General features: G+C 49.4%; 118 protein-coding genes, 1 pseudogene and 1 riboswitch (2 of these 120 cut by a window edge). Of the genes and pseudogenes, 19 read left to right on the top strand and 100 right to left on the bottom strand.

Annotated features, from left to right (window positions below):
- The 8 genes from LIZ87_RS05465 to LIZ87_RS05435 all read right to left on the bottom strand — a co-directional run.
- Positions 1 to 784, bottom strand: the 5' portion of a protein-coding gene (locus LIZ87_RS05465; protein WP_227145705.1) for a hypothetical protein. The gene continues 326 nt to the left of window position 1, outside the view; 784 of the gene's 1,110 nt are visible here — the first part of the coding sequence; its start codon is at positions 782 to 784; the stop codon falls past the left edge of the window.
- Positions 785 to 944: 160 nt separating this feature from the next.
- Entirely contained in the window at positions 945 to 1,076 is a 132-nt protein-coding gene (locus LIZ87_RS22345) for a hypothetical protein (protein WP_264467910.1), read from the bottom strand.
- Between the two features lie 12 nt (positions 1,077 to 1,088).
- Positions 1,089 to 1,856, bottom strand: a complete 768-nt coding sequence (locus LIZ87_RS05460) for a TatD family hydrolase (RefSeq protein ID WP_178315162.1) — start codon at positions 1,854 to 1,856, stop codon at positions 1,089 to 1,091.
- A gap of 5 nt (positions 1,857 to 1,861) precedes the next feature.
- Entirely contained in the window at positions 1,862 to 2,653 is a 792-nt protein-coding gene (locus tag LIZ87_RS05455) for a TraX family protein (RefSeq protein WP_178315159.1), read from the bottom strand.
- A gap of 242 nt (positions 2,654 to 2,895) precedes the next feature.
- Positions 2,896 to 4,887, bottom strand: coding sequence for a methionine--tRNA ligase (gene metG / locus LIZ87_RS05450; protein WP_178315157.1), 1,992 nt, complete (start codon positions 4,885 to 4,887; stop codon positions 2,896 to 2,898).
- 197 nt (positions 4,888 to 5,084) lie between these two features.
- Positions 5,085 to 6,344: an SLC13 family permease gene (locus LIZ87_RS05445; RefSeq protein WP_227145704.1), complete on the bottom strand. Its 1,260-nt coding sequence runs from the start codon at positions 6,342 to 6,344 to the stop codon at positions 5,085 to 5,087.
- A 62-nt stretch (positions 6,345 to 6,406) separates the two neighbouring features.
- Positions 6,407 to 7,678, bottom strand: a complete 1,272-nt coding sequence (locus LIZ87_RS05440; protein WP_178315153.1) for an SLC13 family permease — start codon at positions 7,676 to 7,678, stop codon at positions 6,407 to 6,409.
- 27 nt (positions 7,679 to 7,705) lie between these two features.
- Positions 7,706 to 8,671 carry an NAD-dependent epimerase/dehydratase family protein gene (locus tag LIZ87_RS05435; protein ID WP_178315151.1) on the bottom strand — a complete coding sequence of 322 codons (966 nt, stop codon included), beginning with the start codon at positions 8,669 to 8,671 and terminating at the stop codon, positions 7,706 to 7,708.
- Positions 8,672 to 8,913: 242 nt separating this feature from the next.
- On the opposite strand from LIZ87_RS05435, the gene LIZ87_RS05430 reads away from it, so the two are divergent.
- Together LIZ87_RS05430 and LIZ87_RS05425 are read left to right on the top strand one after the other, a co-directional pair.
- Complete coding sequence (locus LIZ87_RS05430) at positions 8,914 to 9,474, top strand: winged helix-turn-helix transcriptional regulator (protein WP_178315149.1); 561 nt, start codon at positions 8,914 to 8,916, stop codon at positions 9,472 to 9,474.
- A gap of 120 nt (positions 9,475 to 9,594) precedes the next feature.
- Entirely contained in the window at positions 9,595 to 11,457 is a 1,863-nt protein-coding gene (locus tag LIZ87_RS05425; protein WP_178315147.1) for a DUF885 domain-containing protein, read from the top strand.
- 59 nt (positions 11,458 to 11,516) lie between these two features.
- On the opposite strand, the gene LIZ87_RS05420 is transcribed toward LIZ87_RS05425, so the two are convergent.
- The gene (locus LIZ87_RS05420) at positions 11,517 to 12,365 is read right to left on the bottom strand and encodes an AraC family transcriptional regulator (RefSeq protein WP_178315145.1); all 849 of its coding nucleotides are present in this window, start codon (positions 12,363 to 12,365) and stop codon (positions 11,517 to 11,519) included.
- Positions 12,366 to 12,583: 218 nt separating this feature from the next.
- On the opposite strand from LIZ87_RS05420, the gene LIZ87_RS05415 reads away from it, so the two are divergent.
- From LIZ87_RS05415 to LIZ87_RS05395, 5 genes are all read left to right on the top strand, one after another.
- The gene (locus LIZ87_RS05415) at positions 12,584 to 13,666 is read left to right on the top strand and encodes a TRAP transporter substrate-binding protein (RefSeq protein ID WP_178315143.1); all 1,083 of its coding nucleotides are present in this window, start codon (positions 12,584 to 12,586) and stop codon (positions 13,664 to 13,666) included.
- A 91-nt stretch (positions 13,667 to 13,757) separates the two neighbouring features.
- Positions 13,758 to 14,252, top strand: a complete 495-nt coding sequence (locus LIZ87_RS05410; protein ID WP_178315141.1) for a TRAP transporter small permease — start codon at positions 13,758 to 13,760, stop codon at positions 14,250 to 14,252.
- Positions 14,249 to 15,529, top strand: a complete 1,281-nt coding sequence (locus tag LIZ87_RS05405; protein ID WP_178315139.1) for a TRAP transporter large permease — start codon at positions 14,249 to 14,251, stop codon at positions 15,527 to 15,529. The genes LIZ87_RS05410 and LIZ87_RS05405 overlap by 4 nt, the downstream gene beginning before the upstream one ends.
- A gap of 42 nt (positions 15,530 to 15,571) precedes the next feature.
- Complete coding sequence (locus tag LIZ87_RS05400; RefSeq protein WP_227145702.1) at positions 15,572 to 16,648, top strand: Gfo/Idh/MocA family protein; 1,077 nt, start codon at positions 15,572 to 15,574, stop codon at positions 16,646 to 16,648.
- An 8-nt stretch (positions 16,649 to 16,656) separates the two neighbouring features.
- Positions 16,657 to 17,814, top strand: a complete 1,158-nt coding sequence (locus LIZ87_RS05395; RefSeq protein ID WP_227145699.1) for a Gfo/Idh/MocA family protein — start codon at positions 16,657 to 16,659, stop codon at positions 17,812 to 17,814.
- An 84-nt stretch (positions 17,815 to 17,898) separates the two neighbouring features.
- On the opposite strand, the gene spoVT is transcribed toward LIZ87_RS05395, so the two are convergent.
- The 8 genes from spoVT to LIZ87_RS05355 form a co-directional block, all read right to left on the bottom strand.
- A complete protein-coding gene (gene spoVT / locus LIZ87_RS05390) occupies positions 17,899 to 18,447 on the bottom strand; it encodes a stage V sporulation protein T (RefSeq protein WP_178315885.1) in 549 nt (182 codons plus the stop codon).
- Positions 18,448 to 18,545: 98 nt separating this feature from the next.
- Positions 18,546 to 19,595, bottom strand: a complete 1,050-nt coding sequence (gene hydE, locus LIZ87_RS05385) for a [FeFe] hydrogenase H-cluster radical SAM maturase HydE (RefSeq protein WP_178315886.1) — start codon at positions 19,593 to 19,595, stop codon at positions 18,546 to 18,548.
- Between the two features lie 82 nt (positions 19,596 to 19,677).
- Complete coding sequence (locus LIZ87_RS05380) at positions 19,678 to 20,472, bottom strand: ABC transporter ATP-binding protein (RefSeq protein WP_178315887.1); 795 nt, start codon at positions 20,470 to 20,472, stop codon at positions 19,678 to 19,680.
- Positions 20,473 to 20,601: 129 nt separating this feature from the next.
- Entirely contained in the window at positions 20,602 to 21,621 is a 1,020-nt protein-coding gene (locus LIZ87_RS05375; RefSeq protein ID WP_227145697.1) for a FecCD family ABC transporter permease, read from the bottom strand.
- Positions 21,622 to 21,810: 189 nt separating this feature from the next.
- Complete coding sequence (locus LIZ87_RS05370; RefSeq protein WP_178315889.1) at positions 21,811 to 22,992, bottom strand: ABC transporter substrate-binding protein; 1,182 nt, start codon at positions 22,990 to 22,992, stop codon at positions 21,811 to 21,813.
- A gap of 39 nt (positions 22,993 to 23,031) precedes the next feature.
- Positions 23,032 to 24,264, bottom strand: coding sequence for a nitrogenase component 1 (locus LIZ87_RS05365; RefSeq protein ID WP_178315890.1), 1,233 nt, complete (start codon positions 24,262 to 24,264; stop codon positions 23,032 to 23,034).
- Positions 24,246 to 25,694 carry a nitrogenase component 1 gene (locus LIZ87_RS05360; protein WP_178315891.1) on the bottom strand — a complete coding sequence of 483 codons (1,449 nt, stop codon included), beginning with the start codon at positions 25,692 to 25,694 and terminating at the stop codon, positions 24,246 to 24,248. Before LIZ87_RS05360 ends, LIZ87_RS05365 begins: the two co-directional genes overlap by 19 nt.
- Entirely contained in the window at positions 25,687 to 26,463 is a 777-nt protein-coding gene (locus LIZ87_RS05355) for a nucleotide-binding protein (RefSeq protein WP_178315892.1), read from the bottom strand. The genes LIZ87_RS05360 and LIZ87_RS05355 overlap by 8 nt, the downstream gene beginning before the upstream one ends.
- Positions 26,464 to 26,898: 435 nt before the next feature.
- Between LIZ87_RS05355 and LIZ87_RS05350 the strand changes: the two genes are divergently transcribed.
- Positions 26,899 to 27,153: a TM1266 family iron-only hydrogenase system putative regulator gene (locus tag LIZ87_RS05350; protein ID WP_178315893.1), complete on the top strand. Its 255-nt coding sequence runs from the start codon at positions 26,899 to 26,901 to the stop codon at positions 27,151 to 27,153.
- Between the two features lie 37 nt (positions 27,154 to 27,190).
- Here the strand turns inward: LIZ87_RS05350 and mfd are convergent, their stop codons facing one another.
- The 3 genes from mfd to LIZ87_RS05335 all read right to left on the bottom strand — a co-directional run bounded on the left by mfd (position 27,191) and on the right by LIZ87_RS05335 (position 32,535).
- Positions 27,191 to 30,823, bottom strand: a complete 3,633-nt coding sequence (mfd, locus tag LIZ87_RS05345; protein WP_178315894.1) for a transcription-repair coupling factor — start codon at positions 30,821 to 30,823, stop codon at positions 27,191 to 27,193.
- Positions 30,824 to 30,904: 81 nt separating this feature from the next.
- Positions 30,905 to 31,474: an aminoacyl-tRNA hydrolase gene (gene pth, locus LIZ87_RS05340; RefSeq protein WP_178315895.1), complete on the bottom strand. Its 570-nt coding sequence runs from the start codon at positions 31,472 to 31,474 to the stop codon at positions 30,905 to 30,907.
- A gap of 389 nt (positions 31,475 to 31,863) precedes the next feature.
- Positions 31,864 to 32,535: a transglycosylase domain-containing protein gene (locus tag LIZ87_RS05335; RefSeq protein WP_227145738.1), complete on the bottom strand. Its 672-nt coding sequence runs from the start codon at positions 32,533 to 32,535 to the stop codon at positions 31,864 to 31,866.
- A gap of 256 nt (positions 32,536 to 32,791) precedes the next feature.
- Positions 32,792 to 32,887: riboswitch (purine riboswitch) on the top strand.
- A gap of 272 nt (positions 32,888 to 33,159) precedes the next feature.
- On the opposite strand from LIZ87_RS05335, the gene LIZ87_RS05330 reads away from it, so the two are divergent.
- Both LIZ87_RS05330 and LIZ87_RS05325 read left to right on the top strand, forming a co-directional pair.
- A complete protein-coding gene (locus tag LIZ87_RS05330; RefSeq protein WP_178313859.1) occupies positions 33,160 to 34,563 on the top strand; it encodes an NAD(P)/FAD-dependent oxidoreductase in 1,404 nt (467 codons plus the stop codon).
- A gap of 356 nt (positions 34,564 to 34,919) precedes the next feature.
- The gene (locus LIZ87_RS05325; RefSeq protein WP_227145695.1) at positions 34,920 to 36,317 is read left to right on the top strand and encodes an immunoglobulin-like domain-containing protein; all 1,398 of its coding nucleotides are present in this window, start codon (positions 34,920 to 34,922) and stop codon (positions 36,315 to 36,317) included.
- 88 nt (positions 36,318 to 36,405) lie between these two features.
- On the opposite strand, the gene LIZ87_RS05320 is transcribed toward LIZ87_RS05325, so the two are convergent.
- The 14 genes from LIZ87_RS05320 to LIZ87_RS05255 form a co-directional block, all read right to left on the bottom strand.
- Positions 36,406 to 37,365: a D-2-hydroxyacid dehydrogenase gene (locus tag LIZ87_RS05320; protein WP_227145693.1), complete on the bottom strand. Its 960-nt coding sequence runs from the start codon at positions 37,363 to 37,365 to the stop codon at positions 36,406 to 36,408.
- 23 nt (positions 37,366 to 37,388) lie between these two features.
- Entirely contained in the window at positions 37,389 to 38,291 is a 903-nt protein-coding gene (locus LIZ87_RS05315; RefSeq protein ID WP_178315664.1) for a sugar phosphate isomerase/epimerase family protein, read from the bottom strand.
- Positions 38,288 to 39,079 carry an HpcH/HpaI aldolase family protein gene (locus LIZ87_RS05310; RefSeq protein WP_227145691.1) on the bottom strand — a complete coding sequence of 264 codons (792 nt, stop codon included), beginning with the start codon at positions 39,077 to 39,079 and terminating at the stop codon, positions 38,288 to 38,290. The genes LIZ87_RS05315 and LIZ87_RS05310 overlap by 4 nt, the downstream gene beginning before the upstream one ends.
- A 36-nt stretch (positions 39,080 to 39,115) precedes the next feature.
- Entirely contained in the window at positions 39,116 to 40,066 is a 951-nt protein-coding gene (locus tag LIZ87_RS05305; protein WP_178315660.1) for an aldo/keto reductase, read from the bottom strand.
- Positions 40,067 to 40,102: 36 nt separating this feature from the next.
- Entirely contained in the window at positions 40,103 to 40,894 is a 792-nt protein-coding gene (locus tag LIZ87_RS05300) for a DUF7402 domain-containing protein (RefSeq protein ID WP_178315658.1), read from the bottom strand.
- Positions 40,895 to 42,700 (bottom strand): DUF2264 domain-containing protein, encoded by a 1,806-nt coding sequence (locus tag LIZ87_RS05295; RefSeq protein ID WP_227145689.1) that lies wholly within the window; start codon positions 42,698 to 42,700, stop codon positions 40,895 to 40,897.
- A 19-nt stretch (positions 42,701 to 42,719) separates the two neighbouring features.
- Positions 42,720 to 43,826, bottom strand: a complete 1,107-nt coding sequence (locus tag LIZ87_RS05290) for a glycoside hydrolase family 88 protein (RefSeq protein ID WP_227145687.1) — start codon at positions 43,824 to 43,826, stop codon at positions 42,720 to 42,722.
- Between the two features lie 29 nt (positions 43,827 to 43,855).
- Positions 43,856 to 44,737, bottom strand: a complete 882-nt coding sequence (locus LIZ87_RS05285; protein ID WP_178316432.1) for a carbohydrate ABC transporter permease — start codon at positions 44,735 to 44,737, stop codon at positions 43,856 to 43,858.
- A gap of 12 nt (positions 44,738 to 44,749) precedes the next feature.
- Positions 44,750 to 45,667, bottom strand: coding sequence for an ABC transporter permease (locus LIZ87_RS05280; protein ID WP_227145685.1), 918 nt, complete (start codon positions 45,665 to 45,667; stop codon positions 44,750 to 44,752).
- A 93-nt stretch (positions 45,668 to 45,760) separates the two neighbouring features.
- Positions 45,761 to 47,380, bottom strand: coding sequence for an extracellular solute-binding protein (locus tag LIZ87_RS05275; protein ID WP_227145684.1), 1,620 nt, complete (start codon positions 47,378 to 47,380; stop codon positions 45,761 to 45,763).
- Positions 47,381 to 47,520: 140 nt separating this feature from the next.
- The gene (locus LIZ87_RS05270) at positions 47,521 to 49,653 is read right to left on the bottom strand and encodes an AraC family transcriptional regulator (RefSeq protein WP_227145682.1); all 2,133 of its coding nucleotides are present in this window, start codon (positions 49,651 to 49,653) and stop codon (positions 47,521 to 47,523) included.
- 451 nt (positions 49,654 to 50,104) lie between these two features.
- A complete protein-coding gene (gene spoVG, locus LIZ87_RS05265) occupies positions 50,105 to 50,392 on the bottom strand; it encodes a septation regulator SpoVG (protein ID WP_178316430.1) in 288 nt (95 codons plus the stop codon).
- 69 nt (positions 50,393 to 50,461) lie between these two features.
- Complete coding sequence (gene glgD / locus LIZ87_RS05260; protein ID WP_178316429.1) at positions 50,462 to 51,583, bottom strand: glucose-1-phosphate adenylyltransferase subunit GlgD; 1,122 nt, start codon at positions 51,581 to 51,583, stop codon at positions 50,462 to 50,464.
- The gene (locus tag LIZ87_RS05255; protein WP_178316428.1) at positions 51,580 to 52,854 is read right to left on the bottom strand and encodes a glucose-1-phosphate adenylyltransferase; all 1,275 of its coding nucleotides are present in this window, start codon (positions 52,852 to 52,854) and stop codon (positions 51,580 to 51,582) included. Before LIZ87_RS05255 ends, glgD begins: the two co-directional genes overlap by 4 nt.
- Before the next feature lie 378 nt (positions 52,855 to 53,232).
- Here LIZ87_RS05255 and asnS point away from each other — a divergent pair, with 378 nt between their 5' ends.
- The 3 genes from asnS to LIZ87_RS05240 all read left to right on the top strand — a co-directional run bounded on the left by asnS (position 53,233) and on the right by LIZ87_RS05240 (position 57,650).
- Positions 53,233 to 54,624 carry an asparagine--tRNA ligase gene (asnS, locus tag LIZ87_RS05250; protein WP_178316427.1) on the top strand — a complete coding sequence of 464 codons (1,392 nt, stop codon included), beginning with the start codon at positions 53,233 to 53,235 and terminating at the stop codon, positions 54,622 to 54,624.
- Positions 54,625 to 54,711: 87 nt separating this feature from the next.
- Positions 54,712 to 55,782, top strand: coding sequence for a metallophosphoesterase family protein (locus LIZ87_RS05245; protein ID WP_178316426.1), 1,071 nt, complete (start codon positions 54,712 to 54,714; stop codon positions 55,780 to 55,782).
- 5 nt (positions 55,783 to 55,787) lie between these two features.
- On the top strand, positions 55,788 to 57,650 hold the full coding sequence (locus LIZ87_RS05240; RefSeq protein ID WP_227145680.1) for an ATP-binding protein: 1,863 nt from the start codon (positions 55,788 to 55,790) through the stop codon (positions 57,648 to 57,650).
- Positions 57,651 to 57,814: 164 nt separating this feature from the next.
- On the opposite strand, the gene LIZ87_RS05235 is transcribed toward LIZ87_RS05240, so the two are convergent.
- Complete coding sequence (locus tag LIZ87_RS05235) at positions 57,815 to 58,936, bottom strand: hypothetical protein (protein WP_178316168.1); 1,122 nt, start codon at positions 58,934 to 58,936, stop codon at positions 57,815 to 57,817.
- A gap of 220 nt (positions 58,937 to 59,156) precedes the next feature.
- Here LIZ87_RS05235 and LIZ87_RS05230 point away from each other — a divergent pair, with 220 nt between their 5' ends.
- Positions 59,157 to 59,423, top strand: coding sequence for a hypothetical protein (locus tag LIZ87_RS05230; protein ID WP_178316167.1), 267 nt, complete (start codon positions 59,157 to 59,159; stop codon positions 59,421 to 59,423).
- 302 nt (positions 59,424 to 59,725) lie between these two features.
- Here the strand turns inward: LIZ87_RS05230 and LIZ87_RS05225 are convergent, their stop codons facing one another.
- Both LIZ87_RS05225 and LIZ87_RS05220 read right to left on the bottom strand, forming a co-directional pair.
- Entirely contained in the window at positions 59,726 to 60,484 is a 759-nt protein-coding gene (locus tag LIZ87_RS05225) for a hypothetical protein (RefSeq protein WP_227145678.1), read from the bottom strand.
- Between the two features lie 242 nt (positions 60,485 to 60,726).
- A complete protein-coding gene (locus LIZ87_RS05220) occupies positions 60,727 to 61,425 on the bottom strand; it encodes a 5'-methylthioadenosine/adenosylhomocysteine nucleosidase (RefSeq protein WP_227145676.1) in 699 nt (232 codons plus the stop codon).
- Positions 61,426 to 61,738: 313 nt separating this feature from the next.
- On the opposite strand from LIZ87_RS05220, the gene LIZ87_RS05215 reads away from it, so the two are divergent.
- Entirely contained in the window at positions 61,739 to 61,981 is a 243-nt protein-coding gene (locus LIZ87_RS05215; RefSeq protein WP_178317352.1) for a TIGR03905 family TSCPD domain-containing protein, read from the top strand.
- 114 nt (positions 61,982 to 62,095) lie between these two features.
- Here the strand turns inward: LIZ87_RS05215 and LIZ87_RS05210 are convergent, their stop codons facing one another.
- Positions 62,096 to 62,614 (bottom strand): hypothetical protein, encoded by a 519-nt coding sequence (locus tag LIZ87_RS05210; RefSeq protein WP_178317353.1) that lies wholly within the window; start codon positions 62,612 to 62,614, stop codon positions 62,096 to 62,098.
- Positions 62,615 to 62,625: 11 nt separating this feature from the next.
- Positions 62,626 to 63,414 (bottom strand): hypothetical protein, encoded by a 789-nt coding sequence (locus LIZ87_RS05205; protein WP_227145674.1) that lies wholly within the window; start codon positions 63,412 to 63,414, stop codon positions 62,626 to 62,628.
- Positions 63,415 to 63,551: 137 nt separating this feature from the next.
- On the opposite strand from LIZ87_RS05205, the gene LIZ87_RS05200 reads away from it, so the two are divergent.
- Complete coding sequence (locus tag LIZ87_RS05200; RefSeq protein WP_227145672.1) at positions 63,552 to 64,616, top strand: undecaprenyldiphospho-muramoylpentapeptide beta-N-acetylglucosaminyltransferase; 1,065 nt, start codon at positions 63,552 to 63,554, stop codon at positions 64,614 to 64,616.
- Between the two features lies 1 nt (position 64,617).
- Here the strand turns inward: LIZ87_RS05200 and LIZ87_RS05195 are convergent, their stop codons facing one another.
- The 22 genes and pseudogenes from LIZ87_RS05195 to dinB form a co-directional block, all read right to left on the bottom strand.
- Positions 64,618 to 65,154 carry an RNA polymerase sigma factor gene (locus LIZ87_RS05195; protein WP_178313757.1) on the bottom strand — a complete coding sequence of 179 codons (537 nt, stop codon included), beginning with the start codon at positions 65,152 to 65,154 and terminating at the stop codon, positions 64,618 to 64,620.
- Between the two features lie 20 nt (positions 65,155 to 65,174).
- On the bottom strand, positions 65,175 to 65,591 hold the full coding sequence (locus LIZ87_RS05190; protein WP_178313759.1) for an HIT family protein: 417 nt from the start codon (positions 65,589 to 65,591) through the stop codon (positions 65,175 to 65,177).
- Positions 65,592 to 65,799: 208 nt separating this feature from the next.
- The gene (locus tag LIZ87_RS05185) at positions 65,800 to 67,176 is read right to left on the bottom strand and encodes a DUF6382 domain-containing protein (protein ID WP_227145670.1); all 1,377 of its coding nucleotides are present in this window, start codon (positions 67,174 to 67,176) and stop codon (positions 65,800 to 65,802) included.
- Positions 67,166 to 67,564 (bottom strand): hypothetical protein, encoded by a 399-nt coding sequence (locus tag LIZ87_RS05180; RefSeq protein ID WP_178316894.1) that lies wholly within the window; start codon positions 67,562 to 67,564, stop codon positions 67,166 to 67,168. The genes LIZ87_RS05185 and LIZ87_RS05180 overlap by 11 nt, the downstream gene beginning before the upstream one ends.
- Entirely contained in the window at positions 67,561 to 68,028 is a 468-nt protein-coding gene (locus LIZ87_RS05175) for a prepilin peptidase (RefSeq protein WP_178316893.1), read from the bottom strand. Before LIZ87_RS05175 ends, LIZ87_RS05180 begins: the two co-directional genes overlap by 4 nt.
- Positions 68,029 to 68,073: 45 nt before the next feature.
- Positions 68,074 to 68,802, bottom strand: coding sequence for a hypothetical protein (locus LIZ87_RS05170; RefSeq protein ID WP_227145668.1), 729 nt, complete (start codon positions 68,800 to 68,802; stop codon positions 68,074 to 68,076).
- A gap of 255 nt (positions 68,803 to 69,057) precedes the next feature.
- Complete coding sequence (locus LIZ87_RS05165) at positions 69,058 to 71,031, bottom strand: DUF5702 domain-containing protein (protein ID WP_178313808.1); 1,974 nt, start codon at positions 71,029 to 71,031, stop codon at positions 69,058 to 69,060.
- A pseudogene (locus LIZ87_RS05160) lies at positions 71,031 to 71,135 on the bottom strand (Flp1 family type IVb pilin); the annotation flags it as partial. The gene LIZ87_RS05165 and the pseudogene LIZ87_RS05160, both read right to left, overlap by 1 nt.
- Before the next feature lie 153 nt (positions 71,136 to 71,288).
- Complete coding sequence (locus LIZ87_RS05155) at positions 71,289 to 71,657, bottom strand: DUF6262 family protein (RefSeq protein ID WP_002593735.1); 369 nt, start codon at positions 71,655 to 71,657, stop codon at positions 71,289 to 71,291.
- Positions 71,654 to 72,028 carry a DUF6262 family protein gene (locus LIZ87_RS05150; RefSeq protein ID WP_002593736.1) on the bottom strand — a complete coding sequence of 125 codons (375 nt, stop codon included), beginning with the start codon at positions 72,026 to 72,028 and terminating at the stop codon, positions 71,654 to 71,656. The genes LIZ87_RS05155 and LIZ87_RS05150 overlap by 4 nt, the downstream gene beginning before the upstream one ends.
- 15 nt (positions 72,029 to 72,043) lie before the next feature.
- Complete coding sequence (locus tag LIZ87_RS05145; protein ID WP_002593737.1) at positions 72,044 to 72,466, bottom strand: DUF6262 family protein; 423 nt, start codon at positions 72,464 to 72,466, stop codon at positions 72,044 to 72,046.
- Complete coding sequence (locus LIZ87_RS05140; protein WP_055650661.1) at positions 72,456 to 73,958, bottom strand: site-specific integrase; 1,503 nt, start codon at positions 73,956 to 73,958, stop codon at positions 72,456 to 72,458. Before LIZ87_RS05140 ends, LIZ87_RS05145 begins: the two co-directional genes overlap by 11 nt.
- A complete protein-coding gene (locus tag LIZ87_RS05135; protein WP_227145667.1) occupies positions 73,939 to 75,915 on the bottom strand; it encodes a tyrosine-type recombinase/integrase in 1,977 nt (658 codons plus the stop codon). Before LIZ87_RS05135 ends, LIZ87_RS05140 begins: the two co-directional genes overlap by 20 nt.
- Positions 75,916 to 75,932: 17 nt before the next feature.
- Entirely contained in the window at positions 75,933 to 77,051 is a 1,119-nt protein-coding gene (locus LIZ87_RS05130) for a tyrosine-type recombinase/integrase (RefSeq protein ID WP_118584702.1), read from the bottom strand.
- Positions 77,052 to 77,291: 240 nt separating this feature from the next.
- Positions 77,292 to 77,687 carry a hypothetical protein gene (locus LIZ87_RS05125; protein WP_227145665.1) on the bottom strand — a complete coding sequence of 132 codons (396 nt, stop codon included), beginning with the start codon at positions 77,685 to 77,687 and terminating at the stop codon, positions 77,292 to 77,294.
- 21 nt (positions 77,688 to 77,708) lie between these two features.
- Complete coding sequence (locus LIZ87_RS05120) at positions 77,709 to 78,056, bottom strand: recombinase family protein (protein ID WP_227145663.1); 348 nt, start codon at positions 78,054 to 78,056, stop codon at positions 77,709 to 77,711.
- A 31-nt stretch (positions 78,057 to 78,087) separates the two neighbouring features.
- Positions 78,088 to 78,441, bottom strand: coding sequence for a type II toxin-antitoxin system PemK/MazF family toxin (locus LIZ87_RS05115; RefSeq protein ID WP_038292372.1), 354 nt, complete (start codon positions 78,439 to 78,441; stop codon positions 78,088 to 78,090).
- 52 nt (positions 78,442 to 78,493) lie between these two features.
- Positions 78,494 to 78,748 carry a hypothetical protein gene (locus LIZ87_RS05110; RefSeq protein ID WP_002593745.1) on the bottom strand — a complete coding sequence of 85 codons (255 nt, stop codon included), beginning with the start codon at positions 78,746 to 78,748 and terminating at the stop codon, positions 78,494 to 78,496.
- 635 nt (positions 78,749 to 79,383) lie between these two features.
- Complete coding sequence (locus LIZ87_RS05105) at positions 79,384 to 79,827, bottom strand: RNA polymerase sigma factor (protein ID WP_227145661.1); 444 nt, start codon at positions 79,825 to 79,827, stop codon at positions 79,384 to 79,386.
- A 319-nt stretch (positions 79,828 to 80,146) separates the two neighbouring features.
- Positions 80,147 to 80,350: a hypothetical protein gene (locus LIZ87_RS05100; protein ID WP_002593747.1), complete on the bottom strand. Its 204-nt coding sequence runs from the start codon at positions 80,348 to 80,350 to the stop codon at positions 80,147 to 80,149.
- A gap of 15 nt (positions 80,351 to 80,365) precedes the next feature.
- Entirely contained in the window at positions 80,366 to 80,908 is a 543-nt protein-coding gene (locus LIZ87_RS05095; protein ID WP_002593748.1) for a hypothetical protein, read from the bottom strand.
- Positions 80,909 to 80,922: 14 nt separating this feature from the next.
- Positions 80,923 to 82,161 (bottom strand): DNA polymerase IV, encoded by a 1,239-nt coding sequence (gene dinB, locus LIZ87_RS05090; RefSeq protein WP_002593749.1) that lies wholly within the window; start codon positions 82,159 to 82,161, stop codon positions 80,923 to 80,925.
- A 198-nt stretch (positions 82,162 to 82,359) separates the two neighbouring features.
- Between dinB and LIZ87_RS05085 the strand changes: the two genes are divergently transcribed.
- From LIZ87_RS05085 to LIZ87_RS05075, 3 genes are read left to right on the top strand one after another with little or no spacing between them, the layout of a single operon-like run.
- Positions 82,360 to 82,797, top strand: a complete 438-nt coding sequence (locus tag LIZ87_RS05085) for a helix-turn-helix domain-containing protein (protein ID WP_002593750.1) — start codon at positions 82,360 to 82,362, stop codon at positions 82,795 to 82,797.
- A 38-nt stretch (positions 82,798 to 82,835) separates the two neighbouring features.
- Positions 82,836 to 83,357 (top strand): ImmA/IrrE family metallo-endopeptidase, encoded by a 522-nt coding sequence (locus LIZ87_RS05080; protein WP_002593751.1) that lies wholly within the window; start codon positions 82,836 to 82,838, stop codon positions 83,355 to 83,357.
- A gap of 11 nt (positions 83,358 to 83,368) precedes the next feature.
- Positions 83,369 to 83,953 (top strand): hypothetical protein, encoded by a 585-nt coding sequence (locus LIZ87_RS05075; protein WP_227145659.1) that lies wholly within the window; start codon positions 83,369 to 83,371, stop codon positions 83,951 to 83,953.
- A 243-nt stretch (positions 83,954 to 84,196) separates the two neighbouring features.
- Here LIZ87_RS05075 and LIZ87_RS05070 read toward each other — a convergent pair whose 3' ends face one another.
- The 39 genes from LIZ87_RS05070 to LIZ87_RS04880 form a co-directional block, all read right to left on the bottom strand.
- On the bottom strand, positions 84,197 to 85,075 hold the full coding sequence (locus LIZ87_RS05070) for a DUF4261 domain-containing protein (protein WP_227145658.1): 879 nt from the start codon (positions 85,073 to 85,075) through the stop codon (positions 84,197 to 84,199).
- Positions 85,076 to 85,087: 12 nt separating this feature from the next.
- Entirely contained in the window at positions 85,088 to 85,867 is a 780-nt protein-coding gene (locus LIZ87_RS05065) for a hypothetical protein (RefSeq protein ID WP_227145656.1), read from the bottom strand.
- 24 nt (positions 85,868 to 85,891) lie between these two features.
- Entirely contained in the window at positions 85,892 to 86,197 is a 306-nt protein-coding gene (locus LIZ87_RS05060) for a barstar family protein (RefSeq protein ID WP_227145654.1), read from the bottom strand.
- Positions 86,188 to 86,538, bottom strand: coding sequence for a hypothetical protein (locus LIZ87_RS05055; protein ID WP_227145652.1), 351 nt, complete (start codon positions 86,536 to 86,538; stop codon positions 86,188 to 86,190). The genes LIZ87_RS05060 and LIZ87_RS05055 overlap by 10 nt, the downstream gene beginning before the upstream one ends.
- Positions 86,539 to 86,589: 51 nt before the next feature.
- Entirely contained in the window at positions 86,590 to 86,949 is a 360-nt protein-coding gene (locus LIZ87_RS05050) for a hypothetical protein (RefSeq protein ID WP_227145650.1), read from the bottom strand.
- 68 nt (positions 86,950 to 87,017) lie between these two features.
- Entirely contained in the window at positions 87,018 to 87,332 is a 315-nt protein-coding gene (locus LIZ87_RS05045) for a hypothetical protein (RefSeq protein WP_227145648.1), read from the bottom strand.
- A gap of 20 nt (positions 87,333 to 87,352) precedes the next feature.
- Positions 87,353 to 87,880 (bottom strand): SF0329 family protein, encoded by a 528-nt coding sequence (locus tag LIZ87_RS05040; protein WP_227145646.1) that lies wholly within the window; start codon positions 87,878 to 87,880, stop codon positions 87,353 to 87,355.
- A 283-nt stretch (positions 87,881 to 88,163) separates the two neighbouring features.
- A complete protein-coding gene (locus tag LIZ87_RS05035) occupies positions 88,164 to 88,442 on the bottom strand; it encodes an Imm32 family immunity protein (RefSeq protein ID WP_040342499.1) in 279 nt (92 codons plus the stop codon).
- 28 nt (positions 88,443 to 88,470) lie between these two features.
- Positions 88,471 to 89,334 (bottom strand): CbrC family protein, encoded by an 864-nt coding sequence (locus LIZ87_RS05030; protein ID WP_227145644.1) that lies wholly within the window; start codon positions 89,332 to 89,334, stop codon positions 88,471 to 88,473.
- A gap of 15 nt (positions 89,335 to 89,349) precedes the next feature.
- Positions 89,350 to 95,313, bottom strand: a complete 5,964-nt coding sequence (locus tag LIZ87_RS05025) for an immunity protein Imm33 domain-containing protein (protein ID WP_227145641.1) — start codon at positions 95,311 to 95,313, stop codon at positions 89,350 to 89,352.
- 42 nt (positions 95,314 to 95,355) lie between these two features.
- Positions 95,356 to 96,987, bottom strand: a complete 1,632-nt coding sequence (locus LIZ87_RS05020) for a formylglycine-generating enzyme family protein (RefSeq protein WP_227145639.1) — start codon at positions 96,985 to 96,987, stop codon at positions 95,356 to 95,358.
- 9 nt (positions 96,988 to 96,996) lie between these two features.
- On the bottom strand, positions 96,997 to 97,293 hold the full coding sequence (locus LIZ87_RS05015; protein ID WP_227145638.1) for a hypothetical protein: 297 nt from the start codon (positions 97,291 to 97,293) through the stop codon (positions 96,997 to 96,999).
- 11 nt (positions 97,294 to 97,304) lie between these two features.
- Positions 97,305 to 97,715 (bottom strand): DUF6966 domain-containing protein, encoded by a 411-nt coding sequence (locus LIZ87_RS05010; RefSeq protein ID WP_227145636.1) that lies wholly within the window; start codon positions 97,713 to 97,715, stop codon positions 97,305 to 97,307.
- A 14-nt stretch (positions 97,716 to 97,729) separates the two neighbouring features.
- On the bottom strand, positions 97,730 to 98,422 hold the full coding sequence (locus tag LIZ87_RS05005) for a hypothetical protein (protein WP_227145634.1): 693 nt from the start codon (positions 98,420 to 98,422) through the stop codon (positions 97,730 to 97,732).
- Positions 98,423 to 98,432: 10 nt separating this feature from the next.
- Positions 98,433 to 98,729 (bottom strand): DUF6881 domain-containing protein, encoded by a 297-nt coding sequence (locus tag LIZ87_RS05000; RefSeq protein WP_178711340.1) that lies wholly within the window; start codon positions 98,727 to 98,729, stop codon positions 98,433 to 98,435.
- 10 nt (positions 98,730 to 98,739) lie between these two features.
- Positions 98,740 to 99,003 carry a hypothetical protein gene (locus LIZ87_RS04995; protein ID WP_003524806.1) on the bottom strand — a complete coding sequence of 88 codons (264 nt, stop codon included), beginning with the start codon at positions 99,001 to 99,003 and terminating at the stop codon, positions 98,740 to 98,742.
- Complete coding sequence (locus LIZ87_RS04990) at positions 99,000 to 99,440, bottom strand: Imm51 family immunity protein (RefSeq protein ID WP_178711341.1); 441 nt, start codon at positions 99,438 to 99,440, stop codon at positions 99,000 to 99,002. The genes LIZ87_RS04995 and LIZ87_RS04990 overlap by 4 nt, the downstream gene beginning before the upstream one ends.
- Positions 99,437 to 99,751 (bottom strand): hypothetical protein, encoded by a 315-nt coding sequence (locus tag LIZ87_RS04985; protein WP_227145632.1) that lies wholly within the window; start codon positions 99,749 to 99,751, stop codon positions 99,437 to 99,439. The genes LIZ87_RS04990 and LIZ87_RS04985 overlap by 4 nt, the downstream gene beginning before the upstream one ends.
- Entirely contained in the window at positions 99,739 to 100,608 is an 870-nt protein-coding gene (locus tag LIZ87_RS04980; protein WP_227145630.1) for an NADAR family protein, read from the bottom strand. The genes LIZ87_RS04985 and LIZ87_RS04980 overlap by 13 nt, the downstream gene beginning before the upstream one ends.
- A 10-nt stretch (positions 100,609 to 100,618) precedes the next feature.
- A complete protein-coding gene (locus tag LIZ87_RS04975) occupies positions 100,619 to 101,218 on the bottom strand; it encodes a hypothetical protein (protein ID WP_227145628.1) in 600 nt (199 codons plus the stop codon).
- A 71-nt stretch (positions 101,219 to 101,289) separates the two neighbouring features.
- Positions 101,290 to 101,940 carry a hypothetical protein gene (locus LIZ87_RS04970; protein ID WP_227145626.1) on the bottom strand — a complete coding sequence of 217 codons (651 nt, stop codon included), beginning with the start codon at positions 101,938 to 101,940 and terminating at the stop codon, positions 101,290 to 101,292.
- A 43-nt stretch (positions 101,941 to 101,983) separates the two neighbouring features.
- The gene (locus LIZ87_RS04965; RefSeq protein WP_227145624.1) at positions 101,984 to 103,465 is read right to left on the bottom strand and encodes a hypothetical protein; all 1,482 of its coding nucleotides are present in this window, start codon (positions 103,463 to 103,465) and stop codon (positions 101,984 to 101,986) included.
- Positions 103,466 to 103,483: 18 nt separating this feature from the next.
- Complete coding sequence (locus LIZ87_RS04960; protein ID WP_227145622.1) at positions 103,484 to 103,717, bottom strand: hypothetical protein; 234 nt, start codon at positions 103,715 to 103,717, stop codon at positions 103,484 to 103,486.
- 4 nt (positions 103,718 to 103,721) lie between these two features.
- The gene (locus LIZ87_RS04955) at positions 103,722 to 103,928 is read right to left on the bottom strand and encodes a hypothetical protein (RefSeq protein WP_227145620.1); all 207 of its coding nucleotides are present in this window, start codon (positions 103,926 to 103,928) and stop codon (positions 103,722 to 103,724) included.
- 5 nt (positions 103,929 to 103,933) lie between these two features.
- Positions 103,934 to 104,260 (bottom strand): DUF5713 family protein, encoded by a 327-nt coding sequence (locus tag LIZ87_RS04950; protein WP_227145619.1) that lies wholly within the window; start codon positions 104,258 to 104,260, stop codon positions 103,934 to 103,936.
- Positions 104,247 to 104,540: a hypothetical protein gene (locus LIZ87_RS04945; RefSeq protein WP_227145617.1), complete on the bottom strand. Its 294-nt coding sequence runs from the start codon at positions 104,538 to 104,540 to the stop codon at positions 104,247 to 104,249. The genes LIZ87_RS04950 and LIZ87_RS04945 overlap by 14 nt, the downstream gene beginning before the upstream one ends.
- Before the next feature lie 4 nt (positions 104,541 to 104,544).
- Complete coding sequence (locus LIZ87_RS04940) at positions 104,545 to 105,393, bottom strand: YwqG family protein (RefSeq protein WP_227145615.1); 849 nt, start codon at positions 105,391 to 105,393, stop codon at positions 104,545 to 104,547.
- 23 nt (positions 105,394 to 105,416) lie between these two features.
- Positions 105,417 to 105,971 carry an SUKH-3 domain-containing protein gene (locus LIZ87_RS04935; protein ID WP_227145613.1) on the bottom strand — a complete coding sequence of 185 codons (555 nt, stop codon included), beginning with the start codon at positions 105,969 to 105,971 and terminating at the stop codon, positions 105,417 to 105,419.
- Positions 105,972 to 105,993: 22 nt separating this feature from the next.
- Complete coding sequence (locus LIZ87_RS04930; protein ID WP_227145611.1) at positions 105,994 to 106,593, bottom strand: hypothetical protein; 600 nt, start codon at positions 106,591 to 106,593, stop codon at positions 105,994 to 105,996.
- Positions 106,583 to 107,086, bottom strand: coding sequence for a DUF2004 domain-containing protein (locus LIZ87_RS04925; protein ID WP_227145609.1), 504 nt, complete (start codon positions 107,084 to 107,086; stop codon positions 106,583 to 106,585). The genes LIZ87_RS04930 and LIZ87_RS04925 overlap by 11 nt, the downstream gene beginning before the upstream one ends.
- Positions 107,087 to 107,170: 84 nt before the next feature.
- On the bottom strand, positions 107,171 to 108,250 hold the full coding sequence (locus tag LIZ87_RS04920; RefSeq protein ID WP_227145607.1) for an ankyrin repeat domain-containing protein: 1,080 nt from the start codon (positions 108,248 to 108,250) through the stop codon (positions 107,171 to 107,173).
- Positions 108,251 to 108,257: 7 nt separating this feature from the next.
- Entirely contained in the window at positions 108,258 to 108,599 is a 342-nt protein-coding gene (locus tag LIZ87_RS04915; RefSeq protein WP_227145605.1) for a hypothetical protein, read from the bottom strand.
- Between the two features lie 14 nt (positions 108,600 to 108,613).
- On the bottom strand, positions 108,614 to 109,201 hold the full coding sequence (locus LIZ87_RS04910; protein ID WP_227145603.1) for a hypothetical protein: 588 nt from the start codon (positions 109,199 to 109,201) through the stop codon (positions 108,614 to 108,616).
- A complete protein-coding gene (locus tag LIZ87_RS04905) occupies positions 109,177 to 109,587 on the bottom strand; it encodes a hypothetical protein (protein ID WP_227145601.1) in 411 nt (136 codons plus the stop codon). Before LIZ87_RS04905 ends, LIZ87_RS04910 begins: the two co-directional genes overlap by 25 nt.
- The gene (locus tag LIZ87_RS04900; protein WP_069432244.1) at positions 109,584 to 109,796 is read right to left on the bottom strand and encodes a hypothetical protein; all 213 of its coding nucleotides are present in this window, start codon (positions 109,794 to 109,796) and stop codon (positions 109,584 to 109,586) included. Before LIZ87_RS04900 ends, LIZ87_RS04905 begins: the two co-directional genes overlap by 4 nt.
- A 13-nt stretch (positions 109,797 to 109,809) precedes the next feature.
- Positions 109,810 to 110,043: an immunity 17 family protein gene (locus LIZ87_RS04895; RefSeq protein ID WP_195462159.1), complete on the bottom strand. Its 234-nt coding sequence runs from the start codon at positions 110,041 to 110,043 to the stop codon at positions 109,810 to 109,812.
- Positions 110,044 to 112,059 (bottom strand): immunity protein Imm33 domain-containing protein, encoded by a 2,016-nt coding sequence (locus tag LIZ87_RS04890; protein ID WP_227145600.1) that lies wholly within the window; start codon positions 112,057 to 112,059, stop codon positions 110,044 to 110,046.
- 21 nt (positions 112,060 to 112,080) lie between these two features.
- Positions 112,081 to 112,359 (bottom strand): hypothetical protein, encoded by a 279-nt coding sequence (locus LIZ87_RS04885; RefSeq protein WP_227145598.1) that lies wholly within the window; start codon positions 112,357 to 112,359, stop codon positions 112,081 to 112,083.
- 31 nt (positions 112,360 to 112,390) lie between these two features.
- Positions 112,391 to 113,219 carry the 3' portion of a DUF2262 domain-containing protein gene (locus LIZ87_RS04880; protein ID WP_227145596.1) on the bottom strand. 14 nt of this gene lie beyond the right edge of the window, so 829 of the gene's 843 nt are visible here — the last part of the coding sequence; the start codon falls outside the window, past its right edge — the gene reads right to left on this strand; its stop codon occupies positions 112,391 to 112,393.

Below are 113,219 nucleotides of genomic sequence, written 5' to 3'. Positions count from 1 at the left end.
CTGCCCTTCCTTGTTCCAGTCCAACTGCTATTCCCTCCTGCCTTCCTGCCTCAAAGCGTTCCTCTCTTTCCCATTCCATAAACTTCTGATCATCATATTCTGTTAAAAACATACCAATTACCTCCTGTTTATGTTTTGACAGGATATCCGTCAGGATGCCATTCTGAAGACAATCTCTTATAGCATTCTCTACTGCCGTTTCTGCCTCCAGGCCGCTTACCAGGCCTTCTCTTATACTTGCAACAAACACGGCATACTCTTTCAGCCTCTGGCATTCATCCATCAATTTCTGGTTCTTTCCCATATTAATGTTCAGCATTACCGCCTTCACCTCCAGGCAGGGCTCCATTTTTCTTCCCTCTGCCTGAATAAAGGCATCTGAAAGGAGCAGTTCTCTCCTGTCCGGCTCATCTCCCAGACCGTTATAAAAAACAACATACTGTGGAAACGGCAGCTTCTTTAGGCTGGAACTATAGATACTGATATTGTGTTCGTCCAAATACCTGCGATAAAGTCTGGCAAAGTAAAGCAGCCCGCGCAGAGGCATATTGGGATTATAGGAGCTTTGATGCTCCCACAGATTCAGTACATCGCCCATTAAGAATGCCACATCATTCTTCATGGACATGTAGATCACATCCTCCAGCGTGGTAATGATCAGATCCTCCGGATCATCATAATCGCTCCCGTTCATTGCATTATAAAGAGCCAGGAGCTCTCTTTTATCCTGAAAGATCAAACGGAATAATCTGTCTTTATAGGTTCGGTTCAATTTTGATTTCATTTGTACCTCCATTATACAATTTTGCAAAGTCCGGTTCAATGTTTTTAAACGGATTTTACATACCCTCAATCAATAGGCCTCACCTCTCAACATACTCTTCGCCTGAATCCGCAGGGAAATCCTGCATCCGATATAAGAATAAAAAGAATTTTTACAGGAATCAGATATTCCTGAAAATGATCACACTATAAGTATAGATAAATGCTGCCTGCCCGTCAAGAGCCTTCCGGAAGATCGGGCAGCCATTCTCTTCAGCCGACAGGAAAAAGCCGGCCAGAATGCCAAACAGCACTCCGGCCGGAACTCACGAAAGCCTATAAAGCCTCATCCCATTCTCCCAGGTAACCTGCTCCACCGTCTCCCTGTCCACACCCTTTATCCTGGCGATCATATCAACCACATAGGGAAGGTTCAGGGAAGAATTGCGCTTTCCTCTGTTGGGAACCGGTGAAAGATAAGGACAGTCCGTTTCCAGGACAATGGAGGAAAGAGGTGCATACTCCACAACCTCCTTCAGCTTCTTTCCGTTGTTAAAGGTGACAACGCCTCCCACACCCAGAAAAAAGCCCATATTCAGGTATTCTCTTGCCATCTCCTTCCCATAGGAAAAGCAGTGGATCACCCCGCCCATATCTTCCGCCTTCTCTGCCTTCATAATATCCAGGGTATCCTTCGCTGCATCCCGGCTGTGGATGACAATAGGAAGCTTCCTCTCCCTTGCAAGATCCAGCTGCCTCACAAACCATCTCTTCTGTATCTCGTGCTCCGGCTCCTCCCAATAATAATCAAGACCGATCTCTCCCACAGCCCTGACCTTTTTATTATTGCATTGCTCCTTTATCCAGAGGAGACCGGCCTCATCAAGCTCTGCGCTCTCACTGGGATGGACGCCCAAGGCAGCGTACATCCATTCGTATCGCTCCGCCAGGGCCAGCGTCGTCTTACAGCTTGCAAGACTGGCGCCAATATTTGTCACAGCACAGATCCCGGCGTCTTTCAGGCCTGCTAAAAGCCCCTCTCTGTCCTCTTGAAATGCCTCATCATCATAATGGGCATGGGTATCAAATATCATCTGTTTCAAGCTCCCTTTCCAATCCATGCACCTATCCCCAAAAGAGCCAGAAAGTGAAGAGGATAAAATGCACAGAGCAGATATTTTAATTGTAATGTTCCACGCCTGCCATTATACAACATAATAGGTACAAATGACAATGCGGAAATGCAGTAGCAGCCAACGCTTTCCACTGCACACAATACCACGCCGCTTATAAGCTGTGCCGTCTCGCTGCGGCGGAAGCAGTACATGGACACCATGAACAGGACCCCCAATACATTGTAATCACACTGGCACAGCCAGGAAACGGCGCAGCCCAATGCTGTTACCGCCATTCCATAGGCGGCACGTGAAAGGGATCTCGCCCTCATTGTTGTCTGGAATGCTCCATCCTCCATCCACTCCAGAGCCGTGATCACCAGAACTCCGATAAACAGAGTAAACATCATATTCTGATAATAAGGATACACAGCCGTCCCATAGACAGCAAGGTCAAAGGGAACCTCTGCCAGCACAGCCGTTGCCAGAAGTCTGATCGCATATATTCCTCTCTCCCTGGCACGCACAAACTCCTCCACCGTCAAAAACGCCAGAATAGGGAAGCCCAGACGCCCCACATAACGGCAGGCCTGCCCCGCGATCAGCCATCGGCCCTCTCCCGCGGCAGCAAGCAGCCGGCCGCCCATTGTGCCTGCCTCCATAAGGATATACCTCTGGATCACCACTGCCCCAATATTATCTATCAGAACAGCCGCAATGCCAATGATCTTAAGCTGATTCCCTGTCAGTCCGCTTCTTCTGCTTTTGTATGGCATCGGGTCCCCACTCCCCTTTCCTAGAGCTTGTCTCATTTTTTTCATCATACCGTATAATGGAAAAAAATGCAAGTTTCTCCCACTTTTGCCTGTTTTTTTGCCTGTTTTCCCTTCTTATCCCCCATTTTCTTCCAAAATCGCTCCCACTTTTCCATTAAAAGACCTTTATAGGAAGCTGCAAAAAGCGCTGCGGACATGGTATCATACACGCAGCGCTATTCCTCTTATATGATATTTTCTTATCAGCAGATCTCTGCCCCTGCAGGCATTTCCTTTTCAGGAACCATTAAGGACAGGTTTCCGTTTTCATCCTCTGCACAGAGGATCATTCCCTCTGACAGCATTCCTGCCAGCTTTGCAGGCTTTAAGTTGGTGACCACCATGACACGCTTGCCCACCATTTCCTCCGGTGAGTAATGCGCCTTGATGCCGCTTAAGATCTGGCGCGTCTTGCTTCCGATCTTTACCTGAGAACAGAGAAGCTTCTTCGACTTTGGTACTGCTTCGCACTTTACGATCACGCCAATCTGGAACTGCAGTTTTGCAAAATCATCGTAGGTGATCTCCGGCTTTGCTTCCAGATCGATCACAGCCTCTTCTGCCTCCTGTGATTCCTCTGCCAAAGCCTCCCTGCCGGCCTTTGCAGCCTCAGCCTCGTGCATAGCCTCTACCTTTTCCATGACTTCCTTCACATCCATACGTGCAAACAGGATCTCCGGCTTGTCCGTTACCTTGTTGCCTGACGGATACTGCCCGAAAATATCCATCTGGGACAGCTCCCGCTTTTGGGTATTTAACTGGGCCAGGATCTTCGCAGAGGTCTCAGGCATGAACGGCTCCAAGAGAGAGGCGCCGATGGTGATGGCCTCTGTCAGGTTGTACAGCACAGTGGCAAGGCGGTCCTTCTTTGCCTCATCCTTTGCCAGAGTCCATGGAGTGGTCTCATCGATATACTTGTTGCTCCTTCTGAAAATGCCGAAGATCTCACTGATGGCATCTGCCACGCGCAGCTGCTCCATCTTTCCATCGACCTTCTTCACCTCATCCAGCACAACGGCCTTTAAGTCCTCGTCCACCGGCTCCAAGACGCCCTTGTCAGCAACCACGCCGCCAAAATACTTGTTGCTCATAGAAATGGTGCGGTTCACAAGGTTGCCCAGGATATTGGCAAGGTCGGAGTTCATACGCTCCACCATCAGCTCCCAGGAGATCACGCCGTCATTGTCAAATGGCATCTCATGGAGTACAAAATAACGCACGGCATCTACGCCAAAGAAGTCCACAAGGGTATCTGCATAAAGCACATTACCCTTTGACTTGCTCATCTTTCCGTCTCCCTGCAAAAGCCACGGATGTCCGAACACCTGCTTTGGAAGGGGCACGCCCAGAGCCATCAGGAAGATAGGCCAGTAAATGGTATGGAAGCGGATGATATCCTTTCCGATCAGATGGAGGTCAGCAGGCCAGAATTTTTCAAACTGCTCTGTGCTGTTGCCGTCACAGTCATATCCGATACCGGTGATATAGTTTGTCAGAGCATCCAGCCACACATAGGTGACATGTTTTGGATCAAAGGTAACAGGAATGCCCCACTTAAAGGATGTCCTGGATACGCACAGGTCCTGAAGGCCCGGGAGCAGGAAGTTGTTCATCATCTCATTCTTCCTGGAAACAGGCTGGATAAACTCCGGGTGCTCATTGATATACTCGATCAGCTTTGGAGCATATTTGCTCATACGGAAGAAGTAGGCCTCCTCCTTGGCCGGCCTCACCTCACGGCCGCAGTCCGGACATTTGCCGTCCACCAGCTGGGAGGGTGTCCAGAAGGACTCGCAGGGAGTACAGTAAAGCCCCTCATAAGCTCCCTTGTAGATATCTCCCTGATCATAAAGCTTCTTAAAGATCTTCTGTACCTGGGCCTTGTGATCCTTATTAGTGGTACGGATGAACTTGTCATAGGAGGTATTCATCAGATCCCAGATACGCTTGATCTCAGCCGCAGCCCCATCCACAAACTCCTGTGGGGTAACACCAGCTGCATCCGCCTTCTCCTCGATCTTCTGCCCATGCTCGTCTGTACCTGTCTGAAAGAACACATCATACCCCTGAGCCCTCTTATACCTGGCAATGCTGTCTGCCAGCACGATCTCATAGGTATTGCCGATGTGAGGCTTTCCGGAGGCATAAGCGATGGCCGTGGTAATATAATATGGCTTTTTACAATCCTGACACATAATCATTTCCCTCTTTTTCTATGCAGGATGCCCATTCTGCGTGCACCTGCCTATTTTCATAACTTTAAGTATAAGCGTTTGGGGCATGTTCGTCAAGACGTGGCCAGCTTGAGTTTCCGCATTTTGCACCGCGGCTGCCGGGAGGACGGCTGGCGCGGTGCAAAATCCAAAACCCTAAGGTGATAAGAGCAAAAAGCCTACAGATGGTAAAGTACAGGCATGATAATACACATGACAATGTCGCTGATGATCAGGATCGGCAGACCAACCTTCACAAAGTCATTAAAGCGGTATCCGGCGGACAGCGGCATCATATAGATGGTCGTGCTCACGGGTGTCGCATGGCAAATGTTAATGGCAACTGTCACCGCCACCGCAAAGGCTAGCGGATCAGAGCCCAGCTTTGTAGCAACCGTGCAGAAGATCGGAACCAGAACAGCAACCATGGCATTATGCGACATAAAGCAGCCGACTGCCGAGGTCAGAACGATGGCTACACACATGATCAGAACCGGGGAGGCAGACTCGCCGCCAAACATATTTACCACCGCGTTTGCCACCACATCACCGGCGCCGGAATTGCTGAATCCGCCTGCCAGCGCCAGAGCACCTGCTATTGTAATAATGGTGTTCCAGTCGATCTTCTGAACAGCCTTTTTCCATGAAATGCATCCCGCCAAAACGCAGATCACCGCGCCCAGGCAGGCCACTGCGCCAAAATTCCAGACTCCGCGGATAAACATGATCATGATCCCTACAAATGTCAGACCGGCAATCCATGCCTGCAAAGGCCGGTATTCCTGTTCTTCCCCGGCATTTTCATTGTCATCTTTCGCCTCCGGGAAATCAAATACCTTCTGCTGCAGCTGATAGCCAAACAGGAAAAAATATAGCACAGTAACTGCCATCAAAATCAACACAACAGGCAGCATAGCAAACATTTCCATTCCAAAGCCAACGGTCTCCTCCAGAGCTGCAGAGCCCAGCAGATTCGTTGCGGAACCGACCAGAGAGCCTGCTCCGCAGACACTCACCGTGCAGACCATTGGATAATATAAATGCTTCTTTGTGATCCTTCCCTGGGATGAAGCCGCGACTGTCGCAATGATAGGCATAAACAGCGCAACCACTGGCACATTTGCAACAAAAATGGACATTACGCCTGAAACGACCATAATTCCCAGCAAAAATGCCTTTTCCGTAGACGTCAAAACCTTTACCTTGATGATCGCAGCGCCAATCTTTGCAGACAGGCCTGTCTCAAACATGGCCGCACTCACCACAGCCACACCTGCTAACAACAGGCAGACATTATTGCCAAAGTAGCTGCAGAAATTCGCAGGCGTCAGGGCACCAATGATTACCATCAGAAGCCCGCCGATCAACGCCGCTACCGGCATAGCTACCTTCTGCGATACAAAAATCGCAATCGTTATGATCAGTACAATAATTGCCATTGTACTCTGTGACATTCAAATCCCCCTCTTTCTATAATATTAAGATAACATGCTGCCGCTTTTTATACCCCATATAATAACGGCAGAGCCAAAACCAGAAAAATATCGCTTATCAGTGTCAGGATCCCCCCTACACGAACATAATCTGAAAAGCGGTATCCGCCCACAGCCGTCATGGCTATGGCCGTTGTGCTGATGGGTGTTGCATAACAGATATTACAGCCGCAGATGATCGCAATGGCAAAGACAACGGGATTGCTCCCTATCAGCTGGGCCATGGAACAGAAAATCGGTATCAGAATGGCTGTCACTGTATTATTCAGCATCACACAACTGAGCCCGGAGGAAACGAACACAGCCAGCCCCAGCAGAAGATAGGAGGAAGCCTCCTGTCCGCCGCACAGATCCAGCATCGTCCTTGCCGCCAGTACGCCCAGCCCCGACTGGTTGATCCCATTTGCCATCACGGTAGACATGGCAAGCATGATCACGATGTCCCATTCAATGGATTTCACTGCCTTTTCCATGGAAATGCAGTTTGTTAAAATACATGCCAGTGTGGCGATCATGGATACGACTGCAAAATTCCACAGTCCTTTCATAAGCCCGGCCATCATAGCGATGAATATAATTCCTACGATCGCAGCCCTTTTCCGGTGGAATGTTGTATCCACGGCGCTGCTCTCTTCTCTCTCCTCGCTGAAGGTAAACCAGCGCTTCTGAAGGCTGTAACCCACCGTAGCATAGTACACGAGCACACAACCCAGCAGAACGCAGGTTGCAGGCAGCATGGTAAACATCCCAAGGGTATCCCCCGTTGTTGCCTCCAGGCTGGCCGCTCCGGTCAGATTGACAGAGGAGCCGATCAGGGAGCCCGTTCCTCCAATACTTCCTGCAAACCCCATTGCCATAATGATATTTTTCTTTTCTATCCTTCCTTCTGAGCTTGCTGCCACAGCAGAGCATATCGGAAGAAACAGAGCCACCACCGGGACATTTGCAACGAACATTGTCATGATCCCCGCAAATGTGATAATGGCAGCCAGAAATCTGCGTTCATTGTGGACAAGCCAATCTGAGCTGCAGATCAGCCTTCCGATCCTTCCTGCCAGGCCTGTCTCAAATACAGCAGCGCTGATCACATTGACATTGGCGACAAAAAGGCACATATTGCTGCCGAATCCCTTCCCAATATCATCCGGTGTGACGATTCCTGTAATAAGCATCAGCAGTACTCCAATGAGAGAGGCCATTCCCATGCTGACTGCACGTGTGGCAAACAAAACTCCCGTAACAATAAGAATCAATAATGCAAGAATACTGGCATCCAGCATACCTCACCACACCCCCACTTGTCCTTGCTATTCGATACCTACCGGAGGCAGGCCTTCATCGGCCCGGACGCTGTTGATCGTAGCCAGCGCTCCCTTTCTCAGATCGTATTCCGGTATGTATCCCAGCTCCTGCTCCTCCGCCGTTGTGTCGAATATACGTGGAACACTGGAGTTTTCATTGATCCGAAGCTCGATCCGAGCATCCGGAAGAATGGTTTTTACATATTCCAGCAGTTCCTTTGCCGGCAGAGTTTCCCCTGTGATCGTATAGGCATGGCGCTTATATGGGATCTGTGTTGCCAGGAGGCATGCTCTTGCACAGTCGGCAACATAGACAAAGTTAGAACCATCGGTGGCATCTGCCACAGAAGGGATACCGAGAGCCGGATCATTCAGCATGGCCTTAATAAAATTAGCGCCTCCGCGTTTCCTGCCTTTTCCATAAATGACGGTAAACCGAAGGCCGATTGTTTCCAGTCCGTAAAAATCATGATAGAATTTTCCACAGTATTCTACGAAATCTTTCATCTTGCCATAGATACTATCCGGATCATGGGGTGCCTCATTTCCGACAACTCCCAGGCGCGCATAGGTCTTATTTCCAAATACGGATCCGGAGCTTGCATATACCACCCGTTTCATGTTGCAGGCGCGCGCTGCCTCAAAGCAGTTAATGGTTCCCAGAATATTGACCCTGATTCCCAGCTGCATATTCTTCTGGCAGGCGTCTGTCAGCATGGCAGCCAAGTGGATGATCATGTCGATCTTCTCTTCCTTACACAATTCAACAAGCTTTTTATCATCTGTGATATCACCGCCAACAAATTTGACCTTTTCCATCTCATCTTTTGTGAGCACCTCAGCCAGAGAGGTCTCCTCCAGACCTGTTTTCGGCGGCAGATCAAAACACACCACCTCATCCCCACGGGCCAGCAATTGTTTTGCAACATAACTTCCGAGAAATCCGCTGCCGCCAGTAACCAAATACTTCATCCCATATTCTCCTTCTCAATGTATTCAATTGTAGTTGTGCATCCAGATATCTATTGGCCGGCTTACAGATTCTGGAAAGCGGTTGTCTGACCTGGTCACTTTCATTCTAGCCTGCTGAACCCCTTTTTTCAATTACGCACTTAATAGTAAGTACTAACCTTAAAGTTTGACAACTATTTACCAATCACGTATAATTCAATAAGACATGAAATATTTCTTACTATCATTTTTGAGGTGAACTTATGCGATATGATGATCAATTTAAGATGTCCGCTCCTTTGCGCTATACCCTGTGCACGATCGGCGGCAAATGGAAGCCCAGCATTTTATGGCAGCTGAGCTCCAGTGACCCTGCTCCTGTCCGCTATGGCTGCCTCAAACGCGGGATTACCTTAAACGTTTCCCATAAGGTGTTTACGGAACAGCTGCGCGAACTGGAAAATGACGGATTGATCACCCATACGAACATGAATGGCCAATCCCTCCATACAGAATACTATTTAACAGAAAAGGGAAGATTCATCATACCCTTTATCCACTATATGCGGGATTACGGTTTCCTGTTTGGCAACGTACGCACTGCCCTTCCTTTGGAAAGTACCAAGGGCAGGTGGGAGGGCAAATCCATTATCTATGAACATGTTTGCCCAACAAATCCTGAACTATCCCTTCAGATCACCTTCAATATCGGAATTGATAAAGAAACCGCAGCATCAGACTCCTCCCTATTGGATTTTCATCATTTAATAAATGCCAGCGAGCCCGACAAAGCCACTTCTTCCGATGAATCAGATCATGAATAAGGGATCCCTTGCTCTCTGCCGCCGGAACGCTCATAAGTTGTAATTTTTCTTCATATACTATATAATATCCACAGTACAACGTCCGGGCCTTGTCCGGCTTTATGGAGGAATAAAACGACGATGAAGGAATCCAGAAGACTCTATTACCAGCTGATACTGTCTTTTATACTGTCCATCTGCCTGCTGTCAGGCTGTACTTTTGGGGAAAAGGGAGGCGAAACTGCGCCTTCTGTTTCTGAGACAAGTGCTGCCCAATCAGAGCCTTCCTATGAGCAGTATGAAGAAAAAACACTGAAGGCTCAGAGGGATTTTGATGCCCTGGCCGAGGATCTGTTCCGTGACGAAGCTTCCAGTTCCCTTCTTACCCTTCACTATACCCTGGCCGATCCGGCCGCCTATGGCATCACGGACTACGATAACACCCTGGGGACCTTTTCCCTGGAGGACAGCAAACAGGTCATCCTTGATGCAAAATCCCTAAATGACGAACTAAATGAAATCGACAGTCGCCTTTTGCGGGAGGACCAGAGGCTTACATATACCATTCTCTCCTCTTTTTTGAATACCCTGCTGTCCAGTGAAGGAATGGAGCTCTACGAGCAGCCCCTTTCCTCCTCCTTGGGAATACAGGCACAGCTTCCTATCCTTCTGTCAGAATATACCTTTTACTCTGCCCGGGATGTGGAGGACTATCTCTCCCTACTGTGTTCCATTGACACCTATTACGACAGCATCATTGCTTTTGAAAAGGAACGGGCAGACGCCGGGCTGGGCTTATGCGATACGGTGATCGACCGGATCATCGAATCCTGCAATGCTTATCTGCTGGATGCGGAGCACAGCTTTATGACGGAGACATTTTCCGAGCGCCTGGATCAGCTGGCAGAGCTGACACCTGAGGAGAAAAAGGACTATGAAGCCAGAAATCTGGCAGCCATTGACGAGCATTTTGTACCTGCCTACCAGAAGCTGGTGGAGGGCCTTACTGCTTTAAAGGGAAAAGGCACAAATGAACTGGGACTTTCCCATTATCCCCGCGGAAAAGAGTATTATCAATATCTGGTAAACTCCGCTACCGGAACCTCCTACAAAGATATCCAGACTCTGAAAAATGCCATTACCGCCCAGATGGTGAAGGATCTGCAGGCCATGGATCAGCTTCTGACAGATCATCCAGATATCGGAGAGAGGAAAATGCTTGACTATGCATTCCGGCTGACTGAGCCTGATGCCATTATGGAGGACTTAAGGCAGCAGTGCAGAAAAGATTTCCCCGCCATCGAGGACTATGTATGCAATATCAAGGACGTTCCTAAGGCGCTGGAGCCCATTTTAAGCCCTGCCTTTTATCTTACCGTTCCTATTGACCGGCCCCAGGACAATTCCATTTACATCAATAACGGGACCACTACAGCCTCCCAGAACCTCTACACCACCCTGGCCCACGAGGGATATCCGGGACATATGTACCAGACACTCTATTTTAATGCCTGCAATGACTGCAACTTAAGAAAGCTCCTGAGCTTTTCCAGCTACACGGAGGGCTGGGCCACCTATGTGGAATATTACGCCTATGGGCTGGACAACGGACTGGAACCTGCACTGGGAGAGCTCCTTATGCACAACGCCTCCTTTACCCTTGCCCTGTATGGGATCCTGGATATCAATATCCACTATGACGGATGGAACGTGGAGCAGGTGAAAAGCTACTTAGACCAGTATTTCAGCATCTCCGATCCCGATGTCATCACTACCATTTACTATGACATTGCTGAAAACCCATCCAATTATCTGGAATATTACGTTGGATATCTGGAGATCATCAATATGAAAGAGGAGGCCATGAAGACCTTAGGAGATCATTTTCAGAATATGGATTTTCACCGTTTCCTGCTGGATATGGGTCCTGCTCCCTTCAGCGTGATACAGCCTTATTTTAAGGAATGGCTCATCAAGCAGACATCGGAGAACTCCATCAGATAACAGATCAAAACATTGCGCGAGTTCTGCTGCCCCATCTGCCGTCTAACGCCGGATGGGGTTTACTTTTGAAAATATTCTCTGGGACTGCACCCGAATTCCCTCTTAAAATACCGGTAAAAATTAGAATAATCCCCAAAGCCGCAGCGCTCTGTAGCCACAAGCAGACTGCTCCCTCCTTCTATCTGCTCCTTCAGCACTTCAAGCCTCACCTTCTGTATGAACTGGTAAACCGGCACTCCTGATATCTCCTTAAATTGATGCATGAAATAATACTTATTCATAAACAGATAATCTGCCAGATCCTCGATCAGGATCTTCTCTTCTATGTGATTTCTTATGTACTGCTCCGTGACAGATATGATCTGGATATTTTTATTGGATTTATCAAAAGAATAGACCGAAGGCGTATCCATATGCTGTGTCAGCAGCACAAAAAGGGAAGCAAGAAGGCTTCTGCCCAGTATCTTCCTGCCATAGGCATCCGGCTTATCATAGAGATCAAACAGCTGATTAAAATAAGAAATGATCTGTGTTTCAATGGCAACAGGATAATGATAGACCTTAAACTCATTCCGTGAAAATACAGCTGTCAGGTCCACCCCATCGCAGGACAGCTCCCTTAAGGTGCGCGGCGAAACATGAAGGGCCATGCGCTCATAGGGCTGAGAGAAGTCCATCACCTCCGGGAAATGCTCCTGGTGCTTATTGATAAAAAGGAAATCCCCCGGCTTCAGGTAAAAGGAATTCCCTGCCGTGGAATACTTCACATGGCCGGATATCAGCCTGTACATCTCATAAAAATCATGGGTATGCTTATAGATCTTTTCCTTGTTGGTATCATAATAGGTATAGATCCTGTAGTCCTCATCCAGATAGTATTGATGGCCTGTAAAATGAAGTTTTGACATCCTGTTATCCTCCCCTTCCCTTTACCTCAAATTTTTAATAAATTATACCATAAAAAAGCATATAATTGCTGCGATTTTTAATTTTTTCGATAATGATAAAGCAGGATTCACAATGTTTAGAGCATTTATTACCATCGTTATAAAAATATCACGATGCTATAATAATACTTACCAAAGCAATAACTGTTTATCATCATTACAAAAAAGGAGAAGGAATTATGAAGAAAACATTCTTATTAACTGCAGCGGTCCTGGCCGCAGCGACATGGCTTTACGGCTGCTCTTCCAATCAGAGTACAGCTACCACTGCCGCCCCTCAGACAGAAGCCGCAGCTGAAACCACGGAGGCTGCCAAAGAAACCGAAGCACCTGCCCCCGCAGACGATGGCAAGGTCTATGAACTCCGCACCACCACCAATCAGGCACAGACGGGCACCATTGGACAGGCCCTGGAGTTCTTCTGTAAGACAGTAGAAGAAAAATCCGGCGGCCGCATCAAGACGACCGCTAACTTTGGAAGCGAGCTGGGAAGCCAGTCCGAGCAGGTGGAAATGTGCCAGGCCGGAGCTTTGGAGCTGGTACTGGCAGCACCCGGCACAGGCCCCGGAGTATGGGTTCCTGAATTACAGATGTACGAGTTCCCCTTCCTCTTTGACAGCAACGAACAGTACCGGGAGATCACAAGGGCTATGGAGGATGAGGTAAATGCCAGACTGAACTCCTACGGCTTCTACACCTACGGCACCATGTCCATGGGCTCCAGAGATATGCTTACCGTAGCTCCTGTCACAAAGCTGGAAGACATGAAGGGTCTGAAAATGAGAGGCCCAAATGCAGTGTACATTTCCATGTTTGACTCCTTAGGCGCATCTGGTACTACGATGGACTGGAACGAAGTCTATACCGCTCTCCAGACAAAGGTCATGGACGGCATGGAAGCATCTCCTTCTATGATCAACTCCATGAAGTTCCAGGACAATGCAAAGTATCTGGCCCTTACCAACCACTGCATGGCCTGCATTCAGTTCTATTTCAATGACAGCTGGTTTAAGTCCCTTCCTGAGGATCTGCAGCAGATCATCAAGGATTCCGTTGACGAGACAGAGGCCTTCCAGGATGCACTGGATGACAGTGACAATGAAAAAGCGCTGGAGGCTATGAAGGCCGAGGGCGTTACGGTAACAGAGCTTTCTGACCTGGATAAATGGGTTGAAGCCTGCGCTCCCATGCTGGATGAATACCGCCAGAAGGGCGATAACTGGAACACCTTTATTGACATGATCATTGAACTGAAAAAGTAGCTTCACAAAAAGGGAAGTGCTGCGTCACAATCCAACGGGTTGCCGTCAGAACACTTCCCTTTTATAACAAGCTGGTTTTAAGGAGGACAGCATGTTTGAAAAAATATATAAATTATTGGATAGGATCCGCGCATGCACGATCATCGTTCTGCTTGGCGGAGTCATTATCCTGAGCCTTATCCAGATTGTCCTCAGATATTTTACATCTGCCGATTTAAAACCCTTTGCCTGGGGTGACGAGGTGGTGAGGCTTACTGCAATCTGGGTGGCTTTTCTGGCCGCAAGTGTAGGCGTTAAGAAGGAGTCTCATCTTAGTGTAGAATTTTTCCTGAACAAGTTCTTAAAGCCCGCACAGGTAACGATCGCAAAGAAGGCTGCCATTATAATCGTTATCGCAGCACTTGCTGCCGTGACGAAGGAAGGCATCAATTATACCCGCAACAGCACCCATACAATGCTCCAGAATCTTCCCAATATGTCCATTGCCTGGTTTTATGCTTCCATTCCCGTAGGCTGTGCCCTGCTGATCATGGAATATCTGGTACTGCTGTTTAAAAAGAAACCACAAAAGGAGGGAAACGTATGATACAGGCACTGCTCGTTTTTGCAGTATTATTGCTGTTCATTTTTCTGGGATTTCCAATTTTTATGGCAACGCTGATGACTGCTATCATCTTCGTTGTTGCAATGGATATCCCCTTTTCCCTTGTAACTATCCGCCTGTTCGGAAGTATTAATTCCTTCTCCCTAATGGCGATCCCCTTCTTTGTCCTTGCCGGAAATATTATGGGCAAGGCGCAGATCACGGATAAGCTTGTAAATTTTGCAAATGCGGCTGTGGGACAGTTCAAAGGCGGTCTCGGATATGTAAACATCCTTACATCTATGCTCTTTGGCGGTATTCAGGGCTCCGGTGCAGCAGATGCTTCTGCCATTGGCGGTATGCTGATCCCCGCTATGGAGAAGCAGGGCTATGATAAGGATTATGCTGTGGCAGTGACAGCGGGCTCTTCCATGCTAAGTCCGATCATTCCTCCCAGTATTATCATGATCCTGTACTCTTTTTATACGGAAACTCCTGTGGCCAAACTGTTCTTAGGCGGGTATCTTCCAGGCATACTGATAACGCTGCTGCAGTGCGGCGTAAACTATGTGGAATACCGTAAGCGGGGCTATGACATACCGATCACTCCATTTTCCTTAAAAAGCTTTATACGTACCTCTTTCGGATCGATCGGCGCTCTTATTACCCCGCTTATTATCCTCTGCGGCATCGTATTCGGCTTTGTTACACCCACGGAATCAGGCGTACTTGCCATTGCTTACAGCTTATTCTACGGCTTTTTTATCTCAAAAAAGCTGAAATTAAAGGACTTTCCGGAAATTCTCATTGATTCAGCAGTTACTACCGCTGTTGTATTTATGACGATCGCTGCTGCAGGCGTACTTGCAAACGTACTTGTCCGAATGCAGCTCCAGAACGAGGTATTGGCTTTTGCTGTCAATACATTAGGGAACCGTCATCTTGCCTCCCTGTTCCTGATAATCGTATTTCTGATATTAGGCTGCTTCCTGGATCCTACCATTATCGTGGCAATGTTCGGCGGTATTGTAGTTGCTGTAGGAAATGCATTTGGGTTTGATCCCATCCATTACGGCATCATTATGATCATCATCATGCAGATAGGTGCGATCACTCCTCCTGTGGGAACCTTTTTGTTTATTGCCTGCGGCGTTGCAGGGCTTCCTCTTGAAAAGAGTGTGAGGCCCCTCATGCCCTACATTGCAGTGATCATGTTTGCTATCCTGATCATCTATCTCGTCCCAGGATTTGTGACCTTCCTTCCCAGCCTTATGGGATAGGATATCCGGTCAATACAAATACAATCCACAAGGAGGAACACCATGCAGATAAAATCAGACGGACAAAACTATGCCCCCAAAGGAAAGGAAAGGCCCGTATGCGGCAAAGGCGAATTTCCCGTAGGCATTATAGGGCTGGATCATGGACATATTTTTGGGATGAGCAACGGGCTTATGGAGGCCGGTGCCAGTCTTTCCCTGGTTTATGATCCTGATCCTGCAAAGGTAGCCGCTTACTGCCAGCGCTATGAAGGCGTGAAGGCCGCCCGCTGCAAGGAGGAAATACTGGAAAATGACCATATACGTCTTATCATGTCGGCCTCTGTGCCGGATGAGCGGTGCCGCTTAGGGATCGAGGCCATGGAACATGGCAAAGACTATTTTGCTGACAAGCCTCCTCTGATCACAGAGGAGCAGCTTTCCCTTGCAAGGGAAGCCGTAAAACGCACCAACCGGAAATATGCAGTCTACTACAGTGAACGGCGCCATGTAGAGGCAGCTGTCTATGCCCAAAAGCTGTTGGAGGAAAAGGCGATCGGTGATATTATATGTATAAATGGCTTTGGCCCCCACAGGCTGTCCCTTCCCACAAGGCCTGACTGGTTTTTTGATAAGAAACGTTACGGCGGCATCCTGGTGGATATCGGCTGCCATCAGATCGAACAGATGCTTGTCTATGCAGGCGCAAAGGACGCTGTCATTGAAAAGAGCCGCACAGGCAATCTGAAGCACAAGGAATATCCCGGCTTTGAGGACTTTGGCGATATGATGCTGACCTGTGACAACGGCGTAGCTGCTTACGGGCGTCTTGACTGGTTTACCCCTGACGGCTTAGGAGCCTGGGGAGACGGTCGGACGATCATCGTTGGCTCTGACGGCTACATCGAGATCCGCAAATACATCGATGTTGCCAATGACAAGGAGGGTGACCATCTCTACCTTGTCAATCACGAGGGTGAACGCCATATCCGGGCAGCAGGGCAGATCGGCTTCCCCTTCTTTGGACAGCTCATCCGCGACTGCCTCGACCGCACGGACAATGCCTATGACCAGGAAACCGAATTCAAAGCAATCGAGCTTGCCATCAGAGCTCAGACAATGGCGAATGTAATTGGATAGGAGATACTATGATAAAAGCAGCAATTATTGGAGCCGGAGCAATTGCCGGTGTCCATGCGGAGGCATTCATCCGCTTCCCCGAACTGTGCGAGGTTCGCGCAGTCTGTGATATCTATGTGGAAAAGGCCCAGGATATCATTGAAAAGCACCATCTCAACCAGGCAAAGGCCTACAGGACCATGGAGGAGGCCATCGAGGCCGAGGACATTGATCTTGTCTCCATCTGCCTGCCGCCCTCAGCCCACGCAGACAATACCGTAAAAGCCCTGGAAATGGGCTGCCACGTGCTGGTGGAAAAGCCTATGGCAAACTCATTGGAGGAGTGCGACCGGATGATCGCTGCCTCTGAGAGAACAGGAAAGCATTTGAGCATTGTCTGCCAAAACCGCTTTAAGACCCCCATGCAGCGGATACATAAAATGCTGCAGGACGGTGTAGGCGGCAGAGTGACTCATGCAGTGGTAAATTCCTTATGGTGGCGGGGTGAGAATTATTATGATCTCTGGTGGCGCGGTACATGGGCCACGGAATGCGGCGGCAGCTTTACAAGCCACTCTGTCCACCACATTGACCTGCTGCTCTGGATGATCGGCATGCCGGATTCCGTGACCGCAGTCATGAAAAATGTGGGACACCACAACTCGGAGCTGGAGGATGTGGGAATGGCGATCCTGGAGTACCCGGAGACCTTTGCCCATATCGGCACCTCCATTGTGGACTACGGTGAGGCCCAGGAGATGATATTCCAGACAGAAAAGGGACGCTTAAGCATTCCCTGGAGTCCTGCCTCTGCCACTCCCCTTCCCAACGGCTTCCCCAAACAGGACGAGGCCTATGAAAAGGAACTGGATGACATCTATCACTCCATTCCTGAACTGGAGTTAGAGGGCCATCCGGCCCAGATAAAAAACCTGCTTCTTGCCATTCAGGGAAAGGAACCTCTTCTGACAGACGGAAGAGAAGGGCGGAAAGCGATCGAACTCATTATGGCGATCTACAAATCCTCCGCTCTCCGCCAGACAGTCGCCCTTCCCATCACAGAGGAGGACGATTTTTACCGCAAGGAGACCATGATACAGAAAATGCCTCATTTCTTTGAGAAGACAAAGAGCATTGAAAACTTTACGTCCACGGAGATCACCCTGGGACGGGATGTAGGGAAATAAAAGCAGAAAGCAACAGGCTGCTGCAAACGGTTCACTTTCCGTCTGCAGCAGCCTTCCCATTTTCTGCCCCACTCTTCTATTTTCTCAGCTCTCCATCTGACGTCCCAGAAACCCGGCAGCAGTGGCAGCCAGCTTTGTCTCCATATCACCGAATTTTGCCCTGGGCTCACGGCTCATAAGGGCCACGGCCCCGATGGCATCGCCCTCACAGATGATCGGAGCAACCACCTGGGCTGTGATTCCTTCCAGTTCCTCATCCACCAGGTTGATAAATGCCTTGTCATCCTTCCCTGCCAGGATCGTGGAGCGCTCATTGATGGCTACCTCCAGCTGGCGGCTGATGGTCTTCTGAAGCAGATCCTTCTTTGCCCCACCGGCTGCTGCAACCACCTGGTCCCTGTCAGTGATGCATACCAAAAGCCCGGTGGACTGTGCCATTGCCTCTGCATACTGCCCTGCAAATGCTGTCAGCTCCATCATAGGCGAATATTTCTTCAGGATGATTTCTCCTTCCCTATCGGTAAAAATTTCCAGCGGCGTACCTTCCCTCAGGCGAAGTGTGCGGCGGATTTCCTTCGGGATCACCACACGGCCCAGATCGTCGATTCTTCTTACAATACCTGTAGCTTTCATAAATAAAATTCCTCCATTTTACATTCTGACATTTATCTTCAATGCTGCCCGTAAATGTAGTATCTGTAAAAGGGAGGAATTTATACTTTATATTGATTTTAAATGCGTTTGAAATCTCCTCTGTCTGTCACTACCCGGTACCCAATTTTCTCCATTCTCTCCTTCAGCTCCTTGATATTGGAGGCTGCCTCGGAGCCTGTGCTGATCTTATTATCGTAGAGCATGTAGCTTTTCCTCACCTCCAGGGGAGAGAGGTTCGGCATGACAACATTGGCCCCGGCCATGACGCCCTTTTCCCTTCCTGCTGGGTCTATGGTGCCTAAGGCTGTGGTGGCCGGAAGCAGGACCGAGGGCAGCATCAGGCGCACCATGGCAAGGAGCAGCAGTGTCTGCCTTAAAGTGCCCGGCGCCTTATCGCGAAAGGGCGTATCATGGTGTGGGATAAAAGGACCGATCCCCACCATCTGAGGCTGAAGCTCATACATAAACTCCATATCCTCTGCGATATGCGCCGTTGTCTGGAAGGGAGAACCAACCATGATACCGCAGCCCGTCTGAAAACCAATGGCCTTCAGATCCTTTAGGCACTGCTTCCTGTGCTCTGAGGACATCTGGTTTGGATGGAGTCTGGCATAATGACAGGGATCCGCTGTCTCATGGCGCAGCAGATAGCGGTCCGCACCAGCATCAAACCACATTTTATAGGTCTCATATTCCTTTTCACCTACGGAGAGTGTGACAGCACAGTCGGGATACATAGACTTGATGCCTTTCACAAGACAGGCAATTTTATCATCCGTATACCATGGATCTTCCCCGCCCTGAAGGACAAAGGTGCGAAAGCCCAGCTCATAGCCCTCACGGCAGCAGTCCATGATCTGCTCCTCTTTCAGGCGGTAGCGGGTAAGATTGGGATTGCCCCGGCGGATACCGCAGTAGTAGCAGTCATTTTTACAGTGATTTGTAAATTCCATCAGTCCTCTGACATAGATGGCATTTCCGTAATGTGCCAGAGCTGTCCTTCTGGCCCTGTCATAAAGATAGGCTTCATCCTCCTGCCCTATATTGTCAATGAGAAAGCAGAGCTCCTCTCTGCTTAATATATGGCATTTCTCCAGCTTATTGATCAATTCTCTTATTGAATCCATAATATCTCCTATAGTAAACCTGTATGCGCCCAGCAGCGGACGAACTACCGCACCATGAAAGTCTGGCGGACTCGCCACCACACTATGCCTCCTTCAGCCCCACCGGCAGCACACAGGTAAAGGTTCTGTTCTTCAGCTGCAGCGGATACAGCTTCACTTCCACCCCAAAGGCCCTGTCCAGGTTCGCCTCGCTCAGCACCTCATCCGCTGCTCCAAACACAGCCTCCCCTTCTTCGGTGAGAAGCAGAGCCTTCTGGGAGATGGACAGGGCATGCTCCGGATAATGGGTATTTACCACCGCATAGATCCCCTTTTCCCTGCACAGGCGCTCGATCGCACGCAACACGATCAGCTGGTTCCTGAAATCCAGGTTAGACTCCGGCTCGTCTAACACCAGCACCGAGGGCCTGGCGGCCAACGCCCTGGCGATCAACACCATCTGGAGCTCACCGCCGCTTATCTGGCTGCAGGCCCTGCCCTTTAGGTGGGCAATGCCGATCTCCTCCATACATTCCTCCGCAATCTCCCTGTCACGCTTTCCCGGCTGCCCAAAGGTCCCCAGATGGGCATTTCGCCCCAAAAGGACCATGTCCTCCGTGTTGCATGAAAAAACAGAGGCCTTCGCCTGAGGCACATAACCCACCTTCTGCCAGAACTGGTGATACGGGATATCCTTTATATCCCTGCCATCCAGATACGTCCCGCCTTCCCGCCAGGGAAGCAGGCCCAGCATGCATTTAAGCAGTGTGGTCTTTCCTGCGCCGTTGGCTCCCAGAACAGACAGCACCTCCGGCTGGTCCATGGAAAAGGTGATGTGCTTTAGTATATTCTGGCTGCGGGGATACCCAAAGCTTCCATTTTTCACTTCAAATACCATCTGTTTCCTCCTCCGTGTCAAACATAATCAACTCCCGCCGCCGATCAGGCAGCATGCGTTCCGGTATGCCAAATGCACCACCAGACTTTCATGGTGAGGCAGCGCGTTCCCCGCTGGGCGTATGCAGGTTTAGAGCCTGAGTCCTCCCGTTTTCCGAAGAAGCAGCAGAAAGCAGGGCGCTCCCACCAGGGCGGTCAGGATGGATACCGGTATCTCCGATGCCGTGGCTGACCTGGCAATGGTGTCAATGAGCAGCATAAACACTCCGCCAAAGGCCATACTGGCCGGTATCACAGAGCGGTTGTCATTTCCAAATATCATACGCACCATATGCGGGACCAAAAGTCCTACCCATCCGATCTGACCGCACATGGATACCACGGACGCTGTCACCATGGCAGAGCCCAGGATCACCAGGCCGCGTATGCGCTTTACGGGAATACCTAAGGACCTGGCCTCATCCTCGGAAAGGGACATGGAATTGAGCTTCCAACGCAGAAGGAACAAGAGCAGGCTTCCTGCCAGGATAAAGGGAGCTCCCATGAAAAGAGTCGTCTTCGTAGTGGAAGCCATGCTTCCCATAAGCCAGTATGTAATGGATGGCAGAACATCCTGGGGATCTGCTGCATATTTTACAAGGGACACCAGGGCGGAAAACAGGGAGCTTACCACCATTCCTGCCAGGATCACCATAAGGGGCGGCAGCGTCCCTTTTACCCTTGAAAAGCCCCAGGCCATGAGAACCGCAGCGATTCCCATGACCATGGCTGAAAGCTGGATCCCCATGGCAGGAAGTCCTAAGAGAATGCCGAACACTGCGCCAAAGGAGGCTCCATTGGCCGCTCCCAAAGTATCAGGAGTCGCCAGCGGATTGGCGAACAATCCCTGGAATGCCGCCCCTGCTGCTGAAAGCCCTGCTCCTGCCAGGACCGCCAGTATCACTCTGGGCAGGCGGATATTGAGTATCACGGTCTGTACCTGCTTCGACACCACTGTCTCCGGGAATATTCCGGGAAAGAGCACTGCAGCCAGCTCCTTTGGCGGTATGGAAAAACGGCCTGTCACCATGGCAAGGGCGGCAGCCGTCAATGTGACTGCCGCTGCCCCTATTGTCCAATACCGGTTCCAGCTTAAGTTCCTTCCTTTCATTTTCAAGCTTCCATCCTTACTATTTTTATCACGCTCGAACTTCGCTTCGTTTGCGTAGCAAATAGTTTCGCGCTCTGGCGCTCAACTATTTTTATTACGCTCGTACCTCGCTTCATAAAAACATACGTGAACCGCGAACTTCGCTTCGCTTCGTTTGCGTAGCAAATAGTTTCGCGCTCTGGCGCTCAACTATTTTTTATACCCCTTGGCTGCCTCCCGCCCCGGATGGTACATGCGTTCCACCTGGCTGTCTGTGAGCTCCACGCCGTACATATCCTTATAGTAGGCCTTTACTTCTTCCGTCATATCCACGTCCTCAAAGAGGGACGGATATACATTCTTTGCCATCCAAAGAAGGGTCATGGGTGTATCTGTGCTGGGGGTATAGCTTCTGTAGGTTCCCAGGGGCAGCTTATACACCTCTCTGTTTTCCACCGCCTTTACAGAACTCCAGTCGTCCTGGCCCACTGCGTTTTCATATAGATCCTCAGGCTGGGCAGGGGTAAAGTTGGTAATGAAGATCACGTCCGGATCCCACTCATATACCTGCTCCATATTGATGACGGCATTGGAATTTTCTGCTGCAACCTCCTCCGCCACATTCCTGCCTCCCACAGCGTCACACCAGAACTGGCCAAAGAACCGCTTTCCTGAGGTGATCATGGTGGTGTCGCTGTAATTGAACAGGAACAAAATATCTCTCTTTTCCTCCCCGGAAACAGAGGAAACCCTCTTCTGGATATCCTCGCAGACCTTCCTGCTGTATTCTGATACCCGCTCTGAGGTATCACCCTTTTCCGGGAAGATCTCACTGAGAAGAGCGATCCACTGGTCGTAGGTCTCGATGGCATTGTATTCCCATTTATTTACAGAAATACCCACTGCGGCAAAGCCTGCCGAACGCAGCGACTCTCCCAGCTCCTTGCTTCCCGCATTAAAGAACACCACGTCCGGCTCCAGCTTCATCAGCTCCTCCATGTTTACATCACTTCCGCTGATAAAATCTGTGCTGGCATTTAAAACATCCGGGAACAGCTCTCCCAAAAGGCCGGACTGGGCAGCGCTCATGCTGGCCGGGCTCATGCCCACGATCTTTTCCCCGGAGCCTAAGAATACGGTGAGAATGGACGGCAGGGGAAGGATATCCGTCACCACAACACGGTTTACCTGAGCCGGAAGCTCCACCTGGACTCCCGTATGGTCAGTGACCGTGATGGTTTCCGAAGCCTGGGCTCCTTCTGCCTTCTGCTCCTCTGCTTCCACCTGGGGCTTTCCTCCTCCTGTGCTCCGGGCAGCTCCATTTCCCCCGCATCCGGAAATGCCGGCTGCCACCAGGCAGATCCCCAACAGTAATGCTGTTACCTTTTTCATATGATACCCTCTCCATTCCGCCGTCCAAAACGGCCTCTTTTATTCTTTTCCATCCCACACAAAGGGCTTCATTCTGCCATGGAACATTCTCCCTGAACAAGCCTCATGGGGAAATTCTACAAAGGTTACGCTGCCGTCAGCAGGACAGGTAAACCGGTACAGAGGATCGGCTATGACCACCTCACTCCGGGACATGGCCTCTGTTACCTTATCCTCATCCCACTCCAGCATATCCCCGGGCTCTGCCAGGCAGGCTTCGCCCTCTGTTGGGCAGATGACCTGAACCTCTCCCGCACCGAGGTCCTCCCTCAGACTGCATCTCAAGGAGTTGGCAATGACCTGCTCTCCGATCAGAAGCACTCTTTTTCCCTCCAGGGAATCCAAAAGCCCGGCAAGGCCCAGGATTTCTCCTGTCTGAGGACCGCTCTTGTCCTCCCCAAAGGCTCCTTCTTCCCTCCACAGCACAAGGTCCTTCCCGGAGTCCGCCGCCTCCTTGAGCAGGGCTGCCAGTCTCAAAGCTGCCCTTCTTCCCACCGGAGTGCCGGTCACAAAGGGAGTTCCGTAGATCTCCTTTAATGCTCTGGCAGCCGGAAGGCCTGCTGCCGAGACCACCAGATTCACCTCCGCGTTGCCCGACTGTTTTATGTCCTCCAGACTGCTTTCCATTGCCCAGCAGCTGACAACAGAGAAGCCCCTTTCCCTGAGAAATGTTTTCATGGCAGCGATATTTCCTGTCAGTGAAAAGTCAAGGGGTGTTACTCCCAATATATTTACCGGGATACAGCCATCCCTTGCTCCCCTTTCCTCCCTTGGCCCGCAGAACCGCTCCGCCAGCTTTTTCAAAGCTTCTCCTGCCCCCTGCACATAGGAGTGCATCCCATTGGCCGCGATCCCAAAGGCCGGGATCCCTGTCTGGCGCTCGATCATCCTTGCAATGCCCTTGAAATCCGTTCCCATCATCATTGGGATCGGTGTTCCGCCTATGCAGATAAAAGCCGGATGAAGATTGTTGGCTGCATCCACAATGTCCCTTACCAGCTTCCCATCGTCTCCCATCACTGCCTCCAGCTCTGACAGGGCGGAAATATATACCATACTGTCCATGGAATACCATCTGGGCTCATCATGGGTAGTATAGGTGGAATTGCAGCCTGAGGCGTCATGCATGACCGTCATTCCTCCCAGCTCATAAAGAGCAGAACAAATTCCTGATATATCTGCCGCATATACCGGCAATATCCTGTTTACCCGTTTCAACAGCAGCACCCCCATCCCTTTACCTGGATCACGTTTTCCGCTTCACGCTCTGTCTCTGCAGCCTCCCGCATAAGGCCCGCCAATGCGAAGAGCCCTCCGTAGCCATACAGCCCTCCGTCCTCCACCATGTTTACAAAATGGCTTGTTCCGGTAAAATAGGCTGCCTTCTGTCCCACTGCAAGCACCTTCCTGTCCTGGGCCATGCTCCTGGGCAGCACTGCCATTTTGTGGTACACCGTAGGAGCAAGCTCCATCCGGGGACAATGCTCCTTCAGCCACTCAAGAGTCTCCTTCTCCTCCGGCGAGATCGTGTCAATATAGATCCTGTCCACATGGAAACCGCATTCTGTCAGCATTTTCGCCATACCGAGAGGCCTGGCGGACACTGTGTAATCAATAGCGACTGTCCAGTCCTTCAGTTCCTCTGCAAGAGTTTTGAAGGCTTTTCGGGCTTCGCTTTTTCGCTCTGCAAGAAACTCCTCCATTTCTCCATAATCCAGCTCTAAAAGCCCTGTAAGTGTTCTCCAATGGCACTCTATCTCATCCCAGTCATAGCTGACTGGCAGATAGACCCATCTCTGCCCCAGGCGTTCCTCCAGTTCCTTTGCGGCAGGACGCCCCAGAGGATGGGTGACAATATTTAAGCAGGCAGAAGACATGCTGCCGTACTCCTCAAATGTACGGCAGGTACAGATGTCTTTTACGGAAAATCCCTTTCCCTCCAGTATGTCATAGAGCTCGGAACTGCCCTCGATCGCCAGATTGTTCCCTATTATGTTCACCTGCCGCATGTTTGTTTCCGCCGGCTTTAACAGGGAATAAAGCTGCTTTCTCATAAACGGATCCGGGGGCAGCTTTGTCTTTCTCATGACCGGATTCATCCAGCACTGCACAAAGCCCACTTCAGGGAACCGCCTCTCCAGCTCCCGGAAGATCAGCTTCAGATCCGTTCCAAGAAAATGGTGGACGCAGCTTGTAAACAGCAGCAGAGCCTTCGGAAGAGGGCCCTTTTTTCCCAACCCCTCCAGAATATGTGTAACGCCCTCAATGATGATCTCCTCGCAATTGCCCTCCAGCACAGATTCCTCATCCACCGATATCGTGGAAAACCGATGGGAATCATAAAGCTCTGCCGCCGAGAGCACAACACCCCTGAGGCAGCTCTGGGCACAGACAAATACCTCATGGCTCTCAGGAAGCAGAAAGCCTGTATGGACAATGGTCCAGCCGCCCCTGGCCGGAGCGCTGTACTCAAGGCCATATGTAAATGGGTTCAGGGAGTCCACCTGGCTTAAGGGGATTACTGCTCCGGCTTCTGTGATCCTGCCCTCAGGATGCCTGGCTTCTGCAGCGTTTCCTTCTGCAGCGTTTCCACTCCCGGCCGTTTTGACCGCACAGGCCTCATTCCCTATGCCTCCGGTCAGTTCGTGCAGGTTCTTAAGCATGTTCTCCTTCTCCCTTCGTTTTGCACACCGCCAGCACAGCATCCGCCAGCTTCTCATACTCCTCGGCAATGCTGCTGTCCGGAAATGCCTCGCACACCGTACATTCCAGCTCCTCCGCATCCGTCACCAAGCTGCTGCGGCTTAACGTTGCAATGATCTTTGTCCCCAGCTCTCCGGCCAGCTCCTCCACCTTCTCCTTCTCCCGCTTTACCTCTCTCTGGTTCAGGATCAGGCCGCCCAGACTGGCATAGCCCCGCTCCTCAAAGCATTTCACTGCTGCCGCAATGTTGGCTGCCGCATAGATCGCCATGTTTTCCCCGGATGTGACAATAAAGACCTTATCCGCATATCCCTCCCGGATCGGCATCGCAAACCCGCCGCAGACCACATCTCCCAGCACATCGTAGATCACCACATCCGGCCTGTATTTCTCAAATGCGCGGCGTTCCTCCAAGGCCTCAAAAGCAGTGATGATCCCCCTTCCGGCGCAGCCCAGCCCCGGTGTGGGACCTCCTGCCTCCGCACAGAGGATACCATGCCTGCCCTCTGTCACCATCTCCTCCAGACAGGCCTTGTCTCCCTTTTCCCGCATCAGGTCCAGGATCGGGACAGCCTTTTTCCCAGCATGGAGCTGTATGGTGGAGTCCGCCTTCGGATCACACCCGATCTGCATCACCCGCATTCCCCTCAAAGCCAGCATTGTAGATAAGTTGGAGGCGATGGTGGACTTTCCAATGCCTCCTTTTCCATAAATTGCCAATTTCAACATAGCCAATACTCCCCTCATTCCATTGCTTTATACGATGTTATAAAAAAATCCCCTCTCTGAAATCCAGAGAGAGGACATATCCATTCATAAAATGCTGCCAAATCCGGCAAAACGCGTCACTGGCACGTTCTGCTTGATGCTTCATTATGAGGGCCGTATGCCATACATACCGCCTTTATCCATCCACTCTCTCTTTATCTCAGGGCTGCTTCGCATCAGAGAAAGATTTTATTCTATTATCTACCATCATAGCCCGGCTCGCTGGAAAAAGCAAGTACAAATTAGCTTGAGTTTCTGCCTTTACATGATCCCTGCAGCTATGCTATGATAACTTTGATATCGGTCCCAAGGTCAAAAATCCTCTTGCAAGCAAGCTTGTATCGGATTTCCGGCCTTTTGCCCCTGGTATCATATCAAAAGAAGGAGGCTCCACATATGGAAGAGCGTCTCGCCGTTATCAGCTGCATTATCAGCAATCCCGAATCTGTTCACGCAGTAAATGAAAAATTCCATCTCCAGTCCCAGTCCATCATTGCCCGCCTGGGTGTTCCTTGCCGTGAATATGGCGTATCTGTGATCAGCGTGGTAATGCATGGAACCCAGAACCAGATCAGCTCCTTTGCAGGAGATCTGGGAAAGGTGGACGGAGTGAAGGTCAAATCCGTCCAGGTGCCGGCAGTCCGCCAGTGATTCCGGACGAATGCAAAGCCCTCTTTTACAAGAGGCCTCATACTCTCAGCTCCCCGATCCCTTTTACGATCTCCTTTGCCTTCTCCATCATAGCAAGGCTGTCCTGGTTCTTACTGCGCCTGTCTACATAGTGGAACACCGGAACCTCTCCCGGCACCAGCTTTAAGTCCCCCTTGTAGCTCTGCATGAGTTCCGGAATGCCCTCTGTCTTCAAGCTGGCCTTCTGATACATGGTCAGGCGCACCTCCTGGCGGTTGATTACAGCCTCTGTCACAAAAGCCTTGTGGGCTAATGCCTTAAGCTCTGCGATCTTAAGCAGATTGTCAACGCTTCTGGGAATATCGCCGAAGCGGTCCATCAGCTCATCCTGCATATCCATATATTCATCCTCTGTCTCAATGGCAGAGATCCTCTTATAAATATCCAGCTTCTGATACTCATTTTTGATATAAGAGCCCGGTATATAGGCGTCAATATCGCACTCGATCACAGTCTCGTAGGAATCTCCCTCCACCGCTTCTCCCTTTAAGGCCAGCACGGCCTCGCCCAGCATTTTGCAGTACAGGTCATAGCCCACGGCCTCCATATGCCCATGCTGCTCTGCTCCCAGCACATTTCCGGCTCCGCGGATCTCCAGGTCACGCATGGCGATCTTGATGCCGGATCCCAGCTCTGTGAACTCGCGGATGGCCTGAAGGCGTTTCTCCGCCTCCTCCTTTAGGAGCTTATCCCGCTTATACATAAGAAAGGCGTAGGAGGTCCTGTTGGAACGGCCCACCCGTCCCCTCAGCTGGTAGAGCTGGGACAATCCCATCCTGTCTGCGTCATGGATGATCATGGTATTGGCATTGGGGATATCAAGTCCCGTCTCTATGATCGTCGTGGACACCAGAACGTCAATATCGCCGTTGATAAAGTCCGCCATGATCCGCTCCAGCTCGTGCTCCCTCATCTGGCCATGGGCAAACGTCACCACAGCGTCCGGAACAAGAGCCTGGACCCCATTCGCCACCTCATCAATATCTGTCACTCTGTTATATACATAATACACCTGTCCATTGCGTGCCAGCTCACGGTGAATAGCTTCCCGCACCATTTCCTCATTGTACTCCATCACATAGGTCTGGATGGGCGTTCTGTCCACCGGAGGCTCCTCCAGCACGCTCATATCCCGGATCCCGGCCAGGCTCATGTGGAGAGTCCTAGGAATAGGGGTGGCTGTCAATGTCATGACATCCACATTCTCCTTTAACTGCTTGATCTTCTCCTTGTGGGCAACGCCGAAGCGCTGCTCCTCATCAATGATAAGGAGTCCCAGATCCTTAAAATGCAGATCCTTTGACAATACCCTGTGGGTTCCAATGACCACATCCACCATGCCCTTACGCAGCCCTTCCAGGGTCTTCTTCTGCTGGGCCGGCGTGCAGAACCTGGACAGCATATCCACCCGCACCGGAAAATCCTTCATGCGCTGTACGAAGGTATTGTAATGCTGCTGGGCAAGGATCGTGGTAGGCACCAGATACACCACCTGCTTGCTGTCCTGGACGGCCTTGAAAGCTGCCCGCAGGGCCACCTCCGTCTTGCCATAGCCCACATCGCCGCAGATCAGGCGGTCCATGATCTTCCTGCTCTCCATATCCTGCTTGACCGCGTCAATGGCGTCCAGCTGGTCCTCCGTCTCCTCATAGGGGAACAGCTCTTCAAACTCCTTCTGCCATACGGTATCGTGGCCGTACTGGAAGCCGTTCTTTTCCTGCCGGGCTGCGTAGAGCTTTACAAGATCCTTTGCAATGGCCTGGACGGCTCCCTTTACCCTGGTCTTTGTCTTATTCCACTCGCTTCCGCCTAACCGGTTGAGCTTCGGCTTCTTTGCCTCGGCCCCGGCGTATTTCTGGATGCTCTCAAGCCTGGTGGCCGGAAGGTACAGGTTGCCTCCGTCCCCATATTCGATCTTAATATAATCCTTGATGATCTTATCCCGCTCTACCTTCTCAATGCCCCGGTAGATACCCAGGCCATGCTCCTCATGGACCACATAATCTCCCACTGACAGCTCTGAAAAGCTCTGAATGGCCTTTCCCTGGTAGCTCGTCTTCTTCCGGCGCTTTTTCTTTTTCTCCACACCGAACATATCGCCCTCTGTAATGAAGACGAATTTTAAAAGAGGATACTCAAATCCCCGGTGCAGGTTTCCGTAAGTCACCATGATCTCGCCGGGCTTTACCTGACGGCAGGCTGCTCCTGCCCCCAAGCTGCTCTCAGCGATATTTTCCGGGGTATTCTGGATGGCGTTCCCGGCGGCGCTTTCCGGGCCCTGCCTTAGGCCTCCTTCTGCTTCTCCCGGCCCATCCGGGCAGTATGCCCGCAGGTCATACTCCCGCAGATCGCTTGCAAGCCTGCTGGCCCTTGTCCTGGAGGCAGAGAGGAGGATCACCCGGTAGCCTTCCTTTTTCCACCTTGTTAGATCCTTAATGAGGATCTCAAAGCTGTTCTGATAGGAATTGACATTTTTCACGTCAAAGCTGAACTTTCCATTGACCTTCATCCCCGGCAGCTTCTGGTCCAGCCCTGTGAGCATGACTGTGTAGGGCCTCTGGATCTTTGCGGTCACCTCTGCGGCCGTGAAAAGGAGCTCTGTCTGTCCCGGAAGCAGGTACCCCTTTTCCAGTCTGTGGACCATGCTTTCCCGAAACTCCAGCTCCACCGTCTCTCCCTTTTCCTTCAGCCTCCCAGGCTCATCCAGATAGATCACGCTGTCCCCTGCCGGGAAATAATCCAGGAAAGACACGGTCTCCTTGCAAAAATACCCTATATATCCATCCAGTCCGCTTATCTTCCAGCCTTCCCGGATCCCATCCGCCAGCTCCTTTATGATCCCGCGGATGCGGGAGGCCTCTTCTATCTTACGCTGCTCCCTGAGAGCCTTCTCGTAAGCCTTTTCCTCTTCCTCCAGCCTGCCTCTTCCTGTCTCCAGCTGTTCCTTTGAGAGTACCAGCTCCGCTGCCGGGTAGATGGCCAGCTCCTCCAGCTGCTCCACAGAGCGCTGGCTTTCCGGGTCAAAGGTACGGATGGAATCCACCTCATCGTCCCACAGCTCGATCCGCACCGGGACCTCCTCTGTCAGTGGGAAAATGTCGATGATCCCGCCCCGGATGGAAAACTGTCCCATGCCATCCACCTGGGCCATGCGCTCATAGCCCATCTCCGTGAGCCTTTCCTTCCACACATCCAGATCAATGACCTGTCCGCTCTCCACCGTAAGGACCTGCTTCTTTAAAAATGCCAGGGGCATAAGGTGGTCCATAAGACCGTCCATAGTCGTGACCACCACACCGCCCTCATCCTCCATCAAATGGCGCAGCACGGCAATGCGCTGCCGCGTCATGAGATTTCCATGGATATCGGCGCTGTAAAACAGCAGGTCTCTGGCCGGATACAGCCACACCTGCCTTGTAAAATTCCTGAAATCATCATAGATCTCCCTGGCCCGCTGCTCATCATAGGTCACCACCAGCTTCCAGGGGAGGCCTCCCCCTTCTGCCAGCTCATGCATCAGGTGCACCTTCTGGGAATCCAGAGTACCTGTTACCTGAAGAGGCCCTTTTCCTGCCCTCAATGCCTGCAGCAGATTGTCATATTCCTGTAGCTCCAATAATGGATTTTCCATCGCTTCCCCTGCACCTTTCTCTCTGCCTTCAGCGTTTTCCCGCCGGAATCTCCGGCTATTTCAGCCTTTCCCGGCTTCTCCTCACGCTTTATGCCCATTAAACCTGTTCATGGCAGCATCCGCCCCATCTGTGATCATGACCTCCACTGCCCGGGCCGCCTCTTTAAAGGCATCCTCCATGAGCGCCCTGTCTTCCTTTGAAAAACGGCTCAGCACATAATCTGCCAGATCCATCTTCTTCGGTTTATCGCCGACTCCCACCTTGATCCTCGGAAACTCCTGGGTCCCCAGATGTGCGATAATGTTCTTGATCCCATTATGCCCGCCTGCACTTCCCTTTTTCCTGATGCGCAGCTGCCCTACATCCAGACTGATATCATCATATATCACTATAATATGATCCGGCTCCACTTTATAGAAATCCGCCGCTGCCCGGATGCTCTCACCGCTCAAATTCATAAAGGTCTGGGGCTTTAGGAGCAGCACCTTTTCTCCTCCTATGATCCCACGGCCGTACAGTCCCTTAAACTTCTTTTCCTCTATGGTAGTTCCCACCTTATCCGCCAGCACGTCAAGGGCGTCAAAGCCCACATTATGCCTGGTCCTCTCATACTCCTTTGAGGGATTTCCCAAACCTGCGATAATATACATGACCCTATCGTCCTCCTCTGCCTTCTTTCCTGATCCATCTCCTCTGCCTCCGAAAACAGCTTCCAGGGCAGCTCTGCATTTCCCCAATATCTCCAAAATCCTCATGACTCGTGTCCTCTCTGCCTGATCCGGTAAACTGCGCCTTACGCACCTTCTGCCGGATGCCTCATAATGTCCAAAAAGCACGCCTGAAAGCGTTAGATATCCGCCCACCGGGGTATCTAACGCTTACTGTAAAAGTCCTGCCGCCGGATAGGCGGTATGTATTCAGATATGCCAGGTGTGCCCGCCAGACTTTCATGGTGCGGTGGCGCATCCGCTGCCGGGCGCATGTAGGCTTACTGTTTTCCCATTCTATCAAATTCTATGCAAAAATACAAGCTCCTCCATCAGTATCCTGCTGCCAGTGTCTCCGCTGCCCGCTCTTCAGTGAACAATCCCCTCTCTACCAGCCGTTCCACCACCTGCTCCTGGCGCTTTGCTGCCAGCTCGGGACTTACTGTAGGCGCATATCTGGAGGGCGCATTGGGGATCCCCGCCAATAGGGTGCTTTCATAGTCCGTCATATCATTGGGAGCTTTTCCGAAATAGCCTTTGCTGGCATCACCGACACAGTAATAATTGTTCCCATAATAGATGGTATTCACATAGAGCTCTAATATCTCGTTCTTTGTAAAATTTTTTTCCAGCGCAAATGCCATGAACACCTCAGCGGCCTTTCTCTCCAGGCGCTTCTCCTGCGTAAAATACAGGTTCTTTGCCAGCTGCTGGGTGATGGTGCTTCCGCCCTCCACAAAGGAGCCAGCCTTTATGTCATTTATCAGAGCCCTTGTAATGGCAATGGGGTCGATCCCCGGATGTCCGTAAAACCTGTGATCCTCCACAGAGAGCACTGCATCCACATAGAGCTCCGGAAGCTCAGCGAAAGGTGTGTAGCCCTCCTTGCTCCGGATGGAGGCTGCCTTCTCCTCCAGGCTCATTTCTGACAATGCCGACCTATACATATCATAGCCGTCCTTTCCTACGCGGGCGCAGAAGCCAAACACCACTACTGTCAGCATAATCACCGGCCATTTCAGCCATCTCATCCGTTTCACCCACAAAAGCGCCTTCATCCCTTCACCTGCTTTCCTTCCCATCTGATAGGAAAATTGTACCATAAACAGGCCCATAAAGTCCTTTCCAAAGCCTTACAGAACTTTAAGTATTCCCTAAGGCTTTCTGAAATATTTTCGAAAGAGCCCCTCTATTTCAGCTTCGTTATTTTCGTCCGAAAATATCGCCTTTCTCCCTTGCGCAAATGCCCGGATTATGCTAAACTAGGAATGATGTGATGCCTGTATAAGTTCATAATCGGATGAACGTTTCTACCAGCTACCGGAATAGTTGACTACAAGCCGCTATTTTGTATACTGGTATATTTTTTTTACTATGAAAGTCCTGCCGCCGGATAGGCGGCATGCATTCAGGTATGCCAAGTGCGTCCACCAGACTTTTATGGTGCGGTAGTGCGTCCGCTGCTGGGCGCATGCAGGTTTACTATGAAAGTCCTGTCGCCGGATAGGCGGCATGTATTCAGGTATGCCAAATGCATCCACCAGACTTTCGCGGTGCGGCGGCGCGTCCGCCCGCCGGACGCATGTAGGTTTGCTATGAAAGCAAAGCAGCAGAAAGGAGTTTTTTGTATGAACCCAACAAAGCAATATGATGTCATCATTATCGGAGCAGGCCCCTCTGGTATTTTCTGTGCCTATGAGCTGATCCAGAAGAAACCGGATATGAAGATATTAATGATCGAAAAGGGCCGCCCCATTGAAAAACGTGTATGCCCCAAGCGTACCACAAAGGTATGCGTTGGCTGCAAGCCCTGCTCCATTACCACAGGCTTTGCAGGCGCAGGTGCATTTTCAGACGGAAAACTTTCCCTTTCTCCTGATGTAGGCGGCAACCTTCCTGAGATCCTGGGTTATGACAAGGCCGTGGAACTTTTAAAGGAATCTGATAACATTTACCTGAAATTTGGCGCTGACACCGGAGTTTACGGCGTGGATAAGCAGACAGAGATCGAGGAGATCCGCCGCAAGGCTATTAATGCCAACTTAAAGCTCATCGAATGTCCGATCCGCCATCTGGGAACAGAGGAGGGCTATAAGATCTACACCCGTCTTCAGGAACATCTGAAGGCCCAGGGCATTACAATGGAATTTAACACCATGGTAATGGACATCCTCATTGAGGACGGTCATGCAAAGGGCGTTGTGACAGATAAGGACGAAACCTATTATGCCCCTGAGATCGTTGCCGCAATCGGACGTGAGGGCTCTGACTGGTTCTCCCACATCTGCAGTGACCACGGTATCGAGACCCAGGTGGGCACAGTGGATATCGGTGTCCGTGTGGAAGTCCGCGATGAGGTCATGAAGTTCCTCAATGAGAACCTCTATGAGGCAAAGCTGGTATACTATACCCCAACCTTTGATGACAAGGTACGCACCTTCTGTACTAATCCCTCCGGCGAGGTGGCAACAGAGTACTATGAAAACGGCCTGGCAGTTGTCAATGGCCACGCCTACAAATCAAAGGAATACAAGACACACAACACCAACTTCGCACTTCTGGTGAGCAAGAACTTCACAAAGCCCTTCAACGAGCCCATTGAATACGGCAAGCACATTGCCCAGCTCTCCAACATGCTCTGCGGAGGCAGGATCATGGTCCAGACCTTCGGCGATTTCCAGAGAGGCCGCCGCACCACCGAGGAGCGCCTCTGCCGCAACAACCTGATCCCCACCTTAAAGGACGCTGTTCCCGGAGACCTTTCCCTTGTGCTCCCACACCGCATCATGACGGACATCAAGGAAATGCTCCTGGCCTTAGATAAAGTAACTCCCGGCATTGCCAGCGACGAGACCCTGCTCTACGGCGTAGAGGTCAAATTCTATTCCAACAAGGTCGTAGTAAACAAGGACTTCGAGACCAGCATATCCGGCCTTCGGGCAATCGGAGACGGCGCTTCTGTCACCAGAGGCCTGCAGCAGGCTTCCGCCAATGGTATCAGTGTGGCGAGGAGTATTCTTGCAAAACAGTAAAAATTTCACACAGAGGTATCCGGTACCCGACTGCCGGATATCTCTGTTTTTTATTTTGCAGTATCCAGTAACGCGTTTCATCAGATTTCGTATGATTGCAGGTACGAATGTACTAATATGCGGTACTTTAACCCTTTCGTAAAAAAATATTCAGCATATCCCAAAGCTTTCCATATGACCTTTTGTTACAATAAAGATACTGGTTACTGTACCGTATATCTTTCTAAACCTACATGCGCCCGGCTGTCAGACGCGCCACCGTACTATAAAAGTCTGGCGGGCGCATTTGGCATACCTGAATTTAGTGCCGCCTATCCGGCGGCGGGACTTTTATAGAAAAGGAGGTTGAGATTGTTATGGAAAAATGCAGAAGGCTTACAGCAGCTTTCCTGCTCACAGCCCTTATCATGACAGGCTGTGCTTCTGCGGGAAAGGATTTTTCGCCTTTGGAAAATACCGCGCAGCAAGAGACTGGTATCCCGGATCAAATGGTGTCTGCTTCCGCTGAAGATGATATGCCGGAGGAATCTCCTTCTGTTGCTGTTATTTCCGGTGGTGAGACCTATATTCCCATGAAGAATTTTACCTTTTCTGAGTATACACAGACAGACTCCTCAGGGCAGGAGCAGACGGTAAATGCCTGCGGGGCCTGGCTCCGCCCCCAGGGCGTAAAAGGGATGCCCCAGGTTCCCTGGACTGAGGATATGAAGCTGGCTGTCACAGGACAAGTGCTCACCTTTCATTGCAGCCTCTATGACGCTGATTATGAACCTCTTTCAGAAGAAGCCTTCCAGGACCAAAAGTCCCTCATCTTTCCCCAGCAGCAGGAGCCCTACTATGTAAAGCTGGAGCTTTCTTTTAAAGAGAGTCATGATTCTAAAACAGGTTATCAATATTTTTTCCAGGTAGTCTCCCGCGGCCCTACCCCCATATTATCCGTCTTTGCTGAATTAAATGGAAATGAATCCGAGGCTGTAAGGGAGCTTCCCTCCTTAAAGGGTCAGGGTGCATTTACTGCACTGACCCAAAAGGATTCCCTTCCCTACATTCCCATAGGGTCCCGCCTCTTCCTCTCTTTTCCCGAAGGAGAGACTCCCCTTTCTGTCCGCTTTTCCGATTTCGTGCTGACAGAGAGCGGGGAACCCGCTTCCTTTGACGGTGAGGAGATCCCGGCCCAGCAGCTTCAGGCTGAAGACGGCAGCTATTCCATCTATCTGGGAGCCAACCTGGACGCCATGTATTACGGCTACAGCGAAGCCTACCAGCCCGGAGGAATCCGCCGCGGCTTCCTGGTAGATTGTACCTTTGCAGACGGCAGTACCGAGACCTACGCCATCGCAGTGAAAACAGATGCCGCCTTTGGCATCAAAAGGCAGCCCTCCTCCGCCTACCTCATGCCCATGTGCGGCACCGGCGTCCATGTCTTCACAGAAGCCCGTCCAAAGAAAAATGCCTCCGGCCTCACACTCACCTTTGTAATGGATAATGAAAGCTCCTGCGATTTCTCTTACGGAGAGGAGCCCAGGCTTTACCGTTTCGAGGGCCCGGATCCAAAGGAAATGCCCCTTCTCCCGGAAGCAGGCTGGAACGACCTTGCCTACACTCTCAAGGCCAATCGCACAAAACGGCTCACCATAAAGCTGGATCCGCTTTACGGCCCTCTGGATCCGGGCTACTACCGCTTTTCGAAGGATCTCATCAATCCGGAGGATGGAACCACCCAGACCGTGTACGGGGATTTTGTGGTAAATTAATCAGAGCTACCGATACGACAATGCCTCCGGGGCTTTCGGCTGCACAGCCAAAACTCCCGGAGGCATGATCTGCTTTTCTTCTTTTGTCCTACTTATTTACCACATTCACTGCATCCTTATTTATGTAGTGCCTCAGATTATCCACTGCAATATCCATCAGACGCTGTCTTGACTCCTTGGGCGCCCAGGCTATATGAGGTGTAATGATCATATTTTTTGCTCCCAGCAGCGGATTATCCGCTCTGATCGGTTCTGTCGATACCACATCTGCAGCTGCGCCGCTGACCTTTCCGCACTCCAGGGCCTCCCGCAGATCCTCCTCCACGATCAGCGGACCTCTGGAGGTATTGATGATCTTCACGCCGTCCTTCATCTTAGAGATGGTCTCCTTGTTGATGATGCCCTGTGTAGACGGGAATAGCGGACAGTGAAGGCTGATCACATCAGACTGTGCCAGCAGTTCATCCAGGGATGCCATTTTGCAGTTTTCCGTCTCCAGCTCCTTTTTGGGATACTCATCATAAGCCAGCACCTTCATCCCCAATGCCTCTGCGATCTTTGCCGTCCTCTGTCCGATGCGTCCAAAGCCAATGACTCCAAAGGTTTTTCCTGCCAGCTCCACCAGCGGATGCTTCCAGAAGCACCAGTCCTGATTATTTGTCCACTCGCCTGCCCTTACGCACTCCGAGTGCTCTCCCACATGGTGGCACAGCTCCAAAAGAAGGGCGATCGCATACTGCGCCACAGCATCCGTGCCATAAGTAGGTATATTGGTGACAATGACTCCCGCCTCCTTTGCAGCAGCGGTATCTACCACATTATAACCGGTTGCCAGAACACCGATGAATTTCATAGAGGGGCACTTTGCAATGGTCTCTGCGGTGATGGGAGTCTTGTTGGTATATACAGCCTCCGCATCTCCGATGCGCTCTGCAATTTTGTCTCCAGGCGTCCTGTCATAGACTGTCAGCTCGCCCAGCTTTTCCAATTCCTCCCAGCTCAAATCTCCCGGATTTTCCGTATATCCATCCAATACTACTATTTTCACGTCCATTTACCTCCGCTATCTGCCTAGTCCTCTACCAAAGCCCATGCCCTGTTGATCACACGCTTTGTATTTGCCAAAATAATGTCTCCGTCCTCATCAGCCCAAGGCTTCACCTCCAGAGAAAGTACATATGGATTTTCCTTCTGGAAGAATCCCTCTTCCTTTAATACGGTAAAGAAATCAACCAGCTGCTCTGTATCATTGGCACTCTCAGGGAAACCAAATCTCGGATGCTGATCGCCATAGGCCTCGCAGCCCTGCTTTACAACTGCATTTCCAATATGGAAGTGTGTAATATAGGGCCTGAGAGTCTGAACCACAAACTTTGATGTCTCATAGGTAGTCGGGAAATGGGACAGATCCACCATAAGGCCAAAGTTATTATGGGTCATACGCATATCTGCCGCAAATCTGGCCGCATAGGGTGCGGGACCGATCAGAGCTGCTTTATCCATGTCAAAATCAAATACCTCCAGCTCCACCATCATTCCCTTTTTCGCAGCATAATCGCACACAGCCCTGGTGGTCTTTAACAGCTGGGCATATGCCAGTTCCTTTGTCTCCGGTTCCCATTTTCCTGCAAGGAACGCGATCCCCTTTGCTCCCATATACTCCGCATCATCGATGGAATCCAGCAGAACAGCCTCTGCCTTCTTTCTCTCCTCCTCGTCAATGTGGTTGGGATTCAGCTTCGGTCCCAAAAGGCGGGGCTGTGCCCCATAGCAGACCTTCAGATGGGACTGCTCCAGCATCCTCTTTACCTTTTCTCTGGTCTCTTCATCTGCAATATGGGTGATCTCAAACGCCCCAAAATACTCATCACAGCAAATGGTCTTTACCGAATCCGCCACGGAATAGCTGACTGGAGGATGGGTCATCCACTGAATGGTTCCTACCTGAAAATATTTCTGAATCGGGTCTTTCATCTGCACACCTCCGGATTATTCTTTTTAAAGGTTTCCACTGTCTTTGCCGCCATTTTAGACAGATCCACGGCATCTGACATCATGATCACAAAATTATAGCCCTTATCATACAGCTTCTGGGCAGCATCCGCGTCATTGGCCACCGTAGCCAGAAACTTATCCGATGGCAGTACGATATCCTCGATCTGCCTGATCGCTGCCTTAAATACCTCCCGGTCAAACTGTCCCATCATTCCCATGGAGGTGGAAAGGTCCATTGGGCCGATGAAGATACCATCCAGATCTTCGATCTTCATGATCTCAGGAAGATTTTTAATGCCCTCCGGCGTCTCAATGGCGATCATCACCAGATTTTCATCATTTGCCCGCTGCAGGTAATGTCCCCTGTTCATGCCATAGCCGCAGGCCCTGGGGCTTCCTGCAATTCCTCTCACACCCAACGGAGGATACTTCACACGCTTTACTGCCTCCCTGGCCTCCTCTGCCGTGTTTACGTAGGGCACCGAGATTCCCATCACGCCGCAGTCTGAGATCCTCTTTAAAGCGATCAGATCATTCCACGGAGCCCTTGCAAACGGAAGGGCTCCTGTCCCCTTGATCGCCTGGCACATGCTCAATATTGTCTGATAATCCACGGGAGAGTGCTCCACGTCGATCACAAGTGCATCAAAGCCTGCATTTGCAAGAATTTCTGCCGATACATTGCTTGCCATGTGAAGCCAGGCCGCAGAAACCTTGCCCTTATTTTTCAATCTGCGCTTTACTTCATTGTAATATTCTTCTGCCATGATTCTACGTTGCTCCTTTTACTCTGCTGTTTTCTGTTATGCCAGGAATTCTTTTGTTTTCTTTGCCTCATATTCCTTGTACAGGTTTGTTTTCTTTATCTCTTCGATGAGCTTTTCATCCTCCGGCGTATAGGCGCTTCCCAAAGCCTTTGCTGCCCCTCTAAGATGGCTGATCTTGCCTGTTCCATAGACCACCATATTTACGCCTTCCTGGGCAAGAGACCATCTGAGGGCCGCATCTGACAGGGCAGGGATATCCTGCATCTGGGCCTCCTTTGCCATATGGAACAGCTGTCCCTTCATATAGGCCTCTCTGGTGACTACGCCCATGTTCCTGTCCTTTGCCGCCTTAAGTACCTTCCTGGTAGCCTGGTAATCTGCAAAATTAAAGTTAATATAGACCACATCAAAATACCCTGACTCGATCATCTTAAGGTAGGTCTCCTCGCCCGAAAATGTATCTGCGCAGGCAAAGCGGATGAGCCCCTCCTTCTTTAAGGTCCTGATATTATGTCCCAGCTTTTCCAGATACTCCGGGTCATGCTCAAATGCGCATTTCATAGGTGCGATATTAAAAAAGTCAATGGTCTCTCTCTGAATGAGCTTTAAGATCCTCTGTGCCTCTGCCCTGAGAGTCTCCAGCTCTCCCATCTTTTTATTAAAAGGATCATAGGTGTAGACCATTCCCTCCGGCCTGGTCTGTACATAGATTTCATGAGGAGGCGGCAGCTGCTTTAAATTTCTTCCCAATGCCTCCTTCTCCGAATCTTGGGTCACATCAAAGAAATTGATCCCTTGATCGTATGCCTCCTTTAATACCTCCAGACGGTTCTTGTCTCCAAAGCCCTCGAAGATCTCTCCCGGCGTTGTGCTCCGTTTCAGATTTTCATTAAAGCCCCTGGATTTTCCGTTGGGAAGATATTCGTGTCCGCCCATTCCCAGAACCGAAACCTCGATCCCTGTATTGCCCAGCTTTGTATATAACATTTCTATTACCTCCGATCATATCAGCATTTTTGAACATTACTCTGCTTCCGTTCCGTAGACCTCCAGCTGTGTCAATGCCGGAAACGGTGAAGGGTCATCTGCCTTTATCAGCTTTTCAAGGCGGATCCACTGTATCCCCTGCTTCTTCATCTTCAGCACATGTGGTTCCACCTGCTTCTCCAGTCTCCAGTCCACAGAGGTTCCATCGGAAAAGGTGAGCGTAACCTGTTCCCACCAGTTGTCATGGGGGAAATCTGCCCTGGTATAAAGCACAATCTTGTCCATATCCACAGAACGCCCGAATTCCAATGTAATCTGGGCATCATCCTGTCTGTTGATACCCCAGGACTCATAGGGCCACTTTCCATGAGAAAGATTTGCCACCACTCCGTCTATGGCATTGCGGGCTGCAAACACAGCCTCTCCCCTGGTCTCCACATTAGCCCAGGCATGGGGAAAGCATCCCCTGTCTCCATGCTGGTCCAGCACATTCTTTGCCAGGTTTTTGTAGGCAGATATCTCATAGTCCTCCGCCCTGCGGAGCGTGAGATAATGGCGCTCCCCTGTAAAGGCCTTCGGATTGTAGGAGGTCTTCTTTTCCTCAAAGGGAATGTCATATACCAGCACCTTCTCTGTCAGATAGACAAAGGCCTCATCCATCGTATCATCCACCCGGATCACATAAAAGCTCCCGGCTTCTGAAACCTCGAACAGGATCTGGTCCCCTTCTTCATACTCCCCACTCCAGGCCAGCACGGCCTGATGCCCGCCTTCTGCCCAGGCCTTATTATTACCTTCCCTGTCCCTCACTGTGATCAATGTTTTCATTTAATTTTTCTCGCTTTCTGCCCTTTTCGGCTCTCCATATACCAAGGTAATGACCGTATTCTTTCCGGGCTCCAGCCTCTGCTTCATCATAGGTATCACTGTCAGCGGGCAGAGCAGATTGGTATTGGCTAACACCCTGACAGCCTCTGCTGTGCCGCCGGACAGGCTTATGATGCCGCTTTTACCCCAGTCGCGCTCCACAAAGAGCCCCTTATCAACCATACGGATGCCTTCGCCGTTATACCGCCCTGAAGCTGTTCCGATGACCGCGTCCTCTGGCTCTGTTGCAATGGCATAGCCTCCGTCTGCAATATCGATGGCCATCTCATTCTCGATCTGGTGGATACGCAAGTGCCAGGGACCGCTGGGAACAATCGTGGTCTCCACCTTCACACCCGGCATGATCGTGTATTTCATCCACAGCATATGCTCCGTCACCTGATACTCTTCCACCCCTCTTCTCACACGGTAGTGGTCATCATCTGCCAACGAAACAGCCAGTGTGCTGTCAAAAGCTCCCTCCACCAGGCTGGCTCCTCTTGACACACTGAACCCGAACTTATTGGAATAAACGAATTTTTCATATTTGGCATCACTACAGCCAAAGCATTTTCCCTTCTGTCCTGTGACAAAGGCCTGCACATGATCGCCCTGTGTGTGTGATACCAGCATATGGGGCTCTGTCAAGAGCTTTAGCGGCTCATATGCATACTCCTCCTCAGGCGCAGTCCAGAAGGGATGGTCCGCCGGAAGGGCCAGGGAGTAAAATGCCTTCAGTCCCCAATAAGGAGAACCCGGCGCATTATACCGGTCGCTCATAATCAGATTGGGATATCCATAGCCAATGGTCAGGACACCTGCATTATCAAAAATCGGCATATTCATCCACTGGCTAAGATTTCTTAAGAGCAGAGTCTTCATAACTCCGTATCCCACGCCCTCATTCTCTGCAAAGCCTATGGCAGAGAAAAATGCGCTGTGGGCAAAACGGTAAGTAAGGCTTCTTCCAAAGGGGATCTCGCTTCCGTCTCCGGCAAACCAATAAACAAACTCCTTTGAGAACTCGGCAGCACGTTCCCTTAAAACGCTGCAATACTCCGGCTCCTCCTCCTTCATAAACCTGGAAAACAAAAGCCCATAGAACTGAATGGCAAAGGGGATATAGTAATCCACCTGAGTCTTCACCCCATCGTAATACCAGCCCTTCTGAGTATAAAAGCTTTCGATCAGGGCCCTGTCTTCCTTCATCCGCTCTTCATTCCAAGGAAGCCCCAGCTTCCTCCACATGGTATTGACTAAAATGCGGAAATATCTCCAGTTATTAGAATGGACCTCGCGTTCATTGATCTGGTTAAACCAGCGGTAAAAATTCTCCTGCTGGTTCGCTGTGAGCTCTCCCCAGAGCTTTTCAGGCGCCAGGCAGACCGCTGAAGCGACAGAAGCCATCTCCACCATTTTCTGGTCAAAATCCAGCAGCTCTCCCCAATATTCCTCATTGCCGGGATCTGTTCCGTAAATGATCCCTTCTAAGTAAAATACCCTCCATCCGTCTGCTTCCTCCCGCAGATCTTTCGGCAGGTCCTCATTCTCCTGGGCCCATAAAGGTCCAAGCCCCCAGAGCAGCCTGGCAAAGCCCTCCATTCTCGCTGCCTTTTCGCCGTAATGAGCCTTTGTATAGCCCACCTTCAGCCAGGCGTGTCCTGGACTGAAATACCCCTTCAAGGGGCGGATGATATCCAGAAACAGCTCCGCCATATCGCATCTGTCTTTTAATGCCCTGCCTCTCCACTTTTCCAAATACGCCATTTTTCTCTCCTCGCTCCAATTACCAAATCATAAATTCTTTTCCCATCAGCCGCAGGATCCCTTCCACAAAGAAATAATCACCGTAGATGATCGGAACATGCATCTGGCGGTTATAAGCCACAGAGCCATTCTGGACAATGCCGTCGCGGTAAGGATCCCAGTCACAATGCTTTTCCTCCAGCGCCATCAGCATATCCACTGCGCAGTCACGGTACAGATCTTTTTCCAGTTCAGGCACCATGTCCGCGATCTGCAGAAGGCCGCAGGCCGCACAGGCTGTCGCTGTGGTATCCCAGCAGACCGGTTCCTTCGGAGAGCGGAAATCAAGATAAGATACATATCCTGTCCTGCACACATTGGCAATAAAATAATGTGCTACCTGCTTTGCCGCATCCAGATATTCCTTTTTGTCAGCATGAAGCGCAGCTAAGGCAAAGCCATAGATCGCCCAGGACTGTCCCCTGCTCCAGGAGGAGCCGGATGCATAGCCCTGTCCTGCCGGGAATTCCAGTCCTTCACCGGTGACAGGATCCAGCACTCCAATGTGGTTGCAGGAGCCGTCAGCCCTTAACAGATAACGCATAGCCGTATGGGCATGCTCATTTGCAATATAGGCAAATCTCGGATCCCCTGTCTCCTCGGTGGCCCAGAACAGCAGCGGGATGTTCATCAAACAGTCAATGATCATCCAGCCTGTCATATCCTTGTTCCACGCCCGGATGAATTTTCCGGAAGGATTATAACGCCCTGCCAGCATACCCGCAGCATGAAGGGCTCTGGTCTTGGATTTTGGGTTTCCTGTCAGGCGGTAATCCGCCACAGCCGTGTGAAGGAACTGGAAGCCTACATCATGATGAAGCCCGACAAATTCTTCCATTGCCTTATCAAAGGACAGCTCGGAATATTCCGCAGTTTTCTTATATAACGGATTTTTGGTGCAGTTGTACATCTGCCACAGCATGCCTGCCCAGAAGCCATTTGTCCAGAAGGCCCTGTTCTCCTCTCTCATGTCTGTCTTATACTGGCCATCCTCCGGAATATAAGGGATCCGGTCTCCCAGACGGGCACATTCTGCCTGCAGCTTCCGGTCGATTTTTTCATAAATTTCCTGTAATCTCTTTTCCATGAAACGTACTCCTCGCATTTATTTTCCTGTTATTCTTTTACAGCGCCCACCATAGTACCCTTTGCAAAATACTTCTGCAGGAATGGATAAACGAAAAGGATCGGGATCGTTGCCACCATGATGGTCGCGTACTTGATCGTCATGGCTACCGACTCCTGATCGCTGGCTCCTACGCCTGTTGCCATGGAGGTTACATCATTCTGCATCAGGATCTCTCTCAAAATAACCTGCAGCGGGTACATCTCTCTGTTTCGGATGATGGCAGAAGCCCAGAACCAGGAGTTCCAGATGCTTACGCCGTAATACAGCACCATAACTGCCAGGATCGCCTTTGACAGGGGCAGCACGATCTGCATTAATATGGTCAGATGGCCTGCACCGTCTATCTGCGCTGCCTCGATCAAACTTTCCGGGATGCTCTCAAAGGAGGTCCTTAAGATCACCAGGTTGTATGTATTGATCATAAACGGAAGGATCAGGCCCCACAATGTGTTTGTCAGATGCAGTTTCTGCAGATTCAGGTAAAATGGGATCATGCCTCCGGAAAAGAACATGGTGAACATGATAAACATCATAATGGGCTTCTTAAACATCACACGCTTTCTTGACAGGAAATACGCTCCCAGAGATGTCATAAAGATATCCAGGACAACGCCCACTGTCAGGATGAACAGTGTGTTCATATATCCCCTGCTGATCATAGGGTTTGCAAATACCCTTTTATATGCATCTAAGCTGAAACCCAGGGACTTAAACAATACGCCCGTATGCTGGGACAGCAGGTTGCTGTCACTGAAGGACGCCACTCCCACATACCACACAGGATAAAAACAAACCACCACTATCACTGACAGGATAATATAGTTACATACAGAGAATATCCTCTCTCCTCTTGACCTTTTTACTTTCATTTCCATCCTCCCTTACCACAGGCTTGTTTCGCTGAATCTCTTTGACAATTTATTGGCGACAAGAAGCAGGCCCAGGTTAATAAATGAGTTGAACAGACCGATTGCTGTAGAATAGCTCCAATCCTGCTCCAGCAGACCTACGCGGTAAATATAGGAGGAAATGATATCTGCTGTCTCATAGGTTGATGGATTGTAGAGAAGGATGGTCTTTTCATAGCCCATGTTCATCAGTGTTCCCATTTTCAGAATCAGCATGATGATAATAGTTGGTGCAATGGCCGGAAGGGTTACATGGATCAGCTGCTTCCATTTTCCTGCACCGTCTATCTGTGCTGCCTCATAAAGCTGGCTGTCAACGCCGGAAAGTGCAGATAAATAAATAATGGAACCCCAGCCCACCTCCTGCCAGATGGCAGACGCCACATAGATCGTTCTGTACAGCCCCGGCTCCTGAAGAAGGGAAAGGCGCTCTCCTCCCAAGAGCTCAATGATGTCATTAAACAATCCGGTGGTAAGGCTGAAGTCTGTCAGCATACCGGTAACTACGATCATGGAAATAAAGTGCGGAAGATAGGTTGCTGTCTGCGCCAGGCTCTTAAACTTCGCGTTCCTGACCTCATTCAGAAGAAGTGCAAGGATAATGGGAGCCGGAAATCCAAAGATCAGGTTATAGATGCTGAGCAGCAGCGTATTCTTGATCAGTCTTCCACAGTAAACGCTCTTAAAAAAACGGGTAAAGTTGGCAAGGCCTACCCACTCGCTGTCTGCGATCCCCTGGGCAGGCGTGTAATCCTTAAATGCAATAACAGCTCCGTACATGGGCCTGTAGTTAAAAAGGATAAAAAACAGCACAACCGGCAGCACCAGCACATACAGCGACCAGTTTCTGATCCAATCCTTTTTTACCCGATACATAAAATTATGATCCATTAGGAATCCTCCTTTATTCTGTACCGCAGCAAAAAGCTGCAAAAAGGCGCCGCAACATTGTTATCAATATTCACGGCGCCTCCACTTTTGTCCTTAGCGGGCATTATAACGCTCTAATGCTCCATTCTGTATCTCCAGTGCCCTGTCCAGACCCATATTTTTGATATTCTGTACATACTCATCAAAGGTATCCAGACTCTCGTTTCCAAGAATATACTTAAGAGCCATCTCATCACGGTAAGTCGTGATCTCGTTGACAATAGCGGACATCTCACGGCTCTCATCCGAAGTCGGGGTGATTGGAGGAAGAACGTGTTTCCTTATATTGCTGTTCCAGACCTCTGGCGTGTTCTTCTGGCAGTCTAATGCATAATACTGCATCAGATATCTGTAATCCTGGACAAAGGGGCCGTTTGTATTGCCTCTTATGTAGGCGGACATTGCCTGTGATACTGGCCATCCATCGGGATTGTTCATTACCCAGTCAGAGTATACCGGCTCTCCGTCTACCATATTGTAAGACTCGCCCTCGATACCAAAGTTAAAGAACATATGTCCCTCTTCGCCGTATGCATAGTCAAGCAGCCTTGCCACACGCTCTACATCCTTACAGGATGTGGTGATGGCCGTAGATGCCCTGCCTGAATACTGGCCGCTCATGTATCCAAACTCAGGAAATGCACCCTTTTCTACTGTTGGGAACGGTGCTGCTACCAGCAGATAATCGGGATTTGTGGCTGTTGCCGCATTCATCCATGTTCCCATATAGCTTCCTGTAAATCCGATGGTCGCTCCGGCACTTCCGTTTGTCATCTTCGCATTTACCTGGTCAAACTTCAAAGTAGCCAGATCCCTGTCGATCAGTCCCTCGCTGTACCACTGATGCATGGTCTCCAGATACTGCCTGTACCCTTCCTGGACACCGCCGTACTGTACCACTCCGTTATCATCCACATAGAAATTTTTTCCTATATTATAGGCTGCCATAAAGGGATCTGCTTCCATCAGGTCCAAACGTGTATACTCCGGGCAGAAGGGGGCAGTAGCACCCATCTCTTCCTTAAATGCTGTCAGCACGGTATGCCATTCATCAATGGTAGTCGGAATCTCTAAGCCCACCTTCTCCAGCCAGTCTGCACGCAGCATAGGTCCAATGGTATAGCACAGTCTCTCATCACCTCTGATGAATGGGAATGCATAGTAGTTTCCGTCATCTGTCCTGATCATCTTATCGATCTCCGGATTCTCTTCCAGATACTTTGTGATATTCGGACAATACTGTGCAAATACATCATTTAATGGGATGATGACTCCATCCTTGATGGCCTTTTCCGGGCCGCCCGGATAATCCATCAGCCAGTTGTATTCCAGCATATCAGGAAGGTTTCCATCTGCCAGGATCAGGCTGAACTGCTCCTTTGTCTGCCCTGCCGGCGGATGAAGGAATTCAATATCCACTCCTGTTCTCTTCATCCATTCTTTGGCAAAGGGCTCCTCTCCCCTGTTAGCGTAGTTGGGGCTCTCTGTGTTGCCCAGCTCGCCCCAGAATGTCACCTTTTCGCCTGCAGGCATTGGATAAGAAAATTCTTCTGCGCTTGCAACAGGCTCTGCCGGAGCCGCTGCCGCTGTTTCCTGCTTTGCTCCCCCGCCGCAGCCAGCTAATGCTGCTGCCATAGCTGCCGCTAAAAATGTAGCTGCTACTCTTTTTTTCACGTTTTGTTTCCTCCTTCTCGCTTTGTTTTTCGTAAATTCATATTATCATCCAAATTCACCATTTTATATAGGAAAGAAACGAACTGGATATGCAAAATGCCGATTTTTCAATCGGCATTTTTTTTAGTCAATCTTCTTTTTTAGGTATTTTTCTTTAATTGGCCAGGTGTAATACCCTTTTTCTTCTTAAAACGGCGAATAAAGGTATTGCTGTCCCTGAATCCTGTCATACTGGCAACCTCCAGCACACTGTAATCCTGCCGCAAAAGCTCTTCTGCACGGTTCATTCTCAGAGTAGTGATATAATCCAGAAGGCTTCTTCCTGTTTGCTTCTTATAAACAGAGGACAGATATGAGGGTGTGATGTCAAAATATTGGGCTGTAATGGAGATATTTAAATCCGGGTCGCTGAAATTCTTTTCAATATAATCCTCCACCCGGCGGCTCAGGGAATTGTCCTGCTCATTTTCCCTCTGCTCCCTGGCGATCTCTTCACACAGCGTATCCACTGCTCCAAAGAAATTCCGCTTCATCTCCTCTATTGATACCCGCCGGGAGAAAAACTGTCCGAAATCCAGGGTCTGGGCAAAGCGTCCGCTTCCCGCTGCCTCTGCTCCCTTTAACAGCGTTCCCATCAGTTCAAAGGTAAGATAACGGACTGTCTCTACGGAAATGTCCTGGGAAATATGCTTATTCAGCTCCTGCTCCATGTATTCCTTTGCCAAAGAAGCATCCCCTGCCTTCACGGCATTGATGATCTTATGCTCTGCCTCTATCGAATATTCACATCTTACCTGACGGTTCTTTACCTCCTCATAGGCGATCACATCCTCCTCCAAAAGCTGTACATATTCCGTCAGCTCTCTTGTATGTACATAAGAGGTATGGATACCGTACAAGCCCTGGCAGATGTCTCCCACAAGGGCGATGGCCTGGAAATCAAATTTCCTCTCTGTCATCTGCTGCACCTGTTCAATATTTTTGCGGATAAATTCATCGTATCCCATCACGCCTTCCGGAATATTGATAATGGCGATCAGATCCTGCCCCACCTCTACCATTTCAACCTTAAAATATTCCTCAAGCAGTTCTTTAAATATATTATTCACTATGAAACGGCGCAGCTCCATTTCCAGAACTGACCGCTCCTGAGACTGCTCGGCCTCTTTTTCAGAATTGATCTGAAAGATCACTGTCAAAAAGCCTCCCTCTCCCAGATCAATATTGTGATCCTGCAGCTCCTCCAACGTTCCATGGAAAGAGGCTTCCAGAAGCTGGTACAAATAATAATTCTTCAGGCTTTTCTGATTATCATGAAGGATCCTGTCCAAATCCATCTTTTCCATAAAAAACAGCTCTGCCTGCCGTTTCAGCCATTGAAACTCATCCTCCCCCTGATCCATGGGCTGTTTCACATGTCCCTTAAAGGTCTCCATTAGATTCTTAATGGGATTATAATGCTTAAGGGCAAAATACCGGGATATAAAAAATCCCAGCAGGATACAGGCAAAAAGGCCCAGCAGGGAATAATTCCTGATCCTGATCAGCATATTTTCAAATATCCGTTCAGGAATGACTGTCACATACTTCCAATCAGAATTTCCAGAATTTCTGACAGCCATTGCACAGCTCTCCCCCAAAAGCTCTCTTTTCTGATAATCTCCCTCTTCCAGCTCTTCATATTTCAGCTGTGTGACCAGATCGTCTCCGCCCTTGCTGGTCATAACATCCCCTGATTCATTAAATATCAGGATATTCATATCCTCATTCCATTTCATGGAATCCAGAAGTGTCTGAAAGGCCTGGGTATTCACTGCAATTACAATCGTTGCATCCCCTCCATAGGAGCCGAGGTTCAGAATTGTCATACTATAGAGCATGGTGCTGATATTTCTTTTATTGGGAATCATCCAGATATCCTGAAAATGGATCTCTCCCATATAATCCCGGAAGCTCTCAAAAGAAACCTCCGGCCCGGCATAATACAGATCATAAAACAGGGAGGCGTCCATGTTTCCATTCATACTGACCACATACTGGGTATTGTTAAAATAGATAAAAACATCCTGTATCAGAGATTCCGAAATATTAATATTATTAAGGCTGCGGTATATCCGGTACAGCAGCATCTGATCCTCTTCCCCAAATTGGCCCTTTACATTGGAGGCCTTCTGTACCTCGAAGTCCCAAGCCACTCTCTGGGCTGTCCTCCCAATCTCATCTACCCTCTGGTCCATCTCATCCCTGACCATTTCCAGCATTCCCAGGTTCATTTTCTCCCCCTGCCGGCGGGTTACAGCCAGAGTGTAGGTATAAAGGACAGTGCCAATCAGTATCGGTATCGCAAGTATTCCAATATAACCCAGCAACATTCTGATGTATATACGGGACTTTTTCATATAGCAAAAACCTTCTCTCGTCTTATTCCTGTGGAAACATCGCCGCCGTAAGGCGGCACTAAATTCAGGTATGCCCAATGCGCCCTCCAGATTTTCATGGTGCGGCAGCACGTCTGCTGCGGGCGCATGTAGGTTTACTGTATAACGCTGTACTTATTTTAACATAAAAAAACTGTAAATAAAATGCATAATTAGACAACTATATACGCAGGAGGCTCCGGAGGAGCTTCCTCATGTAATAAAAAAGCCGTGGAACGCAGCCGAGATTCTCGGCCGGTCCACGACTTTCTACATCGCACTTCATTCTCATGTATGGTTATGGCGCTTATGCCATCCCGCTCTCAGCAGCCTCATTCTCCAGCAGGGTTGTCTCATATTTATTGAGTATGATCGTCTGGATCATATCCCTTGTACCTGAGTTGATAGGATGAGCGATGTCACGGTATTCTCCATCTGCTGCCTTGCGGCTTGGCATTGCTATGAATAAGCCCTTCTCCCCTTCAATGACTTTGATGTCATGAATAACAAATTCGTTGTCCAGGGTGATGGAAACGATAGCTTTCATCTTCCCCTCTTTCTCTACACGTCTCACTCTCACGTCTGTAACCTGCATGTGTCTTCCCCTTCCGTTTCAGCGTTCCAGAAGCCGTGCTCCCCACGCACAGCTTTGGCTCTGTGCGTATTATAATGTATATCTCTCGTTCTTCTCCACAACGATCTTGATATTTTCCGGCGTACCGATATGGGTCGTGTTCGCGCGGATGGTATCTCTGCTCTCTACGATGCAGTTCTCGATCACGGTATTGTCGCCAATGTAGACATCATTTAGAATGATGGAATTCTTGATCACGCAGTTATTGCCCACATAGGCCTTCTTAAACAGGATGGAATTCTCCACTGTACCGTTTAAGATACATCCGCTGGAGATCAGGCTGTTCTTTACATAGGCGCCTGGATTGTACTTTGCCGGAGGCAGATCATCGATCTTTGTGTAGATATCAGGATACTGCTTAAAGAAGTAATCCCTCACCTCTGGCTTTAAGAAATCCATATTGGTCTTATAGTAGGAGTCAACAGAAGCAATATTGCTCCAGTAGCCCTCCAGATTATATGCATAGATCCTCTTTAAGTTCTTGTAGCGCACCAGGATATCATTTACAAAATCGTATCTGTCCTCATCTGCGCAGCGCTCCAACAGCTCGATGAGCTGCCTTCTGCGGATCACGTAGATACCGCAGGAGATGGTGGTGGCATCGGAAGCCATGGGCTTCTCCTCGAAATCAATGATGCGTCCGTCATCATTGAGCTTCACACAGCCAAAGCGGGTGACATCTGTGCCCTCCTCCATGTGCTTGCAAACAACCGTGATATCTGCCTTCTTCTCAATGTGATATTCCAGTACCTTGTTGTAGTCCAGCTTGTACACGCCGTCGCCGGCTGCGATCACCACATATGGCTCATGGCTGTTCTTTAAAAATGTCAGGTTCTGATATAATGCATCTGCCGTGCCGCGGTACCAGTCACCGTTCTCCGGTGTGATAGATGGAGTGAATACAAACAGGCCGCCCTGCTTACGTCCGAAATCCCACCATTTGGAGGAGCTCAGATGAAGGTTCAGGGACCTGGAATTATACTGTGTGAACACTGCCACATTCTGGATGTGGGAGTTTGTCATATTGCTCAGTGCAAAGTCGATGCTGCGGTAGCTTCCTGCAACCGGCATGGCAGCCACTGCTCTCTTGTTGGAAAGCTCGCGCATCCTCTTGCTGTTACCACCTGCTAATACAATTCCGATTGCTCTCATTTTACGCCACCTGCCTTTATAATGTAATTTCCGCTTGCCAGTAATCCGTCAGGATAGTCGTCTGCGGTCGTCTCGCCTGCAATGGCTGTATTCTTACCGATCTTAACATGCTCAGGGATCACAGAGTTCTCACCAATGGTAACAAGGTCGAACTGATATACCTTCGGATCGTATGTGCTGGTTGCGTACTCGCCTACGCCCAGCTCTGTGCCTGCGCCGATCTTTACATTCTCTGCAATGATGGCCTTCTCCACCTTCGCACCTGCGCCGATAGAGGCTCCCTGCATAACAATGGAATCCCTCACAACTGCGCCCTCTGCGATCGTGACTCCGGCTCCGATCACGGAGTTGACAACCTCTCCGTAAACCTCTGTGCCCTCCCCGATAATGCTGCGCTCGATCTTTGCGTCAGCGGAAATAAACTGAGGCGGTATAACCTCGCTCTTTGTATAGATCTTCCAGTATTCCTCATAGAGATTGAACTCAGGAATAATGTCGATCAGCTCCATATTTGCTTCCCAATAGGAGCCCAATGTGCCTACATCCTTCCAGTAGCCGTTGTACTCATAGGCAAAGATCCTCTCGCCCTTTCCATGGCAGTATGGGATGATATGCTTTCCGAAATCACAGCCGGGCTCGTCCTTCATCTTGATCAGGGCTTCCCTTAATACCGGCCAGCTGAAAATGTAAATGCCCATGGAAGCTAAGTTGCTCCTGGGAACAGGAGGCTTCTCCTCAAATTCTGTGATCCTGTTGGACTCGTCTGTGATCAGGATGCCGAAACGGCTGGCCTCCTCAATTGGTACAGGCATAGCAGCAATGGTGATATCCGCATTGTTGGCTTTGTGGTAATCTAACATTACTTCATAGTCCATTTTATAAATATGGTCACCTGATAAGATCAGTACATATTCCGGATTATATGCTTCCATATACTCAAGGTTCTGATAGATCGCATTGGCTGTACCTGTATACCAGTCGCTGCCCTTGCTCCTTTCATATGGAGGTAAGATCGTCACACCGCCGACATTTCTGTCCAAATCCCACGGAATACCAATTCCGATATGGGCATTTAAACGTAATGGCTGATACTGCGTTAATACGCCGACTGTGTCTACGCCGGAGTTAATGCAGTTGCTCAGCGGAAAATCAATGATTCGGTACTTCCCCCCAAAAGATACCGCCGGCTTAGCTACTTTTTGTGTCAGTACGCCAAGACGGCTTCCCTGTCCGCCAGCTAAAAGCATGGCAATCATTTCTTTCTTAATCACGTTATCACCTCTTGCTGTTGAAATTTTTGTAATTTCAATTATATCACAAACTCCATAAATAGTACATAAATATTTAAATTTATTTCATTGTTTTTGTGCATTTTTCCGACATTTCCACTCGATTTTTCTCTTTTTTTGACTAGATTCCATATCTTGTAGCTATCATGCCCCCGGTACCACAAAATATTCCTCTCGCTGGCAGGTTTTCTTTTCCGCATTATAATAGGAAGCGGAAGGAAAGATAACTGGGCAGATAAGCCTTGAAACATTGGAGGAAATATCATATAATCACGTTGTATGTATTTATTTACCGCAGAATTTCTGGGGGATCGGGGATACTTTCATCGTTAAATAATAGGAGAAAAGGAGATATCAGTCATGGATCTGATCACCGTAAGAGAACTTTACAAGCATCCGGAAACATTTTTAGACAAAGAGATCACCATCGGGGGATGGGTACGCAGCTTGCGCGATTCTAAGGCCTTTGGCTTTATTGTTGTAAGTGACGGCACTTATTTTGAGACACTGCAGGTGGTTTATCACGACAGCCTGGCGAATTTTGCTGAAGTTTCTAAGCTCAGCGTAGGCACTGCCATTATCGTAAAGGGAACCCTGGTGGCAACTCCCCAGGCCAAGCAGCCTTTTGAGATCCAGGCAGAAGAGGTCACAGTGGAGGGTCCCTCTGCACCGGACTATCCTCTGCAGAAAAAGCGCCATTCCTTTGAGTACCTGCGCACTATTTCCCATTTAAGGCCGCGCACCAACACCTTCCAGGCCGTATTCCGCGTGCGCTCACTGATCGCCTATGCGATCCACCAGTATTTTCAGGAGAAGGATTTCGTGTACGTCCACACTCCTCTGATCACAGGCAGCGACTGTGAGGGCGCAGGCGAAATGTTCCAGGTAACCACCATGGACTTAAACAATATTCCTAAGGCAGAGGACGGAAAGGTCGATTACACAAAGGATTTCTTCGGCAAGCCAACCAACCTCACCGTAAGCGGACAGTTAAACGGTGAGACCTATGCCATGGCCTTCCGCAATATCTACACCTTCGGCCCCACCTTCCGTGCTGAGAATTCCAACACCACCCGCCATGCGGCTGAGTTCTGGATGATCGAGCCTGAGATGGCGTTTGCAGATCTGGATGATGACATGCGCCTGGCAGAGGGGATGTTAAAATATATCATCCGCTATGTACTGGAGCATGCGCCGGAGGAGATGAATTTCTTCAACCAGTTTGTGGACAAGGGCCTGCTTGAGCGCCTGAACAATGTATTAAACTCCGAGTTTGCCCATGTGACATACACAGAGGCCATCGAGCTTCTTGAAAAACACAATGACCAGTTTGATTACAAGGTATCCTGGGGCTGCGACCTTCAGACGGAGCATGAGCGCTACCTGACAGAGCAGCTGTTTAAGAAGCCTGTCTTTGTCACAGACTATCCGAAGGAGATCAAGGCCTTCTACATGAAGCTGAACCCGGACAACAAGACGGTTGCCGCTGTGGACTGCTTAGTGCCGGGCATCGGAGAGATCATCGGAGGCAGCCAGAGGGAAGACAACTATGAGAAGCTGGTTGCAAGGATGGACGAACTGGGACTTAAGAAAGAGGACTACGGCTTCTACCTTGACCTCAGAAAATACGGCTCCACCCGCCATGCAGGCTTTGGGCTGGGCTTTGAGCGCTGCGTGATGTACCTCACAGGCATGTCCAACATCCGCGACGTGATCCCCTTCCCACGTACTGTGAATAACTGCGAATTATAAGTAACCGTTCTTTCATGTTTGATTTCACATCTCGCCAGGCGCCTGCCCTGTCAGGGGCCTGGCACTTTGTAATCAGAGGAGGCCTACATGAAATTCATCCACACAGGAGATATCCACTGGGGCATGTGCCCTGACGCAGGTAAGCCCTGGGGCAAGGAGCGTGCCCAGGCCATCAAGGATACCTTCCGGGCCATTGTCGCCCATGCAAAGGATATGGACGCGGACTGTCTGTTCATAAGCGGCGATCTGTTCCACCGGCAGCCCCTTATGAAGGATCTGAAGGAGGTCAACTACCTCTTTTCCACCATACCTACTGTCAAAGTCATTCTCATAGCCGGAAATCATGACCGGATCCGGGATAATTCCGCCCTCTTGAGCTTTACCTGGGCTCCCAATGTGACCTTTTTAATGGATGGGAAGCTGACCTCTGTCTATTTTGAGGATATTAACACGGAGGTCTACGGCTTCAGCTACCACACGGCTGAGATCAAGTCGCCTCTGCTGGAGGATATCCAGGTGCCGTTAAACAACCGGATACAGATCCTCATGGCCCACGGAGGCGATGCCTCTCATCTGCCCATGAACTACAACAGCCTGGAGCTGTCTCCATTTTCCTACATTGCCCTGGGCCATATCCATAAGCCCCAGGTCCTGGCCGAGCGGAAAATGGCCTACTGCGGCTCCCCGGAGCCTCTTGACCTGACAGAGACAGGGCCTCACGGCTTTTTTGCCGGGGAGATCCATCCTGTCACCAGGAAGATCACACAGCTGGACTTCATCCCCCTTGCAAGCCTTCAATACATTCCTCTGGCTGTGAGCATTTCTAAGAACACCACAAACGGCGAGCTGTCCGACAGGATCGCACGGGAGATCGAAGCCAGAGGCAGTCAGAATATCTACCGCTTCCGCATCAAGGGAATGAGGGATCCCGACATTTCCTTTGACCTGGAGCCTCTCATGGCGCGCTTTCGGATCGCAGAGATCATTGATGACTCTGAACCCCAGTATGACTTCTCCGCCCTGTTTGCGGAGCACTCCAGCGATATGATCGGCTTCTTTATCCAGGCGCTCCAAAAGGAGCAGATGAGCCCTGTGGAGAAGAAGGCCCTGCATTACGGAGTCAATGCCCTGCTGCACACCACGGACGAAAGGAGTTAAAACCCATGAAAATACTCAGCCTGCACATTGACGGCTTTGGAAAATTCAACAATATGGACATATCCTTTCAGGACGGGCTCAATGTTGTCTATGGGAAAAATGAGGCCGGAAAGTCTACCCTCCACACCTTTATCAAGGGAATGCTCTTCGGCATCGAGAAGCAGCGGGGACGCGCCTCCAAAAATGACACCTACTCCAAATATGAGCCCTGGAGGAACAGCGGCACCTATGAGGGCTGGATGCGCCTGGAGTGCGAAGGCCAGGTCTACCGCATTGAGCGGAGATTCCAGAAGGGAAATAAGAGCCTGTCCATCATCAATGAAACCCTGGGGCGGCCGGAGGAGCCCACAAAGGCCCTCTGGGACAAGCTGCGCTGCGGGCTGTCGGAGACCTCCTACAGCAATACCATCAGCATCGGGCAGCTGAAATGCGCTACCGAGGAGGGAATGGTAGGCGAGCTGCGCAATTACATCGCCAACCTCAATACCTCCGGCAGCATTGCCTTAAATATTACAAAAGCCAGCGCCTATCTGAAATCCCAGCGCCGGGAGTTTGAAAATCAGATGGTGCCGGAGGCTGCCAGAAGCTACACCTCCCTTTTGGGAGAGATCAGAAAGATCGAGCAGGAGATCTCTGCTCCCCAGTATGCGAATCAGCTCACCTCCTTCCGTTCGAAGAAGAGCGAGGTGAAAAAGGAGCTGGAGGGACGGCAGAAGGAAAAGGAGGCTTTGCTTGAAAAAACAGTGAAGGGACGGCAGATCCTGTTAAACAGCCAGTTCTCCGACCAGGCCTCTGTCCAGAAATATATGAATGACACCAAAATCCTCTATTCCGGCTACGAGAGCGCCAGGGAGGCCTGCAGCCGCAGATCCAGGACAGTTTTCGCCCTGCTCATGCTCCTTGTGATGGCGGCCTGCGGCGGCAGCGCGGCACTCTGCCTTGCAGCGCCTGAAGTGGTTCAAAGCATTGTAAGCCCCCCGGTGCCCATGGCCGCGGCTGCGGGCGTGCTGGCTGTTTTCTCCGCCATTTCCCTGGCTTTGGCCATCCTTCTGTTTGGCAGGAGCAGCAGGTTTAAAAAGGAGCTCAATACCAGCACACGCCTGCTGCAGGAGATCTTTGCACGGCATCTGGGGGATTCCTCCATTTCTCCGGAGGCCATGACGGCGCTGGAGGAAAAGATGGCGGAATTCCTGCGTCTCAGCAAGGCAGTGGAGCAGTCTGAGGAGACCTTAAAGCAGCTGACCGATGAGATCAGCGGACTCCAGTCCAGGGAAGAGGGCTGTACAGAGGAGATTGAAAAGCAGCAGCGCATCCAATGGGAGCTGGAGCAGAAGCTTGCCCATCTGGATGAGTGCAAGACAAAGGCGGAGTCCCTAAAGCGGGTTCTGGCTGAAAATGAACGCCTTCAGGAGGAGCTGGATGCCATTGATCTGGCCCTGGATACCATGACGGCCCTGTCCACCTCCATCCGGGATTCCTTTGGACTGTATCTGAATAAGACGGCTTCCGAGCTCATCGCAGGGATCACCGGCGGGATCTACACCAGCATGAGCATTGACCAGAATCTGGACATTTCCATGAACACGCCCACACGCCTGGTGCCTATTTCCCAGGTCAGCAGCGGAACTATGGACCAGATCTACCTGGCTGTCCGCCTGGCTGCCGCAAAGCTGGTCCAGGGGGATGGAGAGCCCATGCCCCTGATCTTTGACGACAGCTTTGTGCTCTATGACGATGAGCGCCTGAAGGTTGCATTAAAATGGCTTGTGAAGGCCTATGACAATCAGATCATTATCTTTACCTGCCATCAGAGGGAGGCCCAGCTGCTGACTGCAAATCAGGTGAAGTATCATCTGGTGTCCATATAAACTGCAAACAGCCCTCTCCGGGGGCTTACGGCTCACTGCTTCGCAAAAGTAAATCCCTATCCGGCAGATGCATATCCTTTTATATGCCTCTTCCTGCCGGACAGGGATTTTTATTTTCCTAAGCTGTTTTTATGACCGCTGCCCTTCCTGCCGCGGCCTTACGCTTATGGCTGCGCGGCTTTTGCCGGAGTCTTTTCTGTCCGGCTGTTTTTGTAAAACTCGATGGCCTCTGTTATATTGGACGCTGTTCCGCTCTGGATCAGCCTTGAAAGCTCACTGATCTTATCCGGCTCCAGAAATTCCTTTCCCAGATAGGGACCGTAGGTATCTGTGATATGGATATTCTGCTCCTTGATCTGCGTCTCCAGTTTCCGCAGGGAGCGGGCCGTCTCCTCCAGCTCCTGCTCCAGACTGTCGAGCTTTGCCTTGTAGCTGCCTGCGATCTCATCGGAGATGATATTCTTTGTCACATTCTCGAAGGTGCTCAGTGCATCCTTTTTCTTTGAGGTGATCTCCTCCAGCTCCTGCTCTGCACAGGCGATCTCATCATCGTATTTCTCAAGATCATAGAGATCCTCATCCCCGTCCTTCATGATCGTGCGGGTGATGATCTTGATCTTCTTTCCGTTGGATCTCAAGGTATTGCGGATGGCGCGTCCCTTTTTCAGGGCATCCTGAAAGCGCATCTTTGTCCTGTTCCCCACCATAACATACAGCCCGCCGAAGACCAGCACATCTGCAAAATACACTGCGATCAGATAAGCGATCTTTCTCTGAGGGATCGCAAAATAGATACCGCAGGGAACCGCCAAAAAGCATATGAGAAGCGTTAAGAGCAGAATGCCGAATTCCTTCAGCCCTCTGGGATAGTACAGTGCATAGTAGAAATTCGTATTGCAGACAGCCGGAACACGCTCCTTCTGAAACAGAGTGCGCATCTGTACTTTCAGCTCCCTATTGTGCTCCCTAAGCTCGCCGGTCTCCTCGGCAATACGCTCCTTCATGCCCTTGTTTTTCGCTTTTTCCCGTTTTGCTCTGGCCTTTTTCAGCCTGTCCTGACCCTTTCCAATCTCCTTGTCATAGCTGGAATTGATCTCCCCCAGACGCTTTTTTATGGTCTGGCTGATGGAGTCGGCAACAGCCTTCTTTGCTGCCTCCAGCTCTCTCTCCTGCTTGTCCTCCTGGGCCGCCAGCTGGCTGGCTGTATTCTGGTCACAGTTCAGACGGTATACTGCATCCCTGGCATCTGCCAGGAACCTTGCATAATCAGTAATAGCCTGTCCCACCTGGATTTCCTCCTTGCTGCAGCCCTCAGACAATCTCCTTGGGCCCTGTTTTACGTTATTTATAGCTTACTACAAATATGGTTTCAGAACAAGGGATGTTGTAAAAAATTGCAAACCCCTTCAAAAATTCCGGCAGCCGTGTTATACTTAAACCTCAGCCGGCCTTCCAAAGGGCAGGCTTCAAAAGTCCAACGCTGTAAGATCAAAAGGAGGCCTTGTTATGTTCAGAATGTGGGGAAAGATCATGAAGGATAATCATCTGGTAAAGGACTCTGTGAGCTGCAACAGCGACTACTCCCTGTCCAGAACACAGATGGTATTCGATGCACTGGACGAGCTCTGTTACCAGTTCGACCTGGGAAAGCCTATCTGGCTTGACTCCACCATCCGCGAGTTTCAGCGCCACGACAAGGCCCGCTTTACCCAGGATAATTTTATTGAAGCGATTGATTTTGATTTTCTGGAGATCCAGGTGATTGAAGAATAAGGGGAAGCCCGCTCTCAGACTTCCCCCTTGCTATATGATCATGATCTCTTATGCAGCTCTTTTCTCCAAGTCCGTCCATACCATCGGTATCCACGCCATCTTTCTTCAAGGAGGATCACCACATGGGTTTCCTCAACATGAATCATCATTTCAAACATAATACGTGCTCCGTTGCGGATGGAACCGGCCTGAAAGTATCATTCTATGGTCAGCTCAACAGCTGCCGTCCCTCAGGGCCTTTCATGCAAAGTCTTTCACTGTCTTTCCCTGGAACTGTTGCTGTGACCCTGCATATTTCCCTGCTAAGATATAAATTCCTTGAGCAATTCCCCCAGCATCCGCTTCTGGTCGGGATTTAAGTCCTGGAGCCAGTTTTCTCCTGACCTGTCCTCCTTCTTTTCTTTGCTGTTTTCCCTGCTGGCAGCCGCCTGCTCCAGCCCTCTTCTTGTATTATTATTGAAACGGCGTTCCCTTCCGATAGAGCGCACAGCCGCCGGTTCCCTGTGCTCCCCTTCTGCTGCAGCTGCCGGTGTATAATCTCCGCCTTCCCTGTTAAGCCGCGGCCACATCACATTTTCCATATAATCCTGAAGGCAGGTCAACAGCTGCTGGCGCTTTGCCTCCAGATTCACCCCGTAGTCCACCAGCATGGTAAACATCCCTGCCAGGATACCTACGGTTCCGTAAAGCACAATATAATAATTATCGCTTCTGTACCAATAAGAGAGAAAGGCTGCTCCGCCTCCTGCCAAAAAGCAGAGAAGCGTCAGCTGCCCGGAGAGGTTGTCCAAACCTCTGACAGACAAGCCCAGCATGCGAAGGCCATATATCTGACGCTCCAGATATACACGCGTGTTGTTCATGCCCTGATTGATCCTGTATGTATCCTCTGCACTCTGCTTTAAATTGCGCAGATATTTGTTCTTTGTCAGCGCCAGATTCGTACTTTCTTTGATTAATCCTTTGTAGAAGCTTCCTGCCATCAGCCTGCTGAATACACCAGCCAGGCAGATTGCTGCCAGCACATACAATGCCTTTCCCGTCTGTAAAAAGCTCATCATAATAAAAGCTCCCCTTTCTTCCCGGATTCCTTCCCGTTTCTATTATTTTTTCGGCGGGATATGAGTCCATGTCCCCTGATCTCCGCCTCCCGGAAAACGCCCCTGCAGTCAGGCGTTCCCGGTAAGGTCTATTATAGCAACGGTTTTGGATTTGGGAAGTTGAGAGAGCCTAGAATCGTTCGTCAAATTCTCCTAAAAAACGATTTTGAATCTCAGGTTGAAAGTCTTAGTGTATCCGTATGCTACTCCTCATAGCAGCGGATCATCTCTGTCAGCAGATTAACGGAATGCCCAATGGCCTGGGCCTCAAATGCCGGATAGTCTACAGAAGCGCTGTCATCCGCCTTATCGGAAATCGCCCTTACGATCAGAAATGGAATGCCATTTAAGTAGCAGGCCTGGGCAATAGCAGCTCCCTCCATCTCTGTGCAGTAGCCCTGAAAGGTCTTCACAAGCCATTCCTTCTTTGCCTTATCAGAAATGAACTGGTCCCCGGAGACCACACGGCCCACAAAGGTATTGATATCGGGATTCACCCTGCTGCAGCAGTCCTTTGCCAGCCCGATCAGGCCCTTATCTGCCTGAAAGGAAAGAGTATCCACCCTGGGCACCTGTCCGGGCTCATAGCCAAAGCCTGTGGCATCCATATCGTGCTGAAGAGCGTCCTCAGACAGAACAATATCTCCAATATTGATCTCAGCCTTCAGAGAACCGGCGATCCCTGTATTGATAATGCCGCTTACCCCATAGATGTCTGCCAGGATCTGCGTGCACATGGCCGCATTTACCTTGCCGATACCGGAACGCACCACAACAACCTCTCTCCCATCCAGCTTTCCTTTATAAAAATCCATCGCTGCCCTGGTCTCCACCAGCACATCCTCCAGCTGCTCCTTGATCTTCGCTACTTCCTCATCCATAGCGCCAATGATACCTAACATGTATGAACCTCCTGTATTTGGTTTTTGTCTCTTCGCTTATTTGTTATGATCTGCCTGCTGTTTTGTACTCTCACAGCTGCATTGCCTCTATCTATTATAACGGAAACAGGTTGTTTTTCAAGGGAAAGCTTGCCATGACTTTCTGCATTTTGTGCTGTGACTGCCGGGAGGACGGCTGGAGCAACGCAACATGCGGAATCTCAACAACGCTCGTATTTTGTATTTCCGAGGATGCAGACGGAATCTCACTTGACATTCTTACCTTCATAGGGCATAATCTGTTATACAGAAATGGTTTTCAGGAGGCTACACAATGAGATATCGAACACAAAATGTCTGTTCAAGAGAAATTGCTTTTGACGTAAAAGATAATAAATTAACCAATGTCCAATTCTTCGGCGGCTGCTCCGGCAACACTCAGGGCTTATCAAAGCTCCTTGAGGGCATGGATATCGATGATGCCATCAGACGCCTCGACGGCATCCACTGCGGCCCCAGACCAACCTCCTGCCCGGATCAGCTGGCTAGGGCGTTGAAGCAGTATAAGGGGATGTGAGTAGAATAGGTAAATAATTAAGAAAAAAAGATTGATTATCCAAAAATCAGGAAACTCCTGAGGGCCCGTTGGAGATTGTGGGGACTCAGGAGTTTTTATGTTGGTTTATATTGGCTATTGGATCAAAATGCCGTCTGTCGTTGGGGTAAAGCCTTCAAAGGTTTGACCGTCATAGGCTGAGAAAGTCGCACGTAAGCGGTAGTGATTTCCTTTCTTTTGATTTTCAAATATGTGGTTTACTGTAGGATCGGAAAGGCCATCTGGGTAATCCGCTGCATAGAATTCAGCATCGTAGTAATCTACCTGCTGCCATCTGTTTGTTTCTTTATCCAATCGGTCTAAATAGATAGTAATGTATACTGCTTGTACATCATAATTCATGTACGCCTTTGCAAAAGCACCTACATCTCCATTGCCTTCATCGCTAATTACCAAATCTGCTCTTGCAAAAAAGTCCCCTCTGCGTGTAGCCAATTCCGAAACTCTAGAACTTTTTACTCCTGGAGGTAATAATTCTGAAGGTTCATTAACTGATGTATAATTATTAGGATCATATGGTGCTGCAAATGAATTGATACAAAGAACGGTATTCACTAACATTACGCATAAAATTATCTTTAGTATTCTTTTCATACTTATTCTCCCTAAAATGTCATTCTAGATATTATTTGTTTAAATTCAGTTTCCTCCATAACTCCTAAAAAGCTGTAGTACACCCCATCAATAACAATCGTTGTAGAATAATGAATTGAACCGTCTTTTAGTTCTTCTTTATCAATAATAAATTTCTGATTTATCCACTTATTCTCAACTGAGTCACTATACTCCTTATCAGAATCAAATTTATATGAGACTGTTTTTTCATACTTCGATTGAACAAAATACATATACTGTTTCCCATATTCAAATCTCATTCTCGCATATCCATCATTGATCTCCAAGTTGCTAAAAGACATCTCGTATGGTCTATAGGATATTTTTAAGGGCTTAATTCCTAAATTTTCATTTATTAATGCATATGCTTCTTCTTCTCTGTCAACCATTGACATATTTGAATCATTGTTATATACTGCGCCTACAGCACTTCCCGGCCTCTCCCTATAAAAATACGACTTTTTCCCTACCGCTACAAAACATCCACCTCCCGCAAGAATACATGCAATCAACCCAATCGCCGCTACCCGCTTCCATCTGAACCTGGGTCTGATAATCTTTTCGTGCTCTGTTTCTTTTTCTTTGGAACTTTCCTCCTGGATCCTGGACCAAATGAGCTCAAATTCGTTAGAAGGTGGGGCGGGAATGGGTAAGGGAGCCCGGTTCTTGCTGGCATCTTCAAATTCTTTTAACAGCATCTCGTCCGTGAAGCCAAACATTTCCTGCAGCTTGTTGTCTATGGAATTGTCCTGTTCCAATTTTCTACGATATCTTTCCACACAGCACCTCTGATTACCAAATCTCCTGAAGTTCCCTTATTCTTTAGGGTTGACTTTTTGCAGTTAATGCTTACTATAATAGTAGACGTTTGTGCGGCGGCTTTTCCCCGCCTAAACATAAAATTTAGGAGGTTTTTATGAAAAAAATTATTTTAACCGGCGGAGGGACAGCCGGCCATGTTACTCCTAATCTGGCTCTGCTTCCTGCATTAAAAGAGGCAGGCTATGAAATACGCTACATTGGTTCCTATCAGGGCATTGAGCGAAAGCTCATTGAAAATGCAGGTGTTCCATATGACGGCATTTCCTCCGGTAAGCTGCGCAGGTATTTTGATCTTAAGAATTTTTCTGATCCATTCCGTGTGCTGAAGGGCTATGGAGAAGCCTTAAGGCTTATGAAGCGCTACCGCCCTGATGTTGTCTTTTCAAAGGGCGGCTTTGTAGCTGTACCTGTTGTGCTGGCAGCCAAACATTATAAGATCCCTGTCATCATCCATGAATCCGATATGACTCCCGGACTGGCAAACAAGATCTGCATCCCTTCTGCCGCAAAGGTATGCTGCAATTTCCCGGAAACCCTGAAATACCTTCCTGAAGACAAGGCTGTCCTTACCGGCTCCCCCATTCGTGAGGAACTGTTAAAGGGAGACCGTCTGGCAGGGCTTTCCTATGCGCATTTGTCTGCCGACAAGCCAGTGCTTCTGGTCATCGGCGGCAGCCTGGGCTCTATGGCTGTCAATACAGCCGTAAGGAACATTCTTCCCCGCCTTTTAGACTCCTTCCAGATCATACATATCTGCGGAAAGGGCAATCTGGACGAAAGCCTGATCGGCATTCACGGATATGTACAATATGAATATGTGGATGCTCCTCTGAAGCATCTGTTTGCTGCCGCTGATATCGTGATCTCCAGGGCTGGCGCCAACTCCATCTGCGAGCTTCTTGCGCTGAGAAAGCCAAATCTTCTGATACCGCTTTCTGCTGCAGCCAGCCGGGGCGATCAGATACTAAATGCAAATTCCTTTTCCAAACAGGGCTTCAGCATGGTACTGGAAGAGGAAGCTCTGTCAGATGAAACGCTGTATCATGCTGTGTCAGAGCTTTATGCTCACCGGTCTGACTATATACAGGCCATGGAGCACAGCAGCCTGAACAATGCAGTAGCGACTGTTCTGTCTCTGATCGAGGCCTGCACAAAATAGGCTAAGGCCAATTCTCCTTATGGAGAAGGTTCTCCAAATATTTGCGGATACGGCCGACTCTTGAGTAGCATGCTTTTTCTGTAATGTTAAGAATGGCGCATACCTCTCTGGTCGACCGTCCCTCGATCAGCTTTAAAACTGCCACATCCTTCCAGTTTTCAGGCATATGTTCAATTTCTTTCAGTATTGCCTGACACCGCTCCTTGCTGACTACAAATTCCGGAAGTCCCTGAGTTCTTGGTCCTATACAATAATCTTCGCTGCTCAAGCCTTCTTCCTCCAGTTCTTCTGTTGTTCTGCGCCTCATCTTTCTGTGATAATCCATGCACCGGCTTTTTACAATCTTCGTCAGCAGCAGCTTCATTCTCTCTGGCGGCAGATCCAGTGCATATTCATAGCGGGCATAAGCTACGAATGTATCTTGGACAACATCGTCAATATAATCAAGTGGAATATCATTGTTATACGCAATCCTTCTTAGAATATCCTGGTATTCCAGATAGATTGCTTCAAACCGCATCTTATCTTCTGTATTCATCTCTTATCCAGTTCAGCTTATCAAAGGCTGCCTTTGATTTTTTCCGCAACCTCCGCCAGTTCTTCCGGTGAAGCTTTTCCCGGTGTCCAGCTTACCATGGCTGGTCCATTTTCATACCGGGGGATGACATGCATATGGAAATGGAATACCGTCTGCCCTGCTGCTTCTCCATTGTTCTGGACCAGATTAAAGCCCGCGCATCCCAGGGATTTCTTCATAGCTGACCCGATTTTTGCTCCCAGAGGAAGCACCTTGGCAGCGGTCTCTTCATCCAGCTCACATACATCTGCAAAATGGCTCTTCGGCAGGATCAGGGCATGTCCCCTGGATGCCGGACCCAGATCCAGGATGACCCTGAATGCGGAGTCTTCAAATAAGGTAGTCGACGGAATCACCCCATTCGCAATTTTACAAAAAATACAATTCTCATGTGTCATCATGAAAATCCTCCCTTCACTGTGTGATCCACAGTTTTATTTTTATCTCTATCATGCTCTCTGCCTCCGGCAGAAACTGCATAACTGGATATTCCTTTCGCTTGGCTAGTAAGTGATAGTTTTTATATTAACATAATTTTTTTAAATTGTTAAGTAAATTACATGCTTTCTAACCAAATTAAAATCCCCCTTCCGTCTTTTTACCCATTTATTTCCAGATATAACCAATGTCCGCGATCATCACCTCATCTCCCTGCTTGACCTCCACTGTTTCATTGGCATCTAACAGAACTCCTCTTACCATAGTTCCATTGGTGGAATTCAGATCTGTTACTGTGTACTTCTCGCCCTGCCTGTCAACCCGGAGATGGAAACGGCTTACGGTCTCCTTATTCAAAATATGATCTGCCAGCTCCTTATGCTTTCCGACCACAAAAGGATAATACGAAATAATAATATCTTCTGTCTCCGGCCTTTTACCCTCCAGCCGGTGTATCCCCTCCTCTGCTCCGCCGCTTAACAGAACGGTTTGAAATGCGCCTGCAGCCTCTTGGGCTTCCTGCAGTTCCTTTTCCTCTCCCATGTCACAATATTGGCCACTGCAGCCTTCCGCAGCTTCCTCCTCCTCTTCCTCATATAGGATCTGCCATGGTTCCTCTTCCTCTGCGTTCCATGTCCTTTTTCTTTTGGACAGCCAGCCAAAAAGAAGATTTCCCAGGATCAGGAATATAAGAAGAGATCCTTCTCCTGCAGCAATTATTTTCCATGATCTGAATAAAGCTGCCTTTCCTTCAAGCAGCCAGATCACACCAGAGATCAAAAAAGCCGCACAGAAAAACACTGCCGCCTGTTTCCAGATAACACCTGTACCTGCAGTACTTCCCTTCTGTTTCTTTTTCATCCCAGCTGTTTCCGGCTGCCCAAAGCTCCTCTGAGACGTCTCGCGATCAGCCCTTTGAGGCTGGCCCGCAGAATTTTTATCTGCTGATAATAAACGTTTTTCCCATGGGGTTTTCTCCGCCTCATTCTGTAAAAATGCAGTATTTTCACTGTCTGCCATCAGTTTCAGCAGATCGTCGATCCCATAGTTTTCCTTTAAGCTCTCCTGATAAAGGCCATATGCCAGGACCACGCACTCCCTGTCCTTGTGGTCAATGTGTTTTAGCAGATACTGCAAAAAGCTGCTCAGGGCTTCCGCAAGATCAGCTTTCCTTCCAGGTATCAGGCACAGGCCCACATCAAAGATCCCAGGCTCCACATAAATATAGTCCGGTTCCAAAAGAAGCCCCTCATTTCCCAGAAGAAACTGCTCCATACGGTCCAGAGTCTCGTGAAGCTGGAACATGAAGCTTCGTATCTCCTCCAATGTAACAGAATGTGTCTCAAGCAATCTTCCCAGGGGCTGCCTGGAGGTAATATCATAGTAATACACAGCTCCCCCATCCCTGTATTTTATCCTCATTTTCAGAAGCCCTTGTATCTTGTTTGAAGCCAGCATATTAGCCTCATATTCCAAGACAGCCTCTCTCTCCGGCTCCGCCAGCAGATAGCTGCGCTTCATCTCACGTATATAGCTAATCTTCATTTCTTTCACCCAGATCTTCAAGCAATGTTACCTTCCTCAGAAAACACTCCGGTCTGAATTCCTCCATCTCTATGGAATAACCCCAGTCTCCCCCTGCTCCAAAGCCTCTTATCTGCCTTCCTCTCTTCTCCAATGACATCTGATAAAGCGGAAATGACAGCAGCAGCCCCATATTTTCCTCGCCCTTCCGGGCAATTTTGTCCGGATCCTCCTGTTTTTCATGCCTGGATTTCTCCACCCCTTCGTGCAGTACCATTGCGCCTGCCGTCTCATCGTGAAGCCTCCCTGCCTGCCTTATGATAACCGCTGTCACGAGAAATACCAGAGCCATAATATAGGCTGCCTCCACAGTAAAACTGCCCTGTAAACGCCTTTTTTCTCTTGTCATAAAAGCATCACCCCTATTCCAACAGGAAACACAAACGGTAAGAATGGCAGACGGACTGCTCCTGTCCTCCTGCCTTCCCTTACGCCCTTTAAAAACAGATACAGGCTTACCGGAAAACACAAAAGCAGACTTCCGCCCAGAAGCAGCAGATTCCCCGGATATCCCAGATATATACCGGATATGAGAAAAAACCAGCCATCTCCTTTTCCGATGGCCTCTTCTGTGACAGCAGACAGCAGAAGGAGGAAAATGCCCGGAAGGAGGGCCAATGCTCCTTCTGCCATGACCGCCATTAGTTCCTCTCCCTTCCAACAGACCTCCCACATCCGCACAGCGATCCCCGCCATTCCGGCAATCTGAAAGGTTCTTACGGAAATGCTCCTCTTCCTTGCATCCTGCCATGCAGCGGCTGCTGAGAACCAGAGAAAGCTGCCCTTCAATATCCACTCATTGATATGATCCATTTGTTATCCACCTCCTGGTACGCAATAGAAACTACGTACAATATGTTAATCTCCTCCGCAATAGGAACAAGGCCCCAAATGTTCCACCTGGCTTAGAGGCACTGCCTGGACATAGGCAATAATGGCGCTGCAGCTGCCCGATGTATGATATCTCGTACCGTAGGGCATCACATATACACTCCCTTCTGCCCCGCCAGAGCCACAGGCCTTGCAGGACTGATAGCGCTTCCCATCCTGGTTTCTCAACCCCTCGATTTCCTCTGCCGGAACCTGTTTAAGGTCATTATCAAGATAATGGCAGCTCCTGTTCCGGTGGAACCTGGAGGAAGACTTCCCTATATATACGATCTCCTCCTCTTCTTCCTCTTCTCCAGCTCCCTTCCTGAGGCGGTTTCCATCTGCACCTGTCCACATCCTTCTGCTGCATATGGTCTCCATAGGTATACTATCCAGCCCCAATACGGAAAAGGGCAGGCGCAGGCGATAGCTCATGACAATATGTACCATTTCATCCGGCCCGATCTCTGTCCCGGCAAAGGATACCTGTTCGACCCACTCCCCATTGATCCTGCTCATGATCCCAAGGGCTGCATAGCCCGCTGTCAGAGCAGACTCTGCCCTGGACCCAAAATCCTCCTCTTCCTCCAGCCTTTCCCGCTCTGCATCTACGGTTTCCGCCTTTCCCCGCTCCATGCAGTTGCTCAGATAAGCATATTTGCTCAATTCTTCCCCTACGGCCTCTGCCGCAGCCTGTATCTGTCTCTGTCTGTCCATGATCTTCATCGGCATCATGAGGCAGACACAGGCAAACAAAAACAGAGGAAGACTTAAGGCTGCCTCCAGTGTCAGGCTTCCCTTCCAGCCAGGGGAGATCCATGATAATGCCCTCTTTTCAGTTTTATACCAGCGGATCCGTACTTGGAGAGGTGCGAATATTGTTTGATATATTAGAATCTGTATGGAGTACCATGTTCTTTTTTTCTTTTTTCTGTGCTGAAAAAAGGGCATCATCATAAACCTCCCCTATTATCACTGTTTCTCAAAATAGCTTCCCGACACAGCCATTGCCGTTTCATAGGACCATCCACTGTCCGGAGCCGGATCTTTCCACAAGCCCAGCGAGAAAAATACATGTTTTCCACAGGCTGCCGCCTCCATATCCACCAGACATGCACAATTTTTCACCGCGAATCCAGGCTGTGCCTTTCCTATATTGAGCTGGACCACATCCATCATCCGGTACACCTCCTCCCTTCCATACCCTGCAAACAGCAGCATGCGCATATAGCCTGTATAATCAATTCCTTTTTGGTTCTCGACCTTTGAGCCTCCCGTATGATCAAGACTCCTGCTTTTTCCCAGATCTAAAAGCCCTTGAAGATCCAGCTTCCAATCCCCTTCTGACTTCCATAGAGGAACCTTTTCTCCTTCCAGAAGGCACCTTACATCCATAAGCGCCTCCCCCAGGGCCCACTGTGACATAATAAAAAATGTCATGATCGAAACAAGAGGAAGCATGCCTGTCCCTCCCACGATAGCCATGGCCAGACTCCTGGCCTCCTGGCGCTTTCCGGTATCTGATAAAATGCCTGCCAGGTTAAGTCCTGTTCTCAGGGCGGTAAGGCGGGTTACCACACCGGAAAGATTTTCCCTGTCCACCTCTTTTCCACATAAAATGTATTCCAATTCATAAAAGGCATCTGACGGAAGCTCCTTTTGAAAGCCGTTAAAATACCTTGTTCCATATTCACATACGATCAGCCGGTCCAGGAAATTTCCCACCCCCTGTACCCCGCTCTCCGAGGAATATGGGGTTTCCCTTCCGCTGCCTCCATATTCCGCTGACGGAGCACCCTTAAGCTTCAGCCTTCTCCCTGACACCACAGTCCCCTCCGGCAGAACAAGCTCCAGAAGCCCTTTTCCTGCCAGCTCTCCCACCTGTTCCAGGAACTGTTCCTTCTCCTTGTCCTCTATGCCAAACTCAACTGGCAGCCACAGCATGGGATATCCCTCCCACTGGGCCCGGACCGGACTCCACAGCGCTTCCTCATCCAGCTCATCCTCCTCGTCCTCAGGATCCCAGTTATCGATGTAATCCATGACCTCCTCTGCTGCCTCGATGCATTGCTCCACAAACTGGATATTGTCCTGGCTTCCTGCCTTTAAGGCAGAGGCCTCCCTTCTGCGCTGTCCCTCCTGGTCCGTATAGGCCTCATACTGGCTGATCTCATCCTCTAACGCTGACCGGACTCCCTCTCTGAGGCCGTCTTCTGCTTCGAATCTGCTCCTGCTCTCCTTCAGAGCCTTATCCAGCTTATCTGCCTGCCTTTCGTATTTCTCCACCAGCCCCGGAAGCTTTTTTAACTCCTTTATCACCTGCCTGCACTCCCTGATAAATTCCCCGCCATCCAGGCAGTCCAATGCCTCTCTTCCCCTTTCCCAGTGCTCCTTCTGCCCGGACAGTGCCTCCTGTATGCGCTCAAGGGCTTTTTCCAGCTTTACAGCATCTTTTGCATGGTCATCATAAAGATCTGATATCCGGCTTACTCCCTCCCCCTCCTGCAGATCAGCCATAAGCCCGCCAGCGCCTTCCTCGTCAAGCTCATCCCACAGGACGCCGATCAGGCCGTATTTCATATAGTCCAGGATCTCCTGCTCAAAATATCTTCCGTCCCCCTCTGTCAGCGTCACCATATCCTTCACCTGTGCCTGACGGATCTCCATAGGATACCAGTTCTCCGCCTCTATGTAGGGCTCTGCAAACTGAACAAATTCCTCCTCCAGCATCTCCCTCCCATCAGATTCCAGGCCCAATATACGGTACTGCTCCCAAAGCTCCCTGTGATATTGGGCCATCAGAGAATCCATGGAGGAATCCACTGCCATACGAAGATAGCAGCGCGCTCCTGCTGTGCGGACGGATTCCGCGATCCCGCACAGCAGGGCACATATGCTTATGAGGATGAGGGCCAGAAATACGGTGATCTCACCCTTCCTTCCCATCAATACACCTCTTTTGACTGACTGTTGATCTGCTTAAAAATGTTCTCAAGCAGGGTGGTGATCTGCTTTTTAAATATAATGACGAGTCCAATAAGCACCACCATAAAATCCAGTACCTGCCCCGGAATGCTTGAAAATACTTGTTTTATCTTTCACATCACTCCGATGTGTAAATTATTTTTCTTTTTAATTTAGTAAAAAAGCAGACTCTTGGATATCCTCTTGTCCAAAAGTCTGCTCTCTTACTTTATGTAAAATTATCTATTTTCTTTCAACCTCTGATTTTCCTCTTCTAGTAATTCTATCTGCAGCTCTAGCTCTTTAATTCGTCTCTTGTATAAAATCATTTGTCTTTTCAGCTGTTTATTAACTTCCTCAGTTGCTCTATCAAAAATTGCCTTTTTAGGATTATAACATTCCCCCTGCTTCAACTGTGCATCTTCTACCATTTGTTTGGCCTGTAAATTTCTATAAAAATAACTTCTATCAACTCCTGAATATTTTGCCAATGTAGTAATCGAGATCCTCTCCTTTCTTCGGAGCATCGCATCAATCTCTCTCTGAATAATTTCTAAATTCTCTTTTTCTTGTTGTTTCTTGAGACCTACGATTTTATCATACTTCATTTAACATCACTCACACCTTTCTGTTGCCTTCGCAAAGTATCTAACTCTGATTCCAGCTTTTGATTTTCCGCTTTCAATTTTATAATTTCAATTCTCATAGCTAACAACTTTTCCTTATACCCATCAAGGAGTTCCGCTTCGTCTATGTTCATTTTATAGCTTTGATTTTGAATATCAACAGCTTTATGTACTTCTTCTTTGATTTTTTCATTTCTGTAGAAAAACGAGTTAGATAATCCTGTTCTTTTGCATAATCCGGAAACTGTAATCCTTTCACCCTCATTACGCATTCTTTGAATTTCTTCCATTGCTAGTTTTACTTTTTTCCTACTTTTCTCCTGGCTCATTTCGATGATTTTATTTGCTTTCATCTTTAATCACAACCTTTATAGTTTTTTCAACAACGCAATCTCCTTTCGATCCAACCGTTTCTTCAATGTGTCCACCTCTTTTTGAAGTATACTGCACTTTTGGAGAAGCTGCTCATTTTCAACCTTTAACCTTTGATTCTCTGACTGACAGCTGTTAAAATCCTTCTTCAATTCCTGAAAATTATAACCCACAACATTTGTTTCTTCAGATGGCTGCTGTACATCTATCCGCCGTGGCAGTTTGACAGCTTCCTCAAGTCTCTGACGGACTTGCATATTCTTATAAAAAAATCCTCTTGATAAACCTGTCCAACGAACCAATTCTGTTACAGATATCGGCATCCCTCTGGCACTCATATCATCGATTGCCCGAATCGCCTTTTTTATTTTCTGCTCACTCTCAGCTTTGTTAACAGCTATCATCTTATCATATTTCATACCCATCCCACTCCTTTACCACATCCATTAAAATCATATCGATTTTTTCTCTGACTGCCCTCGTTTCATCCGCCATTATCTTGTTCCCAATCTTTCGGTAATGATGTACACTTTGTAATGTTTTATGCCCCAAAAGCCTTGCGATCATCCAGTCGTCGATATGCATTTCTGTCAGCTTTTTCCCATAACAATGTCGGAATGTATGTGTTCCAAAATTCAGCAATTCTCCATTCTCATCCCGAATATCATTTTTCCTAATCATTTGCATGACTCGATTTTGGAGCATGCTATACTGAAATGGTTTCGATGGATCATCTTTTTTTACAAAAATATATTTTGTCTTTCCATAATGTTCCTCGGTATAATCAATTGACTTTATAATAAGCTGTGCTATTTCATCACTAATTGCTTTTTCAAATGTAATTGATTTTACCTGCTCGATTCGTATAAAATATCGATTTTCTCTTATACTCAAACAGTCTGTTTTTAGTGTAAGCGTATCCGAAATTCGTGTTCCCAGCAGCTGATGAAGGATTAACGCCCTCGCTATTTGTTCATCCATCTGAAAAATGTTTTCATTCAGCTTCTTTATGGTTTCGTCCGAATAAAACTTAAATAGATATCTTGGCGTGCTAGGAAAATCTGTACTTATAAATAGGTTTTTGATATCCTGCCTATCATAATGATTTCCCACATCTTCAACTACCCTTCGTAGACCATATAAATCAGAGCGATAATTTTTCCTTTCCTTTGCCTCTGTCTGAAGATAGATCAAATAGCTTTCCATAATATCCCGTGTCAAATCTAGTAATGATATAATCTTAGGATACCTTAATTCCAGATATCTACAAAATCTTTTAGTCGCTACCACCTCAGCCATAATACTTCCTATTGCCATATATTTCAAATGCATAAAAATTACTGTTTTAACTTCTTTTCGGATTGTTATTTGACTAATTCCTTTAAAATTTATAGTCTTTACATTCTTTATCGGGTTGCTGCGGAGAGGAAATTCAAACTTGTCCAATTCCCACACATCTCTCTCCTGTTCTAAGCACCCCCCATCCTTCTGAGAATACCTCAGAATCTTCTTCATATGCTTTATTATGCCAGGTGTTTCTGTTGCTACAATTTCATAAACGCTTCGATACTTCTTACTTGTAAGGGCATATCCCTTTTCCATCATCCAACTCTTTAGCTGCAAAATAATCTTATTCTCGTCTTCATATCTCAGGATTTTAATATTCTTTTCTATAAGAAAATTCCGGATATTATTAAAATATAATATTTCAGATGCCAAACTACTTGGAGCAAGTTTCTTTCCCCTTTCCCAGACAAAATCTTCTAGGAGCTTTCTTACTTCTTCTGACGGAAGTCCCTCCAGGTCGAAGTAACGGTCTTTCCGAACCCTCATTCTCTTTTTTTGTTCTTCAGTCGCATTCTTATAGCAGTCTAATTCATAGATATGTATCTTATTTTCCAGTTTTTTCACCCCGTTTCTTTGGAATAATTCCAGTTGCAAGAAGATTTTCTGCCTGATTGAAATATTCCTTATTCGCCTGTTCGATCCGTTTAGGCATGTAGTCTATATACTGCTTTGTCATATTTTCATTGTTATGCCCTAAATAATCCCGAATCGTCTGAATGGACACTCCTTCATCATAGAAACTACTTGCCAATGTATGCCTGTAATCATGCGTCTTGAATGTTTCGCCCGAAATATGTATTCCATACTTCTTACAATTTGCTTTGAAGCCCTTAACAAATGTACCAGTCCTATATGCCCCGCCATCCTTTGATTTAAACAGGAAATCGGTAGGTTTAATATGATGCTTTTTTATATAAATTTTCATAATTTGATAAAGCACCAATGAAATTGGTATCATTTTTTCCGCTTTCATTTTGATTTGATAAACCTTAATCCATGCATCTTCCCCATCCCAATAATATGCACCTCCTTTTAATGTACACACTTCACTAATCCGTAATCCTGTTGCCCATAAATTTAGAAAAATAAGTCTTTGTACCTCTGGAAAAAACTTCAGCTTTTTTAATATTTCCATATACTCATCTTCCTGAACACTTCGATCATGGTGATATGGAAAAACTTTCTGGATGTAATAATTCGGATCAAAAATTATTCTCTTGATATGTCCTTTAGCATTTAAGTACACAAAAAATCTGTGAATATCAAATATCTGTCTATTTACTGTTTCTGCTTTAATTTCCTCTTCCTGCAGAAGTTTGAAATACTCTGCTATCTGTTCTTCCGTAATTTCACATATGGATTCCACTGTGTTAAAGTAAACTAGAAATTTTTTAATATAACACAATTGATTTCGTATATTTCCAAGTGCTAAATCACCGATACCTACTTGATATTTCATATACTCTTGCAGCAATTCTCTGTTTCTCTCATTCGTCACTTCGTAAAAACTGAGTCGCTGCACAGGATTGCTTGGATTTACACGCTCTGGTGCAAAATTGAATCTTTCCATATACCAGACATTTGCATACCAGTGAATTTCTTTTCCACTCATAAATAGTATTTTGCGGCTGTTATCCACAATCTGCATACTATTCTTCACATTTGCAACTTTCCTGGCTACAATTGTTTCCAATTTCTTTATTTGCTCCAGTTCAAGCCGCTCGATATCATCAATTCCTTCCTCTACGCAAAACTCATACATCCACCTTAAAGGAAGTAGATAGCGCACTCTGCGATCCTTGCTGTCTTTTATATTTCTCAAGGCATAACACAAAATCTGAAAAATTTGTTTTTTTAAAGTTTCTGGCGCCTTTTGACTAAAATCCCATACCAGTTCGCTTTTATCTTGGATATAATCAAAATCTGATGCTATGTCCTGATCCGGTATATAGGGAAGAAAAATCACTTGCCCTTCATACTTGAGCCGCTCTTTATTTCTTCCAGAAAGGGTTTCCATTTCTTTTCGGATATCAAACTGTTTGATCCGATCCAATGTCTTCAAATATTCAAGACCTTTAGAGGAAGTTTTTGTCCTGCGCAACTCACTTTCATACAGTTCTCTGATTCTATAATCAATTTCCTTTACATGATGAATTCCCTGCCGTATCAAGAAATTCCTGACATTTCCTTTCAAGCGTTCTTGCACTGTATTGCACTGCTCAATTTCATTCAACAACTCTTTATACTCTTCTTGGATGAGAGTCTTCTTCAAATTTCGCAGGAACCCAGTTCGCTCAAATACCTGTTTCTTTGTAAAGTTCCCTGTTTCACGCAAAAAGATTTTATAATTACGGAAATCCTGTTCTTCTATAAGGAAAACATCATATATCCCTACACCTTTTAGGTAGGACTCTGCACACTCCCAGTATGTACTCGGTACATTTATATCTGTTATCAACTGGTTGTGAAGATAATCCGCTTTATCCTGTGATTCCGTATTCAATAATCTTAATGCAGTCACATACTTCTCCTCCTTCCCTAAAGTAATTTGTCAATTTCATAAATGGACTGATGTTTTCTATAAAATTCATCACTGACATCCATCAACTCCTGATCCGATATATTTAAATATCTCATCGTTGTTTCTATATTTCGATGCCCAAGCGCTTGACTGATAAGTTCCAGCTTCCATCCAGCCTTCCGGCGAGCATTTGCAAAATAATGCCGCAGCATATGTGGTGTTACTTTAATCCCAGTCTTCTTCTGCAGCCGTTCCATCAATGCATAGACGCCTGAGTCCTGCATCGGTTTTCCTGCATAATCTCCCGAAATGTTAATAATCAAGTATTCCTGCTGGAAAATAAGGTCTTTATATTCCTCTATATAAAACTGCAGAATTTCAAAGGTGGCATCGCTGATTTTTGCCTTTCTGTACTCTGCATTCTTAGCCCTGGCTCCATTTTCATTATCTTCTCTAAAATTGACATACAGCAAGTGTCTCTCATAATCAATGTCTGTCGCATACCGGACTCCCAAAAGTTCCCCGATGCGAAATCCCGTTTCTGCTAATAATAAAAGCAGGATTTGATCGCGACAATTGGCACATGCCTTTAATAAAATCACGATCTTATCCTGCTCTATGGTCTTCCCTATATGTCCTTTTTCCTGTAGATATCCATGAAATGTATTCCGATATAATGTTCTTTTTACTCCCACTGAATTATGTACAATAATTCTCATATCAGAGAGGACTTTCAATTGCTTTGTAGATTCATCCTGCTGTCCAGAAAATCTATAAAATCGGAACACCTCTTTTAAATACGCATTACAGGTCTCATTATATGGTTTCTTTTTATAACTATCTCCACTATGCAATCCTGCCTGTAACCATATCAAATAGTCTGTAAAGTGTTCCTGCTGCTTATCATATGGCATCTCCCATACATCATCTAACTGAATGCCAGTCTCATCTATATAGTTCAGATAGTATGAAATGGCTCCTGCACTTCTTCTGATAGTGTTAGGTGACAATTTTGATCTTTTTTTATGCATTAGATACTTGGAGGGCAGTAACACTATATCTTGGCTCTCCTGTTCACGAATGAAATAATATTTTTCGTGATTATCTATCTGGGAATCCACAATATACCTTGCCATATTACTTTACTCCTTTCCTCTAACGCTATACACAGTATACCGTGTTACTCTTCTCATAGCTATCACACAATGTAACAATCTTTCCTTTTCAAACGAAGCATTATCAATAAACAACGTCAATCGATTTGATAACTCCCTGCTATTCCAAATGCAATACCTGCAGTTAACAAAAATCCAATAATTCCAACTGCCGCAACAATCAATATCCCAATCATGATCGTTCTACCTCCTCAACAATCTCTATAACATCTGGCATTCTGCCATCGTAACCGCTTCATCTTCCATAGCAAAATATTCATTTGCCGCATTGCGTTCCACCGCCAAAATCTCTCCAGCCTCCTTCTCTCCCAGCTGGATCGGCGCCAAATACTCAATAATTCTCCCACATAATTTCTGGTCCGGACAAACATCCAGCATCCCCATACAGGTATTCACAATCAGGCGATCCAACACATCGGTAATCACTATTTTTTTAGCATCATATCCTCTCGCACCGATAAAATTTGCCAAGTTCTCCGGGGTCAGTGCCAACATATATTCTTTTCTGGCTCCCCCACCATATGGATACTCATAGGCATATCCCATCGTTTCTGTGTCCATGATCCGTTCTACCATATTCTTTTCTTCTGCTCTCATAAAATCTTCTCTCCTATTTTTTCAACTGCCAAACTTAATTTTCCCTTCCAATGGCGAATATGCATCGACATCATAGCTTTCCTGAAGGATCTGAAATCTTGCGAGCTGCATGGATGATCTAGACAGCCTGCCACGGTTTACAATCAAAAGAACATCTATCTGTTCTTTCTGAACCGCTTCTATAAAATGACGAAATCCATTTCGATTCCAAAGCGGAGTTGTCCCCACATCACTGGAACTTCCAACCAGTTCAAATCCCATCTGCTCTCCATAATCAATCAGCTGTTTAAACTGACTTTTTAATGCACCATTTCTATCTTCCGGTGCATCAATCGCACAATAGATCCACGCACGTTTTCCCTGACCCATTCCTGCCTCCTGCTCCTTTTCCAAACACCCTTTATGTTCTTCTCTGTACTGTTACACCAAAACTCACGAGAATTGCCTCATCTACTTTACGCATCATGGCTCCACTCAGACTTCCCACATACCCTCTTAATCTTATCCGGTCAATCGTCCTTACCTGCTCCAATAAAATAACAGAATCATTATGGAGTCCTCTTACATGATTTCCCAATTCGATATGTGTAGGTATCCAGTGCTTATTAGGCCGACTTGTAATTGCTGCCACAATGACGGTTGGACTGTAACAATTACCAACATCATTCTGAATAATCAAAACCGGCCGGATTCCCCCCTGTTCAGAGCCTATTACCGGCATCAGGTCTGCATAATATATATCTCCTTTTTTTATCGTAACACTTCCCCTCCTTCCATCTACTCTGGACTACGAATATTTCTACTCTTTATGAAAAGTCTCTATCTCTATGTAATTCTGCCGTCATATGGCAAATGCCCTTTTTCCAGCTTACGCTGATGACCTCGCCTGCCAAAAGTTCATCAGCTCGGATTCCCTTTCCCAGCTCCTTCTTGGCTGCTTCTTTCTGCCCTTCCAAAAGTATGGATTTTACCTGGTCAGAATTCAGAAATAAATATCCTTTCGATGTCATAAAATGAAAATTGCTGTCAGAATATAATTCCATAAATTCTTTGACACGCATATACATCTTCCTCCTTATCATTTTGTGATTTAGAACACAAGGATAGCGGCAGCCTTATCCAGCTGATCTATCTTTCCTTTTCCGCTGGATAAATATAAAGCTGCCGCCATAGTTTCTGTTAAAAATCACTTGTTCTTCATTTTCAAAAGTTCCTATTCGACACAACTTCCCGGAACCAGATATCGGAAATACTGATATTCCTGTTACAACCGATATCTTTGGGCGGCAACACTGACCAGCCATGGCTTAAGGCTGTCATGGGATTGTTCCCCTCCGAGGGTCTCTCCGAGCCGCCCTCATTGCGTGTTCCCGTTTTGCGGGGCTGTGACTGGACGGAAGTATCATTATAGGCTGTTCAGGTCATTGCAGGCAGTCTGCCAAAACTGCTTTAAGGACAAATTTTTTTCGCTCTGCACCTTTGATGTCATCTTATTGACAGACACTCTGACTATCTGCAGGTGGTCGTGGCGGATTTTCCTTTGTGCTTTTCCTTTTGGGCTGAACAACTAAGGTATCTGTATTGCCGGATATGACTGTTTCACACAGTTTTTGCCAAAGAACAGAAAGAGAAATCAGTCCCCTTCACTTCTTTCCACGCTGGCAGAGAAGTTTGAGAACCAAAAACAGAAAAATAATTAAAATAATTTTCTCAGTTTCTCTAAAATCTTCTGTCTCCGTTTGTTTATCGCCTTCTGTGACAATCCAAGTACCGAAGCTACCTCCCGTTCCGTCCGTTCCTCAAAATAGAGTTCCTGAATCAACCACTGTTCTTCTTTCGAGAGTTCTAAAAGGAATTTATGTAACTGTTCACACTCTATTTTTTTCAGAATCTGATCCTCAACACTTCTGTTTTCTTCTGGAAATTGCACAGCCATTTCCTGCAGGCGTTCATAGGAATCCTCTCTGCTAGGAATGGTCATTTTCTCTCCTGTTTTAGGATCTACGATATTTCTTGCTCTTTTTAAGTCATATTCCTGATACTGCATTTTTCTTTCACTTGTTCTCAATACAGCGATTACTTCCTCGCTGGCTTTCGGATACATTTTTCTAAAATCCGGTATCTTATACGGTTTTGCCATGTTCCTGTCCTCCTTAGTTTTCGTTGGGTGGTGAAAACGAAGGACAAGTGGCGGACTACGACATAGGTTTCTGGCAATCCCCAAGCAAGAGCTTTTCTCCATACGCTGCTCCTTAGAAAAAAAGAAGCCAACGGGAGGATCCCGCTGGCTTTTAACAAATTAGAAATTGGATGCAGCACACAAAACACTATAAAAAAAGACCCCATACATTTCTGTATGAGATCTTCTCGCTCAGCACACTGACCATCCAGTGTACTGACTATAACATGAGAGAAGTCGGACTTTCAGTAGGACTCTTGTCGGACTTTAGTCGGACTATTTAATTGATATGAAGCGTTCTCGGTTTGCTTCCGTCACTTTCAATCAGATGTTCTTCCTTCAATTGCCGAAGATAACCATGCACAGTTGATGGGGAACGATACCCTAAACCTTTTCCGATATCCCGCACAGTAGGCGGATATCCATACCTTTTTATGTATTGCTCAACAAAATACAAAACTTCCATTTTCTTTTTGTTGCTCATAAAACCACCTCTCCTCTATTCATAAAGTAACGGTTCTTCCAAAGCCTGTTTGATTTGAGGAAGAGCACTCCCCCAAAGGGATAGACCGAATATTTTAATTGCTTCCTTTTTTCTATCATAATATGTGCTTCTTTCCATCCGAAGCGTTTCCAGTAATTCAGGCTCTGTATATCGGAACCGGCTTAAATAACACTTAAACACAATGTCAAAATAAAGCTGTGGTGAATATGGAAAATCACGCATTTTAACCATGGCCGAGTCTACCAGTTCCACAAGCCACTTGGTCTGGAACAGGCTTTTTACTGTTTCTTCAAACTTTTCCCTCTCTACAGTAGGAGCAAAATCATTCAGATATAGAAGCCCCTCCTCCAGTTCTCTGCCATAACAATATTCTGCTTCTTCACGAAGCATTGCAGCACGGTCACAGGCCGTCCAGCATACATTTCGATAAATAGATAATAACAATTTTGACCTTTCATATAAATTTTGTTCATCCAGATGCTGCATCACACACAGCATCTGAATACTGTTTTTTGCCAATGAGTTTTTCCGTCCCATAAGCCCCTCCTATCTTACCGGTTCATAACTCCCGGCATAATCAAACCATGATCTCGGTATTCTGGCATCTTCAGATCCTTCATCAAGGCCGCTGGATAGATAGCCCTTTTTCCAAATCGCCGCCGAATTTCCTCAATCGCCAGAAATAATTTTTCTTCTTTCTCAAGCCGGATTGGATCCGAAAACAAACAGATTTGCTCCGGTTCTTTTGCTGATACCAAGTTGATTGCACGAACAGTTACCGAACGCACAGGTTCCTTCCAATCATAATTTCTCTGAAATAGTTCCCTCGCCAGTTTAGCAATTTCCAAAGGCACTATCGTCGGAAGGGAAAGTTGACCTTGATACTGCCTTGTAAATAGTTCCTGACTGCGAATCGCTATCTGAATCCCCTGTGCTTTCAATCCATGAATCCTTAATCGATGTCCTATGTCCTGGCATAATTCCAGAATAACCTTCCAGACCTCCTCTTCTGTTTTAAGATCTGCTGTACAAGTAATTCCATGCCCCACACTTTTCATCGGAGACACAAAGTCCTTCTCCATTACCGGACTATCATCCAGACCATTTGCATATGACCACAGCATCAGCCCATTTTTACCAAGAAGCTGGTTCACATAATCATGATCCATTTCTGCCAGATCTCCTATCGTATAAATTCCAACTTGCTCCAGCTTCTTTGTAGTTGAGCGGCCACAGAATAATAATTCCGATACCCGAAGCGGCCAAACCTTTTGTTTCCATTCTGATTCTTCAATGCTAGTTATGGCATCCGGCTTCTTCATATCACTTCCCAGTTTTGCAAATATTTTATTGAATGAAATTCCTATACTAACAGTCAATCCCAGTTCATTCTTCATCCTGCAGCGAATCTGGTCTGCAATTTCTTTTCCAGAACCATAAAGAACCTGACTTGCTGTCACATCCAGAAAGCACTCATCCATTCCGTAAGGCTCTACCAGGTCTGTATATTCCTGATAAATCTCTCTTGCCATATTGGAATATTTTAAATACTGTTCATACTGGGGTGGAACCAAAATCAAATCCGGACAAAGTCGTTTTGCCTCCCAGTTAACCATTCCTGTTTTTATTCCTGCTTGTTTCGCTTTCTCTGATTTTGCAAGAACAATTCCATGACGGTTTTCTGTGGACCCGCACACTGCTACTGCTTTTCCCTGTAGCTCTGGGTTCAGCATCATTTCTACAGAAGCATAAAAACAGTTCATATCACTATGAAGGATTGTCCGATTCATATTCTGTACCCTCTTCCAATTTTTTCTAGCAAGTATTAGCACACTTATTCTTGACAGCTTGCACACTTACCACTATAATGTGCATATAGTCACTGATACTTGCCAACTCTTGCTAATTCAAATATTAGCAACTACATGCACACTTGTCAATAGCACAGTTAGCAAGTTTACGCACACTAAAACGAATGGAGGTCTGACATGAAATCTTTTGGTGCTAAAGTTAAAGAACAACGCGGAAATCTTGGATTAAGTCAGAAACAATTAGCAGAAAAAGCCGGAATGGGTATCCGGACAATTACTTCTTATGAATTAGGCGAAAGAAAACCATACCAGGCACAGCTTTATAAACTGGCAAAGGCACTGGAGGTATCAACCGAGTATCTGCAGAACGATAACATAGAGGATCCATCTTACGGCTTAGACCGCATGGAATATGTAGAAGATATGAGAAAAAATAGCGGAACCAGGGAGGCGTTGGATCTACAGAAAATGCTGGCTGAGAACACAGCTCTTTTTGCAGGAGGCACTCTAAGCGAAGAAGCAAAAGATGCTTATTTTCAGGCAGTTGCCGAAGCATACTATGACTGTAAAAAAGCAGCCAGAAAAACCTTTGGCAAAAAGAAAAATCCACAATAATCTTCTCCCGTAATATAGTCCGAAAGGAGGGAGCTGTTTTGACTATTCAATCCATATCTGAAGAAGTCAGACGGATCCAGAAAAAATATGGTGAATCGGATCCATTCCGTCTGGCACAGGCAATGAAAATTATCGTGGTATTAAAACCGATGGGAAGATATAAAGGGTGCTGCAAAGGATTTTATGTTCAGCACCGCAGAATCAAACATATCACAATCAACAGCGATTTACCGGAAGTGATTCAACGGGTCATACTGGCTCATGAAATTGCTCACTCCGTGCTTCATACAAACATAACAGCTGCGTTTCATGAATTTACACTATTTGACGATACAGATCGGCAGGAATATGAAGCAAATCTCTTTGCTGCCGAACTGCTGTTATCCGATGACTGCGTATTAAATGCATTAAACGAAGACCAGTTTTTCTTTCAGGCGGCCAAAGCTCTTTATGTACCAGCAGAATTACTGGACTTTAAATTTCGTGTCATGAAACGTAAAGGTTATAAACTGGAGTCTCCCATCGTATCACATGGGAATTTTCTGAAAACAATTGAATAGGAGGACTACTGATGAACGAAGATACTATCCGCGATATATACTATGTAGAACATAAATGGAACCCCCATTTTTTCTATCTTTCCCCAAAATCATTTTGTCAGGATCTTGAAAAAAATGGCTCCGATCTATACCTTGACTTGTTCCATGCCATGTATCAGGAAGAGTCTGATTATATTTGTCCATATACGGAAAACGATTTTTCCCTTAGAAAAGAACTTTGCAACAATGGGACAACTATCATCTATCAGCTTATTACTCCATCTCCTATCCTCTCCCCTCTTACCCGGTGTGTCTATTTCTGCTGTCAATTAGATAAGCAGCAATATTTTTACTATACCTCTGAGCTAACACATACTGGTGATTATCTGCTATGCGGATGGACAAAGGATGAAGCACATCTCATTTTCCATTCAGATGCATCTACACTTGAGGAAGAACTGGAAGAAGTTAAAAAACTTTTTAAGGAGGTAGAACTATATGAGCGGTGTTCAGACAGACTGCAAGGTTTATGTAAACGTAAGAGCAGCCTTCCTTCCAGACGGAAAAATGCTTCCAGAAGAACTTACCTGGGAAGACGGAACGCCTTATACAATTGACCGCATTTTGAATGTGAAACCCTCTGTCGCAAGGAAAGCTGGAGGTCAGGGCGACTGTTATACAATTTTGGTAAACGGAAAGCAAAGCCATCTCTTTTTTGAACGCAGTACAAATTTAACGGGAGCTTATATAGGCCGGTGGTTTGTAGAACGAAAATCTTAACCAAAACCCTTATATAAAAAAGATAGCTGTCATTTTACGATATAATGTCAACTATCTTTTTTATATGGCATCATTTTATATTAACGCATTCCAGACGCACACTCTCCCATATTAATGTCCAGCACCCCTCTGGGCGGCTGGATCAGGGCGTCCTCATACTGGCACTTCCACTGAATCTCCCGGCACATCTGGCCATCCGCCACGCCGTCTATGGTTTCTCCATCCTGAATGGGGTTATCATGCTCCAATATGTACGATGCCACATTGTAGGCGTGGTTTACCACCCAGTTGGGGTCCATGCCGTGGAAGTGGTACTGGAGGTCGGGCAGGAACAGGGTGCTCATGCCCACCGTGTCGATGAGCATATCCTCGGTGCCCTCGATGTTGAAGAAACGGACATTGACGCCAAAGCGGATGAAGCGATCCGAGCCCTCGATCTGATGGGAACGCACATCCTCCGCCAGAAACAGCTTGCCGCAGTTCTGGAAATAGAACGCCTCACAGGTAGGATACAGCTCCGCCAGAGCCTCCAAAAAGTCGGCATCCAGGTTGGCACGCTCCAGCGCCGGAAGCGCCGCTGCCAGCATATCGGTGGCTACCACCTGATATTTGCACTCCCGGAAGATCCGCTCCCGGTCCTCCTGGCAGTCCCACATCTGGCTCATCAGGAAGGCATCAAAGCCTTTGCCCTTGAACTTATCGCATTTCATCACCATCAGCTGCACCGGGCATTTTCCGTCCTTGAACTCTGCAATATGCTCCTGTGCGGCAAAGCCGGCCATTTTCTTATCGTAACAGAAGCACTCTGTTGATCCGATGTGTTTCTCCATTACGGCAGTTATTTTTTCTTTATTCGGCATTTCTACCGGCTCTTTGAACAGCATCTGAATGAGATAGGGGCCTCCGAGCTGGGGACCTTTTTTGTCGTCCAGGTTTTGCTGGAAAACTTTATTGCTCATTTGGTTTCCTCCTTAATAATCCAGCAGGATGGGCACCTGCTGTTCCTCGGCAAACCGCATGGCCCGCCAGAACATGGAGAAGGCGAACTTGGCCAGGGATTGGGTGTCATACTGGGTGTGTTCCGGGATGTCTGCCTTGCTGTACTGCCCATCTGAGTCTACGGTTCCGTCTACCGGGTATCCCTCGGTGTCTGCCCAGCCAAGGATAGTGTCCTCATCGGCCTGCCACGCCAGCTGGTTCAGCTTTTCCAGCTCCTTCCGCAGTCCACCCAAGGTGGCGATAGCGGCGGTGTCATCGGTAGGCAAGGGCCCTTGGAACAGAAAGCTGTCGGAAAGAGGGAGCCACCAGGTAGCCCCCCGAAACAGGGACCACACCCGCTCCTCATCCGATGCAAGGCGGGCGACCAGAGGATGCTCCCCGAAGATCCAGTCCTTCTCCACGGTGAGAGGCACCGGCTCGCCGTATGTATGGCAGGCGGCTACCAGCAACATAGCGCCGAAGGCATCCCAATCCGGCTTGTCGGTGTAATAAGGTTTCTCATTATCTTCAAGCCAAGGAGCGTAGGGGGGCTGGCCCGGTTGAGAAATGGCGCTCAAGATCTGATCTCGCCAATTCTCAACCGCAGCCTGAACCTCAGCTGGGGACAGCTCCTCTTCGTTGTCAGCAATTTCTCCATCCGGCATGATCCGGTTGAAGGTATATCCGTTTTCCTCCGCCCACTGCTGAACAACAGTTTTCCAGTTGTGAGAATAGTACCGGGTCAGCGTCCCGGCGTAAATGTCAAGTCCCATAAGTTTTTCTCCTTTTCTGTTATGTCAAAGCCGTTCCAGGGTACAGTCGTGCCCGGAATGATCCGTATCCAAAATGATTTCTGTAATGGTGTCCATAGTCTCTTTTCCGAGATCGCGGACGCTTTTTTCATAGGCCAGCCACTTGATGCGGAGGGGCTGGCCATACTCATGCCGCCCAAAACCGCCTCGGAGAATGTCATTGAAGGCGTCCAGGTTTCGACCAATCTTCCAGTCTAAGCCGCAGGTAAACACCTGCTCCACCTCGTCATAAAAACCGGCCATGTTAGAAAAGCGGCGACCGTCAATGATAAACACCTCTCTCATGTCCATATAAACAGCTCCTTTAAGTCATATTTCTCCATGATCTTATTTTCCAAGGCTTCATAGGCATCCATATCCTCTGGCTGCGCTGGAATACCCCTTTGCCAATAACCGTTTCCATAGTAGAAAAACATAGCCCAGTAATAGGGCAACTCATGGCTGAATATCGCCACTCCCATGGCATCAGCCACTGGCTCTGCCAGCGGTGAGTGTTCCACTATCTGGGAGGATTCCTCATAGGAGATCCCCACCAGCTCCACCAGCAGGCGTTTCACCAGTTCGCAGAAGCTATACTGGTTGAATATGACCTGACCATCCTCATCTTTGAACACAAGTCCATCTCTCACCATAGTATTTCTCTCCGTTTCTTAACCTGCATCCTTGGCATGGACATAGGCCCGTCAAGTCATCTCATACAGCAGGGCAGCGTCGCCCTGCACCAGCTCCAGATGGGAGCGCAGCGTTTCCAGTCCGCTTTGCACCGCCTCGGTGGGCAGGTCCCAGTCCGGGGCAATTTCAGCGGCCAGTTCCGGGAGGTTCCGCTCCCGCAGAGCTGCCAGCAGTTTAGACGCCAGTTCTCCCTCCAGCATGGCGCAGTCCAAGGTGTCTTCTGTCTGGGGAACAGGAAATCGGACATCCAGATCCAGCTCGCTCTCACACCAGTCCCAGATGGCCATGTAGACCGCGCCGGAGCAGTCACCGTTGGACAGCTCCTGCCGCCGCCCGTCTTTGAGTAGATAAAAGGATGCGATCTGTGACATGGCAGTTCCTCCTGATCGTTATTCACATTATTACTAATAAGTCGAACAAAATTAGGGTATTGGATTAACTAATTACAATCAATGATAATACCAGCGTCTTTCGCCCATTGTTCGCTTTCATTAGCAGGCACCACAATAATTTGATTTTTCAATTGATATTTCCATCCTAATTTTATTGCATATTGTATCATTGTTGATACAACAGAAGGTTGATAGAAGTTAATAGCCCATGTAGCAATTCCCCAATTAAAAATCACCTCGATGTATGTTGATTTCAAACTATAACATCTGACTTTTACATGGGTAGCAGTCTCATTGACAATCCAAGAAAAAGCGTGACCATCTATAATAATTTTACGCTTCTTTTTTCTAAATACTTTCATGTTTTCTCCAGATATGTAGCTTATTGTAAGTGCTTTTTGCCTTTCATCAATCCTTCGGCCTGCAACCGGATCACATAGAAAGCCCGCACCCAGTCCAGTTCCTGCTCCATGGAGTCCTCCAAAGCCAGCAGGCGGCGCTTTCCCAGCCTGCGGTCCAGAAGGGCAAAGATGCGGACAAGGGGATTCTCACTGACGAGGCTTTTCTCAATGCTCTGGTTATCAAAGATCCCAAACGCCTCATAGAACACCTTTTGGTCAAAGGTGCCCTGCTCCAGCGCATAGGCATAAGCCTGGTTGATGGCCTCCTTTGCGGAGTCGCAATCTTTCAGCGTGGTGGACCGCAACTGATGAAATTTCGTCCACACATTTCCAAAATAGGTGTAGTAGTTGCTCCGCAGCACTTCCACACCGTCCACACGAATGGCTGCCCGGCCCTCATGGTCGGCACTTTTACTGTAACTGGTGGCAAAATACTGGATGTGGCCCCGGAGTGCCGGGCACAGGTAGTCACTTTCCAGTTTGTTTCGGATTCCGCTCCAGGTTGACATAGGTACTTGCCTCCTTTCTGAACTTGCTTCGGAATTTCATATCGGCGGGCGAAAGATTTCCAATCCCATAGCCCTCAATTTCTTTATTTTAGCAATCCATCTGTTTTTCATCACGAATTGGCGGAATAGTAAAGAAACTATCATCTATCTTTATTTGGGCATAAAGCATTCCGTTTGTATAACAATATCTATGCTTATTTCCTTTATGGACAGATCCATTATCATTTCACCTTTACTATCTGATTCCTTTTATCTGTGGCGGGGTTGAGAAAGTTTTTTTCAATCATGGTTTTGATTGTTCCTCCTTTCGGATCAGGATGCTTTTCCCCTCGGCGTTGATGCCATACAGGTCATCCAAATGGATATGAAATCCATCCTCACGAATGGTTTCCGCCATACCAAGAGCGGCTTTCGCCAATAGAAGCAGCCCCGCCCGGTTTCCCGTTAACTCCAATTCATTTCCGTCGGCATGAGTGGTAAAGGAGAGGTGAGCTTCCGGTTCCACTGGGAGGATGGGCAGTTGTTCATCATTCAGTTGAATGGTCAGCGTTTTAGTTTTCATTGCTTGTATCCTACCTTTTGAAAACTCCTCAATCAAAATCCATCCAGACCAGGTGCTTTCCGCAGTGGAGGCACTGGAACAGATAGCATTGCAGATGCCCGCCATTGACGGATTCCCGGATCATTCCCTTCTGCTCCTCGTCCCACATGGGGTCGTCCAGCACCTCCTCCAGCACACCCAGTGCCCGCAGTTCTCTGGCTCCCACATTACCCAAATAGGCGCAATAGTCACCACAATGGGCGCGCCAGTATTCCTGCTGCCAGCCGGAGTAGCCGGGGGTGCGGTGGATCAGCTCGTCCAGCTTCTCCGGATCGTCTACACCATCGTCCACAGAGAAATCATCTTGAAAACTACCGTCATATTTCCGGGCTGCTTCGCCGTTGGCGATGCACTCTGGGCACAGATATGCAATATCCTCCACAGCGTAAAAGGGGGCTGTATAGAAAATATGGGTCGTCTTGCCGCAGCAGTCGCAGACAACGCCGTCTGCGGATTCCTCAAAAGCCCCAGTTTCCAGAGGGTTTGGGTGATACCGGAAGGCGGGCAGGCCCAGCTGGGCCTGCCGTTCCTTCTCTTTCTGCTTTTCCTCCGGCGTTTTGGGCTTGGGGAGAGCATAATGATTGCCCCAGTTTTCCGCATAGTCCTTCAGCGTGCCCAGCCGCTTGAGGGTCTTTTTATCGGAACGATTTCCGATTTGGCAGAGCAGTTCATAGGCATCCTTCTTGAAGTCCAGTAGATCATACACATCCACCAGCACTTCCTTGGCCTGCTGATCCTCACTCTGCTCAAGTTCTTCCTTGAAGGTATATAGAGCGCGGACACTGTCCGGACCTTCATTGGTCGCAACAAACTGTTTTTTTAGTTCGATATAGGTTTTCTGATATTCTGTCATTGGTCGCACCTCCCATCAATCCCACCAGAAATACCAGACGGTGGACTGCCACAGGACATCTGCCAAGGAGCCAATGCTTCCATCCTCATTCTGATCCAAATCTGGGCAGAAACCATATTGCTCCACAGCCACCTCCATAGCTCTTTCCTTGGAGATCGGAGTTGGAAGTTCAAACTCCAATTCATCGTGGCTCATGGCGGCAGGGATGGCACCATGTTGCTCGAACCAGTATTTCGCCACTGCCATCAGGTCCGGTGTGTCGGGACACTCATTCCAATTTCCAAAGGGCAGGTAGGCGAAGATCTCCCAGGGGTTCTTTACCGGAATTTTAGCCAGAATGAGCGGATATGTCATTCCGGTATCATCGTTCCAATAGTTTGCGAAGCGGTCGTTGGGTTCTCCGCCCTCCATCTCGCCCAGGACTTCTTCCTCCCAGTCCAGATCATCGTCCTCGGCTTCTTCCTTGCGCTGGCCGGTCAATTCCTCCAAAACCGCCTTTCCGTCCTTGACGGGAGCGGAGAGCATCTTCTTCCGGTACTCCGTTACGGTTTTGAGGTCAAATTCATAGAAGTCCGCATCATGCTCCGGATCGGCGTTCATTACCAAACACTCCAACAGCGTTTCATCATCCGCCTGGATAAGCACGGGAACAAAGCCCTCCCGTACCCCCAGCCGCTGGGCGTAGCTGTATGCCGACATGATGGGGTCATCATCTGCCATGGATGGGAAATAGGTACACTCGCAGTCCAGATACTCCATGATGGCATGAGCCACTTCGGAAGGCTCCAGCGTGTCCTCGTCGAAGTCCTGTTCCTGCCAGTTTTCAAAGCGTTCCTCAATCACTTGAGCCATGGCCTGATAGTATTTCTCATCAAATGGGATGAATAAGTATGCCTCCTGTTGAAATTCATTGGAGTGGTACCGGGACGGACCAAAATATTTCAGGGCATAGTCATCAATGTCGGCAGGATAATAGGGCGCATCATTTTCTCCATAGTAATAATGGGCAAAGGCACGGCCTTTCTGATTGAACAGAGCCGAGAATAGACAGCCGAACAGCTCCTCCCGGATGAATGTTCGTAGGTCTGTGTTGCCTGGATCGGCTTTGACCTGATTTACCACTTCGCCATGCTCCGCCAGGAATTTCCCGCCCATCAGGTCGTGCTCCATACACCAGCGCAGGTAGATGGCCATGTGGTTATAAGCATTGATGGGGTCAATAGGCAGTTCCTTCTCCTCAATGCTCTCAATATGATAGGAAACATCATCCATTCCTATGCTGTCATCGTCATCCTCCGGATCTCCCTTTATAGGCTCGTAACCGATCTTCAGGGTCATCTGCTCCTCCGGCAGGGAGACGCCAGGACTGCGGGTGATGGTGTGCTTATCGTCTGCGGAAAAGCCGATGGTTTCGCCGTCTTGCAGTGTCACATCACACGCCAGCACATAGGAGGCAAGGCTGGCCAAAAAGTCCCGCAGATCCTCCGGCTCGGCGTCGGTGTTCAGTACCTCCATCTCCTCCTTGCCAAACACATCCATGCCGTAGGTGTAGCCGTTTAGGCCCCCCTCGCTCCGGTACAGGCCGAACCAGACCCAGTTGAAGATGGGCAGTTCGTCCTCTTTGAGCATATCGGCAAGGCCCTCATAGAAACGAGGCTCAAATACCACACCGCTGGTGTAGACACCGGTGGCGTATTTCTGCTTGCAGCATACTGCCATCGCCTTGGTGAACAGCTTACCGCGTTCCAGCAGTTTTTCCTCCTCGCCCAACACAGCCACCATGATATGGGCCTTGTGCGCTTTGGCCACTTCTACGGCCTCTGGCCACATATAGTTGTTTTCGGCGTTGATCTCCGCTTCACTGTCCGGGATGTGACCGTGGAAGAGTGTCACGATCAGCATCATTCCGCCGACCCGCATTACCACAGCGTCATCGCTGTTCTCATCGTCTTCGTCGCCCTCATCCGGCTCCTCATCTACGATGCCCCATTCTTCCCGCAGATCCCGAATCAACTGCTCCTTGTCCCACTCTGCTTTGGAGAGGAGCACAGATCCGGCAAAGGAGCCCTTACGGTCAGTTTCCTCCTCGTCGGCGTCATCCTCAAGATCCTCTACATCTTCATCCGGATCATACAGGGATTCATGATCCAGTCCGCGGATGAACTCCTCAAAGCTGTCTGCCAGATGGGTGATCTTGTAGTCGTTTTCCTGATCCACATGGACCACCGCAGGCTCTCCCTGGGGGCCGCAGGCACGGTAGTCCAGGAAAATCATATCGTGTCCGGCGCTTGGACAGTCGCAGATGGCCACGCCGATGGCAGGATACTCCCACTCATCGATCATAAACTGACTGCCCAGCTCTCCACAGAGGGAGCAGCTCTTTTCCCGTCCGATTCCGAAAATGCCGGTGATGGCCACATGATCATCTGACCAACAGGTAGGCTCATCGCAGGGATAGCAGGTGTTCACCGGAATGCCGCCGTTGTGCTGCTTCATCAGCCAGATGTAGGCGGCGGGCAGCTTGTAGCCCAGTTCCTCCTCCACGCTGGCAATCAGCTCATCGGAAGGCGGATCGCTGACATATTCTTTCAGTGCATACCAATTATCATCCCAGAAGTTGGTGAGGTCGAAGCCCTCAAATGGAGTATCACCGGGCACGAATTTGGCCTTCTTCTTCCGGCTGCGCTGACGTTTCCGAATCTCCGCCTTACACTCCCGAATTACCGCTGGGGCATTTTCGTCCTCCGGGTCCAGTTCCGCCCACCGCTGAGCGTAGGGAATGGCCTTTTCCTCCTGACCATAGAGATACTGATAGCCGTAGGCCATCCGCATATTCCACTCTGCCTTGTCCTGGCCTTCCTCCCGGACGGACTCCAGCACCTCAATGGCCCTCAGGAGGGCTTTGTCTCCCTTGGATTTCAAAGTACCTTCGTCATGGTCCCCGATGATGGCGTAGTTCTCCAGGGCACGGGCCAGGGCGTAGGCGGTGCGGTAGTTTCGCCAATCCTCCGGGATGGCATTCAGTGCCTGGATACAGCGGGTGTACTCGTCTTCGTCGTTCCACTGCTCCAGCTGAGCGAAGAATGCTTCGGCGTTCTGTTGGGTATAAGGAATATAGTCCATGCCCGTAAGCGTTTCATCCAACTCGTCATCCTGATTCTCAGTTTCTGGCCCATCATCTTGTTGCTTTAGGGGTACAGAACCGGCTTCACGGCGGAAGGTGTGGAAGATGGCCCATGGGATGTCCGTGCCTTCAAAGAACTCTTTCGCCATGTTCAGCGCCTCTCGGATGTCCCAGGCGATGAAGTCCACATAGCCACAGTAGAGGCCGGTGGCCCCGCCGGTGAGAGTGAGCACTTCCGATCCTTCATCAGTGGTAAACACTTCTTCCAGCTTGTCCCGGAAGTCGAAGATCTTCTGACTGCCTTCCTCCTCCCGCAGGGTATCCAGGGGATAGCAGAAGAAGCCCGCTACCGCGCCGTCGGCATGGAGATCGTCCATGAAGTCATTGTCGGCATTCAGATAGCCGTTGATGAGCGGCACACAGCAAGTGGAGCCCACCATGATATCCAACCGCCAATCGGCGTCGAGATCTTCATTGGGTTCCATTTTGTAGCCAAGATAGCTCTCCAGATAGGCTTCCGGGTCGGTGGAGAGCTCCAGGCCCTGCTCCCGCAGTTTGTCGGGCAGCTGGGACAGGAGGAAGGACGGCTCTGCCCTGGGTTCCTCCATCACATCGAAGCTGTCGATGTATCTCATGTGGGGGATCTCACCCAGCACCTGATCGGTGAGGGTGGTGAGCATCCACCAGGCCCGGCCTTCTTCCTCCTGGAGCATGGGCAGCAGCTTTTCACAGTAGGAGGAGATGGCGAAGCTGTTTTCACCCTGCTCCTCCAGCCAGAGCTGCACATCCTCCCCGGAGATGTCCCAGCCATCGTCGGTGCGCAGTCCGATGTTTTGGAGGGGCTGACGGCCCACAAGGATGTTCCAGTGTTCCAGCACCTCCTTGGGGGCGTGCTTCTGGAAGTAGACCAGCTCAAACAATTTGACCTTGTCGCCCTCTGGGGTAAGGATCAGCTCGTACTTCTCACCGTTAAAGCCCATTTCAAAGGAGATCTCATCAAAAACCAGATTCAGGGTTTCCTCCATTTGGGCCACGATCTCCGCGCCTCGGGTATGATCCTTGTCCTCGTCCATCATCCGGCGCAATTCTGCTTCCATCTCGGCAAAGGTTTCCCACCAGTTCTCTGTCCGCTCCCGGAAGCACTCCGAGAACTGGGGCAAGGTAATAAGACTCTCACAGGCATCAATGAGCTTTTGGGTATCTTCATCACCAGGAAGTTTCTCCAACGCCTTGCGGAAATAGGGCAATGCCCGGCCCTCCTGATCCAGATAGTAATAGGAATAGCCCATACGGAAGTTCCAACGGTAGTCTTCTGCAAAGTAGTCTGCATGGGGTTTCAGCAAGGAAAGAGCCTTCTGATACAGTTCCCGATCCTCTGGAACAGCCAGGTTGTTGTAGGCGCGGGCCAGTTCACTGTCCATCTCAGGGGTATGCTCCTCGACAGGGATAGCCTCCAGCGCGTCAATGATCTTCTGGTATTGCCCCTTTTCATGCCACTTCTGGCACTGCTGCAAAATGTCCATATCCTGGTCCTCCTCATCCTGTTCCGGTTTCCAGTCTTTGATCTGCTGGAACACGCCGTTCTCATCCCGCTCAAAGGCGCAGGGGGCGGGGGTGTTCAGCAGAGGAATGATGTCGGGATCGTCGTTGCAGATTGTGTTCAGCTTGTAGATCCCGGCATTGTTGGGGTCGTCCATGTACGCCTCGCTCTCGTCACCAGCGGTGAAGCGCCAGCCGCTGTCCCAGTCGCCGTCCGGCTCCTCCCGGTAGCAGTAGCCCACCTTGCAGCCCTCCACCGTGATGCGGCCCGTAGCGATGCAGCCATCGGCACCCTCCCAGTCAGGGAGCAAATGTTTCACATCCTCCGCTTTCACATGGTAGTTACGGTTACGGCCGGAGGCTTCGTACAGCTCCTTCCGCAGCGCCTCCACATCCCGAGCCATCTCCTGTATCTCCTCGTCATCCATCATTTCGTGGAGATCATAGGATAGAGGATTCCCAGCAAAGTCCGCAAGGGTTCTGTCCATGGCCTCGTGTTCCTCTGGCGTGGCGGTGATTCGGATACGGCGGGAAGGAGTGTTGTACTCGTCCAGATCGTGGAGGTTCACACCGCCACTGACGCTGCACTCCAACAGGATGGCGGCCAGATCGGTGACCACATCAATGGCGAAGTGAAAGTCCATCTCCACGCCACCCGAGTGGGTGAATTCCAGGTACTCCACGGTCTGGTGGAAATCCCAGTCCTGCTTGTCCAGACCGATTTTGGTAAAAATCTCGCTGAGGGGGATTTCGTCTTTCTTCTGGTCTTCCAGAAACGCCACAAGGTTCAGACTGTCATCGGAACCGCCAATAAAGTTGCCCCAGTATTTTTTGATATACATTTTCCGCACCTCCTGTTCTGAATCCAGTCGATCAATGAGCTGATTCAAGTGTTCCAACCACGCAGGAGCGATCTCACCGCTGTCCTCGTTCTTCCAAAGATCCACAATCTCACGGATGCCGTCCTCGTCCGGCACCTCGTTTTTGATGTCGGTGAGCTGCCGCAGCAGGAAGGCAAGGGCTTCTTTGGATGCTGTGAAACCAGTGACTTTATCCCATATAGCTTCTTCATGATCGTAGTCCAGCTTGCTGTTATCCTTCCATTGGAAATACAGTTCTGCCAGAGCCATCGCAGTATTGTCAAAGAGGAAGTCGATTTGTGAGAAGTCAGATCCCAGCATGACCTCCTCTTTCATCAGTTCGATCATCTCACCCAGATCCATTACCGGATGCTCCGGTACATATTCATTTTTGAGGATGTCCAGTACATCCAGCCCTTCGTCGCGCTCTAATGCTTTTATGCCCCATGCTCCCATGTCGGCACCTCTCTTTCTTTATTTTGTATCAAGCTTCTATTGTCAATCATAGTTCTCCAGCCGAATGATAGGCCGATAAAAGTCATAATCTCCGTTTAGTTCATTGTCCTCCTGCACTTCCGGCTTACAGTGGGGCGAACAGGGTAGGAAACCGAGAAATGGGCCCAGCCCACCGCAGATATTGCATCCGCCATCGCCGCCGCAGGTGGTAAGCCTATCAGCCTGCACCACTTCCCGCATATAGGGATCGTAGGCGATAGACAGGCCGAAGAAGTTGGGTTCCTCCATGTCATAAGGCCGGTTCTCATCCTCATCCATATCCTCAAACCAGCGCAGACGCATGGAGTAGTCTAACCCATCTCCCCATGGGAACAGGGTCCGACACCCTCCGCCGCACAGGTAGGCCCACTCGTCCGCCGTGGGCAGGGAGAAGCCCTGTTTTTGCAGCCGGTTTTGAAAGTCCAGATAGTCCACCTCGTGATAGAGGCTGACCTGCCAGCTGTCACCATCCCGTTCGAAACGGGCACGACCTGCCAGAGTAAGACTGTCCCTGTCGGTCAAAGCGAATTGGCGAAAATCTTCCAACCATTCCGAGCGCAGTCGTGGGTCCTCCAGTTTGACTGGCTCCCAGTTAATTTCCTCCAGCTCCCGGCCTGCCAGCATGGAACCGATGGCCACTTGCCGGACAGGAGCCATACTCTCTCCAATGAGTTCTACCGGGTCCTGCTCCATTTCCCATTCCCGGAACAGATACTCCAATTCCTCCCGGCTCTCCTGGTTCAGCCCTACGGCAAACTGCTCCCAGCCCAGGGTGACGGTATCGCCGGGAACAAAGACAAACTCCCGACCATCTTTCTCGAATATGCCGGTGGTGCAGCTCTGGCCCCAGCGGTCAAAGGTATGTAGACCGAGAAAGGTCATATCATAACGAGCAGCCAGGCTTTCCATCAGCGCCTGCTTCTCGGTGGTATCCATTTGATTGAATTGGGGACGGGACAGTTTTTCGTTCATGGCAAGTCCTCCTTCGATTCGTTTTGCGTGTTCCAGCAGATAGCTCCGACCATCCTGCTTGGCCCGTTCCAAGTATTGTGGAAGCAGGTCGGAATGGATGGCATCCAGTGAGACCAGAACGGCGATCCGTTGGTATTCCTGAAGTTCAGGAGAGTAACAGTTGCGCTCCCAAAACAGCGGAGCGAACTGTTCCACACAGTCAGGACGCAGAGCGGGCATCGCCAAAAGCGCCCGACGGCTCACATATTCATTGGGGTCCTTTGCGAAATCCAGAATTATATCCCTGACTTCCTGACTACATGAGCATTCCGGCAGATAGGCGGCAAACTGCCACTTGGCTTCATTCTCATTAGATGCTGTGGCCCTGCGGCAGAGGCACTCAAACCATTTGGGATGGGAAGTGGTTTCCTGTATAAACCCCTCCGCTTCGTTGGCCCTGGCAATCAAATAGACCATCTCATCCAGCAGGACGCTGTCTGCCGTTTCTGCATCCATCTGGTTCAGCACATGGCAAAAGGCATCAAATATATCATTCCATGCATGATAATCAACCTCCCACACACCGCCAATCTCCTCGGTGGTTTTTCCGGGATAAGTGATTTCCTGCCACTGATGAAATTTTCCTGCCTGCTCCAGCAGACACTCCCTGATGTCCTTTGCCATACGCTTACCTCACGATTCTTTGCACCATTTCTCCACTTTGTCATTCTGAGATGCCCGTTCTACACTGCGAACCGCCTCTGTCAACAGCGCAGGAAGTTGATCCCTATCTGCCGTTTCATACCGCTTGACCGGATGCGCCCAGTCAAAATCCCGAATGACAAGAATGATATATCTGTCCTGATACCAGCCCATATCCAACAAAAATCCGTTTGGATATTCCACTTGCAGCATATCTTCTTTTTGTGTGTCATCCAGAAAGGTGACCGTTCCGGTGCCAAAATCCACCTTGCGCCACGCTTGAACCATCATTTATCCTCCTACAGCTTATCCCAATTTTCCTGCAAATCGCCCTGCATCAAGTGCTGGGCAATGGCTTGGTTCAGTTCCTTGCGGCAATAATAATCTTCCTGCTCCATGCCGCGAACGCATTCCTCCATCAACGCCTCCGGAGAAACTCCTTCCCGTTTGTTATAAAGGTGACCGAAAGTATAGCACACTGATTTGAGAAAGCCAAAAATATAGTCGTGATTTCCGCACATACTGGGCAGATCATTGAACGAGCCCATGCCGCCGTATGCCCGAAGATGGTGGGCAACCTCACGGCGCTGGGTCCAGTCCTGAATATCCCTCTCCAGCCAGTCGATCCAGTTTTGGAATTCTGGGTGATCAGCCCATAAAATCAGGCGCAGGCAAGACAGAGCCTCTGTATAAATATCTGTCTGTTTCATCAGATTCCTCCTAACTATTCTCCGAAATGTTCCAGATACAATTCCCGCACGGAATAGGGGCCTACAAGGGTTGTTTCCTGTCTGCCATCCCAGGAATACACATGAATTTTGCCCTCGTCCCCAATGTACTGCTGCTCCTCAAAGGATGCAGGGAAGGGGAAGCTTTCTACCACGCTCCAGTCGATCTTGGGTTTCAGCCCATCAAACTCCTCGCGCTTGAGCCTTTTGAAGTTGAACACCAATGCTGCCCCGATCCCATCGAACAGTAAGTTTGCGTATTCTCTGGGGGTGATGCTCTCGCTTACATTGGCAGCGTCAACATTGACATCCAGAACCTTGTTGCCGCAGTTTGTCCAGATTTTATCGGGAGAGAACCAGGTGGTGCGTTCCTCGGCGTCTGCAAAATCCTCACGGGGATACCATCCGTTGGCACTGTCCGGCTTGACGCCTTCCCGAAGCGGCCCGTTGTACGGGGAAAGCGGATAATATCGGTGCCGCACCGGATCAAATCGGTGAAACGAAATTTTCAGCAGATACCTATGCTTTTCGCTGCGCATGAGCTTATGGGGCTTCACGATATGTTCTTCGATCAAACTCCAAATGTACTCATCCACACGGATGGATACACGGGGACGGTCGAATAGTGTGATTTTGTTGGTGTCTGTATCCACATTGAGCCAGACGCGATTGATCTCAACCATTGTCATTCCTCGCTTTTCAAAACGCTCCGCTATAAAATCGGCTTTCCCAGATGACCTCAAATTCCGCTTTCTCTATGACGCAGGCGTGGAATTCCTCGCCCCAGACATGGGTATTCAATTCCTCCACGGTGGGGACGGGCGTGATTTCAATAGCTCCGTCGTAAAGGTCAGGTATGTTGTGGGTGTGACCGTCCATAAAGATGTCAATGGAGCGGAGAGCCAGCCGCTCATTTCCTGTATCCACTTCATAGAGGATCACCGACGGTTCTCCCTCCGGTGCGCCCTCCCAAAAGAGTTTGATGTACTCGATCATTCCGTTTCCCTCATTTGAACCAATGCCACCCCGTCATGGTGCCGGTTACCTCATCTATCTGTACCGCAATATCATAATTGCCACGACAGCCCAGCAAAGCTGTAGGATGGTCGTTTTCCAGAATCAAATCATAAAACTCAACCGCTATGTCTTGAAATTCCTTCGGAATCTCCAGTGCAGAGAAGAAATCCACTGATTGAGCATTTTGGAAAAATTCAATGGCCGTTTTACTGCATTTTACTATAATCCCTGTTTGAGTGGTCAACTCTTTCATGCTTTCGCAACCTCGCTCATGTTCAGATACATCCCCATCGTTTTTTCATTGTCACAAGCCGCCCGGATCATTTTGGACAGCAGCATCAAATCGTCGATGTACTGGGAGTACACGCAGAACACATCTTCGTCGGAGTCGAAGTGAAACAGATCCACGCCGCTGTTATTTTCCTCGAACTCCTGGATCACGCCCCGGACAAGCTGCTCCCAGTCCTCGCTGCTGCCGGTCAGTCCCAACCGTCGGAATTCATCTGTCCGGAATCCGTCGCTGATCTTTAGCAGAAGGGAGATCGCATAGGGGTGGTGGGGAACGAGAAAGAATGGCGCGATCTGCTCCGGCTTCACCCAAATTTTGAAGGGCGGGCGCGGGTCTGGTATCCAGGGCAAGATTTCCCATTCGTCCTCCGGTCGGTTTCCGTATTGGCAAAGGTCTTTCATGGCTTCACCGCCTGTTCAAGTTTCTTTCTGCATTTCTCAATGTGGGCTTGCTTGGCGGCCATGATCTCCCGCACCGACTCTGTCTTCATCTGCAATAGAAGCGCAATCTTCTCAGCAGGCATCCCGTCCGCTGCCAGCATACAGAGAATTTCCTTCTGTGCGGAGGCTTTTCCAGCAGCAAAACCAGTATCATAGTCGTGAGACAGCAGGGCAAAGAATTGCTCCGGTGTCAGAGTGGAAATCAGTTCCTGCTCCCCGTGATAGATCCTGCTGCGGAGCATTTCCAGTTCATAAAGTTTCATTTCTGCCATACTGTACTCCAATCGCAAAGCATTTCATTCTGTGTCACCCGACGCAGCTCGTCCCGCACCTCCATCAGCGCAAAGCCCAGCAGGTTTTGTCCACGCCACTTCATGGGGTCCTGGGCCTCCGGGGAGCTGGCCGCGAGGCGGATACCCCAGATGGCATCGTAGGGGCTGGCCTCCACCAGCACGCTGTCCCCGGTGGAAAGCAAAAACTCCCGCAGTTCGCGGTTCTGGCTGAATTTGTGCCAGTTGCCAAGCAGCACGATGGCGTACTTGAACTTGTCCCATACCTTCTGATCAAAGCCCCGCACCTTGCGGCCCAGGGCCTTGATCTGCTTTTGGTCGTTGCATTTCAAAATCTGGTCCCGGATCTCTTTGTCACCGAACAGCTCGGCCTTTGCAGCCATCATATACTGCTCCATATAGAGGTAGGAGTCAGCCGTCGTATAGAAGTCCTCCATCCACCACTGGCTGAGGCAGCTTTTTGTCAGCTGGCCGTCCTCGGCAGGTTGATGGCCCCAGAACAGGCACAGCTCTCGCGTTCTCCCCACAACAAACTCCTGCTGGAGCCACTGGCGGGTGTACTTTGGCTGGCCCTCTGGCTGCCACACCTCCACAAAGAAGTCGCCGTGCTCCAACACCTCACTGCTGTCCTCGTCATCCCACCAGCCCTTCCAGGTCACCGGCTCAGGAAAGAGGGTGCGGTATTCCGCCCGTTCCTCCGGGGAGAGGGTGTCCAGCCAATCGCCAAATCGATATATGTAATCCTCCCCATAGCCCATGCGCCAGCCAATGGAGTATCGCTCGATCTCCCGGTGGGCCAGCCACGGGGGAGGCATGATTTTCTTATTTTGTAGTGCCATATTGTTTTCCTCATTTCTCTTGCAGCTTCTTCAGCAGTTTTACGATCCGCTCCCGGTTCTTTGCGGTTTTCATAAAGGTGGGGAGATGGTCGGCCTGGGTCATTTTCGCTCTTCCCGGCGGCTTTTCCCGCAGATCGGCACTGAGATAGTTGATCAGATAGGCAAGATGCTCCCGGTTGAGGGCCCAGACCGCTTTGCCCTGGAATGAGGTCAAAAACCACAGCTCCAGGCCGAAATAAGGTTCTCGTCCGCCCTGAATATCAGCAATGTAGGAGAAAGCCTCCGCTGTTTTATGAACTTCTCCCGACATGGTTGTCCCACAATAGGGGCAGGCCACATGGAGAACGGAAAAGTGCTGCCTTGCCTCATCTTCAATATCCACCCGGTAGTATCTGCCGCAGTTTTTGCATTGGTTATGGACATCATAGCGGTAGATCGTCCGGTCCTGCGCCATCCGGTGACCGCAGCTCAGGCACCGGAAATGGGCGTTATCCTCATCCGCTGTCACCACACCTGCGCCATGGCACTTGGGGCATTTTACCTGGATGCCGGTGGTGAGGGCGCTGTAGGCACTATATGTAAAGTAGGGTTCATCAACGATTCGGCTCATATAGCGCAACCTTTCTTCTGAGAACATTGTATCATTTTTAAAGTCCTATAAAGTTCCAGACAATGTGGATTTTAGTCTGGAATGGTGATTTCGCTGACTTGTGCCCCAAAGCCTTCCAAGAACAGTTGAACGTTTTCGGGGGAGTCAGGGGAGAAGCTGTCACAGAGAATCGGAACACCTGTGACCAATACGGCACCGTCCTGTCCGACCACAAAGGAAACCATGACTGGAGCGGCATTTTCATAGGTGTAGAGGTAGAGGGTGTTTTCAGTCAGGCCATCGCAGACAAAGGTGTCCGAAACGGTACAGATGCTGGCAGCAGCTAAGGTTTCTGCACCGTCCATGGCATTGATCTGGTTGGCTGTGGCACTCTGGATGGCGGCATGGATGCGCTTCTGCAAAGATTCAGAAAAGCCGGACAGGTCGGTCTGGCCGATGAGACTGGTGAAAGCCTGATCGGAAAACTGGATTTCATAGACGGCTTTGGGCTGGGAGAAGTCCCCCTGACCAGCGTTTGACAAAATTTCTCTCACAGCGGTGTCGCCTGTAAAGAAGGAAACCCAGGCTTCGCTTTGGACTGCTTCATTCATTTCAGATACCAGTGCAAGGCCCTGACTGTAAAGTTCTGAAGCGGGGGCGGATGTGGTTTTGCTGTTACAGGCCCCCAAAAAAAGGAGAGCCGACAGAGATATCGCTGGAACAAGAATTTTAAGATGTTTCATATTCTATACCTCCCAATAACAGGACTCATTTTGTGTAGATACTTCAAAAATCACGAAGCTCATCAAACTTCTCGATTAGGGCATCCTTCTGGAGAGTGTTACCCGGCAGGGCATCCAGGATACCCCGCAGGGCCATGTAAATTTCATCCCGTTCCTCGGTTTCGATAAAGCCCATCTTGTTGAAGGTCTGGGTGTAGGCAACCACGGCTTCCAGTGCCTGAGCCTGGGCATCCTCGCCCGGCTCAGCGGCCAGCTTCATCAACTGGGAACGAGTCTTTCGGTATTGATTTGCTGCCTTTTTCGCAGCAGAAGCAGGGATATGCTCCGCGCCGTCCCAGCCCCGGAATGGATTGTCCAGGTTTTGCGCCAGCCACTCTGGTTTCCGGGGCTTGGTGATCCGCAGGTTCATTCCCGGCTTGCTTTTCCAGAGCTGTTTTGCCGCTTTTGCCGCCGTCTCCGGCAGGCTGGTCATCCAGAACCAGCGAAGCTCCAGCATTTGTTCCGGGGTGGGGATGTCGTTCGCACCGAAACCGAACAGGTCGAAGGTGGAGAGGTTCGTCAGTTCCCGGAAACCTCCCACGGCGGAGAAGTTCCCCAGGTTTCCCGGCGCGCCCCAGAGCCTCAGTTCCTTCAGGTGGGGATGAACAGCAGTCAGTCCGGTCAAATCAAAGTCCTTCAGCTCGATGCCATGCAGCCCCCATAGGTTCGGCAGTTCCGTGTGCGGGCGGTATTCCCCGATAAATTGGAGGGTCAAACCGCTGCCATCTTCGGGGGCATGGATGGTGCAATCGTCCGGCCCCCTGTTCTGAAACAGGAGCTGCTCTGTTTCCTCACCCAGCCACAGTTCCTCCAGCCCGGTCATGTCCAGCATCAGCTTTCTGATGCTGGTGCCCCGCAGATCCAGTGTCCTCTGGCCGTGATTCAGCAAAGTCAGTTCATCAACGAAGGGGTTTTCTCGCAAAAACTCCAGCAGATCCGGGTGCCACCGCTCACAGATGAGGTCGGAGAGGCAGGGCAGCGCCTTCAGTTCCAGCGCCGAATCGAATGGTGCGTACTGGTCCATCACCCGATGGCTGTTGACCTTTAGCGGGATGCCGCCGATCTCCGTTTGCTCGTCGCTCTCCATGGCCTCCTTGAAGGCCCGCCGCCGTTCCTCCGGAATGGCCTGCCACCGGATCTGGAGGTACACATCATAGCCGTCACTCCAGCCGCCGTAGGAGCGGCAGGGCTGGTCGGTGAAGGGCGGCAGGGTACCCACCAGCGTGTACTGTGGCGGGATTTCCACCGGCACCCGCAGCAAATGAAGGTCACGGGGCCTGTACATAAAGTCCTTATAGAGCGGGCGGAGATGGGGCAGTTCCTCTGCGGTCAGAGGGGCGTCACCCACCCAGTCCAGAGAGAGGACCACCGCCCAGGGTTCCTTGCTCACCGAGTCCGGCGGCGCAATATAGGCCACCTGGCAGGCGGTGTAGCGTTTCAGATATTGATTGTAAACGGTATAGACCTCTCCGGCATTGGCTTTCATGGGTTTACACCCCTTTCATCATTCTTTCTCTAAATAAAATCCCCACACGCAGTTGGAGAACTCTCCGGCGGCAAAGCGGTGAATCTGCCCGTCAATCTCCACCTGCCAGACCTCAAAAGTATGGTTTTGGTGATAAATCGGGTCTTGGACTTTTACCCGCTTGCCAGTGGTTTTCCAATCATAGTCAAAGATATTCACACCGAACAATTTGCATTGACCGTCCGGGCCAAAGGTTTCATATTCCCAAGCCATATTTTCAGTTCCCTTTCAGCGACTGGATATACGCGCCCTCCGAGCCGTCCCAATAGCAGTTCACACACCGGCCATTCTGGAAATGATGGTCACAATTCGGGTAGCCATAGAGAACATGGGCGCATTCCGGGCACAGTCCCATCATCTGTGAGGAGCCTTTGAAAAACAGGCTGCCGCACTCATCACAAACGGCCAGTTCTTTTTCTGCCATAGGGATCACCAGTCCCGTTCCCGGATGGCCTCCTCGGTGTCAATGGGGATATTGAACCATTCCAGAATGTAGGCCACATTTTCCGCAATGCATTCCCGTGCCACAGTTTCGATCTCGCTGTCGTTCTCGTCAAACTCCTCCTGAAGATCATTGATGCCGCAGACTGCCTCGTCCAGCGTTTCCTGTATCACTTCGGTGTCGGTTTCGCCGCTCTCCAGCAGGTCGATGACCTTCTGAAGCTCGTCCTTTACCTTGTCTACCAGAAAAGCAGGATAGTAATCGTCCTGATACATCTCGTCCAGCAGTTTATAATTGGGGTCAAATGTTTTCATAGGGATTGCTCCTTTCTTCGTGCTCGGCAGTCATGCTCAACTCGATCTCATCGTCGCTGTAAATTAAGTAGAGCCCATAAGGGGCCTTTCTATCGAAATGCAGTTCAATGTCATGATATTTGAGGATCAAAGGTTTCGCGTTGCTTCTCATGGTGGAAACGGCATCGGGATTCCCGAAGATTTCTATGACCTCATCCTGCGATATTCCGAATTTCAGCGGTGAAATGTCCCGAGGATTCTGCAATATTTGATTGCGCCAAATAGTAAAGTCCTGTTTCATATTTTTAATAGCACTGGAGGATCAGCCAGATCCGGTCAAAGCGGCGGGCGGCCAGGTCCTCTTTGGTAATGTAGAAATAGATGTGCCCGCAGTCTCCGAACATCAGCTCAAAGTCTCCAAGCTCCACGATATCCAGCTGGAACAGCAACATCCAGCGGTCACGGGCCGTTTCTTCCGCCCGCTGACGGACCTCCTTGGGGATATTGAGCCAGCCGTTGCCCAGATAGTAGCCCTGAGTCACCAGGTCGCACTCGTCAAACATGCTGTTCTGGATCACATCGGGCCAGCCCAGCAGCTGGGAGCGATCATCCGGGTTCTCGGGGTCCTCGCCAGTCAGTTCATCCAAAGCATCGTTGAAAGCGTCGTCATCCTTTTCATCCGGGAACATCTCGCTGAAGTCCTGCCAGGAAGGATAGGAGGTCTTGGCATCCAGCTTGATCTTGACCATGGGAAACTTGAAATCCTCTCCCATATCCGCTGGGAAGTCAGCGGCGGACAGCGCGGACATGTCCTCAAACCAATAGACGCGGGCACAGCCCTTGTCATTGGGGTCATAGCCCCAGCACTGGGTATCCGTTTCATAGAAGAAGGAGAGCAGACCGTGATCGGGCAGAAGATGCTCTTTGTCAAACTGGGCCAGCTCCTCACAGTTGAACTGGGCCAGGAAAGTGAGAGGACGATCTTTTACCACATGGTCATAGCTCTCGCCCTCATAAGTAGGCCAAACGAAGTCCGGGGGCACATCCGGCTTTCCGCCGAAGCGGGTGGCGCCCAGCTTATATTTTTCTTTCTTAGCAATTTTCAACACAATGCTGTTTTTGCCCAACGACTCCAGTTTTTCTTTCATATTCATAACATTTTCTCCTTATTATTTCGTCATACCTTTCCATCCAGTGCCTCAACCGTTTTCATGGCAGCGGAATCAAATTTGCACTGCCGCAGTTCCCGTTCGATCAGGGCAAACACATCGGGGAAACACTCGATCTCGTCCTGATACTCATATTTCGCATACAGTTTCCCGTACTCCGAGATCCAGACCTCTGCCGGGTAGTAGTAGCCGATGTGACCGATGGGCTGGCACTTCTGACCGGCAGCCTGTTCGATCTCCGCCAGCTCACAGCCGGACATATCCCGGAAATAGGCGTCCTCCAAATGGTTTTTGATCCCGTTGACCAGGTAAGGGAACAAAGCAAACTCAAAATCCGCCGCCCATTTCAGCTTTTTCTGCGCCAAGTACCACTCACAGCACAGGCCGAAATACTTGCGATAAAACCGTTGGGTGGTCTTCATCATCGGGACGCCATGATCGGCGTAATACTGCTCCGCAATGGAAATATCCACACTGCGGCCTTCGTACCACCCGGCGTACTCCATCAGCTGCTTAACCTTGCTGCCCAGATCGCCAGAGATAGGGATGCGTTCTTTGATCATGGTAGTATCCTCCTGTTTTTCGTCACCACAGCCGGTCGATCTGGGTATATATCTTATTCAGTTCTCTGTCCGTAAAACTGGTCAATGCGTCGGTGGGTTCTGCAAGCGGCATCACATTCAAAATGTCCAGCACATAATACCAGATCCCAGTGTCCCAGTCTCGGAACCGCCCATTGCAGACAGCTCGACCATAATCACCAGGAATCAAATCCAGTGCCAGCTCATTGAGGGGCTGTTTTTGCCCGGTCTTATCATAGGTATATCGCTCCGGCATCGCACCAATATGCCAATCATAGCGGTAACGCACCTGGATTCCGGACTCCTGCTGAATCAGTTCAAAAGGGTGAAGCCGCATTGTGCCATTCGGCTTCCATTCCATCAGCCTGCGACAGTCCCTATCAATCCGAAATCCATCGGGCCTCTGTACGATAGATGCAAAGTGAGTAGGTAGGCCAAAGGAATAATAAGAGAAGAAGTCTTTAGGCAGCCGCATCGCTCTGGGATACTGGTTCCGTTGTGCGGCGGCGTTTCCGCCCCGACAGTCTTTATACCATTGCAGGCGGATCTGCTGGATCAGAAGCGTGGGCAGATATTTTTCTCTTTTTCTTTCCTCAGCTCTCATGGGTGATACAGAAAATCTCCTTGTTCAAGTCAAAGTAGGTCACCATCAGTTCGTCAGTAATCTCCGGATTGAAGGACAGGTCCAGAATGAAAACTTGCTGATCCATCTCGTCATCCACCAGGCTGCCGAACCGCTTGAGCTTCAAAAAGTCCACCATCTCGGCAAAGGACAACTTGGCCGGGTCGGTTCCCGGAAAAAGTTCCGCCGCAATATCCGGGCCTACATCGTCCCGATGGAACTTCATGAAACATGTCACAACGCTATGGTAGCGGCTGTCCTCGTCCGCCAGCGCCGCTTTGATGGCGGCTTTGGCCTTTTCCGCCAATTTCTCCGCCTCATCGATCATTTTTCCCACCGCATCCATAGCGGCAGAATCAGCAGTCAGTTCTTCCTCTACATCGAAAAGAAAGGGCAGTCCCGATTCATCGGGAAAGCTGAAGATTTCCTCGCCGGGTGTATATGTAAAATCAATGCGTTTACAGTTCAGTTTCATAATATTATCCTCCTTACCCCTCAATGCAGGCAGCTTTGAGATGGGTGATGTAAGTTCTGTTTTCTTCTGTCATCGGTTTGCTCCTCATTCCTCAAACTCGCCCTCGATCATTCCGTTCAGATACCGGCCGGGATCTGCGATGAAGTCATCCCATTTGGCCAGGGGATGGAATTCCTCGTGCTCAATGTCCAGATAGCAGAGTTTCTTATCTCTGGGACTCCACAGCAGCAAATAGTCGCTGTAATTATCCATTTTCGCCATGAGGGAGAGCAGCTTTTTCCGCTTCCAGGTCATCTCCTGCACATCCATGAAGGAGTAGAGTTCCGCCCACTTCACCCATTCCTGCTCCGGGAACTCCAGCCGAAGGGGCCCGGTCTTCAAGTATTCCACCAGCTTGGCAGGCAGCTTGTAGGGAATGAGCTGCCGGATCTTTTCCTGCTCGTTGTGCCATTCCTCCGGCTCCAGGGCCTTCAGGTAGTCGGCCATCTCCTGATTCTTGTTCTGAACCGCCACACTGTAGGGACGGTCGCCGTATTTGTCAACAAGGGTGATGTCTGCCCCCTGTTCCACCAGCCAGCGCACCATGAGGAAATTGTTTGAGCGGGCGGCCTCGGTGACAGGGGTGGAGGCGTAAGGGAACACCATGTCCGGCTTGTGGTAATTGATGTCCGCCCCTTTTTCCAGCAGCAGTTTTGCAAGCTCGGCCTGCCCATCAGACACCGCCGCCCGGAACGCCTCGCCGCCAAACTTGTCCACTGTGATCCCGGCTTGCTCCAGCACCTGGATATTCTCCGGGCGCTTGCCCCAGCGCACTTCCTGGAAGGCCCGCTCTTTCTGCTTCGGGCTGAGTTTTGCGGCCTGTCCAGCAAAGAGCGCCACCACCTCTGGCCCACAACAGCGGGCAGCGGTGAGCAGCAGGGGCTGTTCCTCTGCCAGACCGGGATCAGCTCCATGCTCCAGCAGGAAGTGGATCATGGGCACATCATTCCGAAAAACCGCGATCTCCAATGGCATCAGCTTGATGTATTCGCTGAGCTGGATGGGTACATCTAAATCCAGACCGCCTTGGAGCAGCGCCTCCAGCTTGGGAGTGTCATGGTCACAGATGGCGGCAGCCGTTTCCGGGATTGTCTCCCAGCGGCCAATATATGCAATTTGGTACATAAGGCACCTACTTTCGTTGTTGTTTCACTTGATAGGGAACGGTCCGGCCCAGCACCCGGCCTTTGCCAACGGCATTGGCTCCCTCATAGATCAAAAATTCCGCATTGTTTTCCAGCGGAGCATAGTCAATGGTATCTGGATAGAGGGGCTGGGCATTTCCCAAGGCCGGTGTATCAAATGTACACTCGGTTCCGTCCAGAAAGCATACACCCAGATATTCCGTAGTTCCAATAACCACAAAATGGGGACAATACTTTCCACTGACCAGGCTGGGTGGTATTTTTCGTTTGCCGCTCCAGAAGATGACCTCCACATGAAGCACCGCCCGGTTTTCATCTGTTCCAATCATGCCGCATTCTCCTCTTATCCCACAATGGTGGTTTCCTGGATAGCCAGATTATCGTAATCCATGGCGATCAGCTTTTCAGCGGCCTGTGGGGTACACATAAACCAGGTGCTCATGCCCCAGGCATCCATCCTTGTAACCGTGAAGAAGTCGGTTTCGGTGGGAGTCGGATTTCTTGCGTCAAGATAGTGGTCGGAGTAGAGGTACACCAGATCTACCTCCTGCTCCGGTAGCCACTTGGCCCGGCGCGCACGGGGCTTTCCGTTTTTCAGCGTCTTTTCTCTGGGGTTCTCGAACCATTCCAGCTCCTTGAGTTTCAGGCCAGTGAAGGCATCCATCAGCCGCTGGGCGATCTCCCGGTGGGTAAACACGCCGCAGTTCCAGGAGCCCATCAGCCATGTCTGTATAAAATCGCCCACCTTGCTGCCGGGAGCAGGAGGTCCATAGACGCTCTCATCCGCCCACATGACTTCCATCTTTTCGCACTGATCCGGTCGGGGGCAGGATTGCTTGTTGCCATAACGATACATGATATTCACATAGCCGAAGTTCTTGCCGGTTCGGTCATGGCCGACGGCTTCTATTTTATAAGCAGTGATTGACATTGCAGTTCCACCTCCTTAGCCAGGACAAATCCGCACAGCCCAAGGGATGAGTCAATGACAAATACCCGGATGTGCTCCCGGTCCATGCGCTCCCGCAGCTCCTCGATGCCGCAACAGGCGGGAAAGCCGTAAGGGATGGTACCATCCAGCAGGTCTTTATACTGTTCAAAAAAACCGTCCACGGTGATCTCGTCCATGCCAAAGAGGATGTTGTCCTGGATCACATTCTCAAACCAGTGGGCCAGCAGGCCGGTGAAGTGAACGGATACTTTCTCTCCGGACTCGGTCTGGGTATCCATGTGCAGGGTATGGGCTTCAAAGTCAGCGCAGTAGCACAGGACTCTGTTGTCGTGCAGACCATCAAAAGAGCCAATCAGCGTACTCATAGGGATTCCTCCTCGTCCATGAGCTGCTCCTGCACCTCTTTGGGCAGGTCATTCCACAAAATATCGTATGTAAAATCCCGAATCTCCGGGTAACACTCCCGTGCAGTCTTTTCCGCAATATCTCTATTCAAGTAGTGCATCTCTTGGTGGAAAAACCAGTTGAGTTTTTCCATCAGCCGATAGAGTCGGATCTGTTCTTCTTGGGTCATGGGATTGCTCCTCCTATTTCAATTTCAGTACAAATCCCCAGATGCTCACCACGATCAGGAGGACGCCCAGCAGGAAGAACACCACCCGCCGGTATCCTCTGCTGTGGCGGTGGGCATCCCGCGTACCAGTGGGGTCGCAGAGCCAGTTCCAGTTGCGGATCGCTCCAATTAAAATCACGGCCCCGATGACCACTGAGGCAATATACCAATGCTCTTGCAAAAATGCTGTGATCTGTTCGCTGTTCATTTAGGTTTCCTCCTCGCCTTCGTCGTCGCGTATCACCTCATACCACGCTCCATCTTCTCCGCGCATCTGCATGGTACCATAGGGCAGGTTCAGGAGCGGGATAATGTCTGGATCGATGCGGCAGATGTCCCGAATATCATAGAAGCCGCAGTGTGACTCGTAGTATTCATCCCCTTCACCGTACACATCGCCCTCGTCCCCGGAGTAGAAGGCCCAACCGCTCTCCCAACCCATATCCTCACGCTCAGGGAACAGCCGGTCCATAATCTGCACCTTGCACCCATCCTGGGCGACGCGGTCAGAAGCGTAGCAGAACAGAGGGCCGTCCCAGTCGGGAATGACAGCCGGTTTCCCTTCCGCTGCCCGCGCCACCCGCTCCTCGGGGTCATCTGCAAATTCCGCTTCCAGATACTGTTGATACCGCTCATCTAACAGCTGCTCCACACTCTGACGGATTTCTTCGGTATATGGCAGAAGTAGGTAGGCCGCTTCTTTTTCCGCAATACTGTTCCAGACACGGTCTTTCAGCTTGTCCAAGACGATATTCCGGCAATCCCGGCGGTAGACATAGGGGTTGGATCGGTTGTCCTGGGCGTACCACTGGGCAAAACCGGAGCCTCTCCGGTCAAAGAACTGAGTAGACAATTTCCCATCCAGGTTGTCCAGGATGAACACCCGAAGATCAGGCCCCTTTCCGGTCTGGACTGCCTCCACTATCTCCCGATACCGGGAGATGAACGGGTTACTCATCTGGCCCCGCTTCATAGCCCAGCCCAGGAAGAAAACCATCAGATTGCAGGCGTCCAATTCGTCCACTGGCAGGTGAAGCTCTTGGATCTTCTTGATCTGGTCTGCGGCGTTGTCCATCTCCGCTGGGTCGTAGCTGATTTTCTCTCGGTCGGTGACCACATTCAGCCGGTGTGGATTGATGACCTCCAGGCTCTCGTCTGGGCAGAGGTCCAGCAGGGCATCCGAGCCGTGCTCCAGCTTGTATTGGAGCTCCTCCCGGTAGAGGGGGATCACCTGATAGAAGTTGACCTCGTCCCCGTCCGGCAGACGGCAGAAAAAGGACTCCTCCCCAAACACACCGGGATAGAGCAGGATCTCGCCCCGCAGGTCCGTATTCTCTGCAAAGGGGATGCCATCCTCACCCTCCATAAGTGTAGTTCTGGATTCCAGCCCTACCTCCGGGTCCTCCATGGCGAAGTGGGCGGTGGCCAGCATCATCCGGATGGGCCAGCTCCACCGTTCCTCCCGGCAGTCTGCCTTTGTCAGCTTCCAGTCTCGGGGCAGGTTGATGAGCAGCTCTGCCCGTTCCAGTTTTTCCTCCCGACGCTCCTCCGAGAAATCCATCCGATGCCGGCTCAGGCCCACAGTGACCAGGGTGTAGTAGTCATGTTCCGGTCGAGGCAGGATGACGGCGATTTCCAGAGGGTGATCCGGATCGCTGTCGTCCGTGAGGAGTTGGGTATAGACACCGAAATACTGGTCGATATGTACTTTCACATGGCCGAGGATGTCATCGTCGGCAGGGGGGATGGTCTCCCACCGGATGATCTCCTCCCGCTCTTTCCAATCCAGTTCCAAGGAATTTTCCTCCTCCAGATATTTCTCACAGTCCCGCACCAGCTCTTGGGCATCCGGGTCATCCGGGGCCAGGGACAGCCAGCATTTTGCGTATTCATAAGCGGTGGTTGCGGAGCCGTATGCCATCAGGCAGGAGTAGCCCATCCGGGCATTCCAGTAGGGATCGTTCTCACCCTGGGTGCGGACGGACTCCAGCAGCTCAATGGCGTGTCGGATGAGATCCCCGTCCACTTCACCGTCGGTCCCATGCTCTCCATGATCTCCCAGAGCCGCCAGATTGCTGTAAGCCCGACTCAGCTTGACGGTCAGCAAATAGCCCCGCTCCTGTTCCGGGATAGCCTCGATGGCCTCAATACATCGTGAGAACTCGTCCGCATCATTCCACTTCTCAATCTGCTCCAGCAGTTTTGTTTCTTCTGTCTGATTCATCATTTCACCGCCTTTTCTGTGTCATCCTTTGCCTTTTTTGAAGTGTCCACTGCCTCGCCAGGTGTTGACCACACAGGTGAAGATCTGGCCGCAGTGCTTGCACCGGATCATGTGAGCCATAATTTCGTCTGCCCATCCATCCTCAGTCTTTACCTTCTCCAGCGGGCAGGTGGACTCCTCTGCTATCAATTCAAATTCCCCCTCCGACACCAACTGCTGAATGTAAGCAATACAGGCCAGATAGTCCTTTGGGGCGTCAAATTTTCTCCATATTTGAATGTTTCGGCAGTGCTCGCACATAGTGGACACCTCCTTTTGTAATCGGTTGTAGTCAGCCCTGTATATCAGCGTCAACAGGACCTTTTTTCAGTGTCCCATCCACAGTGACCACATGGCCCCAGAACATATCGTCGTCCTCATACCAGGCGGTAAACCGGCCGCCGGGAGATACTGTAAACTCGGTGAGCAGGATACGACGGGCGAACTCATCCTCGGTGATGGGGTCTTTCTCCGGATCTCGGTCAGTCTGGTCATTGTCGGCCAGCCATTCGTTGGCCTGAGCAGTGAGCTTTTGGGCAGCCATCGCTCGCAGGGACTTGTCCCAGGCTTCCTGCTCTGCCACCAGCTTCTTCATCACATTGGTGACGCGGGTCCAGGACGCTTTCTTTTCAGTGTCCACATCCAGCGAGATATGGACTTCGTTTCCCATCCACTTACAGGTTCCCTCGAATGTGCTCATCTCCCGATCCAGTGTGAGAGTTCCCAGCACTTCGTCCTCCAGAAGAATGGGCTTTGTATATTCCGTCCAGATCTCCTCTAATGCTGGACAGGGGACACCTTCCTCCAGCACTTCCGTGACATACCACTGGGGTTCACTGAGGGCATCACCTTTCCAGCCGCGGGCTTTGATCCGGTAGATCTGGCCCTTGGCGAACCGCTTGGAATAGCCACCGGCATCCCGTTCCTTGTCCGTCAGCGGCCAGCTCAGGTAGCATCGACCGGAGATCACCTGTCCAGTCTGGACATCTGCCATTGCGAGGGCATGGGTATGCGCCGCCCAGAAGGTATCCAGAAAAGTTTTATCCGCGCTGATACCGTCCTGAATCAGTACCAGCTTTTCCTCATCTTCCGGGGCGTACAGAGCAATAAAGTCCTTAACC

The sequence above is a fragment of the Lacrimispora sp. 210928-DFI.3.58 genome, assembly GCF_020554865.1.
Classification (GTDB): Bacteria; Bacillota; Clostridia; order Lachnospirales; family Lachnospiraceae; genus Enterocloster.
This window is presented reverse-complemented; position numbering and strand designations above follow the sequence as displayed.

What these genes read in the sequence shown, in the direction of transcription:
- LIZ87_RS05460 (WP_178315162.1), bottom strand. Translation starts at nt 1,856, where the DNA reads ATGATATTTGATACCCATGCCCATTATGATGATGAGGCATTTCAAGAG.
- LIZ87_RS05455 (WP_178315159.1), bottom strand. Translation starts at nt 2,653, where the DNA reads ATGCCATACAAAAGCAGAAGAAGCGGACTGACAGGGAATCAGCTTAAG.
- metG (WP_178315157.1), bottom strand. Translation starts at nt 4,887, where the DNA reads ATGTGTCAGGATTGTAAAAAGCCATATTATATTACCACGGCCATCGCT.
- LIZ87_RS05445 (WP_227145704.1), bottom strand. Translation starts at nt 6,344, where the DNA reads ATGGCAATTATTGTACTGATCATAACGATTGCGATTTTTGTATCGCAG.
- LIZ87_RS05440 (WP_178315153.1), bottom strand. Translation starts at nt 7,678, where the DNA reads ATGCTGGATGCCAGTATTCTTGCATTATTGATTCTTATTGTTACGGGA.
- LIZ87_RS05435 (WP_178315151.1), bottom strand. Translation starts at nt 8,671, where the DNA reads ATGAAGTATTTGGTTACTGGCGGCAGCGGATTTCTCGGAAGTTATGTT.
- LIZ87_RS05430 (WP_178315149.1), top strand. Translation starts at nt 8,914, where the DNA reads ATGCGATATGATGATCAATTTAAGATGTCCGCTCCTTTGCGCTATACC.
- LIZ87_RS05425 (WP_178315147.1), top strand. Translation starts at nt 9,595, where the DNA reads ATGAAGGAATCCAGAAGACTCTATTACCAGCTGATACTGTCTTTTATA.
- LIZ87_RS05420 (WP_178315145.1), bottom strand. Translation starts at nt 12,365, where the DNA reads ATGTCAAAACTTCATTTTACAGGCCATCAATACTATCTGGATGAGGAC.
- LIZ87_RS05415 (WP_178315143.1), top strand. Translation starts at nt 12,584, where the DNA reads ATGAAGAAAACATTCTTATTAACTGCAGCGGTCCTGGCCGCAGCGACA.
- LIZ87_RS05410 (WP_178315141.1), top strand. Translation starts at nt 13,758, where the DNA reads ATGTTTGAAAAAATATATAAATTATTGGATAGGATCCGCGCATGCACG.
- LIZ87_RS05405 (WP_178315139.1), top strand. Translation starts at nt 14,249, where the DNA reads ATGATACAGGCACTGCTCGTTTTTGCAGTATTATTGCTGTTCATTTTT.
- LIZ87_RS05400 (WP_227145702.1), top strand. Translation starts at nt 15,572, where the DNA reads ATGCAGATAAAATCAGACGGACAAAACTATGCCCCCAAAGGAAAGGAA.
- LIZ87_RS05395 (WP_227145699.1), top strand. Translation starts at nt 16,657, where the DNA reads ATGATAAAAGCAGCAATTATTGGAGCCGGAGCAATTGCCGGTGTCCAT.
- spoVT (WP_178315885.1), bottom strand. Translation starts at nt 18,447, where the DNA reads ATGAAAGCTACAGGTATTGTAAGAAGAATCGACGATCTGGGCCGTGTG.
- hydE (WP_178315886.1), bottom strand. Translation starts at nt 19,595, where the DNA reads ATGGATTCAATAAGAGAATTGATCAATAAGCTGGAGAAATGCCATATA.
- LIZ87_RS05380 (WP_178315887.1), bottom strand. Translation starts at nt 20,472, where the DNA reads ATGGTATTTGAAGTGAAAAATGGAAGCTTTGGGTATCCCCGCAGCCAG.
- LIZ87_RS05375 (WP_227145697.1), bottom strand. Translation starts at nt 21,621, where the DNA reads ATGAAAGGAAGGAACTTAAGCTGGAACCGGTATTGGACAATAGGGGCA.
- LIZ87_RS05370 (WP_178315889.1), bottom strand. Translation starts at nt 22,992, where the DNA reads ATGAAAAAGGTAACAGCATTACTGTTGGGGATCTGCCTGGTGGCAGCC.
- LIZ87_RS05365 (WP_178315890.1), bottom strand. Translation starts at nt 24,264, where the DNA reads ATGGGGGTGCTGCTGTTGAAACGGGTAAACAGGATATTGCCGGTATAT.
- LIZ87_RS05360 (WP_178315891.1), bottom strand. Translation starts at nt 25,694, where the DNA reads ATGCTTAAGAACCTGCACGAACTGACCGGAGGCATAGGGAATGAGGCC.
- LIZ87_RS05355 (WP_178315892.1), bottom strand. Translation starts at nt 26,463, where the DNA reads ATGTTGAAATTGGCAATTTATGGAAAAGGAGGCATTGGAAAGTCCACC.
- LIZ87_RS05350 (WP_178315893.1), top strand. Translation starts at nt 26,899, where the DNA reads ATGGAAGAGCGTCTCGCCGTTATCAGCTGCATTATCAGCAATCCCGAA.
- mfd (WP_178315894.1), bottom strand. Translation starts at nt 30,823, where the DNA reads ATGGAAAATCCATTATTGGAGCTACAGGAATATGACAATCTGCTGCAG.
- pth (WP_178315895.1), bottom strand. Translation starts at nt 31,474, where the DNA reads ATGTATATTATCGCAGGTTTGGGAAATCCCTCAAAGGAGTATGAGAGG.
- LIZ87_RS05335 (WP_227145738.1), bottom strand. Translation starts at nt 32,535, where the DNA reads ATGCTGACAGTAGTGGTGTTTGGCTTCTGCGCCCGCGTAGGAAAGGAC.
- LIZ87_RS05330 (WP_178313859.1), top strand. Translation starts at nt 33,160, where the DNA reads ATGAACCCAACAAAGCAATATGATGTCATCATTATCGGAGCAGGCCCC.
- LIZ87_RS05325 (WP_227145695.1), top strand. Translation starts at nt 34,920, where the DNA reads ATGGAAAAATGCAGAAGGCTTACAGCAGCTTTCCTGCTCACAGCCCTT.
- LIZ87_RS05315 (WP_178315664.1), bottom strand. Translation starts at nt 38,291, where the DNA reads ATGAAAGACCCGATTCAGAAATATTTTCAGGTAGGAACCATTCAGTGG.
- LIZ87_RS05310 (WP_227145691.1), bottom strand. Translation starts at nt 39,079, where the DNA reads ATGGCAGAAGAATATTACAATGAAGTAAAGCGCAGATTGAAAAATAAG.
- LIZ87_RS05305 (WP_178315660.1), bottom strand. Translation starts at nt 40,066, where the DNA reads ATGTTATATACAAAGCTGGGCAATACAGGGATCGAGGTTTCGGTTCTG.
- LIZ87_RS05300 (WP_178315658.1), bottom strand. Translation starts at nt 40,894, where the DNA reads ATGAAAACATTGATCACAGTGAGGGACAGGGAAGGTAATAATAAGGCC.
- LIZ87_RS05295 (WP_227145689.1), bottom strand. Translation starts at nt 42,700, where the DNA reads ATGGCGTATTTGGAAAAGTGGAGAGGCAGGGCATTAAAAGACAGATGC.
- LIZ87_RS05290 (WP_227145687.1), bottom strand. Translation starts at nt 43,826, where the DNA reads ATGGAAAAGAGATTACAGGAAATTTATGAAAAAATCGACCGGAAGCTG.
- LIZ87_RS05285 (WP_178316432.1), bottom strand. Translation starts at nt 44,737, where the DNA reads ATGAAAGTAAAAAGGTCAAGAGGAGAGAGGATATTCTCTGTATGTAAC.
- LIZ87_RS05280 (WP_227145685.1), bottom strand. Translation starts at nt 45,667, where the DNA reads ATGGATCATAATTTTATGTATCGGGTAAAAAAGGATTGGATCAGAAAC.
- LIZ87_RS05270 (WP_227145682.1), bottom strand. Translation starts at nt 49,653, where the DNA reads ATGAACCTGGGAATGCTGGAAATGGTCAGGGATGAGATGGACCAGAGG.
- spoVG (WP_178316430.1), bottom strand. Translation starts at nt 50,392, where the DNA reads ATGCAGGTTACAGACGTGAGAGTGAGACGTGTAGAGAAAGAGGGGAAG.
- glgD (WP_178316429.1), bottom strand. Translation starts at nt 51,583, where the DNA reads ATGAGAGCAATCGGAATTGTATTAGCAGGTGGTAACAGCAAGAGGATG.
- asnS (WP_178316427.1), top strand. Translation starts at nt 53,233, where the DNA reads ATGGATCTGATCACCGTAAGAGAACTTTACAAGCATCCGGAAACATTT.
- LIZ87_RS05245 (WP_178316426.1), top strand. Translation starts at nt 54,712, where the DNA reads ATGAAATTCATCCACACAGGAGATATCCACTGGGGCATGTGCCCTGAC.
- LIZ87_RS05240 (WP_227145680.1), top strand. Translation starts at nt 55,788, where the DNA reads ATGAAAATACTCAGCCTGCACATTGACGGCTTTGGAAAATTCAACAAT.
- LIZ87_RS05230 (WP_178316167.1), top strand. Translation starts at nt 59,157, where the DNA reads ATGTTCAGAATGTGGGGAAAGATCATGAAGGATAATCATCTGGTAAAG.
- LIZ87_RS05225 (WP_227145678.1), bottom strand. Translation starts at nt 60,484, where the DNA reads ATGATGAGCTTTTTACAGACGGGAAAGGCATTGTATGTGCTGGCAGCA.
- LIZ87_RS05220 (WP_227145676.1), bottom strand. Translation starts at nt 61,425, where the DNA reads ATGTTAGGTATCATTGGCGCTATGGATGAGGAAGTAGCGAAGATCAAG.
- LIZ87_RS05215 (WP_178317352.1), top strand. Translation starts at nt 61,739, where the DNA reads ATGAGATATCGAACACAAAATGTCTGTTCAAGAGAAATTGCTTTTGAC.
- LIZ87_RS05210 (WP_178317353.1), bottom strand. Translation starts at nt 62,614, where the DNA reads ATGAAAAGAATACTAAAGATAATTTTATGCGTAATGTTAGTGAATACC.
- LIZ87_RS05200 (WP_227145672.1), top strand. Translation starts at nt 63,552, where the DNA reads ATGAAAAAAATTATTTTAACCGGCGGAGGGACAGCCGGCCATGTTACT.
- LIZ87_RS05195 (WP_178313757.1), bottom strand. Translation starts at nt 65,154, where the DNA reads ATGAATACAGAAGATAAGATGCGGTTTGAAGCAATCTATCTGGAATAC.
- LIZ87_RS05190 (WP_178313759.1), bottom strand. Translation starts at nt 65,591, where the DNA reads ATGACACATGAGAATTGTATTTTTTGTAAAATTGCGAATGGGGTGATT.
- LIZ87_RS05185 (WP_227145670.1), bottom strand. Translation starts at nt 67,176, where the DNA reads ATGAAGATTAGCTATATACGTGAGATGAAGCGCAGCTATCTGCTGGCG.
- LIZ87_RS05180 (WP_178316894.1), bottom strand. Translation starts at nt 67,564, where the DNA reads ATGACAAGAGAAAAAAGGCGTTTACAGGGCAGTTTTACTGTGGAGGCA.
- LIZ87_RS05175 (WP_178316893.1), bottom strand. Translation starts at nt 68,028, where the DNA reads ATGGATCATATCAATGAGTGGATATTGAAGGGCAGCTTTCTCTGGTTC.
- LIZ87_RS05170 (WP_227145668.1), bottom strand. Translation starts at nt 68,802, where the DNA reads ATGGACAGACAGAGACAGATACAGGCTGCGGCAGAGGCCGTAGGGGAA.
- LIZ87_RS05165 (WP_178313808.1), bottom strand. Translation starts at nt 71,031, where the DNA reads ATGGGAAGGAAGGGTGAGATCACCGTATTTCTGGCCCTCATCCTCATA.
- LIZ87_RS05155 (WP_002593735.1), bottom strand. Translation starts at nt 71,657, where the DNA reads ATGAAGTATGATAAAATCGTAGGTCTCAAGAAACAACAAGAAAAAGAG.
- LIZ87_RS05150 (WP_002593736.1), bottom strand. Translation starts at nt 72,028, where the DNA reads ATGAAAGCAAATAAAATCATCGAAATGAGCCAGGAGAAAAGTAGGAAA.
- LIZ87_RS05145 (WP_002593737.1), bottom strand. Translation starts at nt 72,466, where the DNA reads ATGAAATATGATAAGATGATAGCTGTTAACAAAGCTGAGAGTGAGCAG.
- LIZ87_RS05130 (WP_118584702.1), bottom strand. Translation starts at nt 77,051, where the DNA reads ATGGCAAGGTATATTGTGGATTCCCAGATAGATAATCACGAAAAATAT.
- LIZ87_RS05125 (WP_227145665.1), bottom strand. Translation starts at nt 77,687, where the DNA reads ATGAGAGCAGAAGAAAAGAATATGGTAGAACGGATCATGGACACAGAA.
- LIZ87_RS05120 (WP_227145663.1), bottom strand. Translation starts at nt 78,056, where the DNA reads ATGGGTCAGGGAAAACGTGCGTGGATCTATTGTGCGATTGATGCACCG.
- LIZ87_RS05110 (WP_002593745.1), bottom strand. Translation starts at nt 78,748, where the DNA reads ATGCGTGTCAAAGAATTTATGGAATTATATTCTGACAGCAATTTTCAT.
- LIZ87_RS05105 (WP_227145661.1), bottom strand. Translation starts at nt 79,827, where the DNA reads ATGGCAAAACCGTATAAGATACCGGATTTTAGAAAAATGTATCCGAAA.
- LIZ87_RS05100 (WP_002593747.1), bottom strand. Translation starts at nt 80,350, where the DNA reads ATGAGCAACAAAAAGAAAATGGAAGTTTTGTATTTTGTTGAGCAATAC.
- LIZ87_RS05095 (WP_002593748.1), bottom strand. Translation starts at nt 80,908, where the DNA reads ATGGGACGGAAAAACTCATTGGCAAAAAACAGTATTCAGATGCTGTGT.
- dinB (WP_002593749.1), bottom strand. Translation starts at nt 82,161, where the DNA reads ATGAATCGGACAATCCTTCATAGTGATATGAACTGTTTTTATGCTTCT.
- LIZ87_RS05085 (WP_002593750.1), top strand. Translation starts at nt 82,360, where the DNA reads ATGAAATCTTTTGGTGCTAAAGTTAAAGAACAACGCGGAAATCTTGGA.
- LIZ87_RS05075 (WP_227145659.1), top strand. Translation starts at nt 83,369, where the DNA reads ATGAACGAAGATACTATCCGCGATATATACTATGTAGAACATAAATGG.
- LIZ87_RS05070 (WP_227145658.1), bottom strand. Translation starts at nt 85,075, where the DNA reads ATGAGCAATAAAGTTTTCCAGCAAAACCTGGACGACAAAAAAGGTCCC.
- LIZ87_RS05065 (WP_227145656.1), bottom strand. Translation starts at nt 85,867, where the DNA reads ATGGGACTTGACATTTACGCCGGGACGCTGACCCGGTACTATTCTCAC.
- LIZ87_RS05060 (WP_227145654.1), bottom strand. Translation starts at nt 86,197, where the DNA reads ATGGACATGAGAGAGGTGTTTATCATTGACGGTCGCCGCTTTTCTAAC.
- LIZ87_RS05055 (WP_227145652.1), bottom strand. Translation starts at nt 86,538, where the DNA reads ATGGTGAGAGATGGACTTGTGTTCAAAGATGAGGATGGTCAGGTCATA.
- LIZ87_RS05050 (WP_227145650.1), bottom strand. Translation starts at nt 86,949, where the DNA reads ATGTCACAGATCGCATCCTTTTATCTACTCAAAGACGGGCGGCGGCAG.
- LIZ87_RS05045 (WP_227145648.1), bottom strand. Translation starts at nt 87,332, where the DNA reads ATGAAAGTATTTAGAAAAAAGAAGCGTAAAATTATTATAGATGGTCAC.
- LIZ87_RS05040 (WP_227145646.1), bottom strand. Translation starts at nt 87,880, where the DNA reads ATGTCAACCTGGAGCGGAATCCGAAACAAACTGGAAAGTGACTACCTG.
- LIZ87_RS05035 (WP_040342499.1), bottom strand. Translation starts at nt 88,442, where the DNA reads ATGAAAACTAAAACGCTGACCATTCAACTGAATGATGAACAACTGCCC.
- LIZ87_RS05030 (WP_227145644.1), bottom strand. Translation starts at nt 89,334, where the DNA reads ATGACAGAATATCAGAAAACCTATATCGAACTAAAAAAACAGTTTGTT.
- LIZ87_RS05025 (WP_227145641.1), bottom strand. Translation starts at nt 95,313, where the DNA reads ATGGGAGCATGGGGCATAAAAGCATTAGAGCGCGACGAAGGGCTGGAT.
- LIZ87_RS05020 (WP_227145639.1), bottom strand. Translation starts at nt 96,987, where the DNA reads ATGGCAAAGGACATCAGGGAGTGTCTGCTGGAGCAGGCAGGAAAATTT.
- LIZ87_RS05015 (WP_227145638.1), bottom strand. Translation starts at nt 97,293, where the DNA reads ATGGTTCAAGCGTGGCGCAAGGTGGATTTTGGCACCGGAACGGTCACC.
- LIZ87_RS05010 (WP_227145636.1), bottom strand. Translation starts at nt 97,715, where the DNA reads ATGAAACAGACAGATATTTATACAGAGGCTCTGTCTTGCCTGCGCCTG.
- LIZ87_RS05005 (WP_227145634.1), bottom strand. Translation starts at nt 98,422, where the DNA reads ATGACAATGGTTGAGATCAATCGCGTCTGGCTCAATGTGGATACAGAC.
- LIZ87_RS05000 (WP_178711340.1), bottom strand. Translation starts at nt 98,729, where the DNA reads ATGATCGAGTACATCAAACTCTTTTGGGAGGGCGCACCGGAGGGAGAA.
- LIZ87_RS04995 (WP_003524806.1), bottom strand. Translation starts at nt 99,003, where the DNA reads ATGAAAGAGTTGACCACTCAAACAGGGATTATAGTAAAATGCAGTAAA.
- LIZ87_RS04990 (WP_178711341.1), bottom strand. Translation starts at nt 99,440, where the DNA reads ATGAAAGACCTTTGCCAATACGGAAACCGACCGGAGGACGAATGGGAA.
- LIZ87_RS04985 (WP_227145632.1), bottom strand. Translation starts at nt 99,751, where the DNA reads ATGGCAGAAATGAAACTTTATGAACTGGAAATGCTCCGCAGCAGGATC.
- LIZ87_RS04980 (WP_227145630.1), bottom strand. Translation starts at nt 100,608, where the DNA reads ATGGCACTACAAAATAAGAAAATCATGCCTCCCCCGTGGCTGGCCCAC.
- LIZ87_RS04975 (WP_227145628.1), bottom strand. Translation starts at nt 101,218, where the DNA reads ATGAGCCGAATCGTTGATGAACCCTACTTTACATATAGTGCCTACAGC.
- LIZ87_RS04970 (WP_227145626.1), bottom strand. Translation starts at nt 101,940, where the DNA reads ATGAAACATCTTAAAATTCTTGTTCCAGCGATATCTCTGTCGGCTCTC.
- LIZ87_RS04965 (WP_227145624.1), bottom strand. Translation starts at nt 103,465, where the DNA reads ATGAAAGCCAATGCCGGAGAGGTCTATACCGTTTACAATCAATATCTG.
- LIZ87_RS04960 (WP_227145622.1), bottom strand. Translation starts at nt 103,717, where the DNA reads ATGGCTTGGGAATATGAAACCTTTGGCCCGGACGGTCAATGCAAATTG.
- LIZ87_RS04955 (WP_227145620.1), bottom strand. Translation starts at nt 103,928, where the DNA reads ATGGCAGAAAAAGAACTGGCCGTTTGTGATGAGTGCGGCAGCCTGTTT.
- LIZ87_RS04950 (WP_227145619.1), bottom strand. Translation starts at nt 104,260, where the DNA reads ATGAAAACATTTGACCCCAATTATAAACTGCTGGACGAGATGTATCAG.
- LIZ87_RS04945 (WP_227145617.1), bottom strand. Translation starts at nt 104,540, where the DNA reads ATGAAACAGGACTTTACTATTTGGCGCAATCAAATATTGCAGAATCCT.
- LIZ87_RS04940 (WP_227145615.1), bottom strand. Translation starts at nt 105,393, where the DNA reads ATGAATATGAAAGAAAAACTGGAGTCGTTGGGCAAAAACAGCATTGTG.
- LIZ87_RS04935 (WP_227145613.1), bottom strand. Translation starts at nt 105,971, where the DNA reads ATGATCAAAGAACGCATCCCTATCTCTGGCGATCTGGGCAGCAAGGTT.
- LIZ87_RS04930 (WP_227145611.1), bottom strand. Translation starts at nt 106,593, where the DNA reads ATGAGAGCTGAGGAAAGAAAAAGAGAAAAATATCTGCCCACGCTTCTG.
- LIZ87_RS04925 (WP_227145609.1), bottom strand. Translation starts at nt 107,086, where the DNA reads ATGAAACTGAACTGTAAACGCATTGATTTTACATATACACCCGGCGAG.
- LIZ87_RS04920 (WP_227145607.1), bottom strand. Translation starts at nt 108,250, where the DNA reads ATGTACCAAATTGCATATATTGGCCGCTGGGAGACAATCCCGGAAACG.
- LIZ87_RS04915 (WP_227145605.1), bottom strand. Translation starts at nt 108,599, where the DNA reads ATGATTGGAACAGATGAAAACCGGGCGGTGCTTCATGTGGAGGTCATC.
- LIZ87_RS04910 (WP_227145603.1), bottom strand. Translation starts at nt 109,201, where the DNA reads ATGTCAATCACTGCTTATAAAATAGAAGCCGTCGGCCATGACCGAACC.
- LIZ87_RS04905 (WP_227145601.1), bottom strand. Translation starts at nt 109,587, where the DNA reads ATGAGTACGCTGATTGGCTCTTTTGATGGTCTGCACGACAACAGAGTC.
- LIZ87_RS04900 (WP_069432244.1), bottom strand. Translation starts at nt 109,796, where the DNA reads ATGACCCAAGAAGAACAGATCCGACTCTATCGGCTGATGGAAAAACTC.
- LIZ87_RS04895 (WP_195462159.1), bottom strand. Translation starts at nt 110,043, where the DNA reads ATGAACAGCGAACAGATCACAGCATTTTTGCAAGAGCATTGGTATATT.
- LIZ87_RS04890 (WP_227145600.1), bottom strand. Translation starts at nt 112,059, where the DNA reads ATGAATCAGACAGAAGAAACAAAACTGCTGGAGCAGATTGAGAAGTGG.
- LIZ87_RS04885 (WP_227145598.1), bottom strand. Translation starts at nt 112,359, where the DNA reads ATGTGCGAGCACTGCCGAAACATTCAAATATGGAGAAAATTTGACGCC.